At 61.7% G+C, this 114,009-nt stretch carries 111 protein-coding genes and 1 tRNA gene (1 of these 112 only partly in view); 46 read left to right on the top strand and 66 right to left on the bottom strand.

Features of this window, described 5'->3' with window-relative positions:
- Together Q2941_RS15470 and Q2941_RS15465 are read left to right on the top strand one after the other, a co-directional pair.
- Positions 1-325 carry the 3' portion of a class I SAM-dependent methyltransferase gene (locus Q2941_RS15470; RefSeq protein ID WP_458193004.1) on the top strand. Its footprint begins 176 nt before the window's first position, so the window shows 325 of its 501 coding nt (coding positions 177-501); the start codon falls outside the window, past its left edge; it ends in the stop codon at positions 323-325.
- A 205-nt stretch (positions 326-530) separates the two neighbouring features.
- Complete coding sequence (locus Q2941_RS15465) at positions 531-980, top strand: VOC family protein (protein ID WP_458193003.1); 450 nt, start codon at positions 531-533, stop codon at positions 978-980.
- A 28-nt stretch (positions 981-1,008) separates the two neighbouring features.
- Here Q2941_RS15465 and Q2941_RS15460 read toward each other — a convergent pair whose 3' ends face one another.
- From Q2941_RS15460 to Q2941_RS15440, 5 genes are read right to left on the bottom strand one after another with little or no spacing between them, the layout of a single operon-like run.
- Entirely contained in the window at positions 1,009-1,818 is an 810-nt protein-coding gene (locus tag Q2941_RS15460) for a TylF/MycF/NovP-related O-methyltransferase (protein WP_458193002.1), read from the bottom strand.
- A 46-nt stretch (positions 1,819-1,864) separates the two neighbouring features.
- The gene (locus tag Q2941_RS15455; RefSeq protein ID WP_458193001.1) at positions 1,865-2,104 is read right to left on the bottom strand and encodes an acyl carrier protein; all 240 of its coding nucleotides are present in this window, start codon (positions 2,102-2,104) and stop codon (positions 1,865-1,867) included.
- Positions 2,105-2,132: 28 nt separating this feature from the next.
- The gene (locus Q2941_RS15450) at positions 2,133-3,269 is read right to left on the bottom strand and encodes a hypothetical protein (protein WP_458193000.1); all 1,137 of its coding nucleotides are present in this window, start codon (positions 3,267-3,269) and stop codon (positions 2,133-2,135) included.
- A gap of 1 nt (position 3,270) precedes the next feature.
- Positions 3,271-4,698, bottom strand: a complete 1,428-nt coding sequence (locus tag Q2941_RS15445; RefSeq protein WP_458192999.1) for an MBOAT family O-acyltransferase — start codon at positions 4,696-4,698, stop codon at positions 3,271-3,273.
- 28 nt (positions 4,699-4,726) lie between these two features.
- Positions 4,727-6,490 carry an HAD-IIIC family phosphatase gene (locus Q2941_RS15440; RefSeq protein ID WP_458192998.1) on the bottom strand — a complete coding sequence of 588 codons (1,764 nt, stop codon included), beginning with the start codon at positions 6,488-6,490 and terminating at the stop codon, positions 4,727-4,729.
- 446 nt (positions 6,491-6,936) lie between these two features.
- Between Q2941_RS15440 and Q2941_RS15435 the strand changes: the two genes are divergently transcribed.
- Genes Q2941_RS15435 through Q2941_RS15425 form a run of 3 tightly spaced genes read left to right on the top strand, consistent with a single transcriptional unit; the run spans position 6,937 to position 9,636 of the window.
- Positions 6,937-7,161, top strand: coding sequence for a hypothetical protein (locus tag Q2941_RS15435; RefSeq protein WP_458192997.1), 225 nt, complete (start codon positions 6,937-6,939; stop codon positions 7,159-7,161).
- 13 nt (positions 7,162-7,174) lie between these two features.
- The gene (locus tag Q2941_RS15430; RefSeq protein ID WP_458192996.1) at positions 7,175-8,110 is read left to right on the top strand and encodes a glycosyltransferase family 2 protein; all 936 of its coding nucleotides are present in this window, start codon (positions 7,175-7,177) and stop codon (positions 8,108-8,110) included.
- Positions 8,065-9,636 carry a lipopolysaccharide biosynthesis protein gene (locus Q2941_RS15425; RefSeq protein WP_458192995.1) on the top strand — a complete coding sequence of 524 codons (1,572 nt, stop codon included), beginning with the start codon at positions 8,065-8,067 and terminating at the stop codon, positions 9,634-9,636. Before Q2941_RS15430 ends, Q2941_RS15425 begins: the two co-directional genes overlap by 46 nt.
- A 1-nt stretch (position 9,637) precedes the next feature.
- Here Q2941_RS15425 and Q2941_RS15420 read toward each other — a convergent pair whose 3' ends face one another.
- A complete protein-coding gene (locus Q2941_RS15420; RefSeq protein WP_458192994.1) occupies positions 9,638-10,870 on the bottom strand; it encodes a glycosyltransferase in 1,233 nt (410 codons plus the stop codon).
- A gap of 253 nt (positions 10,871-11,123) precedes the next feature.
- Here Q2941_RS15420 and rfbF point away from each other — a divergent pair, with 253 nt between their 5' ends.
- Together rfbF and rfbG are read left to right on the top strand one after the other, a co-directional pair.
- Positions 11,124-11,891, top strand: coding sequence for a glucose-1-phosphate cytidylyltransferase (gene rfbF, locus Q2941_RS15415; RefSeq protein WP_458192993.1), 768 nt, complete (start codon positions 11,124-11,126; stop codon positions 11,889-11,891).
- Positions 11,891-12,955: a CDP-glucose 4,6-dehydratase gene (gene rfbG / locus Q2941_RS15410; protein WP_458192992.1), complete on the top strand. Its 1,065-nt coding sequence runs from the start codon at positions 11,891-11,893 to the stop codon at positions 12,953-12,955. The genes rfbF and rfbG overlap by 1 nt, the downstream gene beginning before the upstream one ends.
- 12 nt (positions 12,956-12,967) lie before the next feature.
- Here rfbG and Q2941_RS15405 read toward each other — a convergent pair whose 3' ends face one another.
- The 5 genes from Q2941_RS15405 to Q2941_RS15385 form a co-directional block, all read right to left on the bottom strand.
- On the bottom strand, positions 12,968-13,897 hold the full coding sequence (locus Q2941_RS15405; RefSeq protein ID WP_458192990.1) for an NAD-dependent epimerase/dehydratase family protein: 930 nt from the start codon (positions 13,895-13,897) through the stop codon (positions 12,968-12,970).
- The gene (rfbC, locus tag Q2941_RS15400) at positions 13,894-14,460 is read right to left on the bottom strand and encodes a dTDP-4-dehydrorhamnose 3,5-epimerase (RefSeq protein WP_458192989.1); all 567 of its coding nucleotides are present in this window, start codon (positions 14,458-14,460) and stop codon (positions 13,894-13,896) included. The genes Q2941_RS15405 and rfbC overlap by 4 nt, the downstream gene beginning before the upstream one ends.
- 131 nt (positions 14,461-14,591) lie before the next feature.
- On the bottom strand, positions 14,592-15,659 hold the full coding sequence (locus tag Q2941_RS15395; RefSeq protein WP_458192988.1) for a class I SAM-dependent methyltransferase: 1,068 nt from the start codon (positions 15,657-15,659) through the stop codon (positions 14,592-14,594).
- A 181-nt stretch (positions 15,660-15,840) separates the two neighbouring features.
- Positions 15,841-16,608: a cephalosporin hydroxylase family protein gene (locus Q2941_RS15390; RefSeq protein ID WP_458192987.1), complete on the bottom strand. Its 768-nt coding sequence runs from the start codon at positions 16,606-16,608 to the stop codon at positions 15,841-15,843.
- 98 nt (positions 16,609-16,706) lie between these two features.
- Complete coding sequence (locus Q2941_RS15385; RefSeq protein ID WP_458192986.1) at positions 16,707-17,942, bottom strand: glycosyltransferase family 4 protein; 1,236 nt, start codon at positions 17,940-17,942, stop codon at positions 16,707-16,709.
- 523 nt (positions 17,943-18,465) lie between these two features.
- On the opposite strand from Q2941_RS15385, the gene Q2941_RS15380 reads away from it, so the two are divergent.
- The 7 genes from Q2941_RS15380 (at position 18,466) to Q2941_RS15350 (ending at position 26,601) form a co-directional block, all read left to right on the top strand.
- A complete protein-coding gene (locus Q2941_RS15380) occupies positions 18,466-18,921 on the top strand; it encodes a hypothetical protein (RefSeq protein WP_458192985.1) in 456 nt (151 codons plus the stop codon).
- A 101-nt stretch (positions 18,922-19,022) separates the two neighbouring features.
- On the top strand, positions 19,023-20,093 hold the full coding sequence (locus Q2941_RS15375) for an ABC transporter substrate-binding protein (RefSeq protein ID WP_458192984.1): 1,071 nt from the start codon (positions 19,023-19,025) through the stop codon (positions 20,091-20,093).
- A 4-nt stretch (positions 20,094-20,097) separates the two neighbouring features.
- Positions 20,098-21,081, top strand: coding sequence for an NAD-dependent epimerase/dehydratase family protein (locus Q2941_RS15370; protein WP_458192983.1), 984 nt, complete (start codon positions 20,098-20,100; stop codon positions 21,079-21,081).
- A 46-nt stretch (positions 21,082-21,127) separates the two neighbouring features.
- A complete protein-coding gene (locus Q2941_RS15365; RefSeq protein WP_458192982.1) occupies positions 21,128-22,594 on the top strand; it encodes an O-antigen ligase family protein in 1,467 nt (488 codons plus the stop codon).
- On the top strand, positions 22,587-23,327 hold the full coding sequence (locus tag Q2941_RS15360; protein WP_458192981.1) for a hypothetical protein: 741 nt from the start codon (positions 22,587-22,589) through the stop codon (positions 23,325-23,327). The genes Q2941_RS15365 and Q2941_RS15360 overlap by 8 nt, the downstream gene beginning before the upstream one ends.
- Before the next feature lie 118 nt (positions 23,328-23,445).
- Positions 23,446-25,851, top strand: coding sequence for a polysaccharide biosynthesis tyrosine autokinase (locus Q2941_RS15355; RefSeq protein WP_458192980.1), 2,406 nt, complete (start codon positions 23,446-23,448; stop codon positions 25,849-25,851).
- Positions 25,852-25,869: 18 nt separating this feature from the next.
- Positions 25,870-26,601, top strand: coding sequence for a hypothetical protein (locus Q2941_RS15350; RefSeq protein WP_458192979.1), 732 nt, complete (start codon positions 25,870-25,872; stop codon positions 26,599-26,601).
- A 392-nt stretch (positions 26,602-26,993) separates the two neighbouring features.
- Here the strand turns inward: Q2941_RS15350 and Q2941_RS15345 are convergent, their stop codons facing one another.
- Positions 26,994-28,103, bottom strand: coding sequence for a polysaccharide biosynthesis/export family protein (locus tag Q2941_RS15345; RefSeq protein WP_458192978.1), 1,110 nt, complete (start codon positions 28,101-28,103; stop codon positions 26,994-26,996).
- Positions 28,104-28,309: 206 nt separating this feature from the next.
- On the bottom strand, positions 28,310-29,896 hold the full coding sequence (locus Q2941_RS15340; protein ID WP_458192977.1) for an undecaprenyl-phosphate glucose phosphotransferase: 1,587 nt from the start codon (positions 29,894-29,896) through the stop codon (positions 28,310-28,312).
- Between Q2941_RS15340 and Q2941_RS15335 the strand changes: the two genes are divergently transcribed.
- From Q2941_RS15335 to Q2941_RS15325, 3 genes are all read left to right on the top strand, one after another.
- Positions 29,896-30,591, top strand: coding sequence for a hypothetical protein (locus tag Q2941_RS15335; RefSeq protein WP_458192976.1), 696 nt, complete (start codon positions 29,896-29,898; stop codon positions 30,589-30,591). The genes Q2941_RS15340 and Q2941_RS15335 overlap by 1 nt on opposite strands.
- Positions 30,592-30,668: 77 nt before the next feature.
- Positions 30,669-30,977, top strand: coding sequence for a hypothetical protein (locus Q2941_RS15330; RefSeq protein WP_254108122.1), 309 nt, complete (start codon positions 30,669-30,671; stop codon positions 30,975-30,977).
- 171 nt (positions 30,978-31,148) lie between these two features.
- Entirely contained in the window at positions 31,149-32,408 is a 1,260-nt protein-coding gene (locus Q2941_RS15325; protein WP_458192975.1) for a hypothetical protein, read from the top strand.
- A gap of 10 nt (positions 32,409-32,418) precedes the next feature.
- Here the strand turns inward: Q2941_RS15325 and Q2941_RS15320 are convergent, their stop codons facing one another.
- Entirely contained in the window at positions 32,419-33,027 is a 609-nt protein-coding gene (locus tag Q2941_RS15320; RefSeq protein ID WP_458192974.1) for a transglutaminase-like cysteine peptidase, read from the bottom strand.
- 177 nt (positions 33,028-33,204) lie between these two features.
- Between Q2941_RS15320 and Q2941_RS15315 the strand changes: the two genes are divergently transcribed.
- The 3 genes from Q2941_RS15315 to Q2941_RS15305 all read left to right on the top strand — a co-directional run bounded on the left by Q2941_RS15315 (position 33,205) and on the right by Q2941_RS15305 (position 35,078).
- Complete coding sequence (locus tag Q2941_RS15315) at positions 33,205-33,945, top strand: metallophosphoesterase family protein (RefSeq protein WP_458192973.1); 741 nt, start codon at positions 33,205-33,207, stop codon at positions 33,943-33,945.
- A 39-nt stretch (positions 33,946-33,984) separates the two neighbouring features.
- Positions 33,985-34,638 carry a hypothetical protein gene (locus Q2941_RS15310; protein ID WP_458192972.1) on the top strand — a complete coding sequence of 218 codons (654 nt, stop codon included), beginning with the start codon at positions 33,985-33,987 and terminating at the stop codon, positions 34,636-34,638.
- A 113-nt stretch (positions 34,639-34,751) separates the two neighbouring features.
- Positions 34,752-35,078, top strand: coding sequence for a hypothetical protein (locus Q2941_RS15305; RefSeq protein ID WP_458192971.1), 327 nt, complete (start codon positions 34,752-34,754; stop codon positions 35,076-35,078).
- Between the two features lie 1,406 nt (positions 35,079-36,484).
- On the opposite strand, the gene Q2941_RS15300 is transcribed toward Q2941_RS15305, so the two are convergent.
- From Q2941_RS15300 to Q2941_RS15290, 3 genes are all read right to left on the bottom strand, one after another.
- The gene (locus Q2941_RS15300; protein ID WP_458192970.1) at positions 36,485-36,904 is read right to left on the bottom strand and encodes a hypothetical protein; all 420 of its coding nucleotides are present in this window, start codon (positions 36,902-36,904) and stop codon (positions 36,485-36,487) included.
- A gap of 74 nt (positions 36,905-36,978) precedes the next feature.
- Positions 36,979-37,176, bottom strand: a complete 198-nt coding sequence (locus tag Q2941_RS15295; RefSeq protein ID WP_458192969.1) for a hypothetical protein — start codon at positions 37,174-37,176, stop codon at positions 36,979-36,981.
- Positions 37,177-37,949: 773 nt separating this feature from the next.
- Positions 37,950-38,204: a hypothetical protein gene (locus tag Q2941_RS15290; protein ID WP_458192968.1), complete on the bottom strand. Its 255-nt coding sequence runs from the start codon at positions 38,202-38,204 to the stop codon at positions 37,950-37,952.
- 766 nt (positions 38,205-38,970) lie between these two features.
- On the opposite strand from Q2941_RS15290, the gene galE reads away from it, so the two are divergent.
- The 3 genes from galE (at position 38,971) to Q2941_RS15275 (ending at position 40,696) form a co-directional block, all read left to right on the top strand.
- Positions 38,971-39,966 (top strand): UDP-glucose 4-epimerase GalE, encoded by a 996-nt coding sequence (gene galE / locus Q2941_RS15285; RefSeq protein ID WP_458192967.1) that lies wholly within the window; start codon positions 38,971-38,973, stop codon positions 39,964-39,966.
- 318 nt (positions 39,967-40,284) lie between these two features.
- Positions 40,285-40,458 (top strand): hypothetical protein, encoded by a 174-nt coding sequence (locus Q2941_RS15280; protein ID WP_458192966.1) that lies wholly within the window; start codon positions 40,285-40,287, stop codon positions 40,456-40,458.
- Between the two features lie 103 nt (positions 40,459-40,561).
- On the top strand, positions 40,562-40,696 hold the full coding sequence (locus tag Q2941_RS15275; RefSeq protein ID WP_458192965.1) for a hypothetical protein: 135 nt from the start codon (positions 40,562-40,564) through the stop codon (positions 40,694-40,696).
- A gap of 172 nt (positions 40,697-40,868) precedes the next feature.
- On the opposite strand, the gene Q2941_RS15270 is transcribed toward Q2941_RS15275, so the two are convergent.
- Positions 40,869-41,399: a transglutaminase-like cysteine peptidase gene (locus Q2941_RS15270; RefSeq protein ID WP_458192964.1), complete on the bottom strand. Its 531-nt coding sequence runs from the start codon at positions 41,397-41,399 to the stop codon at positions 40,869-40,871.
- A 442-nt stretch (positions 41,400-41,841) separates the two neighbouring features.
- Here Q2941_RS15270 and Q2941_RS15265 point away from each other — a divergent pair, with 442 nt between their 5' ends.
- The 3 genes from Q2941_RS15265 to Q2941_RS15255 all read left to right on the top strand — a co-directional run bounded on the left by Q2941_RS15265 (position 41,842) and on the right by Q2941_RS15255 (position 42,505).
- Positions 41,842-41,967, top strand: coding sequence for a hypothetical protein (locus Q2941_RS15265; protein ID WP_458192963.1), 126 nt, complete (start codon positions 41,842-41,844; stop codon positions 41,965-41,967).
- Positions 41,968-42,043: 76 nt separating this feature from the next.
- On the top strand, positions 42,044-42,256 hold the full coding sequence (locus Q2941_RS15260) for a hypothetical protein (protein ID WP_458192962.1): 213 nt from the start codon (positions 42,044-42,046) through the stop codon (positions 42,254-42,256).
- Positions 42,257-42,337: 81 nt separating this feature from the next.
- Positions 42,338-42,505: a hypothetical protein gene (locus Q2941_RS15255; protein WP_458192961.1), complete on the top strand. Its 168-nt coding sequence runs from the start codon at positions 42,338-42,340 to the stop codon at positions 42,503-42,505.
- Positions 42,506-42,596: 91 nt separating this feature from the next.
- On the opposite strand, the gene Q2941_RS15250 is transcribed toward Q2941_RS15255, so the two are convergent.
- Positions 42,597-42,869, bottom strand: coding sequence for a hypothetical protein (locus Q2941_RS15250; protein WP_458192960.1), 273 nt, complete (start codon positions 42,867-42,869; stop codon positions 42,597-42,599).
- Between the two features lie 333 nt (positions 42,870-43,202).
- Here Q2941_RS15250 and Q2941_RS15245 point away from each other — a divergent pair, with 333 nt between their 5' ends.
- The gene (locus tag Q2941_RS15245; protein WP_458192959.1) at positions 43,203-43,568 is read left to right on the top strand and encodes a VanZ family protein; all 366 of its coding nucleotides are present in this window, start codon (positions 43,203-43,205) and stop codon (positions 43,566-43,568) included.
- 512 nt (positions 43,569-44,080) lie between these two features.
- On the opposite strand, the gene Q2941_RS15240 is transcribed toward Q2941_RS15245, so the two are convergent.
- The 10 genes from Q2941_RS15240 to Q2941_RS15195 all read right to left on the bottom strand — a co-directional run bounded on the left by Q2941_RS15240 (position 44,081) and on the right by Q2941_RS15195 (position 53,017).
- Positions 44,081-44,362, bottom strand: a complete 282-nt coding sequence (locus Q2941_RS15240) for a hypothetical protein (RefSeq protein WP_458192958.1) — start codon at positions 44,360-44,362, stop codon at positions 44,081-44,083.
- A gap of 68 nt (positions 44,363-44,430) precedes the next feature.
- Positions 44,431-45,954 (bottom strand): sugar ABC transporter ATP-binding protein, encoded by a 1,524-nt coding sequence (locus Q2941_RS15235; protein WP_458192957.1) that lies wholly within the window; start codon positions 45,952-45,954, stop codon positions 44,431-44,433.
- Entirely contained in the window at positions 45,951-47,072 is a 1,122-nt protein-coding gene (locus Q2941_RS15230; protein WP_458192956.1) for an SMP-30/gluconolactonase/LRE family protein, read from the bottom strand. Before Q2941_RS15230 ends, Q2941_RS15235 begins: the two co-directional genes overlap by 4 nt.
- A gap of 4 nt (positions 47,073-47,076) precedes the next feature.
- On the bottom strand, positions 47,077-49,224 hold the full coding sequence (locus Q2941_RS15225; protein WP_458192955.1) for an ABC transporter permease: 2,148 nt from the start codon (positions 49,222-49,224) through the stop codon (positions 47,077-47,079).
- Positions 49,225-49,281: 57 nt separating this feature from the next.
- Entirely contained in the window at positions 49,282-50,304 is a 1,023-nt protein-coding gene (locus Q2941_RS15220) for a sugar ABC transporter substrate-binding protein (RefSeq protein WP_027524893.1), read from the bottom strand.
- A 62-nt stretch (positions 50,305-50,366) separates the two neighbouring features.
- Positions 50,367-51,392, bottom strand: a complete 1,026-nt coding sequence (locus tag Q2941_RS15215; protein ID WP_245288096.1) for an ABC transporter permease — start codon at positions 51,390-51,392, stop codon at positions 50,367-50,369.
- Between the two features lie 270 nt (positions 51,393-51,662).
- Positions 51,663-52,118: a hypothetical protein gene (locus Q2941_RS15210; RefSeq protein ID WP_458192954.1), complete on the bottom strand. Its 456-nt coding sequence runs from the start codon at positions 52,116-52,118 to the stop codon at positions 51,663-51,665.
- Positions 52,119-52,336: 218 nt separating this feature from the next.
- Positions 52,337-52,555 carry a response regulator transcription factor gene (locus Q2941_RS15205; RefSeq protein WP_458192953.1) on the bottom strand — a complete coding sequence of 73 codons (219 nt, stop codon included), beginning with the start codon at positions 52,553-52,555 and terminating at the stop codon, positions 52,337-52,339.
- A gap of 58 nt (positions 52,556-52,613) precedes the next feature.
- Positions 52,614-52,868 carry a hypothetical protein gene (locus Q2941_RS15200; RefSeq protein WP_458192952.1) on the bottom strand — a complete coding sequence of 85 codons (255 nt, stop codon included), beginning with the start codon at positions 52,866-52,868 and terminating at the stop codon, positions 52,614-52,616.
- Positions 52,865-53,017: a hypothetical protein gene (locus Q2941_RS15195; RefSeq protein ID WP_458192951.1), complete on the bottom strand. Its 153-nt coding sequence runs from the start codon at positions 53,015-53,017 to the stop codon at positions 52,865-52,867. Before Q2941_RS15195 ends, Q2941_RS15200 begins: the two co-directional genes overlap by 4 nt.
- Positions 53,018-53,295: 278 nt before the next feature.
- Between Q2941_RS15195 and Q2941_RS15190 the strand changes: the two genes are divergently transcribed.
- Complete coding sequence (locus Q2941_RS15190; RefSeq protein ID WP_458192950.1) at positions 53,296-54,315, top strand: AraC family transcriptional regulator; 1,020 nt, start codon at positions 53,296-53,298, stop codon at positions 54,313-54,315.
- Here Q2941_RS15190 and Q2941_RS15185 read toward each other — a convergent pair.
- The 14 genes from Q2941_RS15185 to Q2941_RS15120 all read right to left on the bottom strand — a co-directional run bounded on the left by Q2941_RS15185 (position 54,258) and on the right by Q2941_RS15120 (position 71,230).
- The gene (locus Q2941_RS15185; protein ID WP_458192949.1) at positions 54,258-56,489 is read right to left on the bottom strand and encodes an adenylate/guanylate cyclase domain-containing protein; all 2,232 of its coding nucleotides are present in this window, start codon (positions 56,487-56,489) and stop codon (positions 54,258-54,260) included. The two genes, Q2941_RS15190 and Q2941_RS15185, sit on opposite strands and share 58 nt — an antisense overlap.
- Positions 56,417-57,433, bottom strand: coding sequence for a SphA family protein (locus tag Q2941_RS15180; RefSeq protein WP_254108152.1), 1,017 nt, complete (start codon positions 57,431-57,433; stop codon positions 56,417-56,419). The genes Q2941_RS15185 and Q2941_RS15180 overlap by 73 nt, the downstream gene beginning before the upstream one ends.
- Positions 57,434-57,494: 61 nt before the next feature.
- Positions 57,495-58,922 carry a DUF1254 domain-containing protein gene (locus Q2941_RS15175; protein ID WP_458192948.1) on the bottom strand — a complete coding sequence of 476 codons (1,428 nt, stop codon included), beginning with the start codon at positions 58,920-58,922 and terminating at the stop codon, positions 57,495-57,497.
- Between the two features lie 11 nt (positions 58,923-58,933).
- Positions 58,934-59,875, bottom strand: a complete 942-nt coding sequence (locus Q2941_RS15170; RefSeq protein WP_027524898.1) for an HlyD family secretion protein — start codon at positions 59,873-59,875, stop codon at positions 58,934-58,936.
- Positions 59,875-60,114: a DUF3302 domain-containing protein gene (locus Q2941_RS15165; protein WP_014495358.1), complete on the bottom strand. Its 240-nt coding sequence runs from the start codon at positions 60,112-60,114 to the stop codon at positions 59,875-59,877. Before Q2941_RS15165 ends, Q2941_RS15170 begins: the two co-directional genes overlap by 1 nt.
- A 194-nt stretch (positions 60,115-60,308) precedes the next feature.
- On the bottom strand, positions 60,309-61,994 hold the full coding sequence (locus Q2941_RS15160; protein ID WP_458192947.1) for an arylsulfatase: 1,686 nt from the start codon (positions 61,992-61,994) through the stop codon (positions 60,309-60,311).
- Between the two features lie 93 nt (positions 61,995-62,087).
- On the bottom strand, positions 62,088-63,488 hold the full coding sequence (locus Q2941_RS15155) for a BatD family protein (RefSeq protein WP_458192946.1): 1,401 nt from the start codon (positions 63,486-63,488) through the stop codon (positions 62,088-62,090).
- Entirely contained in the window at positions 63,485-65,008 is a 1,524-nt protein-coding gene (locus Q2941_RS15150; protein WP_458192945.1) for a vWA domain-containing protein, read from the bottom strand. Before Q2941_RS15150 ends, Q2941_RS15155 begins: the two co-directional genes overlap by 4 nt.
- Complete coding sequence (locus Q2941_RS15145; protein ID WP_458192944.1) at positions 65,001-65,999, bottom strand: VWA domain-containing protein; 999 nt, start codon at positions 65,997-65,999, stop codon at positions 65,001-65,003. Before Q2941_RS15145 ends, Q2941_RS15150 begins: the two co-directional genes overlap by 8 nt.
- Complete coding sequence (locus Q2941_RS15140; RefSeq protein ID WP_254108159.1) at positions 65,992-66,483, bottom strand: DUF4381 domain-containing protein; 492 nt, start codon at positions 66,481-66,483, stop codon at positions 65,992-65,994. The genes Q2941_RS15145 and Q2941_RS15140 overlap by 8 nt, the downstream gene beginning before the upstream one ends.
- Positions 66,476-67,462 (bottom strand): DUF58 domain-containing protein, encoded by a 987-nt coding sequence (locus Q2941_RS15135; protein ID WP_027524904.1) that lies wholly within the window; start codon positions 67,460-67,462, stop codon positions 66,476-66,478. Before Q2941_RS15135 ends, Q2941_RS15140 begins: the two co-directional genes overlap by 8 nt.
- 7 nt (positions 67,463-67,469) lie before the next feature.
- Positions 67,470-68,489: an AAA family ATPase gene (locus Q2941_RS15130; protein ID WP_051389899.1), complete on the bottom strand. Its 1,020-nt coding sequence runs from the start codon at positions 68,487-68,489 to the stop codon at positions 67,470-67,472.
- A gap of 82 nt (positions 68,490-68,571) precedes the next feature.
- The gene (locus Q2941_RS15125) at positions 68,572-70,212 is read right to left on the bottom strand and encodes an arylsulfatase (protein ID WP_458192943.1); all 1,641 of its coding nucleotides are present in this window, start codon (positions 70,210-70,212) and stop codon (positions 68,572-68,574) included.
- 10 nt (positions 70,213-70,222) lie between these two features.
- The gene (locus Q2941_RS15120; protein ID WP_254108162.1) at positions 70,223-71,230 is read right to left on the bottom strand and encodes a formylglycine-generating enzyme family protein; all 1,008 of its coding nucleotides are present in this window, start codon (positions 71,228-71,230) and stop codon (positions 70,223-70,225) included.
- Positions 71,231-71,711: 481 nt separating this feature from the next.
- Between Q2941_RS15120 and Q2941_RS15115 the strand changes: the two genes are divergently transcribed.
- The 3 genes from Q2941_RS15115 (at position 71,712) to Q2941_RS15105 (ending at position 75,699) form a co-directional block, all read left to right on the top strand.
- The gene (locus tag Q2941_RS15115) at positions 71,712-72,689 is read left to right on the top strand and encodes a helix-turn-helix domain-containing protein (RefSeq protein WP_027524908.1); all 978 of its coding nucleotides are present in this window, start codon (positions 71,712-71,714) and stop codon (positions 72,687-72,689) included.
- A gap of 178 nt (positions 72,690-72,867) precedes the next feature.
- Positions 72,868-73,536 carry a hypothetical protein gene (locus Q2941_RS15110; protein WP_458192942.1) on the top strand — a complete coding sequence of 223 codons (669 nt, stop codon included), beginning with the start codon at positions 72,868-72,870 and terminating at the stop codon, positions 73,534-73,536.
- Between the two features lie 18 nt (positions 73,537-73,554).
- Complete coding sequence (locus Q2941_RS15105) at positions 73,555-75,699, top strand: CHASE2 domain-containing protein (RefSeq protein ID WP_458192941.1); 2,145 nt, start codon at positions 73,555-73,557, stop codon at positions 75,697-75,699.
- A 21-nt stretch (positions 75,700-75,720) separates the two neighbouring features.
- Here Q2941_RS15105 and pobA read toward each other — a convergent pair whose 3' ends face one another.
- Entirely contained in the window at positions 75,721-76,893 is a 1,173-nt protein-coding gene (gene pobA / locus Q2941_RS15100; protein ID WP_458192940.1) for a 4-hydroxybenzoate 3-monooxygenase, read from the bottom strand.
- Positions 76,894-76,945: 52 nt separating this feature from the next.
- Between pobA and Q2941_RS15095 the strand changes: the two genes are divergently transcribed.
- Positions 76,946-77,848 (top strand): helix-turn-helix domain-containing protein, encoded by a 903-nt coding sequence (locus Q2941_RS15095; RefSeq protein ID WP_458192939.1) that lies wholly within the window; start codon positions 76,946-76,948, stop codon positions 77,846-77,848.
- Between the two features lie 33 nt (positions 77,849-77,881).
- Here the strand turns inward: Q2941_RS15095 and Q2941_RS15090 are convergent, their stop codons facing one another.
- The 4 genes from Q2941_RS15090 to pcaH form a co-directional block, all read right to left on the bottom strand.
- A complete protein-coding gene (locus Q2941_RS15090; protein WP_458192938.1) occupies positions 77,882-78,589 on the bottom strand; it encodes a hypothetical protein in 708 nt (235 codons plus the stop codon).
- A 36-nt stretch (positions 78,590-78,625) separates the two neighbouring features.
- Complete coding sequence (locus tag Q2941_RS15085; protein WP_458192937.1) at positions 78,626-80,110, bottom strand: ATP-binding protein; 1,485 nt, start codon at positions 80,108-80,110, stop codon at positions 78,626-78,628.
- A gap of 137 nt (positions 80,111-80,247) precedes the next feature.
- Complete coding sequence (pcaG, locus tag Q2941_RS15080; protein WP_458192936.1) at positions 80,248-80,874, bottom strand: protocatechuate 3,4-dioxygenase subunit alpha; 627 nt, start codon at positions 80,872-80,874, stop codon at positions 80,248-80,250.
- Positions 80,875-80,878: 4 nt separating this feature from the next.
- Positions 80,879-81,679, bottom strand: a complete 801-nt coding sequence (pcaH, locus tag Q2941_RS15075; protein ID WP_027524915.1) for a protocatechuate 3,4-dioxygenase subunit beta — start codon at positions 81,677-81,679, stop codon at positions 80,879-80,881.
- A 90-nt stretch (positions 81,680-81,769) separates the two neighbouring features.
- Between pcaH and Q2941_RS15070 the strand changes: the two genes are divergently transcribed.
- Together Q2941_RS15070 and pncB are read left to right on the top strand one after the other, a co-directional pair.
- A complete protein-coding gene (locus tag Q2941_RS15070; protein ID WP_458192935.1) occupies positions 81,770-82,699 on the top strand; it encodes a LysR family transcriptional regulator in 930 nt (309 codons plus the stop codon).
- 67 nt (positions 82,700-82,766) lie between these two features.
- Positions 82,767-84,071, top strand: coding sequence for a nicotinate phosphoribosyltransferase (pncB, locus tag Q2941_RS15065; RefSeq protein ID WP_027524917.1), 1,305 nt, complete (start codon positions 82,767-82,769; stop codon positions 84,069-84,071).
- A 94-nt stretch (positions 84,072-84,165) separates the two neighbouring features.
- On the opposite strand, the gene tcuB is transcribed toward pncB, so the two are convergent.
- Positions 84,166-85,266, bottom strand: a complete 1,101-nt coding sequence (tcuB, locus tag Q2941_RS15060; RefSeq protein WP_027524918.1) for a tricarballylate utilization 4Fe-4S protein TcuB — start codon at positions 85,264-85,266, stop codon at positions 84,166-84,168.
- A complete protein-coding gene (gene tcuA / locus Q2941_RS15055; protein WP_458192934.1) occupies positions 85,253-86,644 on the bottom strand; it encodes an FAD-dependent tricarballylate dehydrogenase TcuA in 1,392 nt (463 codons plus the stop codon). The genes tcuB and tcuA overlap by 14 nt, the downstream gene beginning before the upstream one ends.
- 143 nt (positions 86,645-86,787) lie before the next feature.
- On the opposite strand from tcuA, the gene Q2941_RS15050 reads away from it, so the two are divergent.
- Positions 86,788-87,468, top strand: coding sequence for a GntR family transcriptional regulator (locus tag Q2941_RS15050; protein WP_458192933.1), 681 nt, complete (start codon positions 86,788-86,790; stop codon positions 87,466-87,468).
- A 120-nt stretch (positions 87,469-87,588) separates the two neighbouring features.
- Positions 87,589-87,828 carry a hypothetical protein gene (locus tag Q2941_RS15045; RefSeq protein ID WP_027524921.1) on the top strand — a complete coding sequence of 80 codons (240 nt, stop codon included), beginning with the start codon at positions 87,589-87,591 and terminating at the stop codon, positions 87,826-87,828.
- A gap of 31 nt (positions 87,829-87,859) precedes the next feature.
- Here the strand turns inward: Q2941_RS15045 and ybaK are convergent, their stop codons facing one another.
- The 8 genes from ybaK to mobB form a co-directional block, all read right to left on the bottom strand.
- Positions 87,860-88,333 (bottom strand): Cys-tRNA(Pro) deacylase, encoded by a 474-nt coding sequence (gene ybaK / locus Q2941_RS15040; protein ID WP_027524922.1) that lies wholly within the window; start codon positions 88,331-88,333, stop codon positions 87,860-87,862.
- Between the two features lie 107 nt (positions 88,334-88,440).
- Complete coding sequence (gene fdhF / locus Q2941_RS15035) at positions 88,441-91,206, bottom strand: formate dehydrogenase subunit alpha (RefSeq protein WP_458192932.1); 2,766 nt, start codon at positions 91,204-91,206, stop codon at positions 88,441-88,443.
- Complete coding sequence (locus tag Q2941_RS15030) at positions 91,203-92,906, bottom strand: NADH-ubiquinone oxidoreductase-F iron-sulfur binding region domain-containing protein (RefSeq protein ID WP_458192931.1); 1,704 nt, start codon at positions 92,904-92,906, stop codon at positions 91,203-91,205. The genes fdhF and Q2941_RS15030 overlap by 4 nt, the downstream gene beginning before the upstream one ends.
- Positions 92,907-93,056: 150 nt before the next feature.
- Complete coding sequence (locus Q2941_RS15025; protein ID WP_254108176.1) at positions 93,057-93,338, bottom strand: hypothetical protein; 282 nt, start codon at positions 93,336-93,338, stop codon at positions 93,057-93,059.
- A gap of 97 nt (positions 93,339-93,435) precedes the next feature.
- On the bottom strand, positions 93,436-95,091 hold the full coding sequence (locus tag Q2941_RS15020; RefSeq protein ID WP_458192930.1) for an OFA family MFS transporter: 1,656 nt from the start codon (positions 95,089-95,091) through the stop codon (positions 93,436-93,438).
- A gap of 297 nt (positions 95,092-95,388) precedes the next feature.
- Positions 95,389-95,652 carry a sulfurtransferase TusA family protein gene (locus tag Q2941_RS15015; protein ID WP_458192929.1) on the bottom strand — a complete coding sequence of 88 codons (264 nt, stop codon included), beginning with the start codon at positions 95,650-95,652 and terminating at the stop codon, positions 95,389-95,391.
- Positions 95,653-95,697: 45 nt separating this feature from the next.
- Positions 95,698-96,954 (bottom strand): molybdopterin molybdotransferase MoeA, encoded by a 1,257-nt coding sequence (locus Q2941_RS15010; protein ID WP_458192928.1) that lies wholly within the window; start codon positions 96,952-96,954, stop codon positions 95,698-95,700.
- A gap of 9 nt (positions 96,955-96,963) precedes the next feature.
- Positions 96,964-97,491 carry a molybdopterin-guanine dinucleotide biosynthesis protein B gene (gene mobB / locus Q2941_RS15005; protein WP_027524929.1) on the bottom strand — a complete coding sequence of 176 codons (528 nt, stop codon included), beginning with the start codon at positions 97,489-97,491 and terminating at the stop codon, positions 96,964-96,966.
- 132 nt (positions 97,492-97,623) lie between these two features.
- Between mobB and Q2941_RS15000 the strand changes: the two genes are divergently transcribed.
- Together Q2941_RS15000 and mobA are read left to right on the top strand one after the other, a co-directional pair.
- Entirely contained in the window at positions 97,624-98,514 is an 891-nt protein-coding gene (locus Q2941_RS15000) for a formate dehydrogenase accessory sulfurtransferase FdhD (RefSeq protein ID WP_254108179.1), read from the top strand.
- The gene (mobA, locus tag Q2941_RS14995; protein ID WP_458192927.1) at positions 98,459-99,142 is read left to right on the top strand and encodes a molybdenum cofactor guanylyltransferase MobA; all 684 of its coding nucleotides are present in this window, start codon (positions 98,459-98,461) and stop codon (positions 99,140-99,142) included. Before Q2941_RS15000 ends, mobA begins: the two co-directional genes overlap by 56 nt.
- Positions 99,143-99,165: 23 nt before the next feature.
- Here the strand turns inward: mobA and Q2941_RS14990 are convergent, their stop codons facing one another.
- Positions 99,166-99,465 carry a hypothetical protein gene (locus Q2941_RS14990; RefSeq protein WP_458192926.1) on the bottom strand — a complete coding sequence of 100 codons (300 nt, stop codon included), beginning with the start codon at positions 99,463-99,465 and terminating at the stop codon, positions 99,166-99,168.
- Positions 99,466-99,590: 125 nt separating this feature from the next.
- Between Q2941_RS14990 and Q2941_RS14985 the strand changes: the two genes are divergently transcribed.
- Positions 99,591-99,845 carry a hypothetical protein gene (locus Q2941_RS14985; RefSeq protein WP_051389901.1) on the top strand — a complete coding sequence of 85 codons (255 nt, stop codon included), beginning with the start codon at positions 99,591-99,593 and terminating at the stop codon, positions 99,843-99,845.
- On the opposite strand, the gene Q2941_RS14980 is transcribed toward Q2941_RS14985, so the two are convergent.
- Genes Q2941_RS14980 through Q2941_RS14955 form a run of 6 tightly spaced genes read right to left on the bottom strand, consistent with a single transcriptional unit; the run spans position 99,812 to position 106,389 of the window.
- Positions 99,812-100,942: an FAD-dependent monooxygenase gene (locus tag Q2941_RS14980; RefSeq protein ID WP_458192925.1), complete on the bottom strand. Its 1,131-nt coding sequence runs from the start codon at positions 100,940-100,942 to the stop codon at positions 99,812-99,814. The two genes, Q2941_RS14985 and Q2941_RS14980, sit on opposite strands and share 34 nt — an antisense overlap.
- A gap of 55 nt (positions 100,943-100,997) precedes the next feature.
- Positions 100,998-102,947, bottom strand: coding sequence for a molybdopterin biosynthesis protein (locus Q2941_RS14975; protein WP_458192924.1), 1,950 nt, complete (start codon positions 102,945-102,947; stop codon positions 100,998-101,000).
- A gap of 13 nt (positions 102,948-102,960) precedes the next feature.
- Positions 102,961-104,067 (bottom strand): molybdopterin-binding protein, encoded by a 1,107-nt coding sequence (locus tag Q2941_RS14970; RefSeq protein ID WP_458192923.1) that lies wholly within the window; start codon positions 104,065-104,067, stop codon positions 102,961-102,963.
- A gap of 56 nt (positions 104,068-104,123) precedes the next feature.
- Positions 104,124-104,957, bottom strand: coding sequence for an ABC transporter substrate-binding protein (locus Q2941_RS14965; RefSeq protein WP_458192922.1), 834 nt, complete (start codon positions 104,955-104,957; stop codon positions 104,124-104,126).
- A 14-nt stretch (positions 104,958-104,971) separates the two neighbouring features.
- Complete coding sequence (locus Q2941_RS14960) at positions 104,972-105,694, bottom strand: ATP-binding cassette domain-containing protein (RefSeq protein ID WP_458192921.1); 723 nt, start codon at positions 105,692-105,694, stop codon at positions 104,972-104,974.
- 2 nt (positions 105,695-105,696) lie between these two features.
- On the bottom strand, positions 105,697-106,389 hold the full coding sequence (locus Q2941_RS14955; protein ID WP_254108187.1) for an ABC transporter permease: 693 nt from the start codon (positions 106,387-106,389) through the stop codon (positions 105,697-105,699).
- Between the two features lie 87 nt (positions 106,390-106,476).
- Here Q2941_RS14955 and Q2941_RS14950 point away from each other — a divergent pair, with 87 nt between their 5' ends.
- Positions 106,477-107,370 (top strand): substrate-binding domain-containing protein, encoded by an 894-nt coding sequence (locus Q2941_RS14950; protein ID WP_458192920.1) that lies wholly within the window; start codon positions 106,477-106,479, stop codon positions 107,368-107,370.
- Between the two features lie 112 nt (positions 107,371-107,482).
- Positions 107,483-108,700 carry an ABC transporter substrate-binding protein gene (locus Q2941_RS14945; protein ID WP_458192919.1) on the top strand — a complete coding sequence of 406 codons (1,218 nt, stop codon included), beginning with the start codon at positions 107,483-107,485 and terminating at the stop codon, positions 108,698-108,700.
- Between the two features lie 106 nt (positions 108,701-108,806).
- On the opposite strand, the gene Q2941_RS14940 is transcribed toward Q2941_RS14945, so the two are convergent.
- Positions 108,807-109,781, bottom strand: a complete 975-nt coding sequence (locus tag Q2941_RS14940) for a TAXI family TRAP transporter solute-binding subunit (protein ID WP_458192918.1) — start codon at positions 109,779-109,781, stop codon at positions 108,807-108,809.
- Between the two features lie 107 nt (positions 109,782-109,888).
- Between Q2941_RS14940 and Q2941_RS14935 the strand changes: the two genes are divergently transcribed.
- The 5 genes from Q2941_RS14935 (at position 109,889) to Q2941_RS14915 (ending at position 113,712) form a co-directional block, all read left to right on the top strand.
- Positions 109,889-110,857, top strand: a complete 969-nt coding sequence (locus Q2941_RS14935; protein ID WP_458192917.1) for a Bug family tripartite tricarboxylate transporter substrate binding protein — start codon at positions 109,889-109,891, stop codon at positions 110,855-110,857.
- Positions 110,858-111,192: 335 nt separating this feature from the next.
- Positions 111,193-111,268, top strand: a tRNA-Ile gene (locus tag Q2941_RS14930).
- 219 nt (positions 111,269-111,487) lie between these two features.
- On the top strand, positions 111,488-112,036 hold the full coding sequence (locus Q2941_RS14925) for a hypothetical protein (RefSeq protein ID WP_458192916.1): 549 nt from the start codon (positions 111,488-111,490) through the stop codon (positions 112,034-112,036).
- Positions 112,037-112,063: 27 nt separating this feature from the next.
- On the top strand, positions 112,064-113,152 hold the full coding sequence (locus Q2941_RS14920; RefSeq protein ID WP_458193005.1) for a PIN domain-containing protein: 1,089 nt from the start codon (positions 112,064-112,066) through the stop codon (positions 113,150-113,152).
- The gene (locus tag Q2941_RS14915; protein ID WP_458192915.1) at positions 113,149-113,712 is read left to right on the top strand and encodes a hypothetical protein; all 564 of its coding nucleotides are present in this window, start codon (positions 113,149-113,151) and stop codon (positions 113,710-113,712) included. Before Q2941_RS14920 ends, Q2941_RS14915 begins: the two co-directional genes overlap by 4 nt.
- The last annotated feature ends 297 nt before the right edge of the window (positions 113,713-114,009 follow it).

Genomic DNA, 114,009 nt, shown 5'->3' with positions numbered 1-114,009 from the left:
TGTTCATGAGTACCTCAGGAATGGCGGCTGTTTCCGGGTTGCAGTCCCCGATCGCAATCATCCGTCCCCGGACTATTACGACGACTCCAAGCCGGATCCCCGTTATCCTCGGCCACAAGGTTTTTTACGACAAAGACTGAATGGTCGAACTTCTCATATCGGCAGGCTTCTCCGATGTGACACCGATCGAGTGGTGGGAGGCAGCTTTAACGAGGTGCCATGGGACGACGAGCGAGGCCATATCAAGAGGTCCGCACATAACAGCCCTCGCAACACCAACGGAAAGCTGACGTACACATCTCTCATCGTCGATGCCATCAAGTAAACAGCGATGCGGCCGCTCCAATAATGTCCGGCCGCATTCCGCGACCAATCGGGCGGGAAGCAATGCCGTTCGCCCTCAGCTGCGTAAACGACCTAAATCTGCCGCTTGCATTAAGCGGATTTCTGGTGGAATCTGTTGCAATAAATCTCCCTTTCGAATTCACCGCCCTTCGGGCCTCATCTACTAGCCAGGAGGAACCTGCAAATTGCTCGTTGATCACGTTGGAGTCGTCGTCAAAGATCTATCCGACGGCAAAGCCCATTTTTCGGAAGCGTTTGGTATTCGTCGATGGACGAATGTCTTTGAGGATTCTGTGAACAATGTCTGGGCTCAATTTGGCGCCGACCAATCGGGTACTTGCTTTGAGCTTCTTGCGCCACTGAACGAGGGGAGCCCTATTAGCCGAGCCCTGACCAAGGGCATCGCGATTCTCAATCACATTGCCTTCACTGTGACCTCGATCGAATTGGAGGCGGATCGCCTCTGCAATCTCGGCTGTCTTCCACTTGGAGAAAGCAAGCCGGCCATCGCCTATGGCGGCCGCCGCATTCAGTTCCTGATGTCTCCCCTGCAATTCATCGTCGAGCTCATTGAAGCGCCCGGGCATCGCCACGAATATGTGGAACGGCCCATGGTGGTGCGACAACAACTTTAAGATGAACCGCCATACGCGGCGACGATCCTCAGGGCGTTCGCTGCCAATAATAGCACTTCGAGTCCACCCGAATCATCGGCGCCTCGATCTTCCTTTCCCGGCGAAAGTCATCGACCGCCTTGCGGCAATAGGTCCAGGTGTCTTCGCCGTAATCGTCGATGATTGCGTATCCTCCGACCGAAAGCTTGTCATACAGGTTCACCAACCCGTCCATGGTCGACTCGTAGTAGTCGCCGTCCAGCCGCATCACGGCGATCGGACCGATGGGGGCCGTCGGCAGCGTGTCCTTGAACCATCCCTTCAAGAACTGAACCTGATCGTCGAGCATCCCAAAGGCCTGAAAGTTTCGTCTTACGTCTTCAAGAGAGACCGCGAAGTGGTTGTATGCCTTCTTCATCACGGCCCCCTTATGGGCCGTGGCCTCGACCGGGTATTTCTCCGCGTCGGGCTCGGGTAACCCTTCAAAGGAATCTGCAACCCAGACCTTTCGGTCCTTCACTCCGTAGAGCTTCAATACGGCCCGCATGAAGATGGTCGCGCCTCCCCGCCAGACGCCCGTTTCGATGAGATCACCTTTGATCCCGCGAGCAAGGACATCGAGTATGCAGGATTGCAGATTTTCGAAGCGAGCTAGGGGCAGCATCGAAATCGCGCTGCCTTTGATATAGTGATCAATGAACTCATTGACGAAGTAGAGTTCGTTCTCCTGATCCGTGTCCGGCTCCGCCGTGAACAGCGTGTTCGTCAGCGTACGCTTGAGCAGATCGAGATAGAGGCTCGCTTCCATTGAACCCGACAAGTGCTTGCAATGATCCAATCCACTATCCTTCATAACCATTCCACAACTCCTGTTCGGCCATTCAAGTCGCGCTGCCCGACAGGCATCACACTTTTTGTCCGATCAAGTTCGCAAATTCGCCGACGTTCTTCAAACCGCCAATCTCGGAGGCGGAGAACCTGACGCCGAATGCCTTTGAAACCGCAAGGACAAGACGAACGTGAGTGAGGCTATCCCAGCCGTCGACGTCTTCAGCTGTGGTTTCCGGCGTGACTGACAGATCATCTTCGTCGAAGATGTCGCGAAACACCGTCGTTAGTTTCTCGTAAATCTCGGCTGATTTCATCTTTCCGTCCTTCTTGGGTCGCTATTGATCACTTGTTCACATGTCGCCCAGGCAACTCGCCGGGGGTGGCGTCACGTTGCAGCGACGTCGTCTGTGGTTCAGCCACCTTGGGACAGACCAGCGGTCGCAGCTTGTGCGCCAACCTCTCCGACCAGACCACCGCCAAATGGGGTTTCGCATGCACCTCATCGGAGTAGTCTAGGTCACCGTCGAGGTCGCCCATGCTCAAAAACTCGAACCCAGGACGATCCTCAAACGACGGAACCAATGCCTGCAATGCCTCGCGGTAGCCGGCGTAGTACGGACTGGCGTTCCGATGCCAAGCGGGAATTGGGAGGTCCACAAGCACCACGCGCTCGCCCGAGTTCAACAGACGGTCAACGATACGCTTCAGTTCCGCGACCTGGCCGAACGATATGCTTTCTCCGTTGCCCATCTGCTGGCGCCAATAGTCAAGCGCATCCTGCTTCTGCTTGTCCGTCATCACCGCGGCTTCGCGCTCCGTTTCCGTACGATCGCGCGAGTGGCCCATCGACTTCTCGACCGAAGTCCTGATATCGCGAGCCATCTTCTCAAGCAACAGAATAGGCCGGATCAAGGTCACTCCAGTATCAAGCCATTTCGGGGAAACGACCGACACCGCCCCGTTCGAGGTTCGACGAGCGAAACCGTACCGGTATCGCTCGATGTCGATGTCAGTCTCGCCGCGATGCCGGTCCGCGTCCGCATATCGGACATCAGAGTCCACGAACATTCCGTATGAGACGCCAATCACAAAGGTATCCGATCGGCGATCATCCGCGCTCTGAACCTCGTGCACCAAATCAATGATTTGTCCGACTTCGTAAATATTGGCGCCCCCAACGGCTAGATTGTGGATTTTCGCGCATGGGACCAAGGAGCGCATGATATTCGGCCTCAATCCATTTCCCGTATTCGACGCTCCGATCAGAATAACTTTTCGATCGGGAGCAGCCAGAACGCTACGTCCCAGAAACACGTATTTCGGGGTCGTCATATACAATGAATCGCCGGCCGTCTGGCCGTCCAGAACGCCATCCTTCGACGGCGACGGCAGCACGATGAACGAAAGAGCCAGGACGATCAGGTACAGGGCAGCAAAGGACACGAACGTCAGTGCGGCCTGTTTGAGGATCAGCTTCAATTTAGAACGCCTTGTACACGAAGTCGGGCGCCTTGTGGAACAAGGTCGCAATGGCGATGACGGACATGATCTTGCCGGCGAGGACCACGTTGCGCGCGACAAGACCTTCGCCAATGGCTGCAATAGAAACGCCGGAAACTCGCTTGCCAACGCCAGCCATCACCAGAGCGGCGAGTGCGAACAGGACCACGAGCATCACAAACGCGCTCCCGAGGCCGACGACCCCCAGCCGATGCACCAGAGACATCAACTGCTGAAGCTCCGGGGTCCAGAGGCAAGTAAAGGCCACCAGAAAATACGCCATGGTGACGCCGCGTGCCCCATAGATATACCAGACTTTCTCCGTGAGCGATCGGTAGCCCTTCTTGCCAAGGCGTTCGGTGCAGACGACCTGCCAGATCTTGTTGACGCTTGCTCCCAGCCCCATCAGCAGCCCATAAACGACGAACACCGCGGTAGTGCCATGCCATACGCCCATGACCAGAAATGTGACAAAAAACACCACCACACCGAGATAGGCGGTGAGCGCAGGCGCCGGAAACAGCGTCATCAGCAGCATCAACAGCGGGTTGAAGAGATAGAATTTGAACCACTGCGACAGCGTCATGTGCCAGCGCTGCCAGAATTCGAGGAAACTGCGGGACACGAACGGCTTGTCGAAGTTCTCAGGTAGCGTCTGCCCGAGGAGATGCCCCGCCCCGATGACGATGTCCATGTAGCCGGAGAAATTGAAGTAGAGATGGATCAGATAGGCGGACGCGGCCGCCGCATAGAGCACAACCAGCTTGGCCCCCGCCGCCTCGGCGAGGTGCTGGTTGAGAAAGCTGAACGCATATTCCGCCGTGGCGGCTATGACGACGAACTTGACGTAACCGGTCGCCACTCTGGAAAAGGCGCTGTAGACCTTGTCCGCATCGAGCGGCGCCTGTTGTACGCCGTCAGTCGCAGAGAAGTCTTGATATCGCTGGATCGGACCGGAGACGAAGGAGAGAAAGTTGCACGTATACCGGAAGAAGGCGAACGGACCGACAAGCCCGTCGAGATCGCCGGACCGGACGTCGATCATGACGTGCAGGATTCGGAACAGGATATAGGACAGACCGACCAGCAAATACGGGAAAGGCAAGCTTCCGAGCGGTTCGAAGAAGGAAAACCGCTTCAGGAAGATGAAGGAGACGAGCACCGCGACGACGCCGATGCCGAGAATGACTCCGGATCGCCGCAAGTGAACGAGCACCACACACGCATAGCCCAGCAGCAGAAACGCCAGCAGGGGAAGAACTTCCCTGACCTCGCTGAGATAGCTGCCAATGAAGACAGCGTTCGCCGTTCCGAGCACGAAGCGCCGATAGGTCACTGATGCGCTCAGGTGAAATGCGACGATCGTCGCGGCCAAAAATGCGAAGAATGTCGGAGAGGTCAGACTCATTCAAAATACCGTGTCGCGCGATCGTCCATCAGACGAGCGCATCCTGCGTCCTGTCGTACAGCACCGTCATGGGCACCTCTTCAAGCCTGGTGCTGGTCGAGAGTTCCCATCGGGTGGCGCCGTCGGCGCTCCGCTCGATTTCCTCAAATCCCAGCCGACCGTAGTGCTCCCGGACCATGTCGTTGCGTTCCGTCGGACGATACTCCCCGATGAGGGTGTTTATTCCGCGGGCACGAGCCTGCTGCAAAATCTCAGCCAGGATCGCCTGCTCGACGCGTCGACCCAGCACACGACAGCTCATCAGCCAGGTGTCGATCGTCCAGGCATCAGCGCTGCTCGCACGACATATGATGACGCAGATGATGCCGTTGTCGCCGAACTTGTCGATGAGCCTTGCGTGCAAGGTCATCACGCCCGGATCTCGCTCGAGCTGCGTGACCTGAGGCTCGGAATAGCGCCGCGTGGTGAGATTGAATTGATTGCTCTTGTTGATGAGTTGCGCCACGCGCGCTCGCGTCCGCGAATCGAACTCGCCGAACACGATCCGCATCTCCAGCGAGCGCAGGTAGGATTCGATGTCCGCGGTCTGGCCCATCAGGCTGAGCCGGCGCGCATTGCCCTGGTACATTTCAGCGCGCGCCCGGTCTTCGTCGGAAAATCCGATCGCCTCGAAATATCCCGCCGCGGCGAGCGTTCGCGCATAGTTCGCCGGATCCTCCTCGAGCTCCGGCACGCCCACATCCGGCAATTCTCGCCGAATGAGCGCCCGCTCGACCGGATTGTCATCCAGGAAGACGAGCGACTCCAAGCCAAGAGCAAGCTCCTTCGCGATCGCGCGGATGTTGCTCGCCTTGTCTTCCCAATTCGCCTGGAACACAGCGATGTGATCTTCCTTCAGGAGCATATCGGGATGCTCCTTGAAGGGCCGCCTCGCCACGCTATCAGTATTCTTGGAGCTGACGGCCAGGACGACTCCGCGGTCGCGCAACGCCAATGCGAGCTGCTGCACGCTGAGATGTGCCTCGCCCGTTGCATCGCCCTGGGCAATCTTGATGCCGTCCATGCCATCATCACCGATGATGCCGCCCCAAACGGTGTTGTCGAGGTCGAGCACCAGGCACCGACGGCTCTTGCCTCGCATCGCGCCAATGATACGAACGACATGGTCGGCGTAGAGCGGCACGAAGGCGTTGTCGAACGGCAGCTTCGCAAGATTCCAGAGCGGCGGCGAGTGCCAGTCCGCAAGTCCCACGGTCTCGGCGACACCGGCAACATCGAGCAACATGTCGCTCGAGCCCGAGATCGACTGGGCAAGCTTTTGGTTGAAGCTGTCGATTAGGTGCCTGGCAGTGCCGGGAAGCGCGCGGTCGAACGAGCCGAACAATCCCTCCGGCGGCGCGGCGACAGTCTGAACGATGCAGGGCGCTCCGCTGTTGCGGCTTATCGCGGCGCGAATGGTGTCGAGCAGCCTGGCGGCGTCCTCCACCGTCCCGTCGGCCGCCTGTTGATTGCCGGGCGTCGGCCGCAGCGACAGTCCGCGATGATCCAGTGCGACCAGGACCGCATCGGGACGCGCCTTGTTCAGGTCGGACTCGGGATCGAGCGCGTCCTGGAGAAATTGGTCGTACGCGCCGGTGACGCATTTGAGTGAAAAGCCGTGGCGCGCCGCCGTCCCGATCAGGACAGGAACGATCAGATCGAGCGTGCCGTTTCCGATCAAGCCAAGACGAAAGGGCGCGAGCGGCGCCAGCGAGCGCCCTTCCGCCCGAGCCGACTGGATCAGTTTGCCCAACCGGGAAAGCTGGTTCTCGTCTAACGCATGGGTTGCAAGGAACCTGATCTGCTGCCCCAGCTCCCCCACCCCATCGCGAGCAAGCATCTTGCAGCGTGGGACGAAATCGTCTGGGGCCTCTGGAAGCCACGACAGTTCCCTGTACAAATCAACCGACACTGCTGATCCTCGGATTGAAAAAATGATGGCTCACAATCATTACTTATTTTGCGGAGAAAATCCAGACGATCCACATACTCGGTTAAGCCCGTTAACGAGGCACTTTCGTGGCGCCAAAGTAGACAGCAGCGACATGTTGCGCAGTTCGAAACAAACGGGCAAAAACCCTCGCGCAGCTGTAAGGAAAGTGTCACGCTCCCGCCCAATCCTGCGTGTCGTTTACCTCAAGGCGAGATCGCTGTTTACCTCGTGGCGACATTCACCGCTGTCGGAAGTAAGAGAAGGCCATGGAACAACCGTTGATCACAACTTGTATTCCGACGCGCGAGCGCGCCGAGACCCTGGCTCACACCCAGCGTACCCTCACTTCCGAAGATTGTTCGGACTGCGAATTTGGTGGTTCGGGCAATGCCAACAATCAAGCGCCTGGCGACGATGATGACTTCCTTGTTTCCAACATCCTCCTGACATTTCGGCAAATTCTGCGGACGCAAGTCGAACGAAATATCTGAAAGGCACATTACGATGGATACGCCCGAACTTACGATTGGCTTGCCGGTCTATAACGGAGCCCCGCAGCTCGCGACCGCCGTCGACAGCCTGCTGAACCAGACTTTTCGAAACTTCGTACTCGTTATTTCTGACAACGCGTCGACTGACGAAACCGCCTCCATTTGCCAAGCCGCAGCACAGAACGACAGTCGGGTGGTGTACGTTAGGCAGCCGAGCAACATCGGAGCATTTCCGAACTTCCGCTACCTTCTGGACAGGGCCTCGACGCCATATTTTATGTGGGCCGCTCACGACGATCGCTGGGACCCAACCTTCGTCGAAAAGAACCTCGCATTGCTGAAGCTAAACCCGCAGGCGATCGCGAGCATCTCTCGCGTAGAGTTTCAAGATGGCGGGCGGTTTGCCTTCGAATCCACATCAACTTTTCCCCTTCAGGGAGACGTCCGGGAAAACTTGAGCAGATTCTGGCAGCTCCCCAAAGATGCATCGCGATTCTACTCAATTCATCGCACGGACCTATTGCGTCGCTGTGTGCCGAATATTCCGCCCTATCATGCCTACGATTGGCTGGTCATCGCATTAACGCTAACGCACGGCCACTACCTCGAGGTACCCGAAGTGCTCATGTGGCGAGGTGCGTCTGAATCAGATCGTTACCTCCGACAAGTCAAACGCGACAATCGGAACGTTTTCCTGCGCGCGTTTCCGCTGCTGCCGACGACCTACTATGCGCTAAGACTTATCGGACTGCGCCAGCTCGATCGCAGCCTTTTGAGCCTCATACGCCTTAATCTTTTGCATCATCAGACCTACGTGGCTTTCGCGATAAAGCACCACCCCTGGCTGTTCCGGCCGTTGCGATGGACATTTCGTATATTTGGTCTAAACATGTTATTTGACAGGTGGCGGCAGCACCCGAAGGATTCTCGCAGCAATTCATCAACTTAATTTTTCAATCTCAGGGTGCGATGGCAAGCCGTCAATTCATCAACATAGCTGCAAATTTCGTTGGCGTTGGCGCGAGCGTTGCTCTGCCGCTCATCTTCAACGTCGCATATTATCGATATCTTGGAGGCGAGAACTACGGCCTGATCGGCTTCTACGGCTCTCTTCTGCTGCTAGCGTATCTGCTCGACATGGGGTTGACACAGACAACGGTGCGCGAGTTGGCGCGCCGCGCTGCTGACCCGGAACGTGCCGGGGAAATGCGCCTGGTCGTATTCACGCTCCAGTGCATTTATGGCGCCGTCGGACTTACTCTCGGTCTACTCGTGGTCCTGTCATCGCACTGGCTCGCAGAGAACTGGCTAAAGCTGGATCAGCTACCGACCGCCGAGGCGTCGTCCGCTATCGCCAGAATGGGCGCAATGCTTGGGTTGTCGTTTCCGTCCATCTTGTTCAGCGCGGTCTTGCGCGGACTTCAACGACAGGTGCTTAGCAATGCACTCACAATCGTCGTTGCCGTTTTGCGCGGAATACTAGTATTGGCTTGCCTCACCTTGTTCGGCGCAACATCGAGAACCTTCTTCACGACTCAAGTATGCATCTCTGTGGGCGAATTAGGTATTCTTGCTACCGTTGCCTGGTTGCTCTTGCCACCATCTAGCACGAACACTCACTTCAACTTCGATTTCCTGAAAAGCATCTGGCGCTTCACCTCGACCAATGGTCTCGCCGTATTGATTGGTCACCTCATGATGTTGAGCGACCGGATTATCCTTAGTACGTTTCTGCCTCTTAAGGTCTTCGGCATCTACACACTGTCGGTCACAGCTGCTTCGATGGTAACGAAGCTTAGTGGCCCCTTCAGCAATGCCTATTTTCCCCATTTCGTCGAGTTGGCCGAGCAGGGACGACATGAGTCGCTTTCCGAAAGCTATCACACTGCTACCCAGCTCGCGTCCGCGGTGATCATATCCACCGGCATCATTCTGATGTTTTACGCTAGAGACGCCATATTCTTGCTCACCAACGACCCCATGAATGCTGCAGTAGTCGCCCCAGCGCTAACCCTATTTGCAGCTGCGAACACTTTGAATGCTCTCATGTGGCTACCGCACACCCTGCAGCTTGCCGCCGGTGTCGCCAAATACACGCTGCGGATCAACATTGCTCAAGCTGTAATGTATCTGCCCGCTCTTCTGTTGCTTGTCCCCCGTTACGGCATCTATGCGCCCCCGGCACTGTGGCTCATCGTCAATGCGGTCAATCTGCCGATCTTCATCACGCAGACACACAAAACCGCGTTGCACGGCGAAGCCTGGGAATGGGTCAAACACGCCATGATGGCACCAAGCATCTCCATCGTGACCGTCGTCGGCATCGGCACCTTGCTAGCACCCACCACCGTCTCCTGGCTTATCACTTTACCCTGGCTCTCGGCGAATTTCGGCCTCGCAATCGCCGTCTCGGGACTGGTTACGCCCAAAGCCAGGCAGTTGATCCGCTTGCAGCTGTCAAGACTAAGCGCATAACCTAACTCGACCAGCGCGCAACAATTTCCCTCAGATTCTGCTCAATAGTTTGTTGAACGCGCCCCGCATCAAACTGCAGTTCCGCCTTTCGACGAGCTGAATTACCCAGCTGAACACAGAGCTCATCGTTAGTCAGCAGCTTCACGCACGCATCTGCAATTTGAGCGTCCGAATCGCAAATGAGAATTTCGACGCCGTCGATGAAGTTCAATCCTTCGGCTCCTACGGCCGTCGAAATCATTGGCTTCGCATATCCAGCAGCCTCAACGAGCTTAATCCTTGTTCCCCCACCCATAGTTATTGGGCAACAAATTATCCGGGAACGTTTGTAGAGCGCTGACAAGTCGGGAACTATACCTGGAAACTCCAAATTTCGCAGGTCGTTGTTGTAGCCTGGAATTAGATCCGGACGTTTGCCAGCGATGATGAGGCGCGCTTGCGGACACTGCGCCAGAATCCTTGGCCATATTCGCGAAACAAGTCGTCCCGCCGCGACTGCATTCGGTCGATACTCATAAGTGCCAAGGAATAGTATTGTTTGCTCTCTCACAACGACTGGCACGATTTCCGGCAGCGGCAATGCATTGTTTATGGCTCTTACATGCGGAAATCCCAGCCGCTCAAGATACTGTCGGTCCAACTCTGAACAAACAAACGTTCTCCCTGCTCTGCGCGCAGCCCGCTTTTCCGCAAAATAGATCGCCGGCGCTTGCAGAAAATGGGACAATTTGGAAACCAGAGAACTCGCCGAGAGAGCCGCCCGTATCTTCACTCGATGCTCGACATCGTCCAGATCGAATACCACAGTGACGCCAACTTCGGTCCGCGGCAACCTGACCATTGTCATCAACTTGTGAACGAAGACTATCTGAGGTGAATCCTTCAAACACATCGATATCGCCGCAGCTTGTTCGCGACCGCCATACGGATAATAGCGTGGTCGATAGAGGACGGAAAATAGCGACTGCAGGTACTCCCACCAACGCATCGGTAGATTGCGCCGCGGCGCAAGTTTTACGCTTACGCTCACACCCCAGAATCTCGATTGGAGGTCGTCAAGCAATTTCGGATCCATGCTCCACTCCGGAGCGTCAGGGCTTGCAAAATGAAGAATTTCTATCGAATCGGAAATTCTCGACAGCGCCTGCACAAACATTCGGAGTCGCTTATAGACTGCATGAACATCCCTCCCCTCAACTGGCGGGTGAGTGGGCGTCAACACGAGCGCTTTCATTGTGTTGGTCCAGTTTTCGTGATCAATTCATCAAAGCAGGTTACTCGACTAGGTAAACAACATCTAGAAGTGACTATGGAAGCGGCAGTTGGGCAAATAGAAATCAAGTTTCCGGCGGGGCGCGCATTTTAATCATTAGCGGTAGCAAGCAAGAGTTTTTGCGAAGAGCGTTGCACGCGTGGGCTCCATTTGCTACCCGTATTCTGATACTCGTATTCGTCGACAGCTCAGTGAACATTGAAGCGTATATCCCATGAAAGTTGTGCTACTCGCAGGTGGACTTGGAACTCGCATCAGCGAAGAGACCCAGGTCAAGCCGAAGCCGATGGTCGAAATCGGGGGACGGCCCATCCTCTGGCACATCATGAAGATCTTTTCCGCCTACGGTTTGAATGATTTCATCGTTTGCCTGGGGTACAAGGGCTACATCATCAAGGAATACTTCGCGAACTATTTTCTCCACATGTCGGATGTAACCTTCGATATGGCCGCGAATTCAATGACCGTGCACGAGGCCAAGGCAGAACCGTGGCGCGTCACCTTGGTCAATACAGGCGAGGAGACGATGACCGGCGGACGCCTGAAGCGCGTCCGCGATTTCGTCGGGGAAGATGATTTCTGCTTCACTTACGGCGACGGCGTCGCTGATGTCGACATAACAAAGCTGGTGAGCTTTCATCGAGCCGAGGGGCGACTCGCTACGATGACAGCAACCCAGCCGCCCGGCCGCTTTGGCGCCATCGATCTCGACGGCACACGTATCAAGCAATTCATCGAAAAGCCAAGAGGCGATGGCAATTGGATCAATGGCGGATTTTTCGTGTTGTCGCCCAAGGTCATCGATTACATCACCGATGATGGGACGTACTGGGAACTTGATCCGTTGCAACGGCTTGCTGCCGACAACCAGTTGTCTGCTTATCTGCACGCCGGCTTCTGGCATCCGATGGATACGCTGCGAGACAAGCTTTATCTTGAAGACCTCTGGGCGCGCGGCAAGGCTCCTTGGAAAGTATGGTGATGACTTCCGAATTCTGGAATGGCAAGCGTGTTCTTCTGACGGGGCACACCGGTTTCAAGGGCGCATGGCTATCCCTTTTTCTCGAGAAGCTTGGAGCTCGAGTCACCGGGCTCGCGCTTGCGCCAGATCAAAATCCCAGCCTCTTTGAGATCGCCGGCGTCGATCGGGGCTTACGCTCGATCATCGGCGATATCCGCGATCTGCCCACCGTTGAGCGCGCCGTTATCGCTGCCGAGCCAGACATCGTCATCCACATGGCAGCCCAGGCGCTGGTGCGCCGCGGCTACAGGGAGCCGGTCGAGACCTACGCAACCAACGTGCTCGGCACCGTGCACGTGCTCGATGCGGTGCGGCGCCTGTCGAAGGCACGCGCTTGCGTCGTGGTCACTAGCGATAAATGCTACGAAAACCGCGAATGGCTCTGGCCCTATCGCGAGGATGAGCCGATGGGCGGGCGAGACCCATACTCCAACAGCAAGGGCTGCGCGGAGCTGGTCGTCAGCGCCTACCGCTCATCCTATTTCGCGCCGGCCGGAATCGGATTGGCCAGCGCGCGTGCAGGCAATGTCGTCGGCGGTGGCGACTGGTCCGAGGACCGGTTGATTCCTGACCTGTTCCGCGGCTTTATCGATGGCAAGCCGACACTGATCAGGCAGCCGGACTCTATCCGCCCCTGGCAGCACGTACTTGAAGCTATTAGCGGCTACCTATTACTTGTCGAGCGGCTCTGGAGCGATCCGGATTTGTTTGCGCAGGGTTGGAACTTCGGCCCACCCGATGTCGGCGCCGTTCCCGTTCAAGCGATTGCGGATACGCTCGTCGCCAGATGGGGAGACGGAGCGTATTGGATCCGCGACAGTGAGTCGGGCGTCCACGAGGCGAATGTGCTGAAGCTCGACTCGACGAAGGCCCGAACACTACTTTCATGGAAACCGAAGCTCACCGTTGAGCAATCGCTGGACTGGATCGTGAAATGGTATCGCGCCTATGTCGCACGTGCTGATATGCGGAATTTCACGACCGCTCAAATAGAAGAATACGAAGCTCGTGACTTGGACGCTTGAGGTGAGCGCAAACTAGGCTTTGGTTTGCGTGTAGAATTCGGCTTCTGCGTCCCAAGCCAGCTTTTCGTTCCAGCCAAGCACCTCCTCATCGACTCTATCAGTGTTAATCCTGATCATCGGTTCTCCAAACTCCTTTTGATCAAGAAGCGTTATTGGACAAGGTATTCTCAAGCGGGAAGCCATTTCCGCTGCAAAGCGATTGGCAAAAGCGCCCTGACTTTCAACATAAAAGCTCGGATTTGTTCGCGTTATCCCAGAACACTGGGGGAGCCTCTCCGCGAATGCCGCGTATGCCGCAGCCAAGAGATCGACGTGGATATTGTCTCGCACATACAGCGGGGTCCGGACCGCTGGCACTTCGCCCCTGAGCCAGGATTGCATGAGATAGTTGCAGAAGCGGGGTTCCTCGAACGGCCCAATCGGATTCGGGATGACGAATTTGCCCAAATTGAAATTCATGGTTTGACTAAGAAAGCGATAGACCTGCCACGTAAGCCCCTTCGACAGCCCATATGGGGAAAATGCGCGCAGGGGCGCGTTGCCTGCGCCTTCGTCCTGCTCAAAGACCGAGCCGGTCAAGAGCACGGCAGCCATGCCACCATCTAGCATAGCCCTTAGAACAGCACGCAGATTGGACGTGTTATCTGATAGCGCAGCCATCACATCAAAATCAGCACTACGATAATCTTGCCCGGTCCGAGCTGCGTGTTGGCACCAGATATCCCACGAATCCGACCTAGCGAGATCGAGAAAACGGGGAGAGCCAAACGGACAATCCTCTACAACGTGGGCAACTCGCCTGAGCTCAGCCACACGCCTGCCCCGCAGGTCGGAATAGTTGCTGCCCCGGAGTGGCGCGACAACCGTGTGACCATTTACGTTGAGGCGACGTGCAAACCAAAGGCCGGTAAAGGAGCTTCCGCCGGTCAAGAGAATCTTCACACCATCCCCCGCAAGAGCTCAGAGCCATGAAACTTGGGGCTAAAATCCGGCCAGCTTCGGTCTTTCGGCGAAATATCGACTGGCGTCCGCGGCCACTTCACATTAAATCGCGGGTCGTCGAAACGAAGGCCCCGCTCCTGCTCTGGGGCATAAAACTCCGTCACGAGATAAAATGCCTCCGTACTGTCCTCCAACGTAATAAGGCCATGGGCGAAGCCTCGCGGGACAAAAATTGCCAATCGATTCTCTGCTGTCAGCTCCACACCAAACCAATGACAGAACGTTGGCGAGTCCGGCCGCAAATCGATAATCACGTCATATAGCGCACCTTGTATACACCGTACGATTTTGATCTCCGCGGCTGGAGGCAACTGATAGTGCATGCCGCGCAGCGTTCCCGCTTTTGCGCTAAGCGCATTGTTCATTTGAACCACATTGATTGGAATCCCAGCGCTTTCGAATTCACGCTGACAAAACGCACGCGCGAAGAAACCTCGATCGTCAGCGCGCCTTTCCAACTCAATCGTGTAAGCGCCTGGGAGTGGAGCCGGATGGAATTTCATAGTTGCGAGACCTCTTAGACATAGGACTTGAGAGCGATCGGAATTTCCAATCGGACGGGCTACATACGATACAACGAAATGACATCAGCCTCAGCAGACATCCGGCGACCGATACACGTCCACGCAAGTAATTATTGAAGGGACTTAATGGCACCAAGGTCACCGAGGACGAATAGAGAAAGATCCGCTCTGGCAGAAGCCATCCTCTGTATCTCCGCAGCATAATTTGGATTCATGATCACGACCGCTGAACCGTTTGGGAGATCATTGTACGACAGGATCGGCAAGGCTGTGACCGGGAGAAACTTCCCAATTTTCTTGGGGTTGATGTCCACGACCCCGGCCAGATTCTGGCCTTCGACTAAGAGCGCAAACGTCACACCTTTCGATGCAGCCCCCCACAAATATGTTGGACGATCGCACTCCTTCAAGAATGCACGCCACGAATGTACGATTGAGCTCACGCGATCTCTAAAACGCGATGTTTCGACTGGATATCTCGACGCTGTTGGCAATGAGCTTGTTTGTAGGCTTGGCTTAGCTTCAACCCAAAGATATTGATCCCCAAAAACACCTTCGATATTTACAACCTCAAATCCGGCCCTCTGAAGGGCAATAGAAATCGAGCACTTCGAAAATATCGAACAATGTTCATAAAAAATATCCTGAACCTGCAGGCTCGAAACTATCCAGTCAATATCCGGAGTTTCCAGGAACAGCCGCGCGACAGGAGTATTCTGTATCGCACTTCGAATGGCACGCAAGAAAGGCAGTGGACCGGCAATATGCTCAATCGTATGACGAGCTACAATGAATTCCGCCCCCCCCGGCACGACGGATGCTGCGTGAGCGTCGAAAAGGCGTCGGTAGATGGTGGCGTTAAATGGGCCGCCTCCATCATCACCACGCCAGCTAGGATCAAAACCGAATAAGCAGATCTGCCGGGAGAGCCGCTGCGCTAGCATTTCGACAAACGTAGCTTGCCCACAACCTATTTCTACCAGGCTTGCCGATTTCGGCGCCATGCCCGCAACTACTCGATCTGCCATACTTGACATGTGCGATTGAAAAGCAACGGACTGCATTTGATCATTATCGTAGTCGGGATCGTACTTGATGAGCCCCTCATCGAAGGCGCGGTTCCAGGCGAAGCCGCAGCCGCTGCACTTTGCCATCTCTAGCACACCAGACGGCGCCATCCTCGCTGCTTGAGCAGTAGGCCAGACACGGTTCTGCAAAATCGGAACGTGAGGACGATAGTCCAAGAGGGTAGAGTCTTGTGTACCGCAGATTGGGCAAGTCATTAGTTGATTCTCACATCGCAGTTGAGATCAGCTAGCCTAGGCGATCGAGCTTGGAAAAACTCGCCTTCGATAACGATTAGGCGATCCTCTTCAAATAACTCTCCGGCCATCCAGTGATCACCTTGTCGAGATCGCTCTCGTTGAACCGCCACTTCGGGTGTTCAAGAGCGAATTCTGGATGACGGGCGAGGAACTCTTCGTTCGCCGCACACGGATTGTCGCCCTTCCAATTCGGATTGCCCCGCGGGGTGTCATAGACAGTTCGCATAATTCCGTCGGTCGAAACGATGTAGGACCCCTTCGTGACTACATCGTGATAGGCCTCGAGTTCGGCCGCGACGTGCGCCTTTGTATGGTTCGAATCCAAAATCAACAGCACAGTGTCGCCGGGCTTCACGTGAGATTTCACTTCGGCGACCACGGTGGCATCAATTGAAGAGCCCTCGATCATAGTAATCATAGGACGGAGCTCATGATCGTCCATTGCTGCACGATTATGCGGCCGAATTTCAATGTCGACACCCACGACTCGCCCCTTCCCTATCGCCTTGAGAAGAGACGCCGAGAAGATCAAAGACCCCCCATGCGCGATGCCTGTCTCAATGATGACATCCGGCTTGACGGCATAAATCACCTCCGCCAGGCGCACCATGTCTTCCGGATGCTGAATAATCGGGCGGCCCAGCCAGGTGAATGTGTAGGAGTATTTCGCCTGCCAGCTCAGCTTCATCCAAATATCGGATAGCGCCTCGAATGCCTCCTTCGAGTAAAGGTCCACCTTACGATCGGTCGAGCCGTCCCCAAGCACAACGGATTTGCTGTCGGTATCAATCGTAATCTTCATTCAAGATCTCCGTTATGTATCGTTGTTAGGCTTTCAACCCGTACGATGGCAAGCTGGCCTACAGCCTAATCGCACCAGATCGTCAGAAACACACTCATCTACGTGCCAACCTGCGCGGACCGAGCAAAGAAGTCCCTGATTTTCCTTTGCACCTGGACGAGGTCGTAGACCGCCTCGGCCTTCTGGCGTGCCGCCAAACCCAGCCGTATGCACAAATCTTCGTCAGCGAGCAGTTGCACGCAGGCATTTGCAATGTCGTCGTCCGAGTCCCGGATCAGGATCTCTTCGTTGTCGGTCATACCCAGCCCCTCTGCGCCGATTGCCGTTGAAACCATGGGCTTGCCATATCCCGCGGCCTCGACCAGCTTGACGCGCGTTCCGCCGGCGATGGTTATCGGACAACAGATGACCCGGGACCGCCGGTAGAGCAGGCTCAGATCGTCCACGATTCCGGTATATTCGACGTTCGGCACCTTGCGGCTGAAGGCCGGAATAAGATCAGGACGATTTCCGGCGATCACAAGACGCGCTTCAGGCTGTCTGCTTGCGATCTTCGGCCAGATGTTCGAGATGAGCCGCTCAGCGGCAAGCACGTTGGGCGGATATTCGTAGTTGCCGAGATACAATACGGTCGGCTCGCCTGGTTGGCTTGGGACCTCCTGCGGAATCGGGAGAGCGTTTGGGACCGATTGTACCCGCTCACCCATGCCCAACTTTGCGAGATAGCGCCTGTCGAGCTCCGAACAAACGAATGTCATTGCTGCGATCTTTGCAGCCTTCATCTCCGCAAAATAGATTCCCGGGATCTGGATCAGGTTGAACAGCTTGGAAACAAGGCTGCTGGAACTCAGCGAGGTCCGAATCTTCACCCTGTGCTCAACGTCATCCAGATCAAAGAAGATCGGCGCGTTATTGCCCTTGATACGAAAGAATGGCGCCATGCCTGTGATGCGATGCGCCAGAACCAGGCACGGCTCCTCGTCCAATTGCGACGATATCGCCGCGACCTGTTCATCCCCGACGTATGGAAAAAATCGCGGGCGGGTCAGCACCGAATAGGGGGAGCTGACATGCTGCCACCAGCGGATGGCGTTCTTGCGTCTCGCCACCAGCCTGACCCGCACATTCGTGCCCCAGTACTTGGATTGTGCACGATCAAGCTCGCAGGGATCCTGCTTCCATTCGGGGGCGTTCGGCTCGACAAAATGGAGCATGGTGACGGAATCCGACATCTCTCCGAGCACCTGCACGAACATTCGAAGTCGCTTGAAAATGGCGTGAACATCCCTGCCCTCCACTGGAGGATTGGTCGGGGTAACAACCAGAGCCTTCATAAAGTCTGCCGCCTCGTCCGATTGGCACAAGATTTCATCCGTGACGCTCCTGGTTCACCAGACCACAAGTCCGGGGCCTGCGCTGTTCGCAACGCCATCATATGGCGGTGCCATGGTCGAATTTTGCATAGAACATGCCAAAGACGGCCACAGTTTGCCGCGCTGGAAGGATCGAAGAAGTTGTCGGACAGCGTTGTCCGATCCGCAACCTTCTTATTGCCCGTCGCAGGGCGGAACCATTGCATCATGCGGACCATATAGTCCAAAGCGAGCGCCGCGCTCAATCTGGTTGCAAGCTTCGTTAACACGGGCTGTTGACGTTTTTTCGTCGCAGTCCTCGTTAACAGGAGGGAATTGCGTACGCGCGGCTCAACTCCGGGCCGTCGCTGCTCGATGCATGGCGAGAATTGAAGTTGCACCCGGGGGCATGTAGTTTCCAGCGTCTCGGGAGACCATCACCCGCGCGATCAAGCAACAAGCTATCCACAGGCGAACCTCCTCCCGCAAACCCGGCGTCAAATCGATGACCACTCTTGAAATAAGGCATCACCGGAGCCGAGCCCTGCTCGGCCTCTTCGTCGCGATCACCCTCAGCTCGACGTCGGTTGGCGTGGCCCAGGTTTCCAACTTCGGAAAATCGACGGCTCCGGTCTACGGCGGAATTGGGGTTTCGCCCCAGCCATCCAACCGCTTCTTGGGAATGACGGGAACGTTCGCCCCACCTCACAAGGCGCCGGACGGCCGGTCCTGCATCTCGGTCAACCCTCTGACGCATCCTCAGACCCTCAATCCAAAGATCATCGATCAGATCGTCCTCGTGAACAATATCTGTGGCCAATCGATCAAGGTCCAGGTCTGCTATGCTGGCAGCACGGATTGCATTATTGTACCCTTGACCGGGTATCAGCGACTGCAGAGAACTTTAGGAGTAACATCGGGATCGACGTCGTTCAGATTCGAATACCGTGAGCTTTACTGAAACCTTTTCAAGCCGAGCCCCTCTGAGTTGTGCGCCCCCATCTATCTATTCCCGGCTTCTTGCGAACATCCATTGAGCGATCGACAAACCCAGACATTCCGATGAAGCGAGCTAGACCCCGCACCGCCCACCTCGGTTCGCGCATCCTGGTCGGCCTGATCGTAGCCTGCGCGTTGATGACGTCCGCTTTCCTGTGGTTGAGACCTACCCGGAGCGAAGCACTTCGGCCCAAAGACCTTCCGGCCCAATACACGCTGAAGCTGAACGGTCCGATATCGCCGGCATCCGCTGGAGCCATTGTCGGCGTGGCTGACGGCCTGTACGCACGGGCGGGCCTTGACGTCCGCGTCGTTGGAGGAAAAGCGGATAACGACGCCATAGCTGCGGTGGCCGCCGACGAAAACACCATCGGCATCGCCTCGACGGCCGGATTTCTCATTGCGCGATCGCAAGGATTGCCAATCGTGGCTTTCGCCGGAAGCTACGCGGTCAGCTCGGTCGAGTTTTTCGCCCTGCCCGAAACCACTTTGCTGATGCCGTCGGATCTGGAGGGAAAGCGCATCGGCTATCGGGCCGATCCGGACCTCTCTTCCATTCTTTACGAGTTCATCGCAAAGAATTCGCTGGCCGAGAGCAAACTGCTGCTTACGAACAGCGATACCGGCCTGCAGGACCTTGTGGACCGAAAGATAGACGTCCTTCTCGGTCGCATTGACGTTGAAGGCCTGGAATTGGCGCGATTGAAGATCGATTACAAGGCGCTTAGCCCGGCGTCCTACGGAGTTCACGCCGCAGGACCAGTATACTTTGTCCAGGAACGCGCGCTTGCTAAGCGACTCAATCTAGAGAGATTCATCATAGCCACCGCAAACGGCTGGAGCGCTGCATATTCCAACTATGAGAGAACGGGGCCGCTCATCGCCAGCTCCCTTGACACGCCGCTTCCTCTCCCGCTGATCTCTCGCCTGATGGATACGCAGCGCCACTTCTTGCGCCCCTATGGAGTGCGGTTCGGCGAACTGGATGCGAGGCGCAGTCGTGTCCTGCAGTCGCAACTTCTGATGCGGCGGAGCATTCGTGCGCCAGTCGACCTAAACCGCGCCTTTGACTACGATGTCCTGAACGGGGCGTACCGTAGCGAGGCAATCAATCTAAATCGCATTGAGCCCTGATCCGATGTCCAACGCTCCTCAAGTCATCATTTTCGGCGGCGCCGGCTTCATCGGAACGCATCTGGCTGCCCACCTCGTCGCGTCTCAGAAATACGAGCGGATCGTCTCGGTTGACATCGGACAGCCGAGAGAGAGAGTAGCCGGCGTTGAGTATTTGCACCACGATGTGCGCGAGGCGCTCAATCCCGATATCTCCAAGGGGAGCCCTGCCGATATTTTCAATCTAGCTGCCGTCCACGTCACGCCGGGACATCCGGACGGCGACTACTATTATACGAACGTATTGGGAGCCGCGAACGTCTGCAAGTTTGCAAACGAGACCGGCAGCAAGAATTTGGTCTTCACGAGCTCGATCTCGATTTATGGACCCAACGAGGCGGCGCTTGACGAGGGGTCCACTCCGGCACCGGTAAGTGCCTATGGGCGATCAAAGCTCGCAGCCGAAAAAATCCATCTGCTCTGGCAATCCGAGACTTCGGATCGAAAGCTCACCATTGTTCGGCCCGCAGTTATCTACGGACTTCACGAGCATGGGAATTTCACCCGACTCGCACGCATGATGAAACGGAAGGCCTTCGTCTATCCGGGACGGACAGATACAATCAAATCCTGTGGTTACGTGAAGGATCTCGTCGCTTCAATGATCTACATGTCGGTCCAGAATGACGGTGCATCCATCTACAATTTCTGCTTCGAGCACAGGTACACGATCAGTGAGATCTGCGCAGCGTTTTCCCGCGTAGCGGGCTATGCCAGGCCGCAATTGACAATCCCGATCTGGTTCATGGACCTCGCCGTACTTCCATTTGAGGCATTGCACTCGATCGGCTTGAAGACGGGAATCAACCGCGACCGCCTCCGGAAACTCTGGTTCTCGACGAACATCCTGCCGAAACGCCTTGTCGCGAGTGGCTTCAAATATTCATATGACCTTGAAAGCTCGCTCGCAGAATGGAAGGGAACGTCGCGCCTGAAGGACTTCGATTAGGAATTCTTTGGCGAAGCCGATGTCTCCCTCATTGAGAACAGAGCTGATGTTCGCATCACTGGACCGCACGACGCCCATCGGCGCGGCAACCAGGATCCAACGCTGTGCCGGGATCGCAGCGACATTCGGCCTGAGTGCGGTTATCGCCCTGGCGCCGCTCCCATTCGGATCGATGGATACGCGTGTCATCGCAATCTGGGTCTTGACGCTCGCCGCTGTGCTTCTGTTGGCGAGTTCAAGCCGGATGAGCTCCCGCGACACTGCCGTGACGGCTGGATTTGCCGCAATCGCGCTGGCCTGGATCTTTGTGGTAAGCGAGCAACTGGGCCTGATGTCGCTTTTGTCCACATGGACGACGGTTCCGATCTGGAAGCAAGCCTCGGCAATCCTTGGAGAAGAGCTAAAGGGCTCCACCTCAGTGGCCCGCAATCAGCCCTTCTTTTCGGCCGGATCGCAAATTGCCTGCGCGCTGTCCATGTTGTGCGGATATCTCGTCGGCCGGAACAGGCGCGCAGCTTACGTTGTGCTTTTCGCTTTCCTGGGCTCTGCACTGGTTTACGCGTTGTACGGAATGCTCGCCTTCAGCTTCTGGCCAAACTATTGGCTCTGGCAGCAGAAATATAACTACCTGAATTCGGTGACCGCGACCTTCATCAATCCGAATGTCGCGGCGTCCTATTTCGGGGCCGCAAGCTTGGGATGGATCCTTGTACTTGCGGACTCGAGGCGAAGGAGTTCGTCTGGAGTGCCGCTGCGCTGGCACGAGGCCATCCGATATCATCTGCATTCAACGTCCCGACGAAAACTGCTCTACGTGCTGGCATGTTTCGTGATGTTCATAACCACGATGATGACCGGATCGCGCGCCGGCGTGGTGTTGTCCCTGGTCGCCGTCGCCGGCGCTCTCCAGATTCATTTTCGCCGCGAATTGCGAACGCGTCGGCGGCTTTGGCTGCTCCCCATTGCCACGCCGCTGCTGGTGGTCGGGGCGATCTCGATTGTTGCGCCCCGGGTGAACGAGCGGTTTGGCGTGCAGGGCTTCTTTGATTTGGGTCGGTGGTACACCTACCAGTCAACAATCGAGATCATCCGGGATTACCCGTGGCTGGGAACCGGTCTCGGCACGTTTAGGTTGATATTCCCGACGTACCGGACCGGAAACGTTCCCTCCTACGGAATTTGGGAGCAGGCTCACAACACGACGCTGGAAGTTGCCTCGGAAATGGGCATTCCCTTTGCGCTAGCCGTAGCGACCGGCTGGCTCGTCATCTTTGGGTTGCTGGGGAAAGGGATGGTATCCCGCAATCGCGATGCAATATTGCCAACGGCGGCGTTTTGGATCGGTCTGCTGGCTGTCGTCCATTCACAGGTCGACTTTCCGTTGCAGGTTCCGGGTTTTTCGTTGGCCATTTGTCCCATTTTGGGCATGGGAATAGCCCAGTCGTTCTCTAGCAAGGCTGGACCATTAACCGAGGTCGATCAACGAACCAAGCGGCGCTGTACATTTGGCTAATTTTCTTTTAAAAACACATAATTACGGAAATATGGAAGAGGTCACGATTATGCAGGCTCCAGGACGCGCATTGCCATCGAAGCTGGTGTTTTCGGCCGTGCTCTGTGCGCTCACTTTCGGTTTGCCTACGATCGGTCTGGCAGCCTGCGTCAATGATCCCGTTGCAGCGCAGAAGGCCGCGTCCTTCACCACCAATCCCGCCTCGTTGCTGCAAGGACCCAGCGGGCCGCGCAGCCCCGACGAGGTCGCGGCGGACGTGCAGACCTTCGTTGCATCCTATCCTCAGGCGCTGCCCGCGGTGCTGGACATCCTAAAGGACCTGACCGGCAAGGGTCCTTCGACCTCTGACTTGCAGAAGGCGATTGGCACCGGCCTCGGAAAGGCGGCCAATGTTTGCAAGACGACTGATTTGACCTTCTCGTTGGAGATCCAGGGTAATCTTGGTGCAACCGGCTCTCCCGACGCCAATGCACAATACGCGGCCCTTACCGGCAATGATCCGACGCGGGCCGTTGCTCTCTCAGGCGCAGCGACCGGCTCTTCGGGTGGTGTCGGAGGTCAGACCTCTTCGACTGGCAGCACATTCAGCGGGGGCACGTCGCTCCAGACTTTCGTCTCCAACAGCGTGTCGAACAACCCGACCAATTATTTCTCCTCCAGCGTGAGTAGCGCTGGCTCGAGCAGTATCTCAACGACGACGACCATCGTCTGCACCGTTTCGGGTTCCTGCTGAAGCCGCTGCTTACTATCGCGCTTCAGCGTCTGATTTGGCCATCCAAATATCGAGTTTGGAGGCCAAGGGTGTTGATTTGAGTAGTCTCACCCCAAATCCGTTCAGATAGGCCTACTGGATGCTCCAAACACGACTTTCATCGCCTCCCTCGGCACCGGTCCAAGGAGCCGAAGCGCCTTCTCTGGACCAGAGTATTTCCGCGGCTATTGGCCTCCTTAGCCGGCAGTATCCCGTGATGATCATCACGTTGCTGGTTTGCCTCGGCCTGGCGGGAACATATCTGGTCATGGCGACAAAGCGCTACACGGGCACAGCCGTGTTGATGATCGATAGTCGCAAGATGCAGGGCCTGCAGACGCAGGCAAATTCTAGCCCAGACAGCCCCATCGATTCGGCAATGGTCGACAGCCAGGTCGAAGTTCTGAGGTCCGAGACAATCGCATCGGCGGTGATCCGGGATCTGCACCTTCTCGACTCGCCGGAGTTTATGCGCTCCGACGACGGGCTGTTGAGCGGGCTGTCGAGACTATTTTCCGGCTTCTTTCCAGAAGAAAAGCCATCGGATCTCGAACTGTTGCGAACGGCTATGGGGAAGGTCCAATCAGGGATCACGATCAAGCGCGTTGGGTTAAGCTACGTTATTGAGATCGCCTACCAGTCCACCTCTCCCGAATTGGCGGCCAGGATCGCCAACGCGATCGCGGAAAACTACATCACAGACTCCCTTGAATCGAAATACCAGGCCTCCCGCCGGGCTGCAGTCTGGCTTCAGGATCGCCTCAAGGAGCTTCGGGCTCAGGCCTCTACGGCTGAGCGTGCGGTGGTCGACTACAAGGCAAAGAATAATATCGTGGATGCGGGCGGACGCCTGCTGACAGAGCAACAGCTCGCCGAACTCAATAGCGCGCTGACCGAAGCCCGCGCAAAACGCGCAGAAGCCGAAGCGAAGCTGCAGCGCATTACGGCGATCTTGAATGCCGATGAGAGCGACTCTCAGGTCATTCTGAATGACTTGGCGACCGTCAATGATTCCATGGCCAATCCGGTCATTACAAAGCTGCGCCAAACCTATCTTGATTACTCCGCTAAATCCTCGGACTGGTCCAACCGATATGGCTCAACCCACCTTGCTGTGGTGAATCTGCGCAACCAGATGCGCGAGATCCGGCGTTCCATCCTGGATGAACTTCGCCGGACGGCTGAGGCCTATAAGAGCGATCTCGCGATCGCAAACGCTCGCGAGCAAGCGAGCCAAAAGAGTCTGAACGATACGATCGCCGTATCCAACGACACGAGCCAAGCCCAGATTGTCCTGCGGGAGCTGGAGAGCAACGCTCAAAGCGCTCGTGCGCTGTCAGACAATTTCCTACAGCTTTACATGGTGTCGGTGCAGCAGCAGTCGTTCCCGATCACCGAGGCGAGAGTCATTACGCAGGCCTCGGAACTGTCAGCGCCTAAGACGTCTCCAAAAACGCTTCTCGTTCTCGTAGCCGCCATCGTTGGAGGATGCGTCGTTGCCAGCATGGTCGCGCTCCTCCTGGAAATGCTGGACCGTGTCTTCAGGACCGTGCATCAGGTCGAGGGACTGCTACAAACGAATTGTCTCGCATCAATCCCGGTCGTTGATCTTAGCACAGACGAGGGCGCTAACCGCTCCCTGGGCCGTCTTAGAGGTTTGCTGCCCAGCAAGATTATTCGGTCGAATTCGCCGCAGTCACGTCAAGGCTCCGGAGGGAACAGGCCGGGCCAACCGATCGAATCCGGAACAACTCAATCGCCCCTCCCCGTCGACCGGAAGCTTGCGATGGGCAATAGTGTCGGACGCTTCGCTATCAACTCGCCTTTTTCGCGGTTCGCGGAAGCATTTCGTTCGATCAAGCTGGCGACCGATCTGAGCAATTATGGTACGCCGCACAAGGTGGTTGCGGTCACGTCGGCGCTTCCTAATGAAGGTAAGTCGACCGTGAGCGAAGCGATGGCTCAGACGACGGCCCAAAGCGGTCTCCGAACCCTTCTCATCGACGGCGACATTCGCAATCCGAGTCTGACCCATCGTCTTAGCCGAGCAGCAGCGGTTGGGCTGATCGACGTGGTCTTCGGCGAGACAGAACTCAAGGACGCGCTGTGGGTTGACCCGCAGACCAATCTGCACTTCCTTCCTTGCGTGATAACCTCGAGATTCTCAAACTCGAGCGATCTGCTCGCCTCCCCGCAGATGGAGAAGTTCTTTCAGCACGTTCGTGAGCGCTACGATCGGGTCATCCTGGACCTGAGCCCTCTGGCGCCCATCATCGATGTGCGGGCAACGGGCACGCTGGCCGATTCCTACATCCTGGTTATCGAGTGGGCGCGATCGAAAGTCGACATCGTCGAGCGTGTTCTAAGAGAGACACCCGTGGTGCGCGAGCGCCTAATGGGCGCGGTTCTCAATAAGGTGAATTTGGCCGCGATGAGCCGCTACGATACAAACAGTGGGGGCTACTACCGCAACCGCTACTACTCGCGATACGGGTACGTGGAATAGCGGACGGTGATAAATGCCTTGGGCAGATTGGTTCTCGTCCTAGTCGCCCTGCTTTCTGCGATCTGGGCCATCGTCTTTTTCCTGAATCCAACCCAGGAGGGACGGCTCGGAAACGTTGCGAACGCAGTTCTCTCAGGGGCCAGCTTCGACCGCAACCCTGTTTCCGAAGCTGCTTTATCCGCCGGCGAAAATCGGTCGATCTGCAATCCTCGCGAGGTTCGGGCAGCGGCCATCATCCGCCTTCGTCTCTACGAATTGGCGGTCGACTCGCCTGACGCTCGCCTCGCTTACGAGCGCTTGGGCGAGCTTCATTCGTCGGTGAGAACGGCACTGAGCTGCGTGCCGACCGATGGTCTCCTGTGGTTTATCGAGTATTGGAGCGCCATCAATGAGGGCGGCCAGATCAGCCAGCACATAGAGAAGTTACGCATGTCCTATCGGCTCGCGCCCTACGAAGGCTGGATCGCGCTTCGCAGCCCATATGCACTCGCGATCTACGACGTCCTTCCACCCGATTTGCAGGAAAGCGCCTGCAGGGAATTTGTGGCCATGGTCCGCACGGGCTTGATCAGGGACGCTGTCAAGGTGCTGAGGGGCGCCGGATGGAGGCATCACGATGTGCTCTTGGCCGGCCTTGCAACAGTAAGACTGGATTTTCGCCTTCAATTGGACCGCGCCTTGCGGGCCGAAGGTCTGATCGCCGAAATTCCAGGTGTGGAGCCCCGCGAGTTCAGGCCTTGGCGATACTAGTGACAAGGCAAGCGTGATCTGTGCCGGTCTCGGGCGTCGACAAAACTGGACCATTCCCCGCAACTCTTGTTGAGGCTGATGTCCAGCACGGACCAAGAAAGCGTTTGAGGAGGGCTCCAGCCGGTTGGGGCTGAGCCCGAACCATAGGCCTGCGAAGCCGCGGTCCTATCAATCGCGGCAACGTGCGGACGGGGGCTCCGCGCTTTCACGCGGATCGCCAGCCTCTATTGGCCGCAGATTGATCCGCGGCGCTGAGTTCGCTCGCACCTGCGCGATCGTACCCAGCGGCCGCGCGTAAGGTGCGATCTGCTCTTGTCAAGTTGGCGACGGCAGCAGGATTGCCTGCGCATCCGGCCAGCTCGCCACGTACATGGTACGTGGCGAGGAGTTCGCTATAGCCTTGAATTGATCCTGAGGATCTGTCCGTTGTTCGCGGTCACGACCGTATCGTTGGCGGTTGCGATGATGAGGCGAACGAACTGCAGGAATTTGGCCGTATCAACCGTCGCCGCATTGGCCGCGAACAAGACGTCCTTGTCCCGCATGACAAACTTGGTCGCGAGGAAGTAGGCGGCCGGATCCCTGAAATCCGCGTTGTAGACGATCGGCACCGTGGGCCCCACATACTTGGAGCAATCCACGCCGAGCCGCTCCGCGAGCTCCCGCGGCTCGCGGCGGTACACATAGACGCCGCTCGGCTCAGCTTGCAGGTCCAGCAGGCCGCCCGCCTTGGCCATGGCCTGCGCCATGTTGATCGTCCACATATCGAACGGGAACTGGCCCTGCTGGCCCGAGGCTCCGAAGGCCAGGAAGACCTGCGGCTCGCGGTAGACGTAAATCGTATCCCCCGGATGGGCCCAGACGTTATTGGCCGGCTGGTAGACAAGGGCACCAAACGGAACGGTCGCCCGCTTGCCTTTGCGCTCGAGCGTCACCCAGGTTTCCCAGCCCTGCCCCTTCGGGCCGCCGGCGCGGGAGATAACGTCCAGGATGCGCTCCCCGGCCGCATTGGCCGTCAAACGGGTGGGTGAATTGACCTCGCCCAGGACGCTGATCAGCGACGTATTCTGAGTGATCAGCGAGACCACGACCTGCGGTTCAATGGCTCGGTTGCCAATCGCCTTGACGATGTCCTGTTGGATCTCGCTGGGGGTCCGGCCATCGGCCTTGATCGCACCGGCATATGGAACCGTGATGAACCCTGCCGAATCGACGTTCTGATTGGGCAGCGAAACAAAGTTGCCGGGTCGGACGCCGGCCTCGGCCGGGATGAACAGACCGCCCGCCGCCGCTTCGAAGATCGAAACTGCTACGACGTCACCGATACCGAACTTGATGGAGGGCGGCGGCCGATTATCCGGGAACGAGCCGGCGATGGCCCCAGGGCCGTATTCCCTGACGATGTCGACGACTTGGGGGGTGAGCTTCACCAGCCCGTATTCCGGGCCGTTAACGGTATGTTCACTCTTGATGACGTGATCCTCAGGACCCGACATCGGCATGATCGAGCACCCTGCCGACAGCAGAGTTACCGCCAATACCCCCCCAAGCCAAATACCCCGCGCCACACCAGTCCCCTTCAATTTTGCCCCCGCAAACTCGACCGTTTCTCCAACAGAGTCAACGAACTCAGCCCCATCCAGCCGATGATAACCTGCCGTTGTTGCGAGACGGCTACAGCACCGATGTTATGTTGAGCAGAAGCCGCCTAATAGGCGTTGTTGCGGCGCACAAGTTCGAGGCAGGTGAGCAAGAGAATCTGGAGGTCCAGCCCCAGGCTCCAATTGTTGATGTACCAAAGGTCGCGATCGACCCGCCCCTTCATCTGCTCGACGCGCGCAGTCTCGCCCCGGTATCCCTTGACTTGGGCCCAGCCTGTAATACCGGGCTTGACGTGATGCCGAAACGCATAGTCCGACAACAATTGGCCGAAGTGACTGTCATGCGCGAGCGCGTGCGGCCGCGGACCAACCAAGGACATTTCTCCCCGCAGCACGTTCACCAGCTGTGGAATCTCATCGATACTCGTGCGACGGAGGATCCGTCCGACTTTGGTGACCCGCGGGTCGAAGCGCTGAGCCTGCACGACGGTCGCACCGTCTTCCATGACGGTCATTGTTCTGAACTTGAAGATCGAAAATTGCTTCGTGTTAAAGCCGTTGCGTCGCTGGCGGAACAGGACAGGCCCTGGTGAATCGAGCTTGATCGCGAGTGCGCTCAGCAGCATCAAGGGCACAAGCATGATCAGACCGATGGAAGCTCCAATGATGTCGAGCGCACGCTTTGACACCAGCTCCGTGCGCGTCAACGGCCCGCGCTGGATCTCGACCGAAAGCGAATTCTTCAGGTGATACGACGGATTCCCCGCGAACGAACGAATGCGACGGTCCGGCAACAATTGGACCGGGAGCGGCGAAGTCCTAAGGCCATCGCGCACGAGCTCGATCTTGCGGGTATCACTCCACGGGAACGCGAGCACGATCTCGTCAACAGCCCGGTCGCGCGCAACCGCAAGGGCTCGCTCAAGCGAGGACGATTCATCGGCCGTCATGGCGAATCCGCCATTGCTCTGGCCTGAAAAAGTAACGCGTTCCACCTCGCTGAGGCCATACTGCTCCAACAACTCTTCTGTCCCGAGCAAAGCCAGTTCCTCGCGCGTGCCCAGCAAGATCGCGCGCCGCCCCTGGACCTGCCCCTCCGCGACCATTACGGACACAAGTCGCTTCGCCATGCGACGGCAGATCACGAGCAGCACAAGCGCGAGACCGCCAAAACAGATGACGGATCCGCGGGAGAACGAGGCGCCGCTTTTCATCAGAAACGCAAGCAGCGCCAGCAACAGGCCGACCAACGACCATTGCGCGAAGGTCCGTCCGACATCCCTTCTTTTTTTCGCCAGCGCCTCGCGCAGATCATAAAACCCGGTCGAATGCCCGAGGAGAACGTAGAGCAGGGCGGCCACCGGACCGGCGCCGAGGACCGGCTCGACGTGATTGAGATCGCCGTACGCAACGATCTGGTACAGCCCTCCCCCGAATACACTGGCGAGCATGATCACCGCGGCGTCCACAGACGCCAGCACGTGCTGGAGCGCAAAGTATGGAATCTTGATGCGAGGCCCGAACCGCCTGGTGACGAACTGGAGGCCTGACTCCGCCTGACCTCCCGCCGCATGTTCAGCGGGGACGGTCGGAATTGGATTCTGAGGGATCAAAAAATCTCCTCCACAATGCGCCCAAGCCTTAAACAGAGAATCATCAAATATGCTGCATTGCAATAAAATTGTGTACTGCAATGAATAAACTTCTTATGATTGAATTCACTACTGCCAAACCATTGGGCAATTCGTCAAGGCTTGTTTGGCATTCCATTTGGGCGCAACTGCGACCCATGAAGAGCTTGAGTCTCCTTCCGCTGCTCGTGCTGTTGCTCGCAGGAGCTGCCCAGTCCGAGCCGGCAAACCGTCCGCTCCAAAGGTGCATCCCGGGCGCGAGCGCGGATCAGCAACGACTATGCGACCGACAGGCCTCCGAACAGCTAACCAGCGCCAGCCGTATCACTGCGCTGGACTGGGGATGGCAGCTCGTCCGCACCAAAAATCCGTCCGGAGGAGCCGACGCTGTCTCGGTCATGCATGTGGCAGATTCCTCGAAGTCAGACCTAAGCCTTGCTGGTCTGAACCTTCAATGTGGCCAAAAAGGCGTCGAAGTCATTCTGGTGACTCTGGAACGCAGGTCGCGTGCAGACCGTCCAAAGGTAGCACTGAGCACGACCAGCGGCCGAAGCGAATTTGAAGCAACTGTCGTCCAGGCCGGCGAAGCCCTGTTGCTGCCACAGTCTGCATCAGACCTCGCCGGCCATGATTGGCTGAACTCGCCCCAACTATCCGTTGAGATCGAAGCTAAGCCCGCGCCAATCCGCGGCGTCATACCCATTATGGGTCTCGCCGCAGCAATGAAAGCGCTAACCACGAACTGTGCCGTCCGTTAATCCTGCACGGCAGCGCAGGGAACGATTGACGGTTCCTTAGGAATTTGGGTGAAAAGGTGGTCGCCGGAGACACATTTATGATCCCGGCGGCCATATTCTTGTTTCTTGTTGGTGCAGTCCTCGCGTGGGCCTTTCGCGTCTGGATTCTGGTGCCGTTCTGCCTGCTCTCGATGATTGTTGCCGTCGCGATCGAGCTCAGTCTCGGGACGAGCATCGCGGCCGCCTTCGGCTATGGCCTTTTGGTTGGGTTCGCACCGCAGCTCGGTTACGCGTTTGGTCTTGTGGCGCAGGCCACGCTGCTCGCGCGATTTGCGCAGCCTGGATCTACGCGCAAGGCTTCCGTGGCGCTGCTCTACAAGAGGGCATCCCTCGATCAACGGCGATAGCGCTCGGTAGATCGGCGCCTCTGTAACATCGTGACTCACGGGAGTGGCCGGATTCTAGCGGCCCAATAGCGTTTGGCGACGAGCATTTCACATGCGATACTTGCCTTCAGATCAAGCCTTCTCTGGTCGGCAACCTCCCGCGCAAAGCATCCCTTGTCCATCGCCTCATACTTGCTGGTCGCGCTGTTGGCCACGGCTCCGGCAGCCGTCATCGCCAATGGCGGCTACGTGCAGTCTGCGATTCTCCCCCTGATCGCTCTCACGCTGGCATTTGCTGCCATGTCTGCGAGCTCGCCCGAGATCGCTTTGGCCAAGCAGACTCTGAAACGGTTCGCCCTGGCGATTCTTGTTCCGATCATCTGGATGATCGTGCAGATCATCCCCTCTCCCGTTTCCTCGCTTGCAAATCCCATCTGGTCGAGTGCGGCAATCGCATTGAACGCGCCCTCGCTGTCGGGGCACATCAGCATCGATCCCGGTGCCACATTGCACAGCCTGGTCTGGTATTTGGCCGTCTTCGCGGTGATCGTTTCGACCGTTCTTGTTTCCAAAGACCGACGTCGCGCCGAGTTGATCCTGCTGGTCTTAACGGTGGCCGCGACACTCGTGGCACTCGCCCCTATGCTGGAACGAGCCGACCAGCTGGCAGCGACAGGCGGCATGGTCGCGTTGACTGCCTTGCTCGCCGCCTTGGCCAACGGAGCCGTGATCGCCATGGCCGTGGAACGACATCTCAACCACGCTGAGGCGATCCTTTCTGTTTCAGCTCCGCGTCTGTTGCAGATGCTTCTCGGTGTTTGCGGCATTGCGGTTTCGGTTGCAGCGATCGTGGCTCTTGGGCAGAGGCACCTTCTCAGCCTGGCGGGGCTGGGATTTGCGCTGATGCTGTTTGTCGCAGTGGTGCGCCGACTGGGACTTCGTCCCTGGCCGGCGACGATTCTCGCGCTCATCCTGATCGCCGCGACCGGAGCCGGGCTCGCCCGGTCTGCCGCCTCGATGGACCTGTTGAGGCTCGCCGAATCCTCAACGGATGAATCGTTTTCCATTGCCCAGCGCGCCTTGTCGGGCTCCCCATGGGCCGGAAACGGCGTTGGCAGCTTCGCGGAGATGTCGCGCGTCTACCGGGATTTCGGCACCAGCGGGGTCGTCATGCTGCCATCGAGCGCTGTTGCCGTCGCGATTGAATGGGGACGGCCGGCACTGCTCGTTCTTGCCGCGCTTGCGCTTCAGCTCTTCTTCTTCAATTTGCGAGGCGCTGTCGGTCGGGGACGCGATTCCTTCTTCGCGTCGCTGGCTGCTGCCGGCGTGCTTTGCGCCCTGTGTGCAAGCTTTGTTGACTCGGGGCTGCTGGCACCCGTCGTCCAAATCATTCTCGCGGTCATGGTTGGACTCGGCATCTCGCAATGCGCGGGACGAACCAGCAGCGTCTAGGCCGGCACGGTCAGACCCGGCTGGTCGCAATGGTCGCCCAAAGCTTGGAATTCGGCATTTGCATCCGGACCCAGCGATAGGGAACGCGCGACCACGGCTTGATGACCTGCGTCATGTTGTCCAGCACCAGATCTCCGCTCTTCGTGCGAACCACCAAGATGAGATGATGCTCGCCTGAATTGACAACCACCTCGCTCAAGAGCAAGGCGCGTGCTGGCCAGCCGCGCGCCAGCAACTCATGTCGTTTGCTCACCGCATAGTCGTTGCAATCGCCGCGGCTGGGGTTGATCAGCCATTGCTCGCCAGCGAGGCCAAGGTCGTTGCGCTCCGGCATGATCTCCCGGTTCACCATCAGATTGACTTCCTTCAGGTCAGCCGATCGTTCCTCGGTCAGCCGAACCGGTCCGCCCCGAAACAGCGGCCGCGCCCGGCACTCGCCCCGGTAGCGGAGGCAGAATTGCGTATAAGCCATCGGCGGCAACGTCGGCGTCTCCAGCTTGATATGCTGGATTGCCGACTGGAGCCCCATCGGCATTCCCAGCAGGCCCGCATGCGCCGGCTGAAACCAACTGACGACCGCAGCGATTGCCCCCGCGGCCATGATCGAGACGTTACGCATTGGTTGCTCCCCACGACTTTATCGGCTAGGAGACTACCGGTAACAGCTTGAAATTCTGCACTATTTCGACCCATCAAATAGAATCAAAAGTCGCATGGGCGTTTTTCGTTCCGTTTACCATGAGCTATCAATGATTCGGGGCTACGATTGCAAAGCGCCATGGAAGCCCTTCGGTAAATGCTAAGATCGTCGCGATCAAAATCCAAGCTGCGTAAGCCGAAGCTTCCGGACGGACTTCGCATCTACGCGATCAGCGACGTCCACGGATGCGCCGATCTTCTTCAGCAGATGTTTACCGTGATCGACCGCGACCTCACCACGATCGGCTCGCGGCGGGCGATTCATGTCTTTCTCGGCGACTACATTGACCGCGGGCCGGACTCCAACCGGACGATCGAGCTCCTGATCGAACGCGGCCTGAAGCACGAATCTGTGTTCTTGAGGGGCAACCACGAGGCGTTTCTGCTCGATGTCCTGGAGGACCCCGCCCGCCTGAATGAGTGGCGGCAATTTGGCGGGCTCCAAACGCTAACATCCTATGGACTGAGACCTTCGCTTAACCCTGATCCGGGCGAGCAGGCGGACCTGATTCAACAACTGGCACAGGCCATTCCGCCGCATCAAATGAAGTTCTTGCAAGGACTCCGGCCCCGCTTCGTGTGCGGCGACTTCTTTTTCGTTCACGCCGGCGTGCGACCGGGTGTGCCGCTGGCAAAGCAGGAAGAAAACGACTTGCTATGGATCCGCGAGGAGTTTCTCCTGAGTGATGACAATTTCGGCAAATATATCGTGCATGGCCATACGCCGGTCCATCAGCCGGATATCCGCTCCAACCGAGCCAACATCGATACGGGCGCCTATGCGACGGGCAATTTGACACTGTTGACCATTCAGCACGATAACCTGCTTGCGCTTTGACGCCAGCAGCATGACCATCGCTGTTCGCCAGAGAATTGAATGACCTCGTCGAACACCATTCGCGCCGCTCTGACTGGCCTTGCCCTGTTCATCGGCGCCTACGGACTCGCATTGCCCCTTGCCGGGATGATTGCCTCCGAACGTCCCAATTTTCCCCGCGATCCGCAACAAGCGTTGACACCCTCTTCGGCGATGCCAAGTTGGGCCAGCCTCATCGCACCCTTTGATTCCCGTGTCCTGAGCAGTCAGGCGCTCAACCTGGCTTTTCAGGCGATCCAGCATGGCCAATCCACTGGCGGTAAAAGCGACCTCGCCCGATCACAGCTCACGAACGCTCTTTCCAGGATCCCGTACGACGCCGAACTGTGGCTTGCCCTGGCTTTGCTCGAGGCGCAACGCGATCCCAGCGGCCCGGCGACCGTCGAAGCGCTCCGGATGGCCTACTTCACAGCCCCAAACGAGGCCGAGCTGATGCCGGTGCGGCTGGACACGGCGACGCGGTTCGATGCACTTGCAGACCCCGATCTAAGGGAATTGGTGCAAGGCGACGTGCGCCTGATGCTGACGCGTCAACCGGATCAGAAGGCCGCGGTCGTATCGGCCTATCGCCGCGCCTCCAACCGAGGCAAAGCGTTCTTGGAAGAGGCGATTCAGACGATCGCCCCCACATTTTTGACGACGCTACGTCGCTAGCTGGCCATTCACCCGGTTCGGCAGGCGCGGGGATAGCACCACTGCTTCCGGGAGAACGTATTGCTCGTCCCGATTGGAACGTCTAAGATTGGAACACCTTGGGGAGCACAGCCATGCGATCATCTCTCGCCGTTCTCGCGCTCGCGTCGAGCCTCACCGTCGCGTCCGCGGCGCCATCATTTGCCGCCGACTATGCCGTGCCCCCAATCACACGGCACGCTGCAACCGTGCCGTTTATTGACCGCGGACCCAATCCCTATTGCGGCCCGCGGTGCGGTTGCCCGATCGTAGCGCGCGTCCGACACCGGTCGCTCGGGCAGGCTTACTCCTATGCCTTCGATCCGCGCACGAGAGACGAGCCGCAGTATTATTACGGTCCGGTTCGCACCTACGTCCGCTACGCCAATCCGGCCTATCCGGAGCAAGTCCTATCTTACTAGAAATCCCGGAAATCGGCCGCGGCACAGCCTCTGGATGCCGCAAATCTCGCGCATTCGATTAAGCGACGTTAATGGCGATCACCTAGCCTCACGGCTAGAGGACAAAGCCGTGATCGCAATTCAAGCTCTTTCCTACGCGTTCGTCGTGGGTAGGGCGTCTACTTCCGCCAATTATATCGTATTGGATCATTCTTTGCGGCAATGGATCGACGAATTCTAACCGCTGCAACCCCGCCGTCGGCGGGGCATTTGGTTCAGGTATTCGCTCGGAGGCTCACGATGGAATTCCAGAAGCTTGCGACCGTCTCGGCCGACCCTCCCCACATTGACGCGACAATCGGCTGATTTCCCGGTTCACCCGAGAATACTTGAACTAACGCGTGGCCCAGGGCTAGCGGAACTTCGTGCGCAGCACGGGCTTAGTCCGTGTGCACGAAATCTGCCGAGGGCGGCGCCAATGGCGCGCAACAAGAGTACGCGTTGGACCGAAGATCAGGAAGCGGAACTGCTCAAGCTCAATGCAGCCGGAGAGCCACCGCGGTTGATCGGTGCCAAATTGCAGCGCTCAGAACGATCCGTTTCCCTACGCTTGGCCCAGCTCAAAAAATCGCCTCACCAAAAGGGACCCCGTCATCGCTTCGCCTCCTGAAATCAGGAGAGACCGCCGATACCCGCTGGATGAAGGCGCCATCGTCACCATTGAATGCGAAGAAGGTGTCGACGCAGCTGAGCATCATAGGAGTGCACTGGTGGTGCAACCCGCCTATCGATGCCGAGTTGCTGCTGTGCCTGAACTCCGGAAACCGGCTCAGCATCGCCGCCTTCAAGGACTTGCAGCGCGCAATCGAGGAGCAGAGCCCCTTTGAGCCCGCGCTGGCCGTTCTGGATCTCCCTGCAGATCCTGGTGGTGCTTGTCCAGCGCCTCGCGCTGCAGGAATTCGTCGTTGCCGTTATCGATGGTCACCGCGGCCCACCAGCACACCCTCGACCGGCGCACGCGAGACACACAACTACTCTGCGCCGGCGCGGATTCTTTGCGGATACCGAATCCGAGGTACTCTGAAGGTGTCCTTGAGTACTGACCAGCCTCGATCGATACTACCGTAGCTAAGCATTAGCCAGCCGAACGGCAGCTCGCGGCGAGGTCCGGCGGGACCATAAGCTGTTTGGCTAGCTTGAGTATCAATGCACAGCTTTCGGGTGCGGCTGCTCGAGCGCACTGTGACGGCGACTTGGTCTTGAGCTAGACGCGCACGTTAGCCTCACTGAGTTTGAGGCAAAGCAAATGTTGGCAGTTCAATTCGTATTGTGCGTGTTGGTCATTGCCGCGGCAATAGTCTTCGCTGACTATCTGTTTCTAAGACACCTCCTGGCCCGGTGGACCGACGAAACGTAAGTTGGGGCGACTAACGACCTGGTCTATCCACCCCTATATCGGGAAACCGGCTCAGCATCGCCGCCCTCAAAAACTTGAAATGCGCAATCGAGGAGCCGAGCTCCTTGAGCCGGCGCTGGCCGTTCTGGATTTCCTTGTCGAACAGATCCTGGTGGTGCTTGTCCAGCGCCTCGCGCTCGAGGTACTCGTCATCGCCATTGCCGAACGTCACCGCGGCGCGCGCCAGCACGTCCTCGACGCGGCGGTTCAGACCCTCCTGCTCGCGCTCGGCCGCCTGCAAGGCGTTCTCGATGGCGTCCATGATGGCCTCGATGCGGGTCCGGTCAGTCTCGGCGTCCCGCTCGGGTGAACGTGCCCGGAAGACCTGCTCGCCGCCCAGGCGATCCTTCAGGAAACTGTGGGTCCGAGCCCGCAAGAACAGCTGGAACATGCGTGCATTTCCGGTTTGAAGCGCCAGACCAGAAAATGGGTCCGGCATGGTTAATAAAGGCTAAAGCTTTCGCCCTACTCTGCCCGGCTTTGCGCCATCCAGGCCTTCCAGGCGCCTTCGTGCTTGGCGTAGAGCTCCAGCCAGCGCCCTTCGCCGTCGGCCACCCACAGGCCACTTCCATCATAAGGGGCCTGCCTGCCCTCGCGATGGAGGGCCGCCTGGCCGTCCAGCTGCTCGAATTCGAACGTCTCCTCATGCGTCAGGCCGATCAACACGCGTCGCCCCACCTCATCAACGAAATATCGGCGTGGGGCGTTATTCCTCAGGCTAATCACCGCGCATCCCCGTTGCGATCCAAGGACCGGTCAACGCGCCCAGACGTTGACCATAGGCCCTGACAAAAAGGGGCGCACCCACCAGGGGCGCGACCAGAGCAATCAGCCAGATCATCAGGTAAGACCTCAGTCAACGCAACACGAACGGCAATCATTTGCTTGCAGAATCCGTGCGCAGCCTAGCTACCGAGTGCCAACCGAACAACGGCCAGCACGATTTAACCTAACCAGATATGGTTACCCCCGATGGTCACTACCTTTGCCTGTCGCTCGCCCGGAAGCGGATGGCACCGAACGGCCCAGCCTGCGCACGCCGCTGTCGTGCTGTCGCGATCGGCGCACATCGCTCCCGCTTCAGTTGTAGTCTCTCAAACCGCTCGTCGCGCTCGGGCGAGCTGCGCAGCCGACCGCGAGCTGGAGGGACCATAGGCGGCGTAGAGCCGGTAGCGCTCATGGCGCTTGTAAGACCGCCTCGCGCGCGTTGCATATCCAAGACCGAAACCAGCGAAGAAGATCAGGAGCAGGATCAGGACGGGCGCCATCGTAATCTTTCCATTTGCGGAACGTTTCGATCTCCCCGGATGCCCTGTTCATTTGCGCCATTCTCATCGACCAGATGTGACGACATCATGATGGACGGCGCTGAATTTCTTGCCATGCCCGAGATTTTTTGGGCGGCATTCTGCTAGCGAAGTGAACTTCGATTGTCATCAACCAAGGAACCAGAAGAACAATTTCACCAACAACAGCGTGATGAAGTAGACCCAGCCTGCCATCGCAATCAGCGTCACGCTGAAAAATGCGCCTTCGAATGCCCGCTCTCTGATCTTTGTAAGCGGCAACGCCGTTAGAGCTCTCTGCAGCATGCCGATATTCGCGTTGTTGATCGCGCACAGACATAGCAGAACGAATTCGTCGATCTCGTGACGCAAGGGATGCAACGTGATTTCCGGAGATGCCAGCAATGCGCGGTTCCTGCGCAATTAGATTTGATGTGCAATCTGACTTGTCGCGGGAACGAATTCGATGCGAAGCGGTTTATCGCGCTCTCGTCGGACGCAAGGCGACGAGAGAACTCATGCGCGCGTCTCGCGGCGCAATCTGGACAAACTCGGGGCGTCTCGCCGTCCGGACCAGACCTGCCGCGGAAGACGAAGAGCCCTTTGTCTGTTGACACGACATCGCCCGGTCGAAGCGTATCGTCGTTGAGCACGCGCTGGGTCGCGATTTTTTTCGGGCGGATCGGGCGGGGTCGCCGCCCGCAGCGGCGCCTGCAGCTTCCAGTCCAATCGCGCCTGATCCGCGTGCTTTCGCGCCTCAAGGATACGGCGCTTCCAATCCTCACGGGACATCAGGCTGTCCGGCGATGGAGCACTCTCGGCGTTCGCCGCATCCGCCGATGTGGATGCGCCCGGCGTTGATGCTTCCGCCGACGCGGACTCATCGCACGCGAAACCCTCTCCACCGCCGGCGAGCGTCGCCAGCACGAGTATGATCACGCCACATTGAGTTCGTCTTTGCACCATCGATCGCCGCCCGCGGCCCGGAACATCTGGCCAATTTGGCCGGTAATTCATTCAGCGTCATCACGCAGCCGGAATGCTCTCGAACCGATGAAGGCGAAGATTAAGGCTGATGGCCAGGACCGATTTGACCACCCCTGCCCGTGCGCACTATCAATGTCCCGATCTAGACCGACGGTTCTTCCCCCTGCCAAGCCGCGGAGACGACATGACCAACCGACCGACTGTCCTCGTTACGGGAGGCGCCGGCTACATCGGCTCGCACGCTTGTCGCGCGCTGGCTGCGGCCGGCTATCAGCCCCTCGTCTACGACAATCTCGCCACAGGCCATCGCAGCTTCGTAGCTGGCTCGCTTGTGACCGGCGATCTGCTCGACGAGGCGACGCTCGCGCGCGTCTTCACCGATCACGAGGTTCGCGCGGTGATCCATTTTGCGGCCGCGAGCCTCGTTGGCGAGTCCGTCGCCGATCCGCAGAAGTACTACATCAACAATGTGCAGGGCACGCTGTCGCTGCTGAAGGCCATGCGCAATGCCGGCTGCCATCGCATCGTGTTCTCCTCCACCGGTGCGGTCTACGGCAATGCCGATAGCAAGGCGCTGCCGGAGAGTTTCGCCTGCGCACCGATCAATCCCTACGGCGCATCGAAATGGATGATCGAGCGCATGCTCGCCGACTATCGCGCAGCTTATGGCTTCGGCGCGTTCTGCCTGCGCTATTTCAATGCCAGCGGCGCTGATCTTGCCGGCGGCATCGGCGAGCTACGCGACAACGAGACGCATCTGATCCCGCGCGCCATGATGGCGCTACAGGGACATGTCGGCGACTTCGCCGTCTTCGGCGACGACTACGACACACCCGACGGCACCGCAATCCGCGACTATATCCACGTCACCGATCTTGCGGCCGCGCATGTCGCCGCGCTGAAACTGCTGCTCGAAGGACATGCCGGCGGCAGCTTCAATCTCGGCACCGGCACAGGCTTCTCGGTGCGGGAGATCCTCTCCGCGATCAAGCAGGAGACCGGGCGCGAAGTGCCACACGTGATCAAGCCGCGACGACCGGGCGATCCGACCTATCTGGTCGCCGATCCCTCCGCCGCGCGCAAGGTGCTGAATTTCGTGCCGTCTCATTCCGATCTGCCCACAATCATTCGTACCGCCTGGGCGTGGCACCAGACGGCTCATCCGTTGAAGCAGACGTGAAACGGTGCGGCGACTGATCCGCCGAGCCAGAACGAGCATCCGTGAGAGCGCAGCATCGCTCTCCGCGGATATCAGCGCACGCGGATCAGCCTCGGCTAGCGAAACTCCCGTGTTTGTACGGTGCCACGCGCACTGATTTCGTCGCGGTAAGGTTGAGCAGTTAGCTTAATCCGCGGTCTTTGTTGCGAGTTTTCGCCAATCGCTTATCCCTCTTACGCACCGGGCTCCCCCAAGGCCCGGCCCCACCCAAGCAAAGCCGTCGAGCGAACATGGGTCGCTTGGCGGCTTTGTCGTTGTGTTAAGAGGATCGTTGTCGTCATGCCGCGCAAGCCATGGTCGTTCAAGGAAGACCGCCGGTTAATGGAGCTAGCCAAGTCTTCAGTGTCATTGGAAGAGGCCGCCAAGCAGCTGGGCCGGTCGCCTGATGCGATCAAGCGCATGGCATTGCGGCTTGGTCTGTCGCTTAAGCGGAAGAGCGACAAGAAGAGTTAGGCCGGAAACGGCAAACTCTCTGGCAAGACAATTGACCAGCTGGCATGAACGCGAGAGCTAGAGAACCATCTACCCTCGCCGCAGCCATGGCCAGCACGCCCACATGGGTCTGTTCGGCAAACTCACCGGAGAGCATGAGCGCGCGCAGCTCGCCCGGGAACGCCAAGCTGACGGAGACGCCCGGCTCCTGGAGCAGGTCACGCAGTTGGCGATCCGTTCGGCCGTCTTCGCCGGCTAGCCAACATCAAGACCTCATCAGGAAAAAGGATCGCGAGGCGATCCGCGCTCAGGCGGCGAGTAGGGCTAGTCCCCTGCAAGATACCTGAATTTGCCGCGGTTTACTGTGGCGACGCTTGGACTCATGAACGCGCAGCTGCCCCTCGCCTGTGGTAAAGACTCGGTCCAGATACTCATTCCCCACGGTCGGCGATTGTGATCCACAGCTGAGGCTGGCTCGGCATCTGAATTCGAACCCAGCGATAGGGCACACGCACCCACGGCTTGATCACCGGCGTCAGATTGTCGAGCACCAGATCGCCTCCGCGGGTGCGCACGACGAGAATGAGGTGATGCTTTCCCCAACCGGTCACGACCTCACTCAGCAGCAACGCGCCTGAGGGCCAGCCTCGATTGAGCAGTTCGTGGCGCTTGGTTACTGCGTAATCATTGCAATCCCCATGATCCGGATTGATTAACCAGGCTTCGACGCCCGAGCCTAATTCCGCGCTGTCCGGAATAATGCTGTGATTCACGGTTTGATTGATCTGTTTGAGAAGGGTCCAGCGTTCCGAATTCAGCCGAACCAAACCTCCGCGAAAGAGCGGCGGTGAACGACATTCGTCCGCATAGCGCAGACAAAACATCGTGTAGGCCATCGGCGGCAGCGTTGGCGTCTCGAACCGGATGTGCCGCAAGGTTGCCCCCTGTGGTTCCATCGGCATGTCCAGCCCGCCCGCGTTGACGGGCACAAGCCCGGCGATTATCCCCGCAATCGCGAGCGGAACCTTTGCAAAAAAGGGCGCATGCTATTACTCCCCACCATGATTGGAATACCTGCGCCGCGCCGAGCTCCCATTTCAAAACGCTCAAGTTGTGCTCCTTGCTACACACAACCATAAGCAATTTGAAATTGCATATGTCATGGCAACACTTTTAACGGCAATCGGTTCCTGAAGGGGCTTTATGCCGATTGCAGATGTGATGATGGTGTGATCATACTGTCGCCCGAACATGACCCTTCGCGCCATCTCGCGCTCCCCGCGGGAACTCCGGCGCTAACGGGGCCAAGCGGACGTAGATAAAGCGACAGAAACATAGTCTTGGTCGGGGTCACGGCCGCCAGGTTTGTAGATTCACAGCCTAGCTAGATCCAGGACCCGGCGCATGGAAGGTCCGGTCGCGGATCTCGACCGAGGCCTCGCGCGCAGCGAGTTCAAGCCGTATTTCCAGCCGATCTTCGCGCTGCTGCGCACGGGCTGGATCATCGGCTGCGAGATCCTGGCGCGCTAGCTTCGCGAGGACGGCTCGGTGGTACCGCCCATGAATTTCATTTCGCTTTGCCGAATCCAGCGGGCGCATCCAGGGCATGGCCTGGCAGATCCTGCGTAGCCCGCTTGCCGACATGCAGCCGCCCCTGGAGGCGGAGAAAGACTTCAAGCTGTCGCTCAACGTCGTGCCAAAGCACCTCCTGAGCGCGGGCTTCGTCGAGATGTTGCGCAGCACCGTGCTGGCGGCGAAGGTTTCGGCGCGGCAGCCATCGACGACGTCGGCGTCGGCCACAGTGGCCTGTCGCGGCTGAAGGCCATCACGGTGGATGCGTCGACCACGACGATCGTGGAGATGCTGGTCGAACTCGCGCGCGACCTGCACATGACGGTAGTTGCAAGGCATCGAGACCGAGGAGCAGGTCCGCGCGCTGATCTCCTGCGGTGTCGAGGAAGGTCAGGGCTACCTGGTCGCCGCGCCATTGCCGTTCGCCAAATTTATCGAACTGCTCAACGCGCGTCGGTCGATCTCTGTCGATTCAGCAGCAGTGCTGGTCGCCTGAACCAACTTTGATTGAGCCCCGTTCTTCACCGGCACATATCTGCGTAAGCGGTAGTCCAATCGTCGCGGCGAAAAGGACGCTCCAAGGAGAACTATTGCCGGTCCTCATATCGCTCACAACGAGGATCGCCGCGTTTCACCAGTGCAAACTCGCTCAGTGGCGGAAAACACTGCTGAAGTGAGTATTGATCGCCGTACGGAGGTGGCGAGCGGAAGCAAATCTTCACGCCGACCGGCACCTCATACTGCTTGCCTCCAACCGTATAGGTACATGGATCATTATTTTTGGGCTGCTGCGCCTTTTCTTGCGCGCGAGCTGCAACGGGAAAGAGGAGCACGGACAAAGCAATGGCGAACACGCGCATAGGGAACTCCTCGAGTTTTTTTACCCTTCGCTGGCCCACCATTGCATTGTATGGCCACAACTGCGGACTTCGCAACGCAGAAAGCATTCGACGGGGATAACGTAGCAAGCATGTTCATGTTCGCTAACGTTCTTGGCCATTTTTGGCGTTTGTGCCGTCTGGCCGGCGTTAAAGATTGCAGCCAAGAAAACGAGTCGCGAATTGCTCATGAGACGAGCAAGTCCAGTGCGCACGCCTAGCGTGGTCACAAGGACGTGTGCCTCACAGACCCGGACATTAACGATGTCCTTAATTTCCTCTGAGGCAAGGCCATCGCTGCTCTATGATCGCCCCATGACCCGGAACAAGCTCATTGCCGCAACGGGCATTTGCGTCGCGCTGATCATCTACGCCACGCTTGCCGCGCTGACGGGGCGGCCGGTGCTGATCGGTCATGCCGAAGCCTATTGGGTCGTCGTGATCGAACGCTTCAGCGCCTATGGCGTTTTGGGTTTCCTGCTGGCCTTCCTGCTGCCCGGGCGCTTCGCCCAGGCCTGCCTGCTGGTGATCGGCGTCGCCATTTCGCTCGAACTCCTGCAAGCGCTGCGGCCCGACCGGGATGCGGCATTCTTCGACGTTATTCAGAAAGCGGCCGGCGGCGTCGTCGGGGTCAGCATTGCGCAAACCGTTTTGGCGTTCTTGCCCCGGCCGCGCTCCTGATTCAGCACTCTGCGTCTGGCAAAGGCGACGTTGGCAGCAGACTTGGTCCGATAGCAGACTTGGTCCGATAACAGACTTGCCGAATGACGCCTTGCCCGCCTATTGTCCCGCGGACAATCGAGGAGTGACGTCGCCCATGATCAGAATTGTAATTGCGCTTGTGGCCGCTTCGCTGCTTGCCGGTGGAAGCGCGTGGGCTCAGACCACCTCTCCGAACGGCATCCGCAGTGGATATGGTGCTCCGGCGGGTTCGTCCACGTCGACGACGTCCGCGACGTCAACTTCGACGACGTCGTCGGGCACGCGCAATGTGGGAACCAGCCAGGGCCGCACCGAGGGCGCGATGGGCCTCACCCCACAACTCCAGAAAGAGCTTGGAATTCGTCGCCAACAATAGGCAGGATTGCTAGCCGCCGGCAGCAGATTTACGCCTGATCCGAAGGCATCCTGTCCGCTTGACGCGGCGTCGACCATGTCATCCTTTGGGATGGGTTTCGACTGCGGAGGACACCTCAAGCCACCCCGCGCTTGTCGCCCTCGTCTCGCGTCAGAAGCTCGGCCATCTGCCGATGGGTATCGCGCAAGGCCTCGATCGCACCGTCGAGATCGAAATCCGACTCGCGAATGCTGGCGAAGAACCTGGCCGTCAGCGCGAGATTAAGCTTCACGCGCGTCGCACCGTCGCTGCTCTTGCGACGGTGAAGCGACAGATGTCGCACCGTGAGCCTGGCTTCCGCCGCGCTGCAATTGCAGAGCGTCGCGAGTTCATCATACGTCATCCAGATCTGGGGCATGTTCCACCGCCTTGCGAGGCCCGGAAGCTAGACCGGAAATGTAAAGGCGAGGTTGCCGCGCGGTTTCCTCAATGCACCGCCGCGTAGAGGATCTTGTCCTGCGTGGCCTCCGCCGCATTGAACTCGGCGACGATGCGCCCGGTGCGGGCGACCAGGATGCGGTCCGAGACCGCGAGCACCTCCGGCAGGTACGAGGAGATCACGACCACCGCCTTGCCCTCGTCGGCAAGCCGTCTGATCTCGGAATGGATATGCGGGATGGTGCCGACATCGACACCGCGCGTCGGCTCGTCGAAGATGATGATCGAGGGATCCTGCACCAGCGTCTTGGCCAGCACCACCTTCTGCTGGTTGCCGCCGGACAGCTCGATGATCTTTGCCTTGCGCTGCAGCGCGCTGATCTTGAGACGCTCGACCCAATAGTTGGCAAGCTTGCCGCGCCTTGCGCGCGACAAGAGGAAGCTGAAGCCCTTCTTGGTGGCAAGCTTGCCGAGATAGACGTTGTCGTCGACCACCATAGTCTCGAAGAAACCGTTGGCCTTGCGATCCTCGGTAATGTAGGCGATGCCGTCGTTGATCGCCTGCCGCGGCACGCGGTAGCGGATCGGCTTTCCGCGCAGGCGAATGGTACCGCCATTGATCAGATTTCGCTTGAGCGCGCCGTAGATGACTTTTGCGATCTCGGTGCGGCCCGAACCGATCAGGCCGGCGATACCGACCACCTCGCCGGCATAGACGGAGAACGACATGTTCTTGACCGCCATGCCCATGGTGACGTTCTCGACCGTCAGCACCTTTTCGCGGCGCTGGTGGGTCTTCTCCTTGCGGCCATAGACGGCCTGCGCCACCTCGCGGCCGACCATGTGCTGCACCAGGCTGTCGCGCGTGAGCTGTTTTGCCGGCGCGGTGATCACCAGCCTGCCGTCGCGCAGCACCGTGATGCGGTCCGCGATCTGGAGCGATTCTTCCAGCGCGTGCGAGATGTAGATGATCGAGACGCCGCGGGCGCGCAGATCGCGCACCAGATGAAAGAAGTGCACGATCTCTTCCGGCGTGAGGGATGCGGTCGGCTCGTCGAAGATGATGATCCGTGCCTTGTTGTAGATCGCGCGCGCGATCTCGACCATCTGCTTCTTGGCGGTGCCGAGCATCGCCACGGGCGTTGCGGGATCGACGTGGAAGTTGAGCGATTGCAGGAGTTGCTGGGCCTGGATGTTCAGCGTGCGGAAGCGCGTCAGGAGCTTTTCGTTGCCGAGTTCGATGTTCTGCGCCGCCGTCATGGTCGGCACCAGGCTCGTCTCCTGATAGACCATGCAGATGCCGGCGTTTAGCGCATCGCGCGGCTGCTCGAAATTGGCGGGCTTGCCGTCGAGCCGGAACTCGCCCGAGGTGAGCCCAATCGCACCAGCAATCGCCTTGCACAGCGTCGATTTGCCGGCGCCGTTCTCGCCGACCAGCGCATGCACTTCCCCGGGATAGAGGTTGAAGTTGACGCCTTCGATGGCGTGCACGCCGCCATAAATCTTGCTGCCGCCGATGATCTCGAGCACGGGCTCGGCCGCGCCGTTGGGGAGATTTGCGCCGTCGCTCATCTGAGCTCTCCCGAATGGAGCAGAAGACAGCCGGTGCCGCGTGCGGCGATCACCACGCCCTGGCGTACCTTGCAGGCGGCCGTGACGCCGTGGAAGCGGCCGCCAGCGCGGCTGTGCAGGCTGTCAGCCGCTTCGCCCTCGGCGTCGAGATGCACGAGCAATCCGTAGGAGCGCGGCGGCGCCCATGGTTTCTGGATGCCGAGCGCCTTGACGCCGCCGATCTGCATCGGCTCCAGGCAGTCGGCGCCGCCGGTAAGGGCCGGCGCGATCCAGTAGTTCTCCGGCATCGTGCGCATCATCTCCTCGCGGAAATCGTCCTCCTTCAGCACGAACTCGATGAGATGCGTGCGCCGCGCGAACAGGCCAAGGAAGAAGCCCCGATTGCCGTCAGGATGCAGTCTTGCAGGATAGCCCGGCAGATTGCCGGCGATGACCTCGCGCTGCCCAAGGCCATTGGCGGTCAGCGGGAAGCGGCTGAGACGATGGGCCCAGCTTTCGGTCAGCCACAGGCTGCCACCATCCGCCGAGACTGTGACGCCGTAGGGATACGGCAGATCGCGCAACAGTACGGACGCGTTCGCGAGGTCCGGTCCGCAGACGATCAGCCGGCCATTGCTCCGCTTCTCCATCAGATCGCGTCGCCACTGATCCGGCGTGCGGCCGGTCGAGCCCTCGACCGCGAAGATGCGCCCGTCCGGCGCCGCCGTGACCGACAGCAGACCTGACAGACCGCGGCCGTCGACGGTCTCCAGCCAGCGCGCGCTGGGGTTGGCCGGATCGATCGCGGCGAGGCCACGCCCGGCGACGCAAACCAGCAGCCGCCCGTCCGGGTGGATCGCGAGCCCACCCGCCTCGCCCTCGAACTCGGCAACCAGCGTCCGTGTCGATAGATCATCGCCCGAGAGCTTCAGGACCCGCTTGCCAGCAGATACATAGATCGCGCCGTCCGCGGCCGCGACGACGTCGTTGACGCCGGGCAAGGGTTCGCCGATCACCGTGCAGCCATCGAGCCGGTCGTTCGGGCTGAGCGCGCCGTCGAGCGGCGGGATCGCGTTCTGGCCGCCATCGCGATCGATGACGCTGCGGATGTCACGCAGGAGATGATCGAAGAACCCCATCGCCCTACCTCGCCACCCTGCTCTTGTCGCCCCAATAGGCGTCATAGCCGGTCCAGCTCTCGTCGACGCCATCGAGCTTGATGCGGCCGATGCGGTTGTTCTCGAGCCCCCCGAGATAGAGATAGCCCTTGTGCTCGCGCATCGAGGTCAGCGTCGAATGCGAGATGCCGGTCGGATCCCACCAGGATTCCAGCGCCTCACCCTGCTCGTTGAACTTCAGCACGCAGCCATGGTTCAGCGCCGGCGCGAGCCACTCGTCGGCAGGGACCTGCTTGACCATGCGCAGCCGGAAGCCAGGCTTGCGCACGGAGAGATCGAAGGTCGGCGTCCGGATACCGACCAGCGCCAGCCAGTAGGTGCCGTCGGAGGCGCGATTGACGTTGTCGGGGTTGCCCGGCAGCTCGTCGATCAGGACTTCGGTCTTGCCCTTCTTCGGTCCTTCGATCCAGTAACGGAAGACCTTGCAGAGCGAGGTGCTCGCGATCAGCACAGACTTGCCGTCATGGGAGACGCAAACGCCATTCGGGAAATAGAAGTGGTTGATGATCGTGCGCGTCGTCCTGGTCGCGGGATCGTAGCAGACCACGCGGCCGTTGGGCCGTGCTTCGAGGATGTCGAGCGTGTTGGTCGTCATCTCGTAGCGCGTGGTGCAGTCGCTGAAATAGATCTTGCCGTCGGGCGCGATGTCGAGATCATCGGCCATGCGCAGGCGGGAGTCGTCGTTGAGCTTGTACCAGGTGCGGTTGGTCTCGTCGGTGACCTTGAACACGCGCTGGTCTGGCGCGATGCCGTAGACGCCCATGCCTGCCACCGCGACGATCAGATTTTCGTCGCGGTCGAACTGCATGCCGAGCGGCCGGCCGCCGATATGGGCGAACACCTCGCGCGTCTCGAAATTCTCACCCGAGAAGCGGATCACATTGCCGTCGCGGGTCGAGCCGTAGACCCGGCCCTGGCGGTCTAGGATGACGTCTTCCGGCCCCTCGACCTGGTCGAGCCCGATCGCCTGCGCACGGATCAGCCGATCGTTCTGGGCATAGGGCGAGGCCGCGCCCGGCTGCACCGAGGGCGCCGGCGCCAACGCCACATAGGCTGGGTTCACGTAGATCTTCTGGATCGCCTTGCCGCGATTCTTCGACCATTTGACATCGATGCCGACGGCGGCGAGCAGGATCATGCCCGTCACCGCCGAGGTGACGTAGCCGGGGATGCCCATCCGCACGAGGCCGTTGATCAGGAGGAAGATGATCAACGCCCCGATCATCGCTCGCCACACCGTGCCCTTGCCGCCGGCGAGCGAGATGCCGCCGAGCACGACCGCGGTCAGAGCCTGGAATTCCCAGCCAACGCCGGTCGTGGAATCCGTGCTGGCCTGCCGTGCGGCATAAAAGATGCCGCTCGCCGCGCACAGCGCGCCCGACAGCACGTAGGTCAGGAACAGCATCAGCCGGACGCGGATGCCGGCGTGCCGCGCGGCCTTGCGGCTCGCGCCGATCGCCGTCAGGCGCCAGCCATAGCGCGAGCGCGACAGGAAGATGTGACAGACGAGCAGCACGACGAATAGCGTCGCCGCATTGACGGGAATGCCGAGCACGCTGCCGGTGCCGATGAAATCCCAGGCATCGCTGTCCACCGAATTGGTCGCGAACACCTGCGCGTAGCCGGTGTTGAGCAAATTGACCGAGGCGCGCAGGATGATCAGCGTCACCAGCGTGGTCAGGAACGGCCGCGTCTTCAGAAAGCCGATCAGGAAACCGTTGATGCTGCCGAGCGCGGCGCCGACCAGAAGCGTCGCCACAACGACGAGGCCGACCGGCCATTCCATCACCAAGAGGAAGAACAGCGCGGCGAAATTGCAGAGGGCGAAGATCGCGCCGACCGACAGGTCGATGCCGCCGCTGATCAGGCAAAATCCCATCGCGAGCGCCACGAAGCCGAACTCGGCGAACAGCCGGAGCAGCGACAACGTGTTCTGCACCGATGCGTAATCCGGGATCGTGAGCGCGAAATAGAGCCACAGGCCGATCATCACCGTGAACGGCACGACCGGCTCGAACCATTGCTTCAGCAAGAGTTCGGACAGCAGCAGGCGGGGTGAGAACCGCCGCGCCGACATTGTAAGGGACTCTGCAAACGCTTCGATCGTCGACATGATCCTGGCACTCCCAAGCAGCCGGCGTGCAGCAGTGCACGCCGGCCAACGTTCAGATCAGCTCTTCTTGGGAAGTGCGAAGCAGTTAGCGCCGGAAGCATTGGTCTTATCGAGCCAGACCGGCCGCGTGTAGAACTCGAGGTTGCGCGTTCCGGGCTTATCGCCGAGCATCAGCAGCGTCTCGGCGGCGAACATCAGGTCGTGGCCCTGCTCTGTCGCCTTGTAGCTAAGGAATTTGTAGAAATTGCCGGAGTTGACCTGATCGCAGTCGAGCGAGGAGCCCTCGCCGGAGGCGAACACCTTGACGTCGTCGATCTTGCCGGCATTGCGGATCGCTTGCGCGGCTCCGGATTCCATGATGCCCCAGAAGCCGATTGAGGCGCAGAGGTCCGGATGCTGCTGGATCACCGTGGCGGTGATGTTCAGCGCGGTGTTGGCGTCCCAGTTTGCGGCCTGGTTCGAGACCACCTTGATGTTGGTATCCTTGTTCAGGACCTCCATGATGCCGCCGACCTGGTCGACGCTGGCCGCCGCCGTCAGCTCACCCTGCACGATCTGCACCTTGCCGGACTTGCCGGACCCGGTGCCGCAGGCCTTGACCACTTCGGTCGCAAGCATCTTGCCGATCTCGCGCCAGTCGGCACCGACGAAGGCACCGGACTTGTAGTTCGAGGACATGTTGATCTGGATGACATGCGTGCCCTGGCTCTCGGCGCGCTTCAGATCCTTCATCAGCAGCGTGACGCTCGGGTTCTGCACGATAAGCACGTCGGGCTTCTGGTCGACCAGCGCGGTCAGGGCCTGCTGCATCGCCGACGGGTTGTTGTTGGGATCGCGGACGATGAACTTCATGCCGCGCCACTCGGCTTCTTCCTGCACAACCCGGCCCCATTCATCGGAGAGGGGAACGCCGAGTGCGATCGGCAGGTATGCAACCGTCTTCCCTTGCAGCGACTTGTCGTAGGACGCGCGAAGCTCACGCGCGGTTTTGGTGCCACCCTCCTCCTGTGCAGCTGCCAGCATCGGCAGCGCAACAAGGGCCGCACCTGCCGCCGCGATCGTCCAGAACTTCCTATTCATGGAATCCTCCTCATCCTGTTTGTTGATTATCGAAACGGGATGCCGTTGACCGGCACTCCTCGTCAGTCACCTTGCCGTGCCGTCTCCTCGTCCCGCGGATGCAGGAAGTTGTCGAGCACGATGGCAGCGAGCAGCACCACGCCCTTGATGATGTTCTGCACCTCGCTGTTGACGTCCATGATGGTGAAGGCGTTGAGCAACGTGCCGATCAGGACGCAGCCGACCACGACGGAGAACACGCTGCCACGCCCACCGATCAGGCTGACGCCGCCGATGACGACGACCAGCACGACGTCGAAGATCATGGTGCCCTGCGTGATCGCCATCTGCATGCTGCCTGTCGTGCCGACCCATACGAGGCCGGCAAGCCAGGCGAGGAAGGCGACCAGCGCATATTCGAGGACGATCAGCGGCCGCAACGGAATGCCGGTCAGCCGCGCCGCTTCCGGGTTGTCGCCCTGCGCATAGATGAAACGGCCGATCGAGGTGCGCGACAGGAACAGGTGCATCGCGATCGCGGAGACGGCGAACACCAGGATCGGCACGGGAATGCCGAACAGCCGCCCGGCGCCCGCGAACATCAGTCCCGGTGCGTCCTTCGGCGCATAGACCACCCAGGCCGGCGCGAGCCAGAACGCGAGCCCATAGATGACGAAGCCCGCGGCAAGCGTCACGAACAACGGCGGCGCCTCCACGAACGCAACCATGACGCCGTTGATCACACCGATCAGGAGTGCGATCGCAAGCGCCAACAGGACAGCGGCTTCGACCGGCATGCCGCGCTGCATTTCGATCAGCCCGATTGCCCAGCTGCCCGCCAGAGTCGCGACTTCGCTGAGATCGATGCCGCGGCTGATCACGATCAGCCCCATGCCGAGCCCAAGCACGCCGAGGATGGAAATGCTTCGCAACAGATTGAGCAGGTTGGAAATGGTCGCAAAGCCGTTCAGCGTGAAGCCAAACACGATCAGCAGCACGATCGTGATCAGGAGGACGATCTGCTCCTGGTTGGGCCTGGCGATATTGAAGGCGATGCGAGGGGTGGTGGCCGGTACAGCAACACTGCGCGATGCCAGAGGCCACCGCATTTGTTTCCTCCCACTCTTATTTTGGTTGCGAGTGTAGGAGCGGCAACCAGTATTCGTCAAATATATTTCTCAAATGCGAGCAGATCACGCTCTCGCGATCATCGCATCGTCGATGATCAGCGTTTGATACTTAGTTTGATTTGACGCGATGAAAATCCCTCCTCGCGGCGCGCAAAATCCGAAGTGGCGACTGTCACAACCAAAAGATGAGGATTTTCATGAAGCGGCATATTGCACGACGCAACAATCTCGTTGCCGCGAAAAGCGGCATCAGGTCAACGGACTCTTTGACGGCCCAGGCACGCGTGGCGGACGCGGGCGCGAACGGCTGTCCATCGCTTTCGGCAGCTTGTCCGGCTTGAGCTTGACGACCGCGCATTTGGCGTCCCTCGCCGGCACCTCATCCTGGCTGTAGATCAGTGTCGCCTCGAACAGCACTTCGGGCGCCTCGTTGGCGTGTCCGGAACAGGTCGCCATCGCGCCCGTGCAGATGCCGGACAAATTGACCTCGACCTCGTCGGGACCGAACACCGTCGGCATGCCGTCGGTATGGCGGCGGGTGGTCAGCACCGCGGTGAAGCGATCCTGATCGACCTGGTAGGATCCGCCATAGGTAAAGAAGCTGTCGCTGCCCGATATCCGGCCCTGCGCGAGGTCCACGATCCCGGTCCCCTGGCCACCATGCGAGGTCCTGAACCATGCAGCGTATTTGCCGTCTTTCAGCATGGAAAACACCCGCAATAAACGTCGCGCGTATTTGCTACCAAGTCTAGGGCGCGACAATGGCGGATCGCGCGGCCGTCCCGCGACGGTTAACGCTTCCGAAAGCAAATCAAATAAATTGCAGTCATCGCGGCCACGAGGGGCGCCCGAGAGGCGCCGCCAGGAACGACCGCCTCTCCATCCTCGGCTCTTGACCTCGGGTGACCAACAGCTTTCACATGTCAGTCCTGCACAGCGATTTGCGCGGGCTTCTCGTTACGTATGACCATGGCGATAAGCGCGGCTCGTTTGTCGATTTGCAGTTTCTGGAAGATATTGTGCAGATGGACCTTGACGGTGCCATCAGACGTCTCGAGCCGCCTCCCGATCGCCTTGTTGGATAATCCTTCAGACACCAGGTGCGCAATTTGCAGCTCACGTTCGGTGAGAAACTTCAGCACTGCTATTCCTCAGAGATTCTCGGCAGCGGCACGGCTGCGCGGCCCACCGAACGAAAGGTCAGCGTCTTGATCGCCGCGCCGGTCGATCAAGCAGCTGTGCAGCACCCACGGGAGACCGTTTCATGTCTTCCGGCAACTCGCCGCAAGACAGCCAGTGATGCAGCAGCGGCGAGATCGGCACCTGCATGCTATTCGAGCATCGGTGGTTTTCGCACCACTGCCGACCGGCCACGACCGTGCCTTGCATATTGATGTCCGGCGTGCGGATAAGTTGACCGCCGCATCGTGCGCAACGGATCTTCGCCTGGCTCATGCGGCCTCCTGCTCCAGAACCCGCTGCACGGCGTCCAGGCCGAGGACGACAAGCGCGCCATACACATCGTCGGCGCCACTGTCCGGCGCGGCGGCCAGAGCTGGCGAGGCCGCAGCAGCAATGGCAGGCACAACCGACGGGCGTTCCATAGTTCCAGGCTCCTTTTCATTCTGACGAGATCTGGTTTGGATCGCCCGCTCTCGATCTCCTAGCCGGTCAGATCGTCGAGCGGCACGGGCTGCTCGACGTCGTTGCGGTCCATCGTGATGCTGTGCAGGCCGTCGCGCAGCGCCTCGGCAGCGTTTCGTCGTTTCGCCGAAGGTGCTCCAATCCGCCGAGTTCCATGTACGTTGCGGTCCGGCGCACCGCTTGTTATTTTCCGCCAAAGAGTTGGTTGCGAAGGATGCAGCGAAGCTCAACGCGACGCGTGATCAAGCAGCTGTCGGGCCTGCCGACGGTGCAGGGGGGATTGTCGCGACTAGCCGCCGATCGCATGCGCAGGGCGGGTGTCAAATTGGAGCCGCTGTTGTCGCGCGTCGGGCTGACCATCGATGAGATCGATGATCCCGAACGACGTATCAACGCCCCTAACCAGATCGCTTTTCTTGAAGCCGCCGCCAAAGCACTCAACGATGATCTCCTTGGCTTTGGCCTCGCCGAAGAGTTCGACCTTCGAGATCTCGGATTGCTGTATTACGTCATGGCATCTTCCGACACGCTCGGAGATGCGCTGAAGCGCGCCTCCCGCTACAGCCGCATCACCAATGAGGCCGTCGTGCTCCAGTATCAGGAGGCGCGCGAACCCAAACTGCGCCTGGTCTATTCGGGAATTCCACGCCACGCCGACCTGCAGCAGATTGAATTCTGCATCGTCGCAGTGGTTCGCGTATCTCGCGCGTTGAGTGGCCGTAAGTTCGTTCCCAAACACGTATCCATCAGCCACATCCGTCCACGAGGCTCCGCGAAGTTTGCCAGGGCTCTCGGGAAAGGCGTCGAATTCGGCAGCGAGGTCGATGAGATCGATTTCCCGGCTGGCTCGGCGGAGTGGACACTGGTCAATGCCGACGCGCGACTCAACAAAATCCTGCTCAAGACCTGCGAAGAGAGCCTGACTTCCCGCACGCGCAACGCCGGCAGGTTCCGCACCACCGTCGAGAATACGATCTCTCCCTTGCTTCCGCACGGCCAAGCCAAGGCGAGTGTTGTCGCCAGGAAGCTCGGGATGAGCGAGCGGACGCTGGTGCGGAGGCTTGCCGAGGACGGCGTGACCTTTACCGAGATCCTGCAGCAACTCAAGGCGACCTTGGCCGTCCGCTATTTGGATGAAGATGGCATGTCGATTTCGAGGATCGCTTGGCTTCTCGGTTTCGAGGAGGTGAGCTCCTTCAGTCACGCCTGCCGACGGTGGACGGGCAAGTCACCCCGGGAGCTTCGGCTTTCGGGCTGATGATCCATCGTCGATTCGCTGGCGGCGGAGAGCCGGCGGACGTGGAATTGCGCAACGCCGTCGCCCGGATATTGCCGGAGAAACGCGGCGATGTCGGCCACGGCCGTTGGCCGGTCCTCTTCCAGAAGCCGGTCGATGTCATCCCAGCGCTGGCAGAAGGCCAATTCCGCGGCGACGTCGCCTGTCCGCTCGCATCTGAGCTCGAAGATCGTCACGGCCTGCGCAAATCCCTTCGGCCTGATCCGGTCCACCTTGCGAAACACGAAATCAGGCTCCGCGCGCTCCTTGACGGCCTCGCTGACCAGCATTTGCGTGCCGTAGCTCTTGTTGAGCTGCTCCAGCCGCGCCGCAAGATTGATGGTGGCGCCGAGCGCGGTGTAGTTCATGCGATCGGACGAGCCGATATTGCCGACCACCGCATCTCCGGTGTGCAGGCCGAAGCGGGTCTCGTAAGGCGGCCATCCTTCCGCTGCGAAAGTCTCGTTCAACTCCGCGCTGCGGTCGACGCAGGCAAGAGCGGCCCGGCAGGCATGCCTCACGTGGTCTGGATCATCCGCAGGCGCATTCCAGAACGCCATCACGGCGTCGCCGATGAACTTGTCGATGGTGCCGTGGTGATTCATGATCATCGAGGACAGCGCCGCGAAATAACGCGAGGTATAGATCATCACGCGCGAGGGGTCGGCGCGTTCGGTCTTCGCGGTGAAATCGGCAACGTCCGTGAACATCACGGTGATCTCACGCCGCGTCCCGCCGAGGCTGAGCGACGATCCGGACTGGATCAATTGCCGCACGATCTGCCGTGGGATGAAGCTCGCGAAGCTGCGCACGACGCTGCGCATGGTGAATACCGAGCGGCCGAGCTCTTCGATCTCGGCGATGACCGAGTGAACGCGCGGGCGCTCGGCGATCTCGAAGCGCTGGATCTCGTCGGTCTCGCGCGCGAGCTTGCGCAGGGGCCGCGCCATCAGAGACCCCAGCCAGAACGCAAACGGCAGAGTGGCACCGACGAAGGCGATCGCCAGCGCGAACAGCGCCCGCCGCTCGGCGATGATCCGTGAGAAGAACTCGTCGGGCGGCGCCATCACGGCGAGCCTGACGTCGGCCTCGCCGGTGGTCTTGATCGGATGAAACGCCACGGCGTAGGTCCGCCCACCTGCCCCCGCGAAGAACTGCTGCGCCGGCGCGCCGCCGCGCCATGCGTGAACCGCCGCGACGAGGCCGGGAAGCCCGATCGCGTCCAGCGCCGGCAGATCGTTGCCGGGCCCGGACCTGTCCTTCATCAGCCGACGCATGTCGGGATGGCCGACGATCCGGCCCACGTCATTGAAGAGGAAGGTCAATCCGGATTCCCCGAGCCGCTGCTCTGCCAGCATCTCCTCGAAGCGGTTGAGCAGCACGTCTGCAGCAATGACGCCGGCCCTGCCCTGCCTGAGCGGCATGCGCAGCGTATAGCCGGGCTCACCGGTCGCGTAGAAGATGTAGGGCCCCGTGAGGAGCGTCTGGTTATTTCCCAAGCCCTCGACGTACCAGGGCCGCAGCCGTGGATCGTAGTCGGCCGGTCCCGCACGTTCGGCCACCGCGACCAGCGCTTCAGAGAGAAAGGTCGTTCGCGACGGCGCACCGGCTGCGATCACGACGAGCCGGAATGCCGCGCTGTCGTCGACAGCGAGGCTCTCCCTGAAGGCTGGCTGCGCGCGGTCGATGACGTCCATCTCGAGGAACGATCCGTCATCATAGCCGACATAGAGATTGAAGAGCTGCGGATTGTTGCGCAGCATGGACGCCAGCACGGCGTAGAGTCGCGGATTGTCCGCGATGCCTGCTGCCTGGATCGAGGGCAACCCTGCCAGAACCCCGAGATTGTCCCGTACCGTCTTGAACTTCTCGTCGATGTGATCGGCGCTGAGCTGGGCCGCCTTCTCAATGAAGCTGCTTGCCGCGGCCCGGGTGATCGCGGTAACGCGCGCAAAACTCAAATAGACCAGCGTGAGGCCGACGATCAGCACCACCGCGACGAACACGGCGATGATCGAGGCCCGGAAGCCGATCCGGAACGGGCGGGCGGACTGGTCTGCGAAAAACTTCGTGGCGCCCTCCCCTAATACTTGCGCACGATCGGCTTCGGCGCCGCTGGCTCTGGCGGCGCCGGCGACACCGCAAAGGTAACCCACGCCGTCCAGGTGTTGGGGCGGTTCTCAACGTCGAGGTCCTTGTAACCTCTGACGTTCAGATAGCCCTGATAACCTTCAGATAGCGGAATGATGAATCCAATCTGCGGGCCGAGGCCGATCGCCCGCCCTCTGAAGCCGCCGAGCTTCGCGCCCGGACCGCTGTCGTCGGTGAGCTGCTGGAAGAAGTAACCCGCCACGCCGATTTGCACGTTCTTGCTGACGAACTGCGAGGCCGCCCACTCGACGTGGAAGTCGATGCCGTTCTGGTACTGAAGGAACGGATTCATGAAGCTGTAGGTGAGCCCGCCGACGACCGAGAACTCGTGCCCGGTCTTCAGGTCGAGATAGGTGTAGCCGGCGCCCGCATCGACAGCCGGAAAGCCGAAGCTCAAATTGGCCAGGCGGTTGGGATCGTAAGTGCCGCTCGGGATATTGCCGGTGACGTAGAACATCTCATTGTGGACACCTTGATTCCATTTCAAGCTCCCCTGATAGAACACGTCGGTCAGCGTCGTGCGATTGTCGCTCGCAGTCCCCGAGATGGTATTTCCCCTCGGCCCGGTCAGCGTAGCGTCAATGCCGACGCCGACATTTCCGGGCGCCGTGAGCACCGTGAAGGCGGCCTGTCCACCGAGCACGGACATCGGCGAGGTGTAAGTGACGCCCTGCACGAGTGCGTCGGCATGGGCATTGATGCCGGCGACGACCGAGCCGCGCACGCCGTTGCTGGTGACGAAGTTTTGCCCCGCCCCGGCATTGCCCTGGAGATGGAGATAGATCGTCGAGTAGGCCCACCCCGGCACCGTGGGCACAGCGGCGAGGCTGCCAAAGATGCCGGGAAGCCAGAAGCTGACGCCGCCGGAGTCGGCCAGAGTAGGCTGAGCCGCGAAGCCGCTCGCTGCGAGCGCTGCCGCGAGTGCAGCCTGTCGGATTTGTACCGCCATATCGTGTTTCCCCATTTTGTCATTGCATTCACCCAACCTGTCCAAATGACTGCGCGGCCCACTACTTCGTGACACCTCCGATTGTGGTGATGACCCGCTCGACGTCGGGTAGCTTCCAGCTATGGTCGAACAGCGGCTTCTCGGGCCCGTAGAGGCGGAACAGCAGCTCGAATTTTCGAGCCGGGTCGGTGGGCACCCAGTTGGCTTCCTTGCCGTCCGGCGCTTTCGGGCCGAAATAGACGTCGATGGAGCCGTCGGCGTTCTTCTGGATGCCGGGGCTGATCGAGGCTCGGCTGGCGCTCGGCGTGTTGCGCACCAGCGCGTGCGTCTCGCGGTCGTAGACCGTCGTCGACCAGTATTGCTTGACCGGCGCATTCGCCGGCACGGTCAGGCGGTAGGTCGTCGCGCCGTCGAAATCCTGGCCATCCTTGTCCTTTGCGACCATGAGATAAAACTGCGCGGTGCCGAGCCGTTTGATGCCGGTAAAGCCGAGCGTGTAGGTGACGCCGCGCGCGTCGATCGGATAGCTGTCGGGATCAGCGTAGCCCCCTTGCGCCGCCTTTACCATCTCGGGCATCGCCGCCGGGAACCAGCGGATGCCGGGATTAATCACGGGAAAACCAGCATCGTATCGCTGCGACAGCAGCGCGTGCGCTTCATGCGCAGCATCGTCCAGGATCGCGGCGGTCTTCTGATCGGGATTGAACGGCTTGCCCTTCTCGATGCCGATCGACCTTAGCTGATCGATCATCGCACGGTCGCGGTCGAGCCAAGGCTCGTTCTGCACGACGCGATCGAGGCTACGATAGAAGCGCGCATCGTAGGGAATCGTGGAATCGAACAGGATATCGTAAGCGTCGGTGAAATTGGTCGGCGGCGGGTTTTGCGCCTGCGCGAGCGGATAAATCTTCACCTGCTTGCCATAGGCGACCGACTTCGCGATATCGGCGTCGGCGTGGCTAGCGAGGTTGGAGCGCAGCAGCGCAAAGCCGCTGAAGGTGTCGGATTGAAGCCCGATGTAGCCCGAGGGCACCTCACCCTTGTAACCGGGCGGCAGGATCAGATACTTGCCGCCCTGCCCCTGATCGGCGCCCGCGGGGCCGGCATCCTCCAGCGGCATCTGCCAGGCGGTGACGATGTTGCCTGCGATCGAGCCGCCCTGCGCCGGCGGAATCTCCAGCACGATCGGCCCATCCTTCACGTTCCAGAACGACATGAAGTAGATCGAATCCGGGTTGGGCGTCAGCGTCTGGTTCTTCCAGTTCACCGGCCTCGACCAGTAGACGATCTCGTTGACCTTGGCTTTCGTGCTACCGAGCATTGCCTGGAGCATCAGATCAGTGTTGACCGCGGGCATCGCCCAGATCATCGCCTCGACCGCCCGGCGCTGGATGTTGCGCGCCGCGAGTTCGTCCGGCGACATGCTTTGCGCGTATGCGCTCGTGGTCATCAGTGCGATGCCGACGGCTCCGATGATGGCTCTCATCATGCTGCACTCCCTCAGAACGGATTGACGTAATTCAGGATCGCGACCTGGCGCAGGATAACGCGACGGACCACATGGGTCGGCTTGAGGCGATCCGTGTAGATCGCCGCCGTGCCGGCGCTGCCGGCCGGCAGGCGCGTAGCGAAATCGGCATCGTCGAGCCTGACCCGCACGATGAAGGGCGCGGCCTCGATCGCCTTTGGCACGACGGCCGTGCCCGACGTCTGCGCCTGTCCGGTCGCGATCGCCTGCAGCACACTCTCGACCTTGCCAGGAAAAATCCTCCCGGGTGCAAATTTGAAGGTGGCCTCCACCTCCTGCCCCGGCGCAACATAGCGCGCGTCGATCTGGTTGATCTGGACGCCGATGATGGTGTTGGAGGTGTCGATGAAGGCCATCACCGGCGACAGCGGCAGATTGGCGACGCGCGCGCCCTTGCGCAGCGCGAGATTGGTGACGTAGCCGTCGGTCGGTGCCCGCACGACGGTCTTGTCGAGATTCCACTGCGCGGCCTCGAGCTGGCCGGAGAGCTGATCGACCTCGGACTGGCGTTGCTCGACGTCGAAACCGCGGCCGGCGTCGCGCTCGTAGAGCTGCGTCATCTGGCCGAGGCGCGTTTTGGCGAGCTTGAACTGCGCGTCGATCGCCTTGACTTGCGCCGCGTACGGCGTCGGGTCGATCTTGAACAGGACGTCGCCGGATTTGAGCGGTACGTTAGCGACGACCGGGACATCCGTCACCTCGCCCGCCACATCCGGTACGATCGACACCGCATTGCGCACGACAAGCGCGTCGCCCTGCGGCGCGCCCCACCCCATCGGGATCAGCAACCCTAACAGCACGAGCACCATCACGATCGCAGGCGACGCTTTCCAGAACAGGTTGAAGCGTACGATCTTGAAGTGCACCAGCAGGAAGAGCAGCACGAGATAAGTATTAAGGATCGCGATCGCCATCACGCATCTCCCGCCTTGCGCGCCGGCACGTCGAGATAGGCCCAGATCAACGCGATCGGCCACAGCGCGAAGCCGAAGAACAGCGTGATCCAGCCGGCGACCGTCACGGCCTGCGCATGAGGATGGTTGCGCGATTTGGCGATGTGGCCCGGCAGCCAGCCGGCGATGCAGACCACGCCGATCGCGCTGGCAAGAAGGATCACCAGCACGATCCAGGCGAAGATGTCGTAGCCGCTCATGGCGGTCGCCTCGCTTTCATCGGAGCGCCGCCACTATTGGCAATAGTTCCAGAAGCCCTGCGTCCGGGACGGATTGGTACAGTACCAGCACATGCGGGCGTATGATCCGACATTGTCGCACCTCTTCTTGCTCGTCCGATTGTTGCCTGCCGAACCGAACCAACATCGCACCCGTCCTTCCCGTCGCCTGCGCACTATTGTGGCTTCATGCGCTCGAGCTCGTTGAGCCGCTTCAGGGCGGCCTGTTGCCGGAGCAGGCCGTAATTGATGCCGCTTGCGTTCAGCGAGCTGCCTTCCTGGTATGGGAACTGGTCGAAGTCGGAGAAGAACTCCTTGATCTTGCCTTGCACGGGCACGATCAGCCACATGTTCCGGGCAAGGAAGTCGATCGCTCCGCCTCCCTCCTCCATGCCCCGCTCGTAGGGGTCCATGCGCAGGTTTGCGATCAGCGACCATGCCGGGACTTCGCGGGTCGCGGTTGCGATGTTGCCCTTGGACGCTGTCGCGAAGCTCAGCTTCCAGTCATTCCACCTGATCGCATTGAGATTGCCGCCCTGATCGAAGTAGTAGATCGCATCACGCGGCGGCTCCTTCGCGTCTCCCTTGAAGAACGGCATGAAGTTGTAGCCGTCGAGGTGAACCCGAAAACTCTTGCCGCCTGCGCCGGCAAAACCGGTCTTCATCTTCTCCTTGATGTCGGGAATGCCGGCAGCGGCGCAGAGCGTCGGGAACCAATCGATCAGCGAGATGATCTCGTTGTATTGCGTGCCGGGCTTCACGACGCCCGGCCAGCGCACCATCATCGGAATGCGCATGCCGCCTTCCCATGTCGTGCCCTTCTCGCCGTGGAAGGGCGTCTGGGCGCCATCAGGCCACAACGCGAGCTCGGCGCCGTTGTCCGTGGTGTAGAGAACGATCGTGTTGTCGGCGATGCCGAGATCGTCGAGCTGCTGAAGCAGTTCGCCCACCATTCCATCGTGTTCGACCATGCCGTCGGCGTGCATGCCTTTGCCGGTCTTGCCGAGCGACGACGGCTTCAAATGGGTGAAGACGTGCATCCGGGTCGAGTTGAACCAGCAAAAGAATGGCCTGTTTGCCCTGGCCTGACGCCCAATGAAGTCCTTGGCGCCGCCGAGAAACTCCTCGTCCACCGTCGGCATGCGCGCCGTGTTCAGGGGACCGGTGTCCTCGATCTTGCCGTCGGCCGACGCCTTGAGGACGCCGCGCGGGCCATATTGCTTCCGGAAATTCGGGTCCTTCGGATAGAAATAGCCTTCCGGCTCTTCCTCCGCATTGAGGTGATAGAGATTGCCGAAAAATTCGTCGAAGCCGTGCTTCGTCGGCAGATGCTCGTCGCGATCGCCGAGGTGGTTCTTGCCGAATTGGCCGGTGGCGTAGCCCTGCGTCTTCATGACATCGGCGATCGTCGGCATCCAGTCCTGGATGCCGTGGGGATCACCGGGCATGCCGATCGTGAGCAGGCCGGTCCGGAACGGCTCCTGACCGAGAATGAAGGAGGCGCGGCCGGCCGTGCAACTCTGCTGGCCGTATGAATCGGTGAAGATGGCTCCTTCGCGCGCGATGCGGTCGATGTTTGGCGTGCGGTATCCCATCATGCCCATGGTGTAGGCGCTGATCTGGGGAATGCCGATGTCGTCGCCGAAGATAACGAGGATATTGGGCTTGCGGTCGCCGGCGGGCGCCGCCGGTGCCTGGGCCGGCGCGGCCTTCTGGGCTTGCGCGAGCGCCTGCGATGTCAGCGCCGCCGCTGCGACGATCGACGATGTGCCGAGCAGCACGGCCCGGCGATGAATTGCTGAATTGTCGCTACAGGTGGAATCGGCAACGGCATTATCCTGCTTCTTCGTCTCACTGGTCATTCGACGCTCCTTGATCTTATTCGATTATGGTTGGCGCTGTTGATACCGAATGATGATCGTCCGTTCCGTCTGAGTGCTCTCCTTGTGCTTCGCTCATCTGGCGGGCTTTTTGCTGCCATACGCAGCAACGTTCGTAGTCCCGACCGGATTCAGATGTTGGGGTAGACCCGTCGTGTCGCAGCGCCTGGCGCGCGGGCGCAGGCTGCGGCGGGCGGCGGCGACGTGGTGCAGCAATTGGCGAGGAGACCAGGAGGCCGGATCGCGCCTATTTGCGAACAGCGCGCTCTCGAGCGCGCCGATCTGATGGTCCAGCACCGGATCGCCTGCGACCGCCTTAAAGGCTCCAGCCGTGTTCGAAGGCGGCGTCGCATTGAGGTGCGGCAGCCACTCAAGCAGCGCGAAATACGATGCTCTTGCGTCGCGATGGCGGATCGCGCGGCGGAGCCGATTGAAGGCGAAGATCTCCGACCGGCGATAGGCCTCGTGGCGGCGGCGATGGTCGGCGGCGATGCGCCTGATCACGCGCGGCGCGACCAGGCCAAGGCCTGCAGCGATAACAGCTGCGAGCAACGCGATCAGCCAGTGATCCGCGACGAGGTCGCGGATGCCGGACCATGTCCATGCCCGCCCCGATCGATCGATGGGCATCTGGCTCATGGCCCCGGCGCTGGCGGCAACCGCGAGAGGCACCGCATCGAGGTGGATCCGTTCAACCTTGCGGTTCGCGGTGCTCCACCAGCCGATCTCGATTGCGGGCAGCGAATATTCGCCCGCCCGTTCCAGCATGTATGTCGCCGAATCGACGCGGGTCGACGTCATGACGTCGGTTCGTCCGTCAATCCTGTCCTCGAGCTTCGGCTGCGCCGGATAGAGCCGCAGTCCATCGACGGCAAGGAATTGCTGAGGAGGCAGCAGCATCGCAGGCGTACCCTCCGCCTTGATCGTCACTGTTCGGATGACGGCGTCGCCGGCCTTGAGCTCAACCGACGAACGCTGGATCTCCTGTTCCGCGGTCAGGCTGCTCGCCGATACGAACGGCTGAAGCGGGCCCGCCGCGTCCGGAATGAACGCTTCGAACGACACGCGCGGCAGCGCGATGGTCACCTCGCGCGTAGCCGGCGGCTCGGCGGCATATTTGATCTTCACGCTCTGGTCGGCGACGGCGTACGAGCCCGGCTCCTGCGGCGAGATGGCGTATTCGAAGCGCACACCGGCGTAGGACACACCGTCCCGCTGATCGCTGGTGTTGACGCTTTGCAGTTGCCGGGTCACTGCGTTGCGGACCTGGAAGCCGGGCAGTTCGGGCGGCGATGTCATGTAGTTCGGCGCCATGGTCGAGATCGCAAGCGTGGTCTGCTGTCCCACCACGACGCGCGGCGGATCGATCGTCACCTGCACGATCGGCTCGGGCGCAGCCGCCTGCTGCGCGCGGTCATCTTGCGACGGGAGCACGGCCGCGAGCAGCAGGGCGATGGAGCCGATCCAACCTCTCACCGCGACGCCCTCCCCTGTTCCGGAGCGGCCGCCTGGATCGCGAATTTCAGCTTGAGGAAATCCGCAGGCGAGGTCTGGACCTGACGCATCCAGGCTTCGGCTGCGCCGGAGGTGGTGACGTCCTCCGGCGTGACCGTGATCTTCTTGCCGCCCTTCTGCTTGGGATCGACTTTCATCTCGTCGGCCTTCTCGTCCGGCGGTGCACTGTCGTCCTGCTCCTGCTTGCGGCGTTTCGCTTCTTGCGCATCCAGCGCAGACTGGACGATGGCGCGGTTGGTCTTTGCGGCGGCATTGCCGGGCTGCTCCTTCAGCACGTCGTCATAGGCCTTGAGAGCCTTTTCATAGGCGTGGTTCTGCGCCTGCGAATTGCCGAGCGCGAATTTGCCCTCCAGCGTCTCAACGCGCGAAAATTCCTCGGCAGCGGCGAGAAAGTCGTACGCACGATAGGCCGAGATGCCGCGCCACATCGGATCGGCGAACAGATTCTTCGCGGCGGCATAGTCACCACGGTCAAACGCAAGCCGCCCCTGCTGATCCGGCGTCAGCCACAGATTGACGAAACGATGGGTCTCTTCCGCCCTCGCGGACTGCGCATGCATCACGATGATCAGGGCAAGCGCCCAGGCGACCGTCGTGCCGCGCCGGAACCAGATCACGCTGAGGAATGCGAGCGGCAGCAAGAGCCAGTAGCCTTCATCCTGCCATCGTGTGCCGAACGCATCACCTTGCGCGGCCTGGAAGCGTGTTTCGATCCGGCGCTCCAGTCGCACGACGTCCGAGCCGTCGACACTGACCTGCACGACATCCGTGCCGGCCGGCAGCGATGGTGTGTCCGCGTTCACCGCCAGCACGACGAGATTGTTCCGCCCGGCCGCTTGCCGGACCGTGGCCGCATCCACGGTCCCGAGATCATCTGCGACCAGGAGGATGGTGCCGGCGACCGGCTCGGTCGCGAGTGATTCCGCCGCCAGGGCGATCGCGCGCGCGACGTTCTTGCCATCCGCCGGCATCAATCCCGGCGCAAGCGCGGCCAGGAACGGCGCGATGACGGAACGGTCATCGGTCAGCGGCATCACCAGATGCGCGGTCCCGGCGTAAGCGATGAGCCCGGTGCGGGCGCCGGCACGCGCTGCGAGGAGATCACTGATCTTCTGCTTGGCGCGTTCGAGTCGCGACGGCGCGACGTCGGTCGCGCCCATCGAGGAATCGACGGCGAGCGCGACCATCAGCGGCGCCTTGTCCTCGACGAAGGGCGGCAGCTCGCGCCACCAGGTCGGGCCGGACAGCGCGATGATGCCGAGCATCAGGGCCGCCGCAACGAGATAGAGCGGATTGATGTGGCGCCCCTGCTGCGGCCGCACGATAAGATGCGTCAGGAGGTGCGGCGCGATCACATTTCCCCATTGTGCGCGCACATTCTGCCGCCGCAGCAGCACCGCGAACACGATGGCGAGCGGGATCAGCGCGAGCAGCCAGAGCGGACGCAAGAGGTGGAAGGAGATTGCGGCAACGTCATGCATGGCTGGAGGTCCTGATCCGGCGCCATTCGCTGCCAAGGAGAAGCGCGATCCACAGGAGCAGTCCAAGCATCACCGCGCCTCCCAGCGGCCACTGAAACAACGGCAGCTTCGGCCGCCACGATTGGGTCTGAAGCTTTGCCGGCGCGAGGCGGTCGATGTCGGCATAGATCGCCTGCAACTGTGCGCCGTCCTCGGCGCGGAAGAAGTGACCACCCGTCGTGGCCGCGACAGATTGGAGAACGCTGAGGTCCACGCGGTTCTCGCCCGAGGCCGCGGGATCGCCGACGCCGATCGCGTAGACCGTAACGTCATTCTGGCGGGCGATGTCGGCGGCGTGTTCGGGCGGCACCCGGCTCGCCGTGTCGTTGCCGTCGGTCAGGAGGACCAGCAGCTTTTGCTTCGCCGTGCTGGCCGCTAACGTCTTGATGGCAAGCCCGATGGTGTCGCCGATCGCCGTCTGCTGGCCGGCCATGCCGACCGCGCTCTGGTCGAGCAGTTGCTGCGCCGTCTGAAGGTCCTGCGTGAACGGAACCTGCACATAGGCTTTGGTGCCGAACAGAATCAGCGCGATGCGGTCGCCTTTGCGGCGCGCGATGAAATCCTTGATGACGCGCTTGACCCCGTCGAGCCGCGTGAGCGTCGTGCCGTCGGACGTCTTGAAGTCGCGCTGATCCATCGACCCGGATATGTCGATGGCAAGGATCAGATCGCGCGCGGAGACATCGCGTGTCACGGGATCGCCGACCCATTGCGGCCACGCCAGTGCCACAACAAGCAGCGTCCAGATTACCGCCGCCACGATCATCTGCACCGCGCGGCGTTCCAGCACGACAGCGCCCCGCTGCGGCGTCTGTCCGGTCGCAGCCGCCAGCCGCTCGAAGAAAGGCACCTGAACAGAGGCTTGGCGCGCCCGGTATGGCGGCAACAGCCACCACACCAGGATCGGCAGAGGCAACAAAGCGAGCAGCCAGGGCCAGGCGAATTCAAGCATGGTGCCCCCTGATCCAGCGGCGGACGAGACGGACCAGCGATTGCAGCTCGGCCCTATCAGGCGGACTTTGCTGATAAGGCCCGCTCACGAGCAGGCGGCCTACGCCGCCGGCGAATTCCTCGCCGCCATAGCTGCGATCGAGGAAGGAGAGCCAGGACGACCCGACCAGAGGCGCCACCTGCTCGCGCGGAAAGGCGGCGAGCGCGGTTCGCCGCACCAGCACGGTCAGCTTCGAGAGCAGCTCAGTCGGCCCGGTCTTGCCGGCGTGCTCGATCCGATCGAGCTCCGCGAGCGCTTCCCGTCGGTAGCGGTTGACGCGGCGCAGATGCACAAAGCGCCACACGCCCGCGACGATGGCGGCGAGCAGCAGGACAATTGCGAGCCGCGCCTCCCAGGTCTGCGGCCAGAGGCTCACCTCACGCGGCAGCGGAAAGTCGATCAGGCCGGCAACGGGATCGGCTGTCGTGGATGGAGCTTCAGCCAAGCGCCGCCTCCGTCCGATTGTGGCCGGCGCCTGCGCCGTGATGGGCCGACAAGCCGCCAAGAAGACGACGAACCTGGCCAGCGGTATCCTCTGAGGCGCTGAGCGGCAACACGGGTACCCCGAGTTCGTGCGTCCAGGAAAAGATGCCTTTCAGCCGCTCCTGCGTGGCCTGCGATACGCTCTGGCGGACGCTGTGGCGTCCAACTTCGAGCCGGATCTGCAATTCGCCATCGGTCACGGTCATGCTGGCTGAAGGCGGCAAGTCGCTTTGCAGGGGGTCATGGACCAGCGCGGCGATCACGTCGTTGTGCCGGGCCATGGCGGCGACCATCTCGCGCGTGGCATCGTCCGCGCCGTCGAAATCGCTGATGATGACCACGGCGGCATCATGTGGTGCCCGGCGCCTCGCATGATCGAGCGCAGTGTTGAGCATGGCCGGAGCGGAGACCAGGCCGCGCCCGACGCCGAGCGCCTCGTTGTACGTGACGATGGCAGCCAGGATCTGAAGCACGGTCGCCCGGCTGCGCCGTGCCCTTACCTCGACGAGATCACGATCGCCGAACACGACGGCGCCGACGCGATCACCGACGCCGAGCACCCGCCATGCCCCGATCGCCGCGGCCTCTGCCGCCGTCACCGATTTCATGGCGCGCCGGCTGCCGAAGAACATCGACAAGCGCTGGTCGACCACGAGAATGGTCTGCCGGTCACGCTCCTCGTTGAAGACGCGGATATGCGGCTTGCGCAGCCGCGCCGTCACCTTCCAGTCAATCGAGCGGACGTCGTCGCCGGCGCGATAATCCCTGATCTCTTCGAAGTTCAGGCCGCGACCGCGCATGCGCGAGGCGAAGCGGCCCGAGAGCAGGCTGTGCACCGGCTGGCGCGGCAGGAACGAGATCTTGCGTCCGCGATATTCGAGCGCGATCAGATCGTCGAGACCGACATAGACACCTGGCGTTTTTGCTGATGTCCCGGTCATGCTGGCCTCAGGCTGCTGCGACCAATTCAGTGATCTTGTCGATCACCTGGTCGGGCGTAACGCCCTGCGACACCGCCTCATAGCTGAGGATGATCCGGTGCCGCAGGCAGTCATGGATCACGGCGCGGACATGATCGGGTGTCACGAAGTCGTATTCGTCGAGCCAGGCCCGGGTGCGGGCGCAGCGGTCGAGCGCGAGGCTGCCGCGCGGGCTGGCGCCGACCTGCATCCATTTGCTCAGGGGCTCGCCGTAGCGGCCGGGAAAGCGCGTCGCGTAGATCACGTCGACCATGTATTTCTGCGCGAGATCGGAGACGAAGATGCCGTCGATCTCGCCGCGCGCATCCAGGATCGCCTGTTGCGGGATCGGCGGCGGCTCGGCTGCGTGGTCTTTCGGCTTCTGGGCGTTTTCGGCCCGATTGAGCGCGATGATTTCGCCTTCGATCGCCTCGTCGGGATAGGTGATGACGACGTGCATCAGGAAGCGGTCGAGCTGCGCCTCGGGAAGCGGGTAAGTACCCTCCTGCTCGATCGGGTTCTCGGTCGCGAGCACCATGAACAGATCGGGCATCTTGTAGGTCTTGCCGGCGACGGTGACCTGGCGCTCCTCCATGGCTTCTAGCAGCGCGGACTGCACCTTGGCCGGCGCGCGGTTGATCTCGTCGGCGAGCACGAGGTTGGCGAAGATCGGCCCCTTCTGGAACTGAAACTGGCCACCCCTGTCGGTCTGGACGTAGATCTCCGCACCCGTCACATCCGACGGCAACAGGTCCGGCGTAAATTGCACGCGCGAGAGATCGGCCGCGAGATTCTTTGCAAGAGTTTTGACCGCGCGGGTCTTGGCGAGGCCGGGGAGGCTCTCGATCAGCATGTTGCCATTGGCGAGCAGGCCGATCAGCATGCTCTCGACCAGGTGATCCTGGCCCAGCACCGCCTTTGCGATGCGCGACTTGAGCTCGAGCACGGAATCACGGGCCGCCGATTTCGTCGTGCTTCCCGGCTCTGTCACGGTTTGCGGCCGGTTCATCCTAAGATCAGGCATGGCTGTCCGCCGATGAGAATGGTCTTCGGCCGTCCGGATCAGTGGCCGGAGCGCTTGTGCTCGCTGGCTATTTCGGTGCCGTCTTGTCGAGGCTCTTCATCAGCGCATCGATCATCTGATCGATGCTGAAGCTCGCCGACCGCTGGCTTGGCGGATACTCCTTGAAGGTCTGAAGGAACGGCGCCACGCGCCAGACACCATACTGGATCAGATAGGCGTTCTTCGCGAACCAGTCATAATATTGATCCGACACAATGTCGGCGCGCTCGAAAGGATCCATCCGCAGGTTGAACACCTTCGGTGCGCGCAAACAGGTGAACGGGTTGGCCCAGACCACGAAACCGCCGGGCTCACGCTGCTCGCAGAACACGATCTTCCAGTCGTTATAGCGATAAGCGACCATGTTGCCGTCATCGTTGAAATAGTAGAATTCGCTGCGTGCCGACTTCGGCTGCTGGCCGGTCAGGTAGGGCAGCTGATTGTAGCCGTCGAGATGGACCTTGAAGGTCTTGCCGCCGAGATCGGTACCCTTCAGGAGCCGATCCTTGATGTCGGCATCACCGGCCGCGGCGAGCAGCGTCGGGAACCAGTCGAGACCGGAAACCATCTCGTTGGAGACATCGCCGGCCTTGATGCGGCCGGGCCACCGGATCATGGCGGGCACGCGGAACGCACCTTCCCAGTTCGTGTCCTTCTCGCTGCGGAACGGCGTCGTCGCGGCGTCCGGCCAAGACCATTGATTGGGACCATTGTCGGTCGTGTAGACGACGATGGTGTTGTTGGCGATGCCGAGATCGTCCAGCGCCTTGAGCAGCTTGCCGACGTCGCCGTCGTGCTCGATCATGCCATCTGCGTATTCATTGCCCGGCATGCCGCTCTGGCCCTGCATCGATGCGCGCACATGGGTGAACGCGTGCATGCGCGTCGTGTTCATCCAGGTGAAGAATGGCTTGTTGGCCCGCGCTTGCCGCTGCATGAAATCGATCGCCGCCGCCGTCGTCTCGTCGTCGACCGTTTCCATGCGCTTGCGGTTGAGCGGCCCGGTATCCTCGATCTTGCCATCGGCGGACGCCTTGAGCACGCCACGCGGCGAGTTGCTCTTGGTGAAGGTGGTATCGTTCTTGGGATAGTAGGGACGCTCCGGCTCCTCCTCCGCATTCAAGTGATAGAGGTTGCCGAAAAACTCGTCGAATCCGTGCTTCGTCGGCAGGTATTCGTCCCGGTCGCCAAGATGGTTCTTGCCGAATTGCCCCGTTGCATAGCCAAGTGGCTTGAGCGCTTGGGCGATTGTGACGTCGCGGTCCTGCAGGCCGACGGCCGCGCCGGGAATACCGACCTTGCACAGGCCGGTGCGCAGACAAACCTGACCCGTGATGAACGTCGAGCGGCCGGCCGTGCAGCTGTTCTCCGCATAGTAGTCGGTGAAAATCATGCCTTCATTGGCGATGCGGTCGATGTTCGGCGTCTTGTACCCGACCAGCCCGCGGGTGTAGGCGCTGATGTTGGACTGGCCGACGTCGTCGCCGAAGATGACGAGGATGTTGGGTTTTGCCGTAGTCGGCTGCTGTGCGTTTGCAGGCGACTTGACGAAGGGAGACACGCTTGTCGCGACCAGAGCCGCTGTAAGCAGGCCGCGAAGCAGCGGTCTCCGGCTTCTGACAGCCGAGTTTGCCGCAGCCTTGCCCTTGTCTTTGACTTCGTCATCCATTCGGCACTCGTTACTTTCCAGAAGGCGGCGGCGAAGGCGCAGAAGCCGGCATCCGCACCACGCACCTGAATCCGACATGGCACGTCGACGTGTCGACCGGTTCCGCATGACGCGCAGCGGGGCGATAGCGGCGGCAATAGTTCGGTGCGCAAAGATGCGATCCGCCTTTCAGGACCTTACGGGGAATGCGGATGCTTGGTTGACATGGATCAAAGCTCGCCTCCTCGCGGCCGCCGCGCGGATTGAGCGGGATGCAGCAGGGCTTCGCCGCGTCGGCCTGATGCCTCGGCGACCACCAGTCCGAGGTCCACTCCCAGACATTGCCGATCATGTCGTAGAGGCCGTAACCGTTCGGGGGAAAGGCCATGACCGGCGAGGTACGCTCGAACCCATCCTCGCCGAGGTTTTGGACAGGGAAGCTTCCCTGCCAGATATTGGCCATGTGCCTGCCGCCCGGCGTCAGCGTGTTGCCCCAGGCGAATTCCTCGCCGTCGAGCCCGCCGCGCGCGGCGAACTCCCATTCCGCTTCGGTCGGCAGGTCCTTGCCGGCCCAGCGCGCATAGGCGAGCGCATCGCTATAGGAGACGTGGACGACCGGATGATCGTCGAGCCCCCTGAGGTTGCTTTTCGGTCCGTAGGGATGCCGCCAATTGGCGCCGCGCATGAACGTCCACCACTGGCTCCAATCCTTCAGATCCGTGATGCGCGGGAGCGGCGAGAAGACCAGCGATCCGGCATAGAGCATCTCGCGCACCGCGCCGGGATAATCCTTCGCGTCGGGAACGATCTGGGCTTCGGTAACATGGCCGGTCGCGTTGACGAACTCCTTGAACTGCCGGTTGGTCACTGGCGTGCGATCAATCCAGAAGCCGTCGACCGAGGCGCGGTGGCTCGGCGCTTCCTCGGGATAGTGGTGATCGGATCCCATCAGGAAGGTGCCGCCGGAGACGAACACCATCTCGCCGGTCCGCGTGTCGTCCGGTCGCCACACGCAGTGATCCATGTCCACCCGCAACATGGTCAGACTCCACATCGTTCCCGCTGCCTCAGGGTAGTGGTATTCGGCGATTTCGACGGCTGCGGTTGGCGCGTCTCAGGCGGCACATTGGTCGGGTTCCCATGTCTGCCGGAGGTTTGAGAAAGCCGATGGCCCCTCCCCTCCTTTTCTCTGCGCGCGCGTCACTGCGCACGCAGCCGGCCTTGTGGCGCGCGATCCGCCTTCAGCGGATGATCGCGACGAATATCCTTGAGGTTGCAAAGGCTAACCCAACTTTCGCGCGCTGTGATGTGCAGATCGTGCCAGCACGCGTCGCGTGCAGGCGCCGCGCATTAGCGCGTGAGGCGAGATTTTCCAATAGGCTCCGCGCAACCCCAAGTTCCTTTATGTGGAATTCAAGGAAGATTTTCCTCAACTTCGGACGTCGGCTCGTCGCACCGCCGTGATGGCAGGGGACTGAACTTGCCGCAGAATCAACACGCTTCGGCATCACGCTCACGGAATGGGGACGCATCTACTGGTTGATTCGCGAAGGCTCGACGGTTTCGAAGGGCTGCATCAGGCTGTCCACGGGACCCATGTCGACGTGATGCAGCTCGGGCGCGGCAGGCTCCGCGGCACCTTGTCTCATGTGGGCATCGGCGACTTTTCGCTCAGCATCGGCTCCTTCAACGTCGGCATGCGGACGCAGCGGATCTCAAGCGACGACAAGCTGATCGTCGGCATGCTGCTGACGGCCGAAGACCGGGTCAATCACTGGTCGTTCGATATGCGGCCGACCGACGTTCTGGTCATGCCGCCGCTGGTCGAGCATGACGGCATCTTCCACGGCGCCTCCGCCTATGCGGCGATGCGGTTCGACCTCGATGAGGTCGCCTCGATCTTCGGCGGTGAACCGCGACTTGCCGATCCCGAAAGCTGGCGCCACAAGAACCACTTTCGCGCCGATCTCGACGTCGGTCACGTCGCCGCGTCCCGGCTGAGCCGGATCGTGCTCCAGCTCGGAACGCATGACGGCGCCCTGTCCGACTCGTCCGCCGAGTTCTGGAAGCGAGCGATCGCCGAATGCATGGGAATGACGGTCCTGTCCTCATTGCCGCCGGATGGAAACGCGCGGCTGCCGTCGGCGCGACGGATCATCCGCAAGGTCGAGGATTATCTGGAAGAAGCGGGCATCCGTCCGGTCCATATCTCGGAGATTTGCGTCGCGCTCGGCGTGCCGCGTCGCTCGCTGCACCGCGCCTTCAATGAAGTGTTCGGCGTCGGACCGGTGACTTTCCTGCGCCACAAGCGCCTGTGCACCATCCACTCGATCCTCCGCGAAAGCATTCCCGGCTCGACGACGGTGGCAACCGTCGCAATGCAGCAGGGCTTCTACGAGCTCGGACGGTTCTCGCATTACTACCGCGCGATGTTCGGCGAGTATCCGTCGCAGACGCTGGGCGTGCCGGTCGCCGAACTCGTCGATCGGCCGCTTTGACGGCGGCCTCCAAACGGGCTTCCCGGCCGACCGTGCGGCGTCACGCCCTGCGTGCTTCGCATTGAACCTATCCCGGATAAAGTGCACCAATAACCAGAGTGATTCTGGTCACATTTCCTGCGGCCGCCCCCTTGCTACGCGGGGACGCCAGGATCTTTTGAATTGGATGAGAAAGCCCATGAGACGCCTGATCGGTGCCACGGCCGGCGTGTTTTGCCTTGCGGCGCCCGCGTGGGCCGAAACTCCGGCCGCGATCGTCGAGGACGTGCAGGGCAAGGTCGACGGCGTCGAGTTCATGGACTACGTGGCGCCCGGCAAGGTCATCAAGCTCGGCCCAAAGGGCACGCTGGTGCTCGGCTATCTCAAATCATGCTGGCGCGAGACCATCACCGGCGGGGTCGTCCTCGTCGGCGCCGAACAAAGCTCGGTGCAGCTCGGTGACGTCCAGCGCGTCAAGGTGCCCTGCGACGCCAACGCCGCGCAGCTCTCCGAGCGCGAGGCCAACCAGAGCGCAGCGACCACCTTCCGCACCGTGCGCTCGGACACGAAGGGCGCGCCGGCAAAGCTGCCCACGATCTACAGCGTATCGCCGCTGGTCCAGGCCAAGAGCGGCAGCACGCTGGTCATCGAGCGCACGGACGGCAAGGAGCCGACGATCACCGTACCGCTGAAGAGCGATAGTCTGGTCGCCGGCAAGTTCTACGACTTCGCAAAGGCCGGCAAGACGCTGACCCCCGGCGGCACCTACCTCGCGACCCTCGGCGCGCGGCGCTACACCTTCCAGGTCGACGCTCAAGCGACTTCGTCCGCGGCGCCGATCGTCGGCCGGCTGCTGCGGCTCGAATAGGCGGCACGCGACGGGGCGATGCGAGGGATCGGCAGGCGGGACATCGTAGCGGCGATCGTGATCGCACTGCTCGCAGGCGCCGTCTTCACGTCACCGCCCCTCAACACGCTGCAAGGGCTTTCGCTCGATATCTTGACCGCCCTGCGCGCGAGGCTTTCTCAAGATCGTCGCGATGCCGCCGCCTCACCTGTCGTCGTCATCGCGATCGACGACGAAACCCTTGACACCCCCCCGTTCAGGGGGTCGCCGACGCTGACCTGGACGCGCGAGATCGGACGTGTGATTGGCGCCGTGGTCGACGGCGGGGCCAAGGTGATCGGCTTCGACGTGATCTTTCACAGTTCGATCGAACAGTCGGAGATTCCCTTTGGCGATGCGCCGCTCGGCGATCGCATGAAGGGCTTTGACCGCGATTTCCTGATCTCTTTACGGAAAGCATCCGATGCCGGGAAGCTCGTGCTCGGCGCGGTCGTGAGCAACGAGCGTCCGGACTTTCCCTTCCGCGCGCAGCAGTTGGCGGTAAAGGGCAATGTCCGCGCGCTCAACGTCAACACCGACCCCGACGACGTCATCCGGCGAATGCCGCTGAGCTTTTCGATCGATGGCAAGCAGGTTCCCGCGATGGCGGTCGAGCTGGCTTCGCGCGCGCTCGGCGCAGGGCCCGAGCTTACTCCGGACGGCAGCACGGCGCTCGCCGGCTATGCGATACCGAGCGCCGTGCCGAACTCGCTGACGCTCAATTTTCGCGGCGTCGGCCGCGATGTTCCGAAGTTTTCCTTCGCGGATTTGCGCGCCTGCGTCGAGAAAGGCGACGGTGAGTTCTTCCGCCGCGCCTTCGATGGCAAGGTCGTCATTTTCGGCAGCGTGCTCAACGTCGACGATCGCAAGCTGACCTCGCTGCGTCTTGCCGGTGGATATGACGGAACGCCCGCCCCGCGCTGTGCGCTGCCCGCCCCTTCACGGGCGGCGCCCATGGCACGCCGCGACATCGCCGGCGTCTTCGTGCACGCGACCGTGGTGCGCAACCTGATGGAGCGCGATGCGGTGAACGAGCTCGGCTTTCCCATGCGGGCAGTTCTCACGATCGCCATCGCGGCGATCATCGCATTCGCTTCCTGCCTGCTTGCGCCGGGCCGCGCAGTGCTCGCTTATCTTACAATCATGGCCGTCTACACCGCCTGCGCCGTGAGCCTGTTCGCCCGCGGGCATGCCTTGCCGTTGACCGAGCCGGCACTTGCAGGGCTTGCTGCCAGCGCCATGATGATCGGTTACCGTTTCGTCATCGCCGACCGCGACGAACGCTTCCTGCGCAGGAGTTTTGCGCTCTACCTCGCCCCACAGGTGATCGAGAGCATGGTGGCTTCCGGCAAGATGCCCGCGCTCGGCGGCGAGATGCGTAACGTCACCGTGTTCTTCTCGGACCTCGCCGGCTTCTCCGCGATCGCCGAGAAGATGGCACCTGGTGAGCTAGTCGCGCTGATGAATGAGTATCTCTCCGCCATGACCGACGTCATCGAAAGCCATGGCGGGTACGTCGACAAATATATCGGCGATTCCATCGTGGCCGTGTTCGGCGCCCCGGTCGCCGATCCCGATCACGCCCGCAATGCCGTCCGTGCCGCGCTTGCCTGCACTGCGCGGCTGGACGAGCTCAATCGCAGCCACGCCGCCTTCGAGAGCCTTGCGCACCGCATCGGCCTCAACACCGGTGAGGCCGTGGTCGGCAATATCGGCTCGCGCCGGCGCTTCAACTATACGGTCATGAGCGATACCGTGAACGTCGCCTCGCGCCTCGAGGGCGCCAACAAGTACTTTGCGACCTCGATCATGGCCTCCGAAATGACGGTCGCGCAAACCGCCGACAGTTTTGCCTGGCGCGAGCTCGATGCCGTCCGTGTCAAGGGCCGCGACGAGGCGATAAAGGTCTATGAGCCGCTTGCCGCGCGAGGCGCGGAGACGGCGGAGCAAGCGAAAGCGGCGATGGGCTATGCCGAGGGGCTTGCGTATTGGCGGGCGCGCGAATTCGCGAAGGCCGCAACTTGCTTCGACCACCTCGCTGCGACCGATGCGCCATCAGCCTTGTTTGCAAAGCGCGCCAAGGAACTCGCCACCAATCCGCCAGCCGCGGATTGGACGCCGGTGAATACGCTGGAAGGCAAGTAGCGCCAAGCAAGCCGGCGCGCCCTAGAACGGCAATCCAACGTAATTCTCGGCGAGCAGCCGCTGCGCCGTCTCGGACGAGAGCAAATATTCCAGCTCGGTCTGCTGCAGCCTGTCCTCGTAGTCGATCCGGTCGGGGAAACGATGCAGCAGCATCGTCATCCACCAGGAGAAACGCTGTGCCTTCCAGATTCGCGCGAGCGCCTTGGCTGAATAGCCCTCGAGCCCGGAATCGTCGCCCTTCTGATAATGGGCGAGCATCGCGTGATAGAGATAGTAGATGTCGGAGGCTGCGCTGTTGAGCCCGCGCGCGCCGGTCGGCGGCACGATGTGGGCGGCATCGCCCGCGAGGAACAGCCGGCCATAGCTCATCGGCTCGGCGACGAAGCTGCGCAGGGGTGCGATGCTTTTCTCGATCGACGGACCCGTGATCAGGTGCGCCGCGACCTCGCCCGGCAAACGGCGCTTCAGCTCGCCCCAGAACGCCTCGTCGGGCCAGTCCTCCACCTTGTCAGTCAACGGCACCTGGATGTAGTAGCGGCTGAGCACCTGCGAACGCAGCGAGCAAAGCGCAAAGCCGCGCTCGTGCTTCACATAGATCAGTTCCGGCGAGACCGGCTTGGTACGCGACAGGACGCCGAGCCAGCCGAACGGATAGACCTTCTCGTATTCGCGCAATACGTCCTTCGGGATCGACTTGCGGCTGACGCCGTGGAAGCCGTCGGCACCGACGATGTAGTCGCAGTCGACGCGGATGGTCTCCCCGTTCGCACGATAGGTCACGAACGGCTTGTCCCACTTCAGATCGTGCGGCGTGACGTCCTCGGCATTGTGCACCACCTTGCCGCCGAGACGGTCGCGCGCCTCGTAGAGATCGCGCGTCAGCTCGGTCTGGCCGTAGACCAGCACCGAATTGCCACCGGAATGCTTGTGGAGGTCGATATGCGAGAGCACGCCGTCATGGGCGATCTCGAACCCCTTGTGGATCTCGCCTTCACGGTCCATCCGCTCGCCGCACTGCGCCTCGCGCATCAGCTTGGCAAAGCCATGCTCCAGCACGCCGGCGCGGATGCGCGCTAGCACATGGTCGCGGCTGTATTTCTCCAGCACGACCGTGTCGATACCCTTCAGGTGCAGGAGCTGGGACAACAGCAGTCCCGACGGGCCGCCGCCGATGATACAGACCTGAACTTTCATTTTCCCGTCCTCCCGTGCACGAGTTTTTTCGCAAATTTCGCACGGCAAACCGATGGAGGGATTGGCCTTTATCTTGTACAATTCGAACATGCCCCCTGCCCCCTCGACATCGGCCATCAAGGTCTACAATTTGTTCGGCGAATCCGGCGATCTGCCCGACGTCGTGCACTGCGAGACCATCGCCTCCCGCTCGGTGCTGCATGATTGGACGCTGGCCGTGCACCGCCACGCGCGGCTGCACCAGGTGCTGCTGATCGAGCGCGGCGGCGGCGAGGCGACGCTCGACGGGCGCATCGTGCCGCTGAAGCCGATGCAGATCGTCAACGTGCCGGTCGGCCACGTCCACGGCTTCCGCTTCGTGCCTGATACCCAGGGCTGGGTGCTGACGATCGCCGCCGAAATTCTCGACGAGGCGCTGCTCGCCTCGGAAGGGCTGCGCGCGGCGCTGTCACAATCGGCCGTGGTGCGCGGCACGCCGCAGATCCGCACCACCATGAAGCAGATCTTTGCCGAGCACGCAGCCCGAAACTTCGGCCGCGCGCATGTGCTGCGCGCGCTGTCGGCGGCGGTGATCGGCCTCGTGGCACGCGAACTCGCCGGCACGAGCGGCGGCGGCGGCTCAGCGGATTCCGACCTGTTCCGCCGCTTCGAGGCGCTGCTCGAAGCGCACCATCTCGAACGCTGGAGCGTTGCTGACTATGCCGGGGCACTGTCGGTGACGCCGACCCATCTCAACCGGATCACGCGCACCGCCACGGGAGATACCGCTTCGCATCTGATCCTCAACCGGCTGATCCGAGAGGCGCGGCGCAACCTCGTCTACACCAACCTGCCGGTGTCAACGATCGCCTATGCGCTCGGCTTCGAGGATCCTGCCTATTTCAGCCGGGTCTACGCCGCGGCGACCGGCCGTTCGCCGCGCGCTTTTCGCGCGCAGCTCCATAGCGATGAATGATGATTTCTACGCGGGAGAACGACCTACTTGCCGTTACGTCGCGTGCGGGTTGACGACGGTATAGCCTCGCAGCGACCGCGCGTGAATTCGCGTTGACCGACCACCTGAATTGGCATCATACGCCATCCACATGTCGCCCTGCAGGTGTTGCTCCAAGACGAAGACGTGTCCGCGTCGGGCCGCAACCATTCCCGGTGCGGGCGATGTCCGTGGGAAGCGCAGCCAGTTGGCCGCAAGGTTCAATTCCGGGACGATCCGGCCGAAGACGTGCAGAGCCGCCCCGCAACCGCAGAAACTCCGCGGACACCCGGACGGGCGACCGCTGACGATCTGGGTGCCGGAAACATTCACCTGTGTCACGGCGGCTTGAGCGTCAGCGACCGCTCCTCGCATCACGAGGTGCGTTCGTCGCGTGTCCCGCGAAACTTTCTCGCGACGAACTTGAGAGAACGAGAAGTCGCACGGCATCGTCACATTGCATTCCGGTGCCGTGTTGGTGCCGGAAGGACGTGCTTCCGCAGCGATCGAACTGGTCACGACAAGGAAAGATGCAATAAGAACAGATTTAAACAACATGCAGGACTCCATATTGAACAGTCCTGCCCCGGCACTTAAGGGCCAATACCAGTTTGGCGAAATTTGGCCTAAACAAAGGCCGATCGCGGTCTTCGGAGCGTTTGAAGACGTTGAAGCGAACAGCGTGCGAGCCGCACGCGGTGCCGGCGTCGCGACCGCGATCATGGAGTGACGGATGGGGGCCGGATCAACCGGCCCTGTTCATTTCGCCACGAACTCCGGCGGGGCTTCGCGCGGCACGATGATGCGGAATGTCGTCCCGCCGCCGGGCTCGGTCTCCAGCTTGATCCGGCCGCCCAGACGGCTCGTCACGATGTTGTGGACGATGTGCAGTCCGAGGCCGGTGCTGCCCTGGTCGCGCCTTGTCGTGAAGAACGGATCGAACGCCTGGCGCCTGACATCGGCGGTCATGCCGCAGCCGTCGTCAGAAAACAGCACTTCGACCTTGTCCTTGCCGAGCGCCTGCGCCGCGATATGAACCGATCCGCGCACGCCGTCCGGAAAGGCGTGCACCGCCGAGTTGATCACGAGGTTGGTGAGCACCTGGCCATAAGGCCCGGCATAGCTGTTCATCGCGAGATTGGGTTCGCATTCGACCCTGACCAGGAGATTTTCGCTGCGTAGCCCGGAGCGCAGTCCCTTGACGACCTGCTCGGTGACCTCGCCGAGATCGAAGCGCCTGCGATCCGACACATTGCGATCGGCCGCGACCTGTTTGAACGACTGGATCAGATCGACGGCGTGATTGAGGTTGATGATGATCTGCGATGCCGCCTCGCGGCTTGCCGCGATGAATTCGTTGAGGGTTGAGCGACGCAGATCGCCGCGTGCGACGTCGGCTTCAAAACGGTTGGCCTTGTTGGCGAAGGCGGAGGCGACCGTCAGGCTGGTGCCGACGGGCGTATTGATCTCGTGCGCGACTCCCGCCACGAGCCGTCCCAAAGCGGCGAGCTTCTCCGTTTGTAGGAGGCCGTCCTGGGCGGCACGCAGTTCGTCCAGCGATTGCGACAATTGCCGCGTGCGCTCCTGCACCTCGGTGAAAAGCCGCGCGTTCTCGATCGCGATGACCGCTTGTCCCGCGAAGGTCTTCAACAGCTCGACCTGCGCCTTGGGGAATAGTTGCGGCACGAGCCGCATGACGGCGATGGCGCCAATTGCGACCTCGTCTCGAAGCATCGGTATCACGAGGATGCTGCGGTAGCCCGACGTCCGCTGCAATTCGCTATATCCGCCGGAGACGAGCACGTCCGGCTCGTGCACGACGCGCCGCTCGCGAACGGCAACCGAGATGAGGTTTCCGCTAGTGATCGGCGCCGGATAGGCTGTCTGCACCGCCGCGATCGATTCCGGCGAGAACTGGTCGTAGGCGACAAGGTGAACGCGCTCGCCGTCGCTGCGATAGACGGCGCTGAGAACGCTCTGGCAGAGCCGTGCCGCATTCCTGACGATCCGGTCGAACACGCGCGGAAGATCAGTCGGCGCGTCCGAGATGAGGCTCAGGACCTCGGCGGTCGCGGCCTGCCGCTCTCTCGCTTCCTGGAGCTCGAGAGCAAGCTGCGTTGCTCCAGGTTTTGTCCGCCCGGAAACGAAAGCGCGAGGCGCCTTCGGCGCGCTGCGTCGCTTTTTCGTCTTCGCCGTGCGGCTGCCCGATTTGCTCGGCCCGCCTGCCCGAGAGTGCTTTCCCATGGCCCTCCTCCGGCCCCAGAATAAGCCATCGTATCGGCTCGGGCGAATAACGGGAACGGTGATCAGCTGCGGGGCCTCAGCAAAAAAAGCCGGCCTCACCATTCGATGAGACCGGCCTTCGTGGATATCGAGGGCTATCAGACGTCGAAGAACACAGTCTCCTCGGGTCCCTGCAGATTGATCGTGAAGGAGTACACGACCTTGCCGGCGCGCTCGCTGCGCTTGCCGATCAGGGTCGACCGCCGCACCGGCTGCTCGATCAGATTGAGAACGGGATCGGCGGCGTTGGCGGCCTCTTCATCCGAGAAATAGAGCCGCGTGTTCAGCCCGATATTGATGCCGCGGGCGACGATCCAGACGTTGACGTGCGGGGCACATTTGCGCCCCGCTTTATCGGTGATCGCGCCCGGCTTGATCGTCTCGAAGGTGATCAGCCCGCTGTCGAAATCCGAACCCGCGCGACCCCAGCCGCGAAAGTCCTCGTCCAGTGCGCCAGCCGAGCGGTCGGCCGGATGGTTGTAGCGGCCGGCCGCATTGGCCTGCCAGATCTCCAGCAGCACGTCGCGCAGCGGCGTGCCCGTGCCATCGAGCACGCGGCCCTCCAGCGTAATCCGCTCGCCCTTGGTGTCCGGCGTAACGAGCACGTTGGAGAAGTTCTTCTCAAAAATGTCGAAGCCGGCCATGCCCGGAATCAGTCCGATATGGACGTAGGGCCCGGCAGTCTGGGAGGCGGTTCCCTTGAGATAGTTGAGCGGCTGCGCCATGACTTTAGTTTCCTTCCGGGCGATTTTCGAAATAGGTGGAGCGCGCCCCGCGCAGCACGATGTCGAAGCGGTAGGTGAGCGAATCGAACGGCGTAGAGGCGTTGAGATCGAGCGGGGCGACGAGACGGTCGAGCGCGTCCTTGTCCGGGATCGTCGTGAGGATCGGGCAGACCGGGATCAGAGGGTCGCCCTCGAAATACATCTGGGTGATCAGCCGCTGCGCAAAACCCGAGCCGAACACCGAGAAGTGGATATGCGCCGGGCGCCAGCTGTTGACGTAGTTGCGCCAGGGATAGGGGCCGGGCTTGATGGTGCGGAAGTAGTAGTAGCCGCTGTCGTCAGTCAGCGCGCGGCCGCAGCCGCCGAAATTCGGATCGACCGGCGCCAGATACGTGTCCTTCTTGTGCCGGTAGCGACCGCCGGCATTGGCCTGCCAGAACTCCACCAGCGTGTTGGGCACGCCGCGACCGGTCTCGTCCATCACCCGGCCGTGCACGATGATGCGCTCGCCAATGGGATCGCCGTCCTTGGCGTAGTTGCGGATCAGGTCATTATCGAGCGGCCCGAGGTCGTTGTGACCGAACACCGGCCCGGTGATCTCCGAGATCGAGTTCTCCAGCGAAAGCAATGACTGGCGCGGTGAGCGCAGCACCGAGGATTTGTAGCCGGGCGCGTGCGCCGGCGGGTGGATGGAACGGTCACGCTGGAAGAAGCCGCCATCGCCAAGCGGCGGCGTGAACGGCTCGGGGCGGTTGAGGCGGGCGGCGTCCTGCGCGGCTGCGATACGAGCGGCCTGGGCGGTCATCTGGCGTTGTCTCCCTCTGGCGCCCGGTCGGGCGCGGCTTATCGGGAGAGCATGCGCCGGCCTATTCTCAAGATAAATAGATGAATTATAATGTATCTCATGAAAGAAATCGATCATTTGGCCCTCGACGGCCATTCGCTGTCGCTGTTCCTCGCCGTGCTGGAAGAAGGTTCGGTGACGGGGGCCGCGACCCGGCTCGGCCTCACCCAATCCGCCGTCAGCCACGGGCTGAAAAAGCTGCGGCGCATCGCCGGCGATCCCCTGTTCGCCAAATCCGGTCGCGGTATCGTTGCCACCGCGCACGCGCAGGCGCTCGCCACCAAGGCGCGCGCGCTGATCGACGAGATGCGGAGCTTTGCCGGCGGCGTCACCTTCGAGCCGAAAGCGGCGCACCTGTCGCTGACGATCGCCGCCAATGATTTCCAGCGCGACCTGTTGCTGCCGCGCTTCTTCGGCCATGTCGCAGCCCAGGTGAAGAGTCTGAATCTGCGCGTGATCCCCTCGCAATCACCCTCGCCTGCCATGTTGCGCGAGAATCGTTGCGACCTCCTGATCAGCCCGCTGCCTCCGTCCGGCATCGACATCGTGCAGAAGCGCCTGCTGCGAGACCACTACGTCTGCTACTACGACCGAACTGCGCGCTCTGCGCCGGCGACGCGCAATGCCTATCTGGCCGCGCGCCACGTCACGGTGGTCTATACCGACAACGAGCGGCTCGACTTCGATCGCAGGCTTGCGGCAAACGGCTTCCACCGCGACATCGCGATATCAGTGCCGAGCTTCTCCGGCGTGCCGTCTTTCCTGCGCGGCTCGGACATGCTGGCGAGCATGCCGAGCCTGCTTGCGGACGGCCTGATGCGCGACTTCGCGCATGTGCACATTCCGCTCGCCTCGCGCGCCAGGACGCTCGCCGAGCTGCCGATGTTCATGGTCTGGCACCAGCGCTACCAGAAGGACCCGGCCCATCGCTGGATCCGCAGCCAGCTCGAGGCAGTGGCGACGACCGCGGCTGGGGCATGAACAGGGGGCGCCCTGCCCCCCGCCAAACCCACTGGTTGCGCCGCATCCGCCACGCTAGAATTCGGCCATGACCGTGACCGATATTGCGAGCCGAACCTATAACCACAGCTGGCGGCTGGACCCGATCGTCCGCAGCCTGCTTGATACCGATTTCTACAAGCTGTTGATGTTACAGATGATTCGGGAATTTTACCCGGATCAGAGGGTGACGTTTTCGGTCATCAACCGCTCGCGCCATGTGCGCCTCGCCGAGATCATCGACGAGGGCGAGCTGCGCGCCCAGCTGGACCATGCCCGCACCATCCGCTTCACCAAGAAAGAGCTGATCTGGCTTGCCGGTAACACCTTCTACGGCAAGACCCACATGTTCTCGGCCGACTTCATCCGCTGGCTCGCCGAATTCCGCTTGCCCGAATACGAGCTGCGCAAGGTCCAAGGCCAGTACGAGCTGCACTTTCACGGGCCGTGGACCCACACCACGATGTGGGAGATTCCGGCGCTCGCGATCCTCAACGAGCTGCGCTCGCGCTCGGCGATCAAGGGCCGCGGCCGCTTCGAGCTCGACGTGCTCTATGCCCGCGCCAAGGCCAAGCTCTGGACCAAGGTCGAGCGGCTCCGCCAGCTCGAAAACCTGAGGCTCTCGGACTTCGGCACGCGCCGCCGCCACGGCTTCCTCTGGCAGCGTTGGTGCGTCGAGGCGGTGAAGGAAGGGCTCGGACAATCCTTCATCGGTACCTCCAACGTCCTGCTCGCCATGGACAATGATCTCGAGGCGATCGGCACCAATGCGCACGAGCTGCCGATGGTGGCGGCCGCGCTCGCCAAGGACGACGAGGAGCTGCGCTTCGCGCCCTATCGCATTCTCGACCAGTGGCGCCAGACCTATGGCGGCAACCTCCTGATCGCGCTGCCCGACGCTTTCGGCACCAAGGCCTTCCTGCGCGATGCACCGGAATGGGTTGCCGACTGGACCGGCTTCCGCCCCGACAGCGCACCGCCGATCCAGGCCGGCGAAGAGATCATCAAATGGTGGGAGAAGAAGGGCCGCAATCCCAGGGACAAGCTGCTCGTCTTTTCCGACGCGATGGATGTCGGCTCGATCGAGGAGACCTACCATCACTTTTCGGGCCGGGTGCGCCTATCCTTCGGCTGGGGCACCAACCTCACCAATGATTTCGTCGGCTGCCCACCGGACGGCTCGGTCAATCTCGATCCGATCTCGCTGGTCTGCAAGGTGACGTCGGTCGACGGACATCCGGCCGTCAAACTGTCCGACAATCCGGAGAAGGCGACCGGCATGCCGTCCGAGATCGAACGGTATTTGCGCGTGTTCGGCGACGCCGGCCGTGTGCGCAAGGCCGTGCTGGTCTGACGCCTCGCGGAGAGCCCACGCCGGTCGCGCACGGCCCCGCGGACGGTCGATGCAGCATTCTTCGAGACGGTGCGAGGAGGCGTGAGCCGGCAGGCTAACTTGCTCTGCGCCGCTCCTGCGCGTAGCGCAGCAGGGCCGTGAAGCGGTAGATGCCGTGCACGAACTTGCCATAGGGCATGGTGATGAACAGCGCGAACACCGCGCCGAGATGCAGAGCCAGCAGCGGCCCCATCGCGGCAGTCTCACGCAGGACCAGCAGCACGAGGCCCGTGATGCCGGTCAGGAACAGCATTGCGATGAAGCCGACGTCCATCCCGTAGCGGCCCTCATCCAGCAGCGCAGGATCGCGGTCTCTCTTGGCAACAAAGAGCCCGATCGGTCCGACGACGAGGCCGATGCCCCCGAGCGTACCGAGCACAACCGGCAGGTCCCACCACGGATAAGGCGCTTCACGTCCGAGCAGATAGTGGTAGAGCGTGCCGACGCATGTTGCGGCAAAGCACAGCAGGAAGCCATAGAAGGTGAAATGATGGTAGAGCTTGCGTCGGTCGGTCGGACGGTCGTCCTCATTGTAGCAGCCGACGCCGCCGCCATGGAGATAGCGAAGCTCGCCGGCATCGCGGATCGCCTGAAAGATCGAGCCACCATCCGCGCGGCCGCCGATCGGCGCGCCGATGTCGCGCCAGAACGCGCGAACGCTCATCACCAGCGCCAGGATCGCGTAAAGGAACGCGGCACCGAATAGTGCCGCCATCGCGTTGTGCGGCATCAGCTTGTAGAAGGCGCCGGGGCCGGTGTGAACGCCGAATAGCACGTCGCGGTCGTGCGCGACCACAAAGCCAAGGATGAACGCGGCCATGCTGAGCGCAGCCATGACGCTGATGACGAGACCGTTGCGCGCGAACACGCCGGACAGGGCCCGCGGCCAGGCATAGGCCGCATAGGACTCCGCGCGGGCGACGGCGAGCGTCTTCGGGACGTTGACGTTGAACTCGTGCGGCGGCGAAAACTGGCAATCGACGTAGCAGGCGCCGCAGGCATGGCAGAGATTGGCGAGATAATTGAGGTCGCCGTCCGAAAACGCGCGGCGCATCTCCATGGCTGGAAACACCGCGCATAGGCCTTCGCAGTAGCGGCAGGAATTGCAGACCGTCATCAGGCGGTCGGCTTCGTCGAGAATCCTAGTTCCGTGCATGTTTCGCCGCTTCTTGTCCTGCGATCCGCCCGAACACGCTGCCGATGGTCATGCCCATGCCGGCGGCATAGCCCTTGCCCAACACATTGCCGGCCATGATTTCGCCGGCCGCGAACATATTGGCCGATGGCCTGCCGTCCTTCATCAGCATGCGCGCTTCCTTGGTCACGCGTGTGCCGAGATAAGTGAAGGTGATGCCGGGGCGCACCGGATAGGCGAGATAGGGCGGCGTCTCGATCCGCCGCGCCCAATGCGTCTTCGGCGGCGTGATGCCCTCGGTGCGGCAGTCGTCGAGGAGGGTGTGGTCGAAGGTGCCGGGACGCACCGCAGCGTTGAAATCGGTGACGGTCTTTTCCAGTGCGACCGGATCGAGACCGAGCTTGTCGGCGAGCTCGGCAACCGTCTGCCCTGCAATCGGTGGAAACAACGTCGGCATGAAACTCGTGACGACGGTCGAGTCGAAGATGATGTAGGCGATCTGGTCCGGCTGCGCCGCGACCAGCCGGCCCCAGATCGCGTAGCGCTTCGGCCAGAGGTCCTCGCCCTCATCGTAGAAGCGCTGCGCGTGCTTGTTGACGACGATGCCGAACACGACGGAGTCGTGCCGTGTGATGATGCCGCCGTCGAACTTCGGCGCCCGCGCATCGATCGCGACCGCATGGCACTGGGTGGGATCGCCGACTTCCTGCACGCCCTTGGCAAGCAGCATCTTCAGGATGGAGCCGCGGTTATAGGGCGTGCCACGGATCAGGAAATTGTCGGCGGCCTCGCCCCAATATTCCTTCAGCCATTCGATATTGGCCTCGAAGCCGCCGGCAGCGGCGACCAGCGACGTCGCGCGGATCTCGTTTACGGCATCGATCGGCCGCTTCAGACGCGCGGCCAGGAACATGGCGTCCTCGATGACGAGATCGGTGACCTCGGCATCATAGTGGATCTCGACACCGAGCTGCTCCGCGGTGAGATACAGCGCATTGAGCATCGCCCGGCCGCCGCCGAGGAAGAAGGAGTTGGTGCGCCCGAGACTGAGCGTGCCGCCGAGCGAGGGTTGCCAGCGCACACCCTGCTCCACGATCCAGTTCAGGATGTCCTTGGACTCCCGGATCATGTGGCGCGCCAGCTCCTCGTCGGTCTGTCCGCCCGTGACCAGCAGCAGGTCCTTCCAAAACTCGTCTTCGGTATAAGGGCCGGTCAGGATCTCGGTCGCGGCATCATGGGCGCAGCGCATGTTGCGGGTGTGGCGCGTATTGCCACCGCGATAGAATTTGGGCGCGCCTTCCAGCACGACGACCGAGGCACCGCCGCGCCGCGCGGCGATCGCCGCGCAGAGCGCTGCATTGCCGCCGCCGATCACCAGCACGTCGTATTTTTTGCTCATGCCGCCTGCCAGGACCCCAGAGCTGGAGCCATTCCGTGTTTCGCTGACGCTACCGCCATTGCGCACTTTTGTATACAAAGATATACAATAGTTGCGCAACGCTCCGCTTTGCATGGGAACGATGCGCCGGGATCGGAGAGAGCATGGCCAGGCGCCCGGCAAAGACAAGCGGATCGATCGATCGCGGTTCCGGCGTGGCGCTGGGCGAAGCCGTGTTCCGCTCGCTGTGCGAGGCACTCCAGGCCGGCAGCTACCGCGCCGGCGATCGCTTGCGAGAGGAGGAGGTCGCGCAGCGGCTGAACGTCAGTCGCACGCCGGTGCGCGAGGCACTGGGGCGGCTTGCCGCGCGCGGCTTCGTGCAGCCGGCCGCGGGCCGCGGGCTGATCGTCCGCAACCTCGACATTTCCGAGGTGCTCGAGCTCTACGCCATGCGCGAGATCCTGGAGGGTGCGGCGGCGCGGCTCGCCGCCGAGCACGCCTCGCGCCCCGAGATCGACGCGATGACGGATATCGAGCAGGCTTTCACCGAACATTCCGCCGACGCTACCGAGATGGCCAGGCTCAACCGCGCCTTCCACGAGGCGATCTGCCGCGCCGCGCGCAACCGCTATCTCGACAGCGCCTCGAAGGAGCTCCAGGACTGGATCGCGCTGCTCGGCCCGACCACGTTCTCGGTCACCGGTCGGCCCTCGACCAGCCACAGAGAGCATCAGGCCATCATCAGCGCCATTGCCGCCCGCGACGGCGACAAGGCCGAAAAACTGGCGCGCGCCCACATTCGTGAGGCGCTACGGTGCCGGCTGAAGCTCCTGCAGAAACAATAGCAAGAGGTCACCGAACGATCGATCACGAAACCTTGTGGGAATGAGATCGCGGCGGCCGCGATCTCAGGGAAGAGCGGCAGGCTGTCGGAGCCTGCTGGAACATCTGCAAGGAGAGCTCCTATGACTGTCCGCAAGACGCACGCCGCTGCCCTGGCACTGACAGCGCTCGTGGTCGGCACAGTAGCATTTGCCGTCGCCCCCGTCGCGGCAACGGCCCATCCGATCGCCGGCGCGCGAGTTGCGCCGACGCGGCCCGCAGCACATGCCTATCAGACTCGCGAGACGCCCGCGCCGCATGTCCAGATGCCGCATCCGTCCGACCATCCCGATGGGACATTCCCGTTCATATGGCTCGGATGATCGAGCGGGAGCCGGACTGGTCCCGCGCTGATCAGGCAAGCACGTCTGCAGCCGCGGCTTTCAAGACGTCACGCACATCGCGCGGGCTGAGCCGCACTTGCAAGCCGCGTTGACCGCCATTGACGTAGACGAGGTCATGCGCAAGCGCGCTCTCCTCAATGACGGTCGTCACCGCGCGCCGCTGCCCGAACGGGCTGATGCCGCCGACCTTGAAGCCGGTGACGCGCTCGGCCTCGAACGGCTTCATCATCTGGGCCGACTTGCCGCCTGCGGCGGCCGCGAGCTTCTTCATCGAGACTTCCCGGTCGGAAGGAACGACGACGCAAACCGGCTTGCCGTCGACGAGCGCCATCAGCGTCTTCAGCACCCGCGCCGGATCTTCACCAAGCGCGGCAGCAGCCTGAAGCCCGATGCTCTCGGCGTCGGGATCATAGTCATAGGCATGGACGGTGAAGGATACGGAAGCGGCAGCGAGCGCGCGTGTGGCTGGGGTCACTTTGGACATGCGCCATCGTTTAGCACCGTCATTGCGAGGAGCGAAGCGCGGTGAACCGTATGGGCACACGCCTCGATACTCGCGCTGTCATCGCCCGCAATGAGAGGAGTACGCGCCTACTCCGCCGCGTCGCGCATTTCGACGCGCTCGGCCCTTGCGGCGCAGAACTTGAACTCGGGGATCTTGCCGAAGGGATCTAGCGCCGGGTTGGTGAGGAGGTTGGCGGCCGCTTCCGCGTAGCAGAACGGCATGAACACCATGTTCTCCGGCACGTCGCGGTCGGAGCGGACCTTGACCTCGACCGCGCCGCGGCGGGTCTCCAGGCGAATGAAATCGCCGGGCGTGAGCTTCTTCTTCCGCATGTCCTTCGGCGACATGAACGCCACCGCCTCCGGCTCGATCTGGTCGAGCACCTGCGCGCGTCGTGTCATCGAGCCGGTGTGCCAGTGCTCAAGCACGCGGCCGGTCGAGAGCACCATCGGATATTCGTCGTCCGGCAACTCGTCCGGCGGTATCACCTTGGCCGGCACGATCTTGCCGCGACCGCTCGCGGTCGGGAAGCCCGTGGTGAAGATGATCTCGTTGCCGGGCTTGTCGGGAGCGTCGGCCGGATAGGTAACAGCGCCTTCGCGCACCAGCCGCTCCCAGCTGATGTTCTTGAGCGACGGCATCAGCTCCGCCATCTCGGTGTAGACGTCGCCGGGACCCGAATAATTCCATGGCAAGCCCATCCGCTTGCCGATCTCCTGGATGATCCAGAGATCCTGCCGTGCATCCCCCGGCGGCTTGATGACCTGGCGGGCGAGCTGCACGCGGCGATCGGTGTTGGTGAAGGAGCCGTCCTTTTCCGCAAACGCAGAGGCCGGCAGGATGACGTCGGCGTGGAACGCCGTCTCCGTGACGAAGAGATCCTGCACCACGAGATGATCGAGCATGGCGAGCGCCTGGCGCGCATGCTGGAGATCGGGATCGGACATCGCAGGGTTCTCGCCCTCGACATACATGCCCTTGATCTCACCGGCGTGGATGGCGTTCATGATCTCGACCACGGTCAGGCCGCGGACGGGATCGAGCTCCTGGCCCCACAACTTCTCGAAATTACCGCGCATGTCGTCGCGGCCGACCGGTTGATAGTCGGGCAGGAACATCGGGATCAGGCCGGCGTCGGAGGCGCCCTGCACGTTGTTCTGGCCGCGCAGCGGATGCAGGCCGGTACCGGGACGTCCGACCTGGCCGGTGATCAGCGCGAGCGCAATCAGGCAACGCGCATTGTCGGTGCCGTGGACATGCTGGCTGATGCCCATGCCCCAGAAGATGATCGAGGATTTTGCGCGCGCATAGGTGCGCGCCACCTCGCGCAGGGTTTGCGCCGGGATGCCGCAGATCGGCGCCATCTTCTCCGGCGTGAATTCCTTGATCTTCTCCTTCAGGTCATCAAAACCCTCGGTGTAACCGGCGATGTACTGGTCGTCGGTCAGGCCTTCGGTGATGATCGTGTTGATCATCGCATTCAGCATGGCGACGTCGGCGCCGGGCTTGAACTGCAAATGCTTGGTCGCATGACGCGACAGCGTCTGCCGACGGGGATCCATCACAAAGAGCTTTGCGCCCTTCTTGGCCGCGTTCTTGATGTAGGTCGCCGCGACAGGGTGGTTCACGGTCGGATTGGCGCCGATCACCCAGATGACTTCGGCGTCCATCGCGGCCGCGAACGGCGCCGATACAGCGCCCGAGCTTAAGCCTTCGAACAGCGCCGCGACCGACGAGGCGTGGCAGAGCCGCGTGCAGTGATCGACATTGTTCGACCCGAAGCCGGTGCGTACCAGCTTCTGGAACAGATAGGCCTCTTCATTCGAGCCCTTGGCCGAGCCGAAGCCGGCCAGCGCCTTGACGCCCTTGGTATCGCGGATCTTGACCAGGCCCTTGGCCGCGATGTCGAGAGCCTCCTCCCATGAGGCTTCGCGGAAATGGGTGAAGGGGTTGGCGGGATCGATCTGGTCGTTGGCATCCTTCTTCGCGTTCGGCAGCCGCACCAACGGCCTCGTCAGGCGATGCGGATGGTGGATGTAGTCGAAGCCGAAGCGGCCCTTGACGCAAAGACGGTTGTGATTGGCCGGGCCGTCGCGACCCTCGGCATAGATCACCTTCTCGTCCTTGACCTCGTAGGTCACCTGGCAGCCGACGCCGCAGAACGGGCAGAGCGAATCGACCTTCCTGTCGGCATAGGTGACGCGGGTCTGGTTCTCGTCGAGCATCACGGCCGGCATCAGGGCGCCGGTCGGGCAGGCCTGCACGCATTCGCCGCAGGCCACGCAGGTGGACTCGCCCATGGGATCGTCGAAGTCGAACACGATCTTGGCGCCGGCATTGCGGTAGGCCATGCCGATGACGTCGTTGACCTGGACCTCGCGGCAGGCGCGCACGCAGAGGCCGCACTGGATGCAGGCATCGAGATTGACGCGCATCGCCGGATGGCTGGCGTCTGTTGCCCAGCGCTCGGCGGCGGGGAAACGGCTCTCGGTGACGCCGGTGGTTTCAGCCCAGTGCCAGAACTTCGAGTCCGGATCGTGCGAGGTCTCGCGCGCCGGCTGGTCGGCGACGAGCAGCTCCATCACCATCTTCTGCGCAGCGACCGCGCGGGCGCTTTCGGTCTTCACCTTCATGCCGACCGACGGGGTGCGCTTGCAGGAGGCGGCAAGCACGCGCTCGCCCTCGATTTCGACCATGCAGGCGCGGCAATTGCCGTCGGGCCGATAGTCGGGCGCCGGTGAATAGCAGAGATGCGGGATATCGCGGCCCTGACGTTTTGCGACTTGCCAGATGGTCTCGCCGGGCCTCGCCTCGACCTGCTTGCCGTCGAGCTCGAACGTAATCTTGGTCATTCGGCCGCTTCCTTGAACTCGTCAGGGAAATATTTGATCACGGTTGTGAGCGGATTCGATGCCGCCTGGCCGAGCCCGCAGATCGAGGCATCGCGCATCGCCTGGCTCAATTCGTCCAGCAGGGCACGGTTCCAGACCGGCCGCTGCATCAACAACGCCGCCTTCTGGGTTCCGACACGGCACGGCGTGCACTGGCCGCAGCTCTCGTCCTCGAAGAACTTCATCAGGTTCAGCGCCGCGGACCTGACGCTGTCCTTCTGCGACAGGATCACGATCGCGGCTGAGCCGATGAAGCAGCCGTATTTTTCCAGCGTGCCGAAATCGAGCGGGATGTCGTCCATCGATGCCGGCAGAATGCCGCCGGACGCTCCGCCCGGCAAATAAGCGTAGAACGTGTGGCCGTCGGCCATGCCGCCGCAATATTCGTCGATCAACTCGCGCACGGTAATCCCGGCGGGCGCGAGCTTCATGCCGGGATTCTTGACGCGGCCCGAGACCGAGAAGCTGCGCAGGCCATGGCGCTCATGACGGCCATGGCTCTTCCACCAGTCGGCGCCCTTCTCGACGATGTCGCGCACCCACCACAGCGTCTCGATATTGTTGATCAGCGTCGGCAGGCCGAACAGGCCGACCTGGAACGGATAAGGCGGCTTGTGCCGCGGCAGGCCGCGCTTGCCTTCGATGCTTTCGAGCAGCGAGGACTCTTCACCGCAGATGTAAGCACCGGCGCCGCGCCGCATGTGCAGCGTCGGGCCGCCCGCGGGAAGCTTCGCGATCTCGCGCTCGAGAATCTCGCGGCAGGCGGGATATTCGTCACGGAGATAGATGTAGACGTCGGAGGCCTCGACCACATGCGCGCCGATCAGCATGCCCTCGATGAAGCGATGCGGATCGGTTTCGAGATAATAACGGTCCTTGAACGTGCCGGGCTCGCCTTCGTCGCCGTTGATCGCCATCAGCCGCGGACCGGGCTCCCCTAATACCGCGCGCCATTTGCGTCCCGTCGGAAAGCCCGCGCCGCCAAGGCCGCGCAGCGAGGCATCGTCGAGCGCCTTCAAAAGGTCATCCTTCGAAAGCTCGCCGGTGCGCAGGCGATTGAGAAGCTTGTAGCCGCCGCCGGCGACGTAGGCATCGTAATCGACATATTTCGGCAGATGCGCGTGGGTGTCGCCGGCCCTCGCGGCGGCCAGCACGTTGCCTACGGTGGCGTGATCGACGAAGTTGTGACCAACCTCGGCCGCCGGCGCGGTGTCGCAACGGCCAACACAGGGCGCCCGCACCACGCGGATGCCCGGGCCGCTCGCGCTCTGGAGGTCCTCGAGCAGCTTCTCTCCGCCGAGCATCGCGCAGGTCAAGGAGTCGCAGACCCGGATGGTGAGCGGCGCGATGTTAGGCTCGCCCTCCTTCACGACGTCGAAATGCGCATAGAAGGTCGCGGTCTCGAACACCTCGGCAAAGCCGAGCTTCATCTCGTCGGCAAGCGCCGCAAGATGCGCCGCCGAGATCTGGTGAAACTTGTCCTGGATCAGGTGGAGATATTCGATGAGCAGGTCGCGCCGCCGCGGCCTGTCGCCGAGCAACTGCTCGATCTCATGTGCGGCGGTCGGGTCGACCTGCCGCCCCTTGGGCGTGGCCTTGGCTCGCTTCCGTCCCTCGCCCGGATGTTCGAACGAGCGGACCTGGTGCACGTCGTGGCTCATCGCTGCGTCTTGGTCCCTACTCTTAGAATGGCTCCAAACCTAGCCTCTGGCATGCCAGATGCCAAGAGGATTCTTGCGTTCCATGAAGCAGTTAAGGGGCATGTAGCCGCCGCTTCATGCCCCCAACATCCAGTTCCCTGGCACCTAATCTCAGCTCTTGCCCATGCAGTCTTCAATGTAGAACCAGCGGTCGTCGCCGGCGAGGCCCTTGGCTTTCACGTCCTTGCGGCATTCCTTGAGCTTGGACTTGTTGGCGCTCCACTTGGCCTTCATGTCCTTCAGCTTCTGGGCGGTCAGCTTGAGCTTGCCGGGCTTGGCCTCGGCGGCCGCTTGTGCCGGCGCTGCAGGCGCCGTCGCCGTCTGGGCTGAAGCGGAATGAAGTGCGCCGGCGACAACGAGCATGGCGGCGACACAAACGAGTTTGCGAACCATCGAAAATCCCCCGGATGTTCTTTTTCAATCGATCGAGAAAAGCGAAACCGCGAGACGCGCGCGCATGACGCACACCCCGCGGCAATTTCACAGAGGGTCAGAAGATCTTGACCGCGCTCTCCAACGTCTTCCATACGCCCCAGGCAAGGGGAACGCCGACGAAGGCCCAGAACAGCGCGGCCTTGGCATCCAGCCCGCCTGTGCCGATGCCGAACGAGCCGTGCTGGATCGCTGCTTCGCTCTTGGCGGTTGCGGCCTGGAGCTTGGCAACCTCCGCCTCGCTCATGTTCCACTTCGGATCGACCGGCTTGATCAGATAGTTGCAGATCAGGCCCGCGATCAGCATCGCGCACAGGATGTACATGGTGGTGTTGTAGAGCTGATCGCGCGGCACGCCTGCGGCGAGCTGGAATTCGCGGATGTAGTTCACCACCACCGGACCGATGATGCCGGCGGTCGACCATGCCGTCAGCAGCCGGCCGTGGATGGCGCCCACGAACTGGGTGCCGAACATGTCGGCGAGATAGGCCGGCACGGTGGCGAAGCCGCCGCCATACATCGACAGGATGATGCCGAAGCCGAGAACGAACAGCAGCTTCGAGCCCATCGCCGCAAACGTAGGCGCCAGCGCGTAGAGCACGATGCCGAGCAGGAAGAACGTGTAGTAGGTGTTCTTGCGGCCCATATAGTCTGACAGCGATGCCCAGAAGAACCGGCCGCCGATGTTGAACAGCGACAACAGACCGGCAAAGCCCGCGGCGATCGCCGCGATCGCGGTCTTCTGCTCAACCGAGAGCTGGCTGAAGGTCAGCTCGGGCAAGCCGATCAATTTGCCAGCGAAGATCTCCTGGAGCATCGGCGAGGCCATGCCGATCACGCCGATACCGGCCGACACGTTCAAGCACAGCACCCACCAGATCAACCAGAACTGCGGAGTCTTGTGCGCATTGTTCAGATGCACGTGATGCTCGGAGATCATCGATTTCTTTTCGCTCGGCGGCGTCCAGCCTTCCGGCTGCCAGCCGCTCAGCGTGACGCGATAGGCGAAGGCGCCGATCATCATGAAAACGAAGTAGATGACGCCCATCGTGAGGAACGTCTCCCAGACGCCGACCGAGGTGGACGTCTTGAAATAGTTGATCAGCAGGTTTGCCAGTGGCGCGCCGATCATGGCGCCGCCGCCAAAGCCCATGATCGCCATGCCGGTCGCCATGCCACGGCGGTCCGGAAACCATTTGATCAGGGTCGATACCGGTGAGATGTAGCCGAGACCCAGACCGACGCCGCCGATCACGCCGCAGCCGAGCCACATGATCCAGAGCTGGTGCACGTATACGCCGAAGGCGCCGATCAGAAGACCACCGCCCCAGCAGCAGGCGGCGACGACGCCCGCCTTGCGCGGACCGGCGCGCTCGAGCCAGCCGCCCCAGATTGCCGCGGAGACGCCGAGCAGCACGAAGAACAGCGTGTACATCCAGCCCAAGCTCGCGACCTTCCAGTCGCACGTCGTGGTGAAGAGTTCCTGCCACAGCGTGATATCCGCGCACGCCTTGCTCTGGGTGATGCCGATGGCGCGCGACAGCGGCAGCCAGAACACCGAGAAGCCGTAGGCCATGCCGATGCAGAGATGGATGCAGAGCGCGGCAGGCGGCACCAGCCAGCGATTGAAGCCGGCCTTCGCGACCGTATGCTCGCGATCGAGAATTCCCGCGCCAGCGCCCGAAAGTCTCCCAGCGCTTTCAACTGTAGCCATACAAATCCTCCCCTGCAGCCGCCCTTCTGAGCGCCTGCTGTTGCGATCCCGTTCCTCAGCCCGCGCGCCTCAGCTTGCTGATTGCTCCGCAAGTCATCCCAGAGATGCGCCAGGATCACGAGCGCACACGAAATGTCTAACCCCTTTGAGGGAGTTTTTATGCCGGACACCGACAGGCGATGTCCCTCCGCCCATCGAACCACGCGCAATCAATGCGGATAGCACAACTTGTGTGCCCATGCGGAGAGCCAATTGCCGGCGTGGCGATGCCGATAGACGAAAGTCGATAGTCGCAATCTAAGAGTGCAGTGCGTCATTCGCGCTTTCTATCGAGCCATTCGTCTTTTCTATCAAAAACACAATGCGCGCCTCGGTGCGCTCGGTGATCTCGACCTTGTCGCCTGTCTCGCGAACAAGGTTGGGGATGTCGATCACCGACAGGGGATCAGTGCAGTACACCTCGAGCTGGTCGCCAGCATTCAACGGCTTCAGCGCCTTGCGCGTCTTCAAGGCCGGCAACGGGCATTTCAGCCCCGTAAGATCGAGAGTCGTTCTGGTCATAGCGGCACCATGGCGAGGCGGGTCGGGAGCGTCAATGCACGACGCTCAGATCAGGTTGGCGTAGGATAGAAATCCGATGCTCTGTCCGGGCTCGACCCGCGTAATCACCTCACCGAGCTCGACCAGCCCGTCAGTCTCGACCAATGATGACAACAGCCCGGCACCCTCGCGTGGAAACTTGATCGCCTCGAGCGTGCCGTCTTCGGCCTTGCGCAAGGAGACGCGGACGTATTCGCGGCGGCCCTCCTTCTTCTTGTAGGTGAAGGCGGCGCGCACCGGAATCGGCAGAAGCGGCTCCGGCAGGCCGCCGGCGAGCGCCAGCACCGTCGGTCGCACCACATGGACGAAGGTGACGAAGCTCGCGACGGGATTGCCGGGCAAGCCGATCAGCGGCGTGCCGCCGATGATGCCCATGGCGACCGGGCGGCCCGGCTTGATCGCCATCCGCCACAGCACCAGGGTGCCGATGCTCTCGACCGCGGCCTTGACGTGATCCTCCTCGCCAGTCGACACGCCGCCGGTGGTGAGGATCAGGTCATGCTGGCCTGCGACCTGCTTCAGACCATCCGCGAGCAAGGCTTGCTCGTCGCGCAAGATACCGAGATCGCTGACATCGCAGCCGAGCCGGCGCAGCATCGCCATCAGCATGAAACGGTTGGAGTCGAAGAGCTGCGAGGGGGCGCGCGCATCGCCCGGCGAGACCAGCTCGTCGCCAGTCGAGAACACCGCGACGCGGATGCGCCTGACGACGTCGAGCGCGGTCAGGCCGAAGGCGGCGGCGAGCGCGACATGTTGTGGCCGCAAGCGCTGGCCGGCACGAAAGGCGACGTGACCTTGCGGAATGTCCTCGCCGGCGGGCCGAACGTTCGCGCCTCCCTTCAGCCCAGGCGGCAGAATGATCTTGCCGCTCTCATCAACACGCACGTCCTCCTGCATGAAGACGGTCTCGGCCCCCTTCGGCATCGGCGCGCCGGTGAAGATGCGTGCGGTATGGCGGGGCTTGATTGGATGATCGGCGGCACTACCGGCCGCGATACGGCCGTCGAGCGGAAACGCTTCTTCGTTCGCTTGCGGCAGGTCCGCATTGCGCACTGCGTAGCCGTCAACCGCGGAGTTGGTGAACGGCGGCAGCGGCAGCGGCGCGGCGATGTCGCGTGCGAGCACCCGCCCGTCGGCATCGACCAGCGCCACGGTCTCGATGTCGGCGATCGCGTTGACGCGGGCCGCGATCAGGCTGACGGCGTCGTCGACCGACATCATCGGCCCACCGAAGGCAAAGCAATCGTCGGACAGTTGCGCCATGATGCCTCGTCAGCGCGCAAGCGCGCTCTTCGCCATCGCCTCGTCGGCCGTCATCGCGGAGCGCAAGACAAGCGCGGCTACGGCCGGGATATCATCGAGATGGACCGTCGGCAGCCTGGTTTCAACCGTAACGTCGGCCGCAATCCCGACAATGCCGGGATCGTCGGGAAACAGCAGCGGCTTGCCGTTGGCAGCGCGGTACACCTCGATCTTGCGATGCGGCTCCCGCTTGAAACCCTCGACCACGACGAGGTCGACCGCCGACAGCTTTGCGAGCAGTTCCGGCAACCGCGGCTCGGCCGCCCCCCGCAGCTCATGCATCAGCGCCCAGCGATTTGCCGAGGACACCAGCACCTCGGCCGCACCCGCCTCGCGATGGCGCCAGGAATCCTTGCCCGGCACGTCGACGTCGAAATGATGATGGGCGTGCTTGATCACGGAGACGCGCAGGCCTTGCGCGTTGAAATGTGGAATCAGCCGCGTCAACAAAGTGGTCTTGCCCGCTCCGCTCCATCCCGCAAGGCCGATGATTTTCATCACAACTCGATCTCCGCCAGCCGTATCACGCGGCTGGAACCGCCATCTCCGTCATTGCGAGCGGAGGCATTTCCTTCATTCCCTCACATGCTTATATCGGCCTGAGCCGAATGTCATGCTAACGTCGCACCCATGATGAAGATCGACAAAGCCCCGGTCCCCCTGATCGTCCCCAACCCGGACGATCCGCGCCTGACGCAGAGCGTCGTCGGCGTCGACCAGGCCGGCGCGAGGGTCGAGACCAAGGTGCCGATGGAGCGGCCGTTGACGCTCTATCTCAACGCCCAGGAGATCGTCACGATGATGACGATCGGCGACTATCCGGAGTATCTGGCGCTCGGCTATCTCCTCAACCAGAATATGCTGAAATACAGCGACGTCGTCACCGAGGTCGAATATGACGACGACCTCCAGGTCGTCGTGGTGCGCACCTCGCACCACACCAATTTCGAGGCCAAGCTGAAGAAGCGCACCCAGACCTCCGGCTGCGCGCAGGGTACCGCGTTCGGCGACCTCCTCGAAGCGGTGGAAAGCGTGGCGCTGCCGAAGGCCGAGCTGCGCACCTCCTGGCTCTACCAGATGACGCAGACCATCAACACCATGCCCTCGCTCTATCTCGAGGCCGGTGCGATCCATGGCTGCGTGCTGTGCAAGGAGGGCACGCCGCTCTGCTACACCGAGGATGTCGGCCGCCACAACGCCGTCGACAAGATCGCGGGCTGGATGTACCGCCACAATGTCGAGGCCGGCGACAAGATTCTCTACACCACGGGCCGGCTCACCTCGGAGATGGTGATCAAGACGGTGCGGATGGGCATCCCCATCCTGGTGTCCCGCTCGGGGTTCACCGCCTGGGGTGTCGATCTCGCCCGCCAGGTCGGGCTGACGCTGATCGGACGCACGCGCGGCAAGCGCTTCATTGCGCTCGCAGGCGAGCAGCGCATCGTCTACGACCAGAACCTCGCTTATGTCGAGGAAGAGTCGGCCAAGCACAAGCGCAAGGGTGAAGGTGGTGACGACTGAAACTCCGCCGACCTTGGGCGTGCTGCTCGCCGGCGGCCTGGCGCGGCGCATGGGCGGCGGCGACAAGCCGATGCGCACGATCGGCGGCCGCACCATCCTGGAGCGCGTGATCGCGCGGCTGAAGCCGCAATGTGACGGGCTGATCCTCAACGCCAATGGCGAGCCTTCGCGGTTTTCCGCGTTCGGCTTGACCGTCGTTGCCGATGACGTGCCGGGCTATCCCGGACCGCTCGCCGGCATTCTCGCCGCGCTCGATTGGACCGCGGCGAACCGGCCCGGCATCGAATGGGTGCTCAGCGCCGCCGGCGACTGCCCGTTCCTGCCGCGCGACCTCGTCGCACGCCTGCACGCGGCTCGCGCGGCAGAGAATGCACAGCTCGCCGTTGCCGCTTCCGGCGATCAGTCGCATCCGGTGATCGGATTGTGGCGCGTTGCCTTGCGCGACGAATTGCGCCAAGCCCTCGTCGTCGAAGATGTCAGGAAGATCGACCGCTGGACCGCGCGCTTTCCGCTCGCCACGGTGACATGGCCGGTTCAGCCGCTCGATCCGTTCTTCAATGCCAACACGGTCGAGGACATCGCGGAAGCCGAGCGCCTGGCCGCGCTGGACGAGCATTCGGCTCAGTAAAATCGTGCCTTCCTTTAGAAGAGCTAAGTCTTGGGGAATTCCGTCAACAATTGCGCCCACACCACCGCAAAGGCGATCAGGCCACACAGGCCGAAAAGGGTGGTGAAGCGCGGCAGCCGGCCGATCGCGACGAGCAGCCAGGCCGGCAGGAAGAACACCCCGAAAATCATGCCGAGCGGGAAGACCGCGAGCCATTGGAAACCGCTGCCGTCACCCATCGGGACGTGCGCGATGGCGTAGAAGGTGTAGAGCCAGAACAGCGTGCCGGCAGCCGCGATGATAGCGGCGATCTTGCGGAAATTGAGCTGGGACGACAGGGGCATGGGCTGATCCTCGCCACATTAGTCGTGGTCGCAAGGCGGCAAGTTCACGGCGCCTTGACCGCCCTGAACCGCCTCGGGCCGGGCTGCGACCAACGAGCGTTCAATAGCTTTACCGGTTAACGGCGATGATCGAGGCGGTCTGGGGCTTTCTGGTTTTCCTTGTCCGTGCGGTCAACTTCGCGCTCGATATCGCGTGCTTCATCGCCGACGCGAGATACCTTGCGCGGCTGGCCACGGGCGCCGAAAAGCTCGTCGAAGTCCCACCGGATCCCAGGCCGCTCGCACCCGATGCACAGCGCGCGCTTGCCGAAGCAGAAGAGCGCGAACGCATGCGCGAAAAGGCCACTCAGGCCGCGAGCGGCACGGTCCAGGCGTCGTAGCCATAGACCCAACCGGTATCAGTTCGCTCCTTTAGCCAAATGTTGGCGCGCGAGGTCTCCTGCACCCGCGTGGTCCGCTCCTTGCGGGTCGCCTCGAAGCGGCGAAACGCGTTTGCCACGCCCTCCCGCGCGACACTGTCCAAACAGCGCGAGAGCACGGCGGCATCCTCGATCGCCATCGCCGCACCCTGCGCCATATAGGGCGTCATCGGATGGCAGGCGTCGCCGAGCAGCGTGACCTTGCCGTCCGACCAGCGCTCGAGCGCGTCGCGATCCATGATCGCCCATTTGTGCACGTCGGGGCATGCGGCAAGCACCTGCGCGACCTGCGGATGAAAGCCTTCGAACGATGCGCGCAAATCCCGCACGTCGCCCTTCGCCGACCAGGACTCGATGCGGAAATCCGGCTCCGGCTGGCTGGTGACGAGATAGACTTCGCTGCGATCCGGCTTGACGTAATAGATGACGATGTGACGGTCCTCGCCCCACCATTTGGTGCAGTCGTCGATCTCTTCGCCGCCGAGCAATGACGCGGGATAGGTGGTGCGATAGGCGATACGGCCGGTGAACCTGACCTGCGCCGTGTCGAACAGAATGTCGCGCACGAGCGAATGCACGCCGTCCGCGCCGACCACGGCATCGGCGATAGCGCTCGTGCCATTCGCAAACGTGAGCCTCACGCCTTCGGCGCTCTCATCGAGGCCGGCCAGCTTGTGGTTGAGCCTGATACATTCGGCGGGAACGGCGCTGGCGAGCGCCGCATGCAGATCGCCACGATGGGCAAGCAGATAGGGCGCGCCGAACTTCTGCTCGGCGCTCTCGCCGAAGATCATGTCGAACTTGACGTCGCCGCTCCGCCAGTCGCGGTTGTTCCAGGAGCGCGGATAAAAGGCGTGATCGCGCATCCGCGTCTCGAGCCCGAGCGCGCGCAACACCTTCATTGCGTTGCAGCCGATTTGGATGCCGGCGCCGATCCGGGCAAATTGCGACGCCTGCTCGTAGACCATGACGTCGATGCCGACGCGCCGCAGCGCAGCGGCGGTGGCAAGCCCACCCATCCCGGCACCCACGATCGCAACCGAAAGCGGCTTTGCCATCGCGTCCCCACCCCTGTCATCGCGCAGCTCGACGGCCCGCGTCGTTATCTTAGGCTCAGGCTGGCCGGAATCCGGCCCGCGCCAGCGCCGCACGGCTCTCGTCCGAGGCAAGCGCATCCAGAAAGGCCTGCACCGCCGGACGCTGCTTGCGCACGCTCACCAGCGCGAAATCATAATGCTCTTCGCTGAGCGGAATGAAACCGAGGCTGGACGCATGGGCGACCGGCGCGATGGTCATGCCCCAGTCGGCGCGACGCTGCGCCACCGCGGCGGCCACCGCATTGTGCGAGCGCGGCTGATTCCAATAGCCTTCCGGTCGCGCGCCGCCGAGCAGGCGGTCGATCAGGATGCGCGTGCCGGCGCCCTGGTTGCGATTGACCATGATACAGGCTGGATCGGCGAGCGCGGCGGCGACGGCATCCTTCGCTGACAAGCCGTCGAAACGCCTGTCGCCTTTGCGGAACACGATGCCTTGCATGCGCCGCCAGCCTGGCACGAGCTCGAGCCCCTCAGCTAGGTAAGGCGTGTTGTAGGTCTCGGTCTTGTCGTCGAACAGATGGATCGGCGCCAGATCGCACTCGCCGCGCCGCGCCGCCGCCAATCCGCCGAGACTGCCCACCGCGATCGAGCGCACGCTGAGGCCAGCGCGCGCGAGCGGCGCGGTGACGAGATCGAGCCCGGTGCAATGGCTGCCGATGATGACGAGATCGGGCACGCGCACATGCGGCGTGAACAGCGTCACCTCGGCCTCGCTGCCGGCCGGCATCTGGTCGGCGAGCGCATCGATGCGCAGGAATCCGTCGGCTTGCGCGAAGGACGTGATCGCGCCGGAGCCTTTGCCCGAGGGGTAAGCGATCAGTCCGTCCTTGCCATCGACCAGCGAGACCATCACGAACTCGGTGCGGCCGAGCTCGGAGGCAATCCGCACGGGCACCTTCGCACTCACTTTGGCATCCGCGCGCGGCGGAAGGCCCGCCATCTGCCGTAGCACCGGCACGATCATGTCGTGAAAGGTGAACATCGCCGAGGTCGGAAAGCCCGGCAAAATCACCACCGGCTTGCCGTCGCAGGCCGCAAGGCACAACGGCTTGCCGGGCTTGAGCGCGACGCCATGGGCGATGATGCCGGGCTGGCCGAGGCGGCCGATGATGCGATGGGACACGTCGCCCGCGCCTTTCGACGTACCGCCCGACAGCACCAGCATGTCGGCTTCCGCGAGCGCCTTGCGCATCGCGGCCTCGAGCTGGGTCTCGTTATCAGGAATGGCGCCGATGAAATGCGCCGCGCCGCCGTTCTCGTCGATTGCAGCAGTGACGATCGCGCCATTGGTGTCGTAGATCGCAGCGGGCGCGAGCGCCTCGCCGGGCTGCACCAACTCGTCGCCGGTCGAGATAACCGCAACGCGCGGCTTGCGCACGACCTTGACCTCGGCGATGCCACAGGCGGCGAGCATCCCGATCTCGCGCGAACCGATGATCGTGCCACCGCGCAGCAGAGCTTCGCCGCGCGCGATGTCCGAGCCGGCATAGGACACGAACTGGCCCGGCGAAGCCGCGCGGCGGACGTCGATCGCGCCGATCCCCGCCGGCTGGGTGTGCTCGACCATGACCACCGCATCGGCGCCGCGTGGCAGAGGGCCGCCGGTCGCGATTGGCGTCGCAGTGCCCGAGGCGACCTGAAGGGCCGGCGCGGTGCCGCAGGCGATGATCTCGCCATTCAGGGCGAGACGCACGGGCGCAGCCTCGCTCGCCGCGGCAAGATCCGCAGCGCGGACGGCAAAGCCATCGACGTTGGAGCGGTCGAAGGGCGGCACGTCGATCGGCGCAAAGATGTCTTCGGCGAGCGCGCTTCCGAGCGCAGCCGCAAGCGCGCGCGTCTCGCTCGGCCGCGCGCGGGGGAACAACGCGGCTTCAAAGCGCGCCAGCGCCTCCTCGCGGGAGAGTATCTTGAGGAACTGCTCCTGATCGACCGAACTGCGGTCGGTCGGTTGCGGAATCCTGTTCATGCCGGAACCCATATCATTCCCGCATCAGATAGGCATCGACCGGCGCGCCCGCCGCAAAGCCTTCACTGTCGCCGGGAACGAGCAGCCATGCGTCGGCGCGGGCGATCGCCTGCAAGGACAGCTCACCGACCGCAAGCGGCAGCCAGGCGTCTTGTTCCTCGGCCAGCAGCGCGATCTCCGCCATGCCGACGTTTGATGCGATCTTGCGGGCGAGCTGCAAGCTGGCGGATTTGCGCAAGGCCCGCATCGACAGATGATCCAGCACCGGACAGACCAGCATGAGCCAAACCGCAAATGCCTGATCCGGCGCGCCCGGCAGCGCGATGACGGGAACTGATCCGATTCTTCCGATCGCCGCCGTACGTCCCGGCTGCACCGCAATCCCGTGAGCCAGGACCTCTCCGCAATCGGCTAGCGCGGTGACGGCGGCATCGCGGCGACCGACGCCGGTGCCGCCGACGGTCAGCAGCAGGTCGCAAGCGGTGATATCGAGCGCGTTCGCAATCGACGCCGCATCGCGCGCGCTAGCCTCCGCCGCAGTCACCTCCGCGCCGGCCGCGCGAGCCTGATCGGCGATGAGCTGAGCAGCCGCGGTGCCACCGGGCATGTTGATGACGCGCAGCCGCGGGCGGCGGACGCTCAGAGTCTCCAGTTCTACAGTTCGCGCCAGCAGAAGCTCGGTCGTGCGAACAGGCCGGCCCCCGGCAACGATCGAGGTGCCGTCGGCCGTGTCGCAGCCCCTCCGCCGAACGCCCTGCCCGGGAGAACCTTCGGTGAGTACTTCCGTGATCGGCCCCGCAGTATCGACCGCGTCAGCATCGAGCATGCAGTCGCATCCCTCTGGGATCGCGTCGCCGGCCTCGACCCAAATCGGAGGCGCAGCCAAAGGCAACGGCGAGTAGGAGGACGCGCCGACGAGATCGCTGGCGCACAACGCCCAGCCGTCCGCGGCAGCGGTATCGTGTGGCGGATAAGCGCCAAGCGGCGGCATTCCTGCTGCGACGCAGCCGAGCGCCTCGGCGAGCGGCAGATCGACCGGCGCAACCGGCCGAACACCGCGCAGCAGCGCGGCGAGCGCGAGATCGAGCGGGGTGAGCGACGGCGGCAGGCGCTGGGTCATCCCTCAGATGGACCACGCAGCGCTCGGTTTGGCAACTCGCCTATTCCGGCTACTTGCTAGTCAGGCTTCCTGGCGGCATCCGGAAAGAACAGCTGCTGGCCGTCGATCTTGTAGCCGGCGATTGCGGCCTGGCCCTCGGGAGAAATCAGCCAGTCGACGAAAGTCTGCCCCAACTCTTTCTTCACCGACGGATACTTTTCCGGATTCACCAGCATCACGCCATATTGGTTGAACAGCCGCTTGTCGCCCTCGACGACGATGTCGAGATCGCCGCGGTTCTTGAACGCGATCCAGGTGCCGCGATCGGAGAGCACATAGGCATTCATCGCGCTCGCGGTGTTGAGCGCAGCGCCCATGCCTTGCCCGATCTCGCGATACCAGGCGCCCTTGGCACCTGCGATGTCGATGCCGGCGACGATCCAGAGCGCAAGCTCGGCGGCATGGGTGCCGGAGCGGTCGCCGCGCGAGACGAACGGTGCGCCCTTGGCCTCGATCGCCTTCAGCGCGGTCACGATGTCCTTGCCCTTGATGCCGGCGAGATCGCTCTTCGGTCCGATCAGCACGAAGTCGTTGTACATCACGTCGAAACGCTTCACGCCAAATCCGTCGGCGACGAATCTCTCCTCCTGCGGTTTTGCGTGCACGAACACGACATCGGCATCACCGCGGCGTGCGGTGTCGAGCGCCTGGCCGGTGCCTTGCGCGATCACCTTCACGTCGATGCCGGTCTTGGCCTTGAACATCGGCAGGAGATAACCGAACAGGCCGGAGTCTTGCGTCGACGTCGTCGAGGCCACGACGATCGAGCGATCCTCGGCCGACGAAGTCGAACTGACCAAGGCGATGCCCAGCAGCATCGCGAGCGGAAGGAACGGGCGGCGAGAGGCCATCGGAAAACTCCACTTCAAATCACGAGATCGCCGCGCAGGAAGGCCTGCGCCTCCGGCGTCGACGGATGGTCCAGGAATTCGCTCGCCCGCGCGCGCTCGCACAGCGTCCCGCGCGCAAGGAAGACCACCTCGCCCGCAAGCCGCCGCACCTGGCCGAGATCGTGCGAGGCCATCACGATCTTGATGCCGGATTGCGCCGCGCTCGTGACGATCTCTTCAACCGCGCGCGTCGCGGCGGGATCGAGATTGGCGGTCGGCTCGTCCAGCAGCAGAAGCTCGGGATCGCGCGCAAGCGCCCGGGCCAGCGCCAGCCGCTGCTGCTCGCCGCCGGAGAGGAGCCGCGCCGGACGGCGCGCGAGATCGGCAAGGCCGACCCGCTCCAGCAGCGCTACCGCGCGCCCGGTCCGGTGCGCGTGCGGCACACCGGCCTGCGCCAGGGCGTAGGTGACGTTGGCCGAAGCCGTGCGCCGCAACATCACCGGGCGCTGGAACACGAAGGCGCGGCGCGTCGGCGCCGGATCGCTGCGGCCACCCCAACTGATGCGGCCACCCGTCGGCGCCAAAAGTCCCATGCACAGCCGCAGCAGGCTGGTCTTGCCGGAGCCGTTGGGACCGATCAGCAGTGTCGGCGCGCCCGGCGTGATCGTGAGGCTGATGCGATCGAGGATCGTGGCCGCGCCCCTCTGGAGCGAGACGTCCTCGAGCACCACTGGAAGATCGCTGATCGGCGCCCGCATGGTCACCCCGTCACCCGTTGCGACCAGACGCGCGTCCCCCAGGCGGCCGCGTTGATGGCGAGCACGATGACGATCAGGATCGCACCGAGGCCCATTGCCAGCGGCAGATTGCCCTTGGACGTCTCCAGCGCCACGGTAGTCGTCATGGTGCGGGTAAAGCCGTCGATATTGCCGCCGACGATCATGACCGCGCCGACTTCCGCGGCAGCGCGGCCAAAGCCGGCCAGCAGCGCCGTCAGCAGGCTGAAGCGCGCGTCCCACAACAATGTCGTCATGCGGCCGACCGCGCCGACATTCATGGCGCGAAGCTCGTCGCGATACTCGACCCAGAGGTCCTCCACCGTTTGCCGGGTCAGCGCGGCGATGATCGGCACGATCAGCACCGTCTGCGCGATCACCATCGCCGCCGGCGTGAAGAGGATGCCGAGTTCGCCGAGCGGCCCCGCGCGCGACAGCAGCAGATAGAGCGCAAGCCCGACCACTACCGGCGGCAGGCCCATCATGGCGTTGAGCAGCACCACCAGGACCGCGCGCCCCCGGAAATGTGTCAGCGCCAGTAACGCGCCGAGCGGCATGCCGATTGCTGACGCCAGCGCGACCGCCGCAAGGCTCACACCAAGTGAGAGCCGTACGATCGCCAGCAACGCAGGATCGCCGCTGACGATGAGTTGCAAAGCACTGAGATGATCGGGCATGGTTCCCATAAGATGACATTGAACTGCAAAAATTCCGGCCTGCGTCAATTGCCAAAAGGCGAACAAAGATATGCATAGGAATGCAGAATGGAATTCCTGACGACGAGTGAGGCGGCGGACTACCTCCGGCTGGGGGAGCGCAAGCTTTATGAGCTCGTCACCAATGGGGCGATCCCCTGTAGCAAGGTGACCGGGAAGTGGTTGTTCCCGCGCCATGAGCTCGATTTATGGGTGCTGTCGGGCCTGGCGCGCCCGGCCGGCTTGCGGGCGACCGAGCCGCCGCCGATCGTCGGCGGCAGCCAGGACAGCCTGCTGGAATGGAGCCTGCGGGAATCCGGCTCCGGGCTCGCCTCGCTCAACGAAGGCACGGGACGGGGACTGGAACGGTTGCAGCGCGACGAGGTGATGGCGGCGGCACTGCATTTCCACAGCCTCGATGGCTCGGACAATCTCGCCAGCGACGCCAATGCCGCGGCCGTGCGCGCCGCGCCGGACCTGCATGATGCCGTGCTGGTGGGCCTGGTGCGCCGCGAGCAGGGCCTCCTGGTGCCGCCGGGCAACCCGAAGCGGCTGCGCAGCCTGCCGGACGTGCTCGCGCTCGGGGCCCGGATGGCGCTGCGACAAGAGGGCGCAGGCGCGCAGATGCTGCTCGACGTGCTGCTCAAGCGTGCCGGTGCCTCCTTTCGGGATCTGCGCAGGCTGGATGCGCCGAACCTCACCGGACCCGACCTCGCCGCCACCATCCGCGCCGGCCATGCCGATTGCGGCGTCGCAACACGCGGAGCCGCCAAGTCGGCCGGGCTCGATTTCGTCCCGCTTGTCTGGGAGAATTTTGATCTCGCCATGCGGCAGCGCAGCTATTTCCGCCCGCCGATGCAGGCGCTGATCCGGTTCCTCAGCGAGAAGAGGCTGCGCCAGCATGCGGAGGAGCTGACCGGCTACGATCCCTCGCCGGCCGGCCAGATCCGCTTCGCCGCCTGAGCAGCGTTGACGCCCGGCCCCAAATAGTTGCAAAAGAAACCAATTCAGCCGGGCCATACCCGGCCGCGATCAAGGGAACAGCGGCCAACGAGCCGCGTGAGGGAGGAATAGCGTGACTCCAGGCAGAACAGGACTGTCCGTCGTGGCCGCGATCGCGGCCGTGACGCTGCTGTCGGGCACAGCCTCGGCGCAGGTGTCCGACGACGTCGTCAAGATCGGCGTGCTCACCGACATGAACGGCCCGGCCTCGACGCCGACAGGCCAGGGCTCGGTGACGGCGGCGCAGATGGCGATCGACGATTTCGGTGGCACCGTGCTCGGCAAGCCGATCAGCGTGGTGGTCGGCGACCACCAGCTCAAGCCCGATATCGGCGGCGCGATCGCGCGGCGCTGGTACGACGTCGACCAGGTCGACCTCATCGTCGACGTGCCGGTGTCGGCGGTGGGACTGGCGGTGCAGAATATCGCCAACGAGAAGAAGAAGCTGTTCATCGCCCATTCGACCGGCACGGCCGACTTCCACGGCAAGTTCTGCTCGCCCTATGCGATCCAGTGGGTGTTCGACACCCGCGCGCTAGCGGTCGGCACCGCACAGGCCGTGATCAAGCGCGGCGGCGACAGCTGGTTCTTCATCACCGACGACTACGCCTTCGGCCATTCGTTGGAGCGCGATGCCTCGGCGGTCGTGACGGCCAGTGGCGGCAAGGTGCTGGGCTCGGTGCGGCCGCCCTTAGCGACGCCTGACCTGTCCTCCTTCGTGCTCCAGGCGCAGGCCTCGAAGGCCAAGATCATCGGCATTGCCGCAGGCCCCCCGAACAACATGAACGAGATCAAGACCGGCGCCGAGTTCGGCGTGTTCAAGGGCGGCCAGCAGATGGCGGCGCTGCTCGCGCTGATCACGGACATCCACGGCCTCGGCCTTCAGGCCGCGCAGGGGCTGTTGCTGACGACCTCGTTCTATTGGGACATGGACGACAAGACCCGCGACTGGGCAAAGCGCTATTTCGCCAAGATGAACCGGATGCCGACGATGTGGCAGGCCGGCGTCTATTCGTCCGTGATGCACTATCTCAACGCCATCAAGGAGACCGGCACCGACGATCCGCTCAAGGTCGCAGCCAAGATGCGGGAAAAGCCGATCGAGGATTTCTTCGCCCGCAACGGCCGCTTACGCGATGACAATCTGATGGTGCACGACCTCTGGCTGGTGCAGGTCAAGTCACCCGAGGAAAGCAAATATCCCTGGGACTATTACAAGATCCTCGCGACGATCTCCGGCGATCAGGCGTTCGGCCCGCCCGATCCGGCGTGCGCGATGGTGAAGAAGTGACGGCGTAGCAGTCATTCCGGGGCGATGCGAAGCATCGAGCCCGGAATCTCGAGATCCCGGGTTCGCGCTTCGGGCGCCCCGGGATGACCGTCGCCTTGAGCGACGGTCATTTCACCACGCCGATCTCGCGGAAATATTTCATCACGCCGGGATGAATCAATTCCGGCCTCAGTGCGGCCGCGACGGTGTTCGCGGCCGTGGTCTCGCAGGCCTGCGCGAGCTTCTTGCAGAACCCGGCCTCGACGCCGTGCAGCGTCTTCGCCAAGCGATACGCGACATCGTCGGGCAGGTCCTCGCGCGTGAGCACGAAGCTCCAGGAGCCGAGCGAGGCGATCGGCTCGGTCTGCTTCGGATAGGAGCCGGCCGGCACCGTCAGCGGCTTCAGAAAGGAATGCTTTGCGCGGATGCGCGCGATCTCATCAGTATCGGGCGCAATGAAACGCGCGCCGGATGCGCTCGATGCGACCACGGCGAAGCCGGGCCAGCCGATGCCGGCGCCCCAGAGCGCAGCGACGCGGCCGTCTTCGACCATCGCGGGGCCGTCGCCGGCGCGGTCGAGATAGATCGCCTTGAAGTCCTCGTCCTGTTTGAGGCCGAGGCCGTCGAGCATGTAGCGCGCGAGAATTGGCAGGCCCGAGCCCTTCGCGCCGAACGCCACGGGCTGGCCGACGAGATCGCGGATGGTTTTGTAGGGGCTGTCCGCCCGCACCACGAACATGCCGGGATTGGAATAGATCGCCGTGAGAATTTTCAGCGCTACCTTCGCGCGGCCGATGCCGGCGAAGGCCTCGTAGGCCGGCTCGCCGGCGACGAGGGCGAGATCGAGCTCGCCCTTCTCCAGCAGCGGAATGTTCTCGTTGCTGCCCTTGGTGTTGCGCGGGGCGATCGCGAGCGCGGGATCGGCCGCGTTCATCACCTCCGCGAACGCATTGCCATAGAGCGGGAAGCCGCCGCCAGGCGTCGCGGTGCCGAGGCTGATTGTCATTTTCGAAATGGCCTTGTCTCCATCCTCTCGGTTTTGCGCCGAGGCTGCGCCTGCAAACAGCGCCATGCCCAGCATGATCAGCGAATGAAGTTTCATGAGGGCTCCTCGGCACACTGCGTCAACACTAGACTAGCGACGATGTAGGCAGCGACACGAATTTATGGAAGCATGGCGGCAACGACAATAAAGCAATGGGAGGCGTCATGTTGGGTGTTTTGCGTCGCGGTCTTTTCAGACTTGCCTTTCTTTCCGCCCTCGCCGGCGTTTCACCCCCCGCCTCCGCCGCCGACTACCCGAATCGCCCCGTGCACTGGCTGATCGGCTTTGCCGCCGGCGGCCCCGTCGACATCGTGGCGCGGATCATGGCGCAGTGGTTGTCGGATCGTTTCGGCCAGCAGTTCATCGTCGAGAACCGTACCGGAAGCGGCGGCAACATCGCGGCCGCCGCCGCGATCAACTCTGCGCCCGACGGCTATACGCTGCTGTTCGTCGCGCCCAACAACGCGATCTCGACCTCGCTGTACAAGAAGCTGCCGTTCGACTTCCTGCGCGACACGACGCCGGTTGCGAGCATCATGCAGCTCACCAACATGCTGGTCGTCAGCAACGCGATGCCGGTGAAGACCGTCCAGGAGTTCATCGACTACTGCAAGGCCAATCCCGGCCAGATCTCCTATGCGTCCTCCGGCAACGGCACCTCGGTGCACATGTCGGCGGAGCTGTTCAAGACGATGACCAAATGCGACATGGTGCATGTGCCCTATCGGGGATCTGCGATCGCCTTCCCCGACATCATCTCCAACAAGGTGCAGCTGATCTTCGACAACCTGCCCTCCGCGCTGGAGCAGGCGCGCGGCGGCAATGTCCGCGCGCTCGGCGTCACCTCGCCACTACGCTGGCCGAGCGTGCCCGCCATCGCCGAGACGGTGCCGGGATTCGAATCGGTCGGCTTCTACGGCATCTCGGCACCCAAGGGCACGCCAGCGGAGATCGTCGATCTCCTCAACAAGGCCGTCGGCGAGGCGCTGAAGGACCCCAAGCTGGTGGCGCGGCTCGCCGAGACCGGCGGCATCCCCAGGCCAATGACGCCTGCCGAGTTCGGCAAGCTGGTCACCGACGAGACCGAGAAATGGCGCAAGGTGGTGGAGTTTGCGGGAGTGTCGGTGGACTAGCGGGGGCGGCATTGCAACGCCACGGCGGGGCTCGGCTACTGTCGAAACCCGCGCCTGTCGCGCCCCGATCAAAAATGTCGAAAACAACCCCATGCAAAGTAGCCAAGGGGCCAGCGCGACGGTATGCGCTTTTTCCGAAATCAATTGACGCGTCGGACAAATCACCGGCACAATTGTATGATCGGGCTCGTTTCGGCAGATTGCCCAATCCACACCCCTCCAGCGGCGGCGCCGCCACGCGGCACGAGCGGGGTCGGCATTGCACCCCAGGCTCAAGCCTTGTAAACGAACCGCGCACCGTTGCCGGCCGCACTTGTCGCGGCCGTCTTGCGGCGGGGCCTGTAGCTCAATGGTTAGAGCCGGCCGCTCATAACGGTCTGGTTGCAGGTTCGAGTCCTGCCGGGCCCACCATTCGGCAGCACTCCTGTTGATTTTGCATGCGTTTTTGGACTCATTCCCCCACCTGTACAAAAGGTGGGGGAATAGCTGTTCACGTTCTAGGCCCTCTCGTTTCCGTGCGCACGCCGCGCCGCGTGCAGAGACCGCTGGTGCGTTCGGCACGGTTTCGTTTCAACCCACCAGCGGCCCGCGCTGGGCGAGCACTGGACACGAATCGCCTATGCTGCCCCCATGGAAGAACAGCCCTACCTGCCCGGGAGGAAGCAAAGCCACGCGATTGAGCGAGGACAGTTCGTGCTCGATCTTTACCGGCTTCTTTGCATCGTCTCGTCATCTCGCGACGTGGCGAGCCACGGCCTCACCTCGCCAGCCATCGCAATGATGCAGGCAGGCTTCTTCAAGGCCGAGGTGACACGGATTTTGATCTCTTGTGCGGTCGGCTTGCGAATCCGGTTCGATCAATCGCTGGGCGGCCCAACAGACGACCAGAGATCAGATTGCGGGAAACTGTTTCCAAACTGGGCGACCGACCCGGACAAGGTCGAGGCACTCACCCTGCGCGAGGCCTGCAACAAGATCATTCACGCAACAGACATCCGGTTTGACGTTGTGGCCCCGGGTTCAACCACAAACCGGATTCATGAAGCAGGCGCTTACTACCAACCGCACCTCTACCTGTATGGAAGCAAGGGGCGCGAGGACTGGCGCGCCGAGTTATCGTTGACCGACTTTGCGCGATGGGGTGCGGTGGCGTTCAAATGGCTCGCCACTGATCGGTAATGACGACCTACCCGCAACAGATGAGAAATTGGCAATCATGACGGAGGCAATTCGCAATCCGCGCAGCTCGACACTGACGTTATCTTCATAGACACGGAAGTCTTTGTTCGGGAGAAATTCGATTGGAATTCAAATTCCTTTACTCGCCTAAAGGAACTCGTCAAGACCGGACATCTCCATGTGCTGACCACGAGCATCACGAAAAATGAAGTCATGCGCAAGCACCGAGAAGCGCTCGACAACGCAGCAAAATCCGTAAAAAAGCATGAAATCATACTCGGACAGCTAGGAGCCTCGACAGCGTCAGAGGCACTTAACGCGCCGAGCGCAGTGACCGAGCTAGAGGTGCTGTTTCAGCAATTTCTAACGGACATCAAGGCGCGCGAGGTCCCCCTTCATGCGAATCTTGATCGCCTCTTCGAAGACTACTTTGCGCAGACTCCACCATTCAGCGGGGGTAAGAAGTCCGAATTCCCCGATGCCATCGTTCTATCGTCGTTGCGCAATTGGTGTTCGCAGTCTCGCAAAATTATATACGCCGTTTCTGGTGATCCGGACTTCAAAATAGCTTGCGACGAAGGGGGACACTTACTTCACGTAGAGCGACTCGGCGACGTAATTTCTATGGCAACGGTTACCAAACAGGTTCATGACGACCTGCTGAAGTTTGTGACCGACAGTGAATATCTTGCGTCTCGCCTCTTGGAAGAATTAAAGGGATGCGATGTCAAATTCGGAAGATTATACCGAGTAGACGACATTGACGATGTATCTGGAACCGTTAGCGACGCCACGGACCTTAATATCGTCCACCTAAATGTCATTTCGCGAAAAGAGAACGTATTTAGTTGCGAGATCGAAGCTGAGGTTCACCTTCAAATCGACCTTACAATCGAAGTGGCCAGGCAGTACGGCCTATACGAAGAGGAATACGTGCCCAGTCGAACTATTTATGAGACCGATTCAGTGTGGCACTATTTTTATCCCCAAGTTGAGATCAGATTTGACCCGGTGAATCCAGATGATGCAGAGATCGAGTCCATTGATTTCTCTTCGACGATTGAGGTCGATGCGACTGATCTCGATACGCTTCGACATGTGCATCGTCGACTTTGAAGTCTCGCGATCTGCAAGGAACAAGGATTGATGACTGTTCGCAGGCATCAAGTTTGCTGCAATCCTCAATGCCCCCGCTTGCTGTGGGGGAGCGCATTACCGAGCCGCCATTGAGTCTGGATGAGTTCTTCGCCGCGCTTTGGGCGGAGACGGAGAAATCCCCGAAGATTGTTTCCGAAGAGGTTGCTGCGGCGCAGTCGTGGCAAGCTTGTCGGTCACGGCGAGATGCCATCATTGCCGAGCGAGGGCGGCTGTATGAAGCCTCGAAACGACTGGTCGCTCGCGAGATGGTGAAAATAAGTCCCACAACGACGCTGGAGGACTATGTCAAACGTCGCGATGCGCGCAAGGGAGAGTTAGAGGAAGCCCGGCTGCACTGGTGGCGGACCGTCGATGAGATGTGGCCAGTCCCCCCGACCGAGCTGGAGCAAATCATGAGCAAGGTCCGGTGGGGGTGGTGGGTGGCAATTATCGCCGCACTCTCCTTTTTTCGGATTACGGTGACACCCATTAGCCGGTCGGTCGTCAAGGGCGCAGCGCATTTTTTTTGGCAGCGCTAGCTGCCAATTTCTTCATTCGTCGCTTTCAGCTGCGGTGCTCGAACCGCACCCGTTTCTTCGATTGATGGCTGCGTCCGTATCGCGGATCGCGCCAGACACCCATCGGGATCAAGCATCGGGCCCAAAATGAGGCCTGCGCCCTGGCGGCATGGCCGCCCCAGAAGAACGTTGGTACCGCCCCGTATCCAAAAGAGTTTCACAGAACCGTGGCTGCCGGCGAGCCGGCGCCAATCTCCGGATGGCTTACGGTTCGGGCGATCCGCTGTCACCGCGGCTGGTGACGGCGATCCGGCGTCC

It is taken from the genome of Bradyrhizobium sp. UFLA05-153, from assembly GCF_054185185.1.
This window is presented reverse-complemented; position numbering and strand designations above follow the sequence as displayed.

Bases quoted from the DNA above. Each gene is read 5' to 3' on its own strand.
- Q2941_RS15460 (WP_458193002.1), bottom strand. From the start codon at position 1,818: ATGGTTATGAAGGATAGTGGATTGGATCATTGCAAGCACTTGTCGGGT.
- Q2941_RS15455 (WP_458193001.1), bottom strand. From the start codon at position 2,104: ATGAAATCAGCCGAGATTTACGAGAAACTAACGACGGTGTTTCGCGAC.
- Q2941_RS15445 (WP_458192999.1), bottom strand. From the start codon at position 4,698: ATGAGTCTGACCTCTCCGACATTCTTCGCATTTTTGGCCGCGACGATC.
- Q2941_RS15435 (WP_458192997.1), top strand. From the start codon at position 6,937: ATGGAACAACCGTTGATCACAACTTGTATTCCGACGCGCGAGCGCGCC.
- Q2941_RS15430 (WP_458192996.1), top strand. From the start codon at position 7,175: ATGGATACGCCCGAACTTACGATTGGCTTGCCGGTCTATAACGGAGCC.
- Q2941_RS15420 (WP_458192994.1), bottom strand. From the start codon at position 10,870: ATGAAAGCGCTCGTGTTGACGCCCACTCACCCGCCAGTTGAGGGGAGG.
- rfbF (WP_458192993.1), top strand. From the start codon at position 11,124: ATGAAAGTTGTGCTACTCGCAGGTGGACTTGGAACTCGCATCAGCGAA.
- rfbG (WP_458192992.1), top strand. From the start codon at position 11,891: ATGACTTCCGAATTCTGGAATGGCAAGCGTGTTCTTCTGACGGGGCAC.
- rfbC (WP_458192989.1), bottom strand. From the start codon at position 14,460: ATGAAATTCCATCCGGCTCCACTCCCAGGCGCTTACACGATTGAGTTG.
- Q2941_RS15395 (WP_458192988.1), bottom strand. From the start codon at position 15,659: ATGGCGCCGTCTGGTGTGCTAGAGATGGCAAAGTGCAGCGGCTGCGGC.
- Q2941_RS15390 (WP_458192987.1), bottom strand. From the start codon at position 16,608: ATGAAGATTACGATTGATACCGACAGCAAATCCGTTGTGCTTGGGGAC.
- Q2941_RS15385 (WP_458192986.1), bottom strand. From the start codon at position 17,942: ATGAAGGCTCTGGTTGTTACCCCGACCAATCCTCCAGTGGAGGGCAGG.
- Q2941_RS15380 (WP_458192985.1), top strand. From the start codon at position 18,466: ATGACCACTCTTGAAATAAGGCATCACCGGAGCCGAGCCCTGCTCGGC.
- Q2941_RS15375 (WP_458192984.1), top strand. From the start codon at position 19,023: ATGAAGCGAGCTAGACCCCGCACCGCCCACCTCGGTTCGCGCATCCTG.
- Q2941_RS15370 (WP_458192983.1), top strand. From the start codon at position 20,098: ATGTCCAACGCTCCTCAAGTCATCATTTTCGGCGGCGCCGGCTTCATC.
- Q2941_RS15365 (WP_458192982.1), top strand. From the start codon at position 21,128: ATGTTCGCATCACTGGACCGCACGACGCCCATCGGCGCGGCAACCAGG.
- Q2941_RS15355 (WP_458192980.1), top strand. From the start codon at position 23,446: ATGCTCCAAACACGACTTTCATCGCCTCCCTCGGCACCGGTCCAAGGA.
- Q2941_RS15345 (WP_458192978.1), bottom strand. From the start codon at position 28,103: ATGCCGATGTCGGGTCCTGAGGATCACGTCATCAAGAGTGAACATACC.
- Q2941_RS15335 (WP_458192976.1), top strand. From the start codon at position 29,896: ATGAATAAACTTCTTATGATTGAATTCACTACTGCCAAACCATTGGGC.
- Q2941_RS15330 (WP_254108122.1), top strand. From the start codon at position 30,669: ATGATCCCGGCGGCCATATTCTTGTTTCTTGTTGGTGCAGTCCTCGCG.
- Q2941_RS15320 (WP_458192974.1), bottom strand. From the start codon at position 33,027: ATGCGTAACGTCTCGATCATGGCCGCGGGGGCAATCGCTGCGGTCGTC.
- Q2941_RS15315 (WP_458192973.1), top strand. From the start codon at position 33,205: ATGCTAAGATCGTCGCGATCAAAATCCAAGCTGCGTAAGCCGAAGCTT.
- Q2941_RS15310 (WP_458192972.1), top strand. From the start codon at position 33,985: ATGACCTCGTCGAACACCATTCGCGCCGCTCTGACTGGCCTTGCCCTG.
- Q2941_RS15305 (WP_458192971.1), top strand. From the start codon at position 34,752: ATGCGATCATCTCTCGCCGTTCTCGCGCTCGCGTCGAGCCTCACCGTC.
- Q2941_RS15300 (WP_458192970.1), bottom strand. From the start codon at position 36,904: ATGTTCCAGCTGTTCTTGCGGGCTCGGACCCACAGTTTCCTGAAGGAT.
- galE (WP_458192967.1), top strand. From the start codon at position 38,971: ATGACCAACCGACCGACTGTCCTCGTTACGGGAGGCGCCGGCTACATC.
- Q2941_RS15280 (WP_458192966.1), top strand. From the start codon at position 40,285: ATGCCGCGCAAGCCATGGTCGTTCAAGGAAGACCGCCGGTTAATGGAG.
- Q2941_RS15275 (WP_458192965.1), top strand. From the start codon at position 40,562: ATGGGTCTGTTCGGCAAACTCACCGGAGAGCATGAGCGCGCGCAGCTC.
- Q2941_RS15270 (WP_458192964.1), bottom strand. From the start codon at position 41,399: ATGCCGATGGAACCACAGGGGGCAACCTTGCGGCACATCCGGTTCGAG.
- Q2941_RS15265 (WP_458192963.1), top strand. From the start codon at position 41,842: ATGGAAGGTCCGGTCGCGGATCTCGACCGAGGCCTCGCGCGCAGCGAG.
- Q2941_RS15260 (WP_458192962.1), top strand. From the start codon at position 42,044: ATGGCCTGGCAGATCCTGCGTAGCCCGCTTGCCGACATGCAGCCGCCC.
- Q2941_RS15250 (WP_458192960.1), bottom strand. From the start codon at position 42,869: ATGCGCGTGTTCGCCATTGCTTTGTCCGTGCTCCTCTTTCCCGTTGCA.
- Q2941_RS15245 (WP_458192959.1), top strand. From the start codon at position 43,203: ATGACCCGGAACAAGCTCATTGCCGCAACGGGCATTTGCGTCGCGCTG.
- Q2941_RS15240 (WP_458192958.1), bottom strand. From the start codon at position 44,362: ATGCCCCAGATCTGGATGACGTATGATGAACTCGCGACGCTCTGCAAT.
- Q2941_RS15235 (WP_458192957.1), bottom strand. From the start codon at position 45,954: ATGAGCGACGGCGCAAATCTCCCCAACGGCGCGGCCGAGCCCGTGCTC.
- Q2941_RS15230 (WP_458192956.1), bottom strand. From the start codon at position 47,072: ATGGGGTTCTTCGATCATCTCCTGCGTGACATCCGCAGCGTCATCGAT.
- Q2941_RS15225 (WP_458192955.1), bottom strand. From the start codon at position 49,224: ATGTCGACGATCGAAGCGTTTGCAGAGTCCCTTACAATGTCGGCGCGG.
- Q2941_RS15220 (WP_027524893.1), bottom strand. From the start codon at position 50,304: ATGAATAGGAAGTTCTGGACGATCGCGGCGGCAGGTGCGGCCCTTGTT.
- Q2941_RS15215 (WP_245288096.1), bottom strand. From the start codon at position 51,392: ATGCGGTGGCCTCTGGCATCGCGCAGTGTTGCTGTACCGGCCACCACC.
- Q2941_RS15210 (WP_458192954.1), bottom strand. From the start codon at position 52,118: ATGCTGAAAGACGGCAAATACGCTGCATGGTTCAGGACCTCGCATGGT.
- Q2941_RS15200 (WP_458192952.1), bottom strand. From the start codon at position 52,868: ATGAGCCAGGCGAAGATCCGTTGCGCACGATGCGGCGGTCAACTTATC.
- Q2941_RS15195 (WP_458192951.1), bottom strand. From the start codon at position 53,017: ATGGAACGCCCGTCGGTTGTGCCTGCCATTGCTGCTGCGGCCTCGCCA.
- Q2941_RS15180 (WP_254108152.1), bottom strand. From the start codon at position 57,433: ATGGCGGTACAAATCCGACAGGCTGCACTCGCGGCAGCGCTCGCAGCG.
- Q2941_RS15175 (WP_458192948.1), bottom strand. From the start codon at position 58,922: ATGATGAGAGCCATCATCGGAGCCGTCGGCATCGCACTGATGACCACG.
- Q2941_RS15170 (WP_027524898.1), bottom strand. From the start codon at position 59,875: ATGGCGATCGCGATCCTTAATACTTATCTCGTGCTGCTCTTCCTGCTG.
- Q2941_RS15165 (WP_014495358.1), bottom strand. From the start codon at position 60,114: ATGAGCGGCTACGACATCTTCGCCTGGATCGTGCTGGTGATCCTTCTT.
- Q2941_RS15160 (WP_458192947.1), bottom strand. From the start codon at position 61,994: ATGACCAGTGAGACGAAGAAGCAGGATAATGCCGTTGCCGATTCCACC.
- Q2941_RS15150 (WP_458192945.1), bottom strand. From the start codon at position 65,008: ATGCATGACGTTGCCGCAATCTCCTTCCACCTCTTGCGTCCGCTCTGG.
- Q2941_RS15145 (WP_458192944.1), bottom strand. From the start codon at position 65,999: ATGCTTGAATTCGCCTGGCCCTGGCTGCTCGCTTTGTTGCCTCTGCCG.
- Q2941_RS15135 (WP_027524904.1), bottom strand. From the start codon at position 67,462: ATGACCGGGACATCAGCAAAAACGCCAGGTGTCTATGTCGGTCTCGAC.
- Q2941_RS15130 (WP_051389899.1), bottom strand. From the start codon at position 68,489: ATGAACCGGCCGCAAACCGTGACAGAGCCGGGAAGCACGACGAAATCG.
- Q2941_RS15125 (WP_458192943.1), bottom strand. From the start codon at position 70,212: ATGGATGACGAAGTCAAAGACAAGGGCAAGGCTGCGGCAAACTCGGCT.
- Q2941_RS15120 (WP_254108162.1), bottom strand. From the start codon at position 71,230: ATGTTGCGGGTGGACATGGATCACTGCGTGTGGCGACCGGACGACACG.
- Q2941_RS15115 (WP_027524908.1), top strand. From the start codon at position 71,712: ATGGGGACGCATCTACTGGTTGATTCGCGAAGGCTCGACGGTTTCGAA.
- Q2941_RS15110 (WP_458192942.1), top strand. From the start codon at position 72,868: ATGAGACGCCTGATCGGTGCCACGGCCGGCGTGTTTTGCCTTGCGGCG.
- Q2941_RS15105 (WP_458192941.1), top strand. From the start codon at position 73,555: ATGCGAGGGATCGGCAGGCGGGACATCGTAGCGGCGATCGTGATCGCA.
- pobA (WP_458192940.1), bottom strand. From the start codon at position 76,893: ATGAAAGTTCAGGTCTGTATCATCGGCGGCGGCCCGTCGGGACTGCTG.
- Q2941_RS15095 (WP_458192939.1), top strand. From the start codon at position 76,946: ATGGAGGGATTGGCCTTTATCTTGTACAATTCGAACATGCCCCCTGCC.
- Q2941_RS15090 (WP_458192938.1), bottom strand. From the start codon at position 78,589: ATGATCGCGGTCGCGACGCCGGCACCGCGTGCGGCTCGCACGCTGTTC.
- Q2941_RS15085 (WP_458192937.1), bottom strand. From the start codon at position 80,110: ATGGGAAAGCACTCTCGGGCAGGCGGGCCGAGCAAATCGGGCAGCCGC.
- pcaG (WP_458192936.1), bottom strand. From the start codon at position 80,874: ATGGCGCAGCCGCTCAACTATCTCAAGGGAACCGCCTCCCAGACTGCC.
- pcaH (WP_027524915.1), bottom strand. From the start codon at position 81,679: ATGACCGCCCAGGCCGCTCGTATCGCAGCCGCGCAGGACGCCGCCCGC.
- Q2941_RS15070 (WP_458192935.1), top strand. From the start codon at position 81,770: ATGTATCTCATGAAAGAAATCGATCATTTGGCCCTCGACGGCCATTCG.
- pncB (WP_027524917.1), top strand. From the start codon at position 82,767: ATGACCGTGACCGATATTGCGAGCCGAACCTATAACCACAGCTGGCGG.
- tcuB (WP_027524918.1), bottom strand. From the start codon at position 85,266: ATGCACGGAACTAGGATTCTCGACGAAGCCGACCGCCTGATGACGGTC.
- tcuA (WP_458192934.1), bottom strand. From the start codon at position 86,644: ATGAGCAAAAAATACGACGTGCTGGTGATCGGCGGCGGCAATGCAGCG.
- Q2941_RS15050 (WP_458192933.1), top strand. From the start codon at position 86,788: ATGGCCAGGCGCCCGGCAAAGACAAGCGGATCGATCGATCGCGGTTCC.
- Q2941_RS15045 (WP_027524921.1), top strand. From the start codon at position 87,589: ATGACTGTCCGCAAGACGCACGCCGCTGCCCTGGCACTGACAGCGCTC.
- ybaK (WP_027524922.1), bottom strand. From the start codon at position 88,333: ATGTCCAAAGTGACCCCAGCCACACGCGCGCTCGCTGCCGCTTCCGTA.
- fdhF (WP_458192932.1), bottom strand. From the start codon at position 91,206: ATGACCAAGATTACGTTCGAGCTCGACGGCAAGCAGGTCGAGGCGAGG.
- Q2941_RS15030 (WP_458192931.1), bottom strand. From the start codon at position 92,906: ATGAGCCACGACGTGCACCAGGTCCGCTCGTTCGAACATCCGGGCGAG.
- Q2941_RS15025 (WP_254108176.1), bottom strand. From the start codon at position 93,338: ATGGTTCGCAAACTCGTTTGTGTCGCCGCCATGCTCGTTGTCGCCGGC.
- Q2941_RS15020 (WP_458192930.1), bottom strand. From the start codon at position 95,091: ATGGCTACAGTTGAAAGCGCTGGGAGACTTTCGGGCGCTGGCGCGGGA.
- Q2941_RS15015 (WP_458192929.1), bottom strand. From the start codon at position 95,652: ATGACCAGAACGACTCTCGATCTTACGGGGCTGAAATGCCCGTTGCCG.
- Q2941_RS15010 (WP_458192928.1), bottom strand. From the start codon at position 96,954: ATGGCGCAACTGTCCGACGATTGCTTTGCCTTCGGTGGGCCGATGATG.
- mobB (WP_027524929.1), bottom strand. From the start codon at position 97,491: ATGAAAATCATCGGCCTTGCGGGATGGAGCGGAGCGGGCAAGACCACT.
- Q2941_RS15000 (WP_254108179.1), top strand. From the start codon at position 97,624: ATGATGAAGATCGACAAAGCCCCGGTCCCCCTGATCGTCCCCAACCCG.
- mobA (WP_458192927.1), top strand. From the start codon at position 98,459: ATGTCGAGGAAGAGTCGGCCAAGCACAAGCGCAAGGGTGAAGGTGGTG.
- Q2941_RS14990 (WP_458192926.1), bottom strand. From the start codon at position 99,465: ATGCCCCTGTCGTCCCAGCTCAATTTCCGCAAGATCGCCGCTATCATC.
- Q2941_RS14985 (WP_051389901.1), top strand. From the start codon at position 99,591: ATGATCGAGGCGGTCTGGGGCTTTCTGGTTTTCCTTGTCCGTGCGGTC.
- Q2941_RS14980 (WP_458192925.1), bottom strand. From the start codon at position 100,942: ATGGCAAAGCCGCTTTCGGTTGCGATCGTGGGTGCCGGGATGGGTGGG.
- Q2941_RS14975 (WP_458192924.1), bottom strand. From the start codon at position 102,947: ATGAACAGGATTCCGCAACCGACCGACCGCAGTTCGGTCGATCAGGAG.
- Q2941_RS14970 (WP_458192923.1), bottom strand. From the start codon at position 104,067: ATGACCCAGCGCCTGCCGCCGTCGCTCACCCCGCTCGATCTCGCGCTC.
- Q2941_RS14965 (WP_458192922.1), bottom strand. From the start codon at position 104,957: ATGGCCTCTCGCCGCCCGTTCCTTCCGCTCGCGATGCTGCTGGGCATC.
- Q2941_RS14960 (WP_458192921.1), bottom strand. From the start codon at position 105,694: ATGCGGGCGCCGATCAGCGATCTTCCAGTGGTGCTCGAGGACGTCTCG.
- Q2941_RS14955 (WP_254108187.1), bottom strand. From the start codon at position 106,389: ATGCCCGATCATCTCAGTGCTTTGCAACTCATCGTCAGCGGCGATCCT.
- Q2941_RS14950 (WP_458192920.1), top strand. From the start codon at position 106,477: ATGGAATTCCTGACGACGAGTGAGGCGGCGGACTACCTCCGGCTGGGG.
- Q2941_RS14940 (WP_458192918.1), bottom strand. From the start codon at position 109,781: ATGAAACTTCATTCGCTGATCATGCTGGGCATGGCGCTGTTTGCAGGC.
- Q2941_RS14935 (WP_458192917.1), top strand. From the start codon at position 109,889: ATGTTGGGTGTTTTGCGTCGCGGTCTTTTCAGACTTGCCTTTCTTTCC.
- Q2941_RS14925 (WP_458192916.1), top strand. From the start codon at position 111,488: ATGGAAGAACAGCCCTACCTGCCCGGGAGGAAGCAAAGCCACGCGATT.